Raw genomic sequence first — 112,070 nt, 5'->3', positions numbered from 1 at the left:
TCGCGGGCTCCGTACGCCTTCGACGCAGATTGCCGCGAACATCCAGAAGACGGCGCTCGCCAACGGCGTCGTCATAGAAGTCTGTGGTCCTGATGACGAAGTCCTCAAGCTTATGCCGCCCCTCACGATCGAAGACGATATCCTCGAAGACGGACTGCGCCGCTTCACCGCTGCCGTTCTAATCACTGAAAACTTCAGAGCTGTTGCTTGAATCCGCGAGAGTAAGAGTTCGGCTTGATCTCGTGTAACCGAAAGGATGGCGCCAAAATGACTCAGGTCTACGATCTGCTCGGTGTGGGGTTCGGTCCAGCCAATATTTCTCTCGCGATTGCGTGCGAGGAAAAGGGTTTCATCGACCGTTGTCTGTTTCTCGATCAATCGCCCAATCCGGTATGGCAGGAACAGATGTTGTTCGAGGAAAGTCTCGATATTCATTCCAACATCCAGAACATCCCGTATCGCGATCTGGTGACACCGCGAAATCCCCGAAGCAAATATACGTTTCTGAATTACCTTCATGAAAGCGGACGCTTCTTTGAGCATCTCAACATGGATCTGCTGCTGCCGATGCGGCCCGATTATGCCACCTACATCAATTGGATCGCATCGCACTTTACGCCGTATCTGAAAACAAATGTCGACGTTTGCCATGTAGGAACCGCTCGCGGGCGCGCCGAAGAGCTTCTGTTCCGCATCGTCGACAAAGCGGGCGCCGAATATCTTTCGCACAACGTCGTCATTGCGACAGGACGCCCGCCTTATATTCCGGAATCCTTCAAGGATCTGCTTTCCGCCAGGGTCGCCCACCTCAGCCGATACAAGTCGATGTTGCCGGTTGTCGACGATCCACGAACCAAACGCGTTGCCGTTGTTGGAAGCAGTCAGAGCGCCGTCGAGATACTCCTGCATATCAATGATCGGCGGCCCGACATCGAGCTTTGCTCGATCTTCCGGCGCTTTGGTTATCCGCTGAAAGACACGAATCCTTTCATGAGCGAGATATATTTTCCACAGTTTACCGATTTCTATTTCAACGCCGATCGCGGTCTAAGACGCCGGATCGATCGGGACATCTACCGGACGAATTACGGCGCCTGCGACATGGACGTGCTCGAGGAGCTTTATCGCCGCGTCTATTACGAAAAGCTGCACGGCAGGGAAAATATCCGGATCCAGCGACTGATGGACGTCCTCTCAGCGGAGAAGCAGGGCGACAACGCCATCGCCCTGCAATTGAAGAACGCCGCGGACGGAAGCTGCAGCTCTGAAACGTTTGACCTCGTCATCCTGGCAACCGGGTTCAGGAATATCGGTACCGGCGAACGGGACATGCCGACGCTGCCGATATTGTCGGGCCTGGCACACATCATCGATCTGGACGATGCCGGATGTCTGCAGGTAACCCGGGATTATGAGGTGAAGCTGGCGCCGGATAGTCCCCAGGGTGGCGGGTTGTTTTTGAGCGGTCTGTGCGAGGCGACCCACGGGATGGGCGATGCCGGTTCGCTCAGCCTCGTCTCATTGCGTGCCGAACGGATCACCAATCTTATCCTCGAAAAAAGCCGGCTTACGCCGAAGCTGCCGCACGCAATCCCCTACGCCCCGGCTCTCGCCTTGTCGCCTACCGGTTGAAGATATCAAGAAGGAGGACGCATGATGAACCCAACTCAACTAGTCCAACGCGCCCCTGTTGAAGCTAAATTGGCAACAATAGGAACGAAGACGCCGGAAAACGAAACCACCGCCCAGACGGCGCGGCGGCGCATTCGACAGGGACAAGAGAGTGGCCAGACCTCCGGGATGGCGCCGGGATTTGTCCAGGGTAATGTGGTGATCCTTCCTGCCGACTGGGCAGGAGATTTCCTGCGTTTCTGCCAGGCCAATCCAAAGCCCTGCCCACTTCTCGCCGTTTCCGATCCCGGCAACCCCAGGCTGCCCACACTGGGTGCCGACATCGACATCCGCACGGACCTGCCGCGGTATGTGCTGTTCCGGGATGGCGAACCGGACGGCGATCCCGCATTCGGCGAAGTCGTCGACATCCGCGAGCACTGGCGCGATGACTTCGTGACGTTTGTCCTCGGCTGCTCATTCTCGTTCGAAGAAGATCTGATCGCCGATGGCGTGCCGGTTCGCCACATCGGACTGGGGCGGAACGTACCGATGTACCGGACGTCGATCCCATGTACCGGCGCCGGCCGGTTCCAGAGCGACATGGTCGTCAGCATGCGGCCGCTGACGCCCAAGGACGCAATTCGCGCCATTCAGCTTACGTCCCGTTTCCCCTCCGTGCATGGCGCCCCGGTGCATTTCGGCGATCCGCGTGCGATCGGCATCGGCGATCTGCAGCAACCCGATTTCGGGGATCCGGTGCCTGTCGATGCGGCAGAGGTACCGGTGTTCTGGGCCTGTGGCTGCACGCCGCAACTCGCCATCCGTGCCGCCCGCCCGCCGATCGCCATCATGCACAGCCCAGGGTGCATGCTCATTACCGACCTGCGGAATACTCACCTATCGGTAATTTGAGCATAGAATGTCTCCCTGTCCCGCGCGCGGGACAGGGAGACGGTCACGGGGCGCGGGTGCGGCCGGGTGTCATGAGGACCGCGGCAACCCCCAGGACCGAAACAGCGAGACCACCCGCAGACAGCGCAGACGGTATTTCGTCGAGCAGAAATACGGCTTCGATGGTCGAGATCACCGGAGCGAGCGCGGCAAAAGACGCGCCGATCGCTGCCCCCAACAGCGATATCGCCCTGCTATAGAAATATAAGGCGACCACGGACATCAGAATGCCCTGGTAGATCACTTGCCCGACGATCGCTTGCCAGGGATGGGAAACCAGCTCGAATCCCCTGAAGTAAAGGTACAATGGGCAGTAGATCAAAAACGATGCGGCGGAAACAAAGCCTGTCGCGGTGAAAGCGCTGATATTCGACTGCTTTACCGCCACGGTGTAGATCGCCCAAAGAAATCCGCCCGTGATGAACCATCCGACTGCGCTGGCGATACCGTCCCCCTGGGCCATGAATTCGGTGGCGGCAACTCCGCTGCCGACGACTAAATACGATAACAAATCGCTTTTCCAAAAAACAATAAAAACTTTCAAGAGCATGGTGCCAAGGAAGGCAGAAAACATGACCATGGTGGTGGGAGTGAGCACCGCGAATAGCGCGGCCGGTGCACGCGTCAACCCGTAGCCGACGACGAGGAGGTAGGGCGCCCCAAGGCCGACAGTTAGCAGCGCCGTAAGCTTTAAGCTTGGGCGATCGGACCTGAAGAGAGCGGGCAAGGTGACGAGTGTGGCGATCGTGAAGCGAATGAACGTGATGTCGTACATATCGAGGCTGGTCCGCACCACACCAAACCGCGTGATCACCGGGAAGCCGCCCCAAACAACCGCGGCGACCAATCCACAAAGCAAACCCCGTATTCGATCCGATTTCACAGAGCTGTCCCCCTTGTCGGTTCACTCGACCGGCTCTAAGCAGCTTTAGGTTGAAGCGGAAGGTATCGGAGTGAAACCAATTTGGGAATTCCGCGCCCTCAGAAATCTGCAACGCGTGCTAGGCTGCCGTACTGGAATCTTTCTGGCGCATCGGAGCGACCGCCGAGGGAAGCTGCGTCAAGCGGTACTGGCCAGGACGCTGTCCGAATTCGGAACTGAACGCCCGGGACAAGTGCGAGGCATCGCTGAACCCCGTCAATTCGGCGATGTGCCCCAACTTGAAGGCCGATTCCTTGAGCAGGTGACGAGCGACGTGGACTCGAATTTTAGTCAAGTACTCCCTGCTGGAAAGTCCAAGCTCGCCGCGAAACAGATGGGCAAGATGACTGAACGAGATGCCGGCTTCCCGAACGAGTTCGCGGCTTCGGAACGATCGGGCATATTCGGAACGAATGAAATCGACGGCGGCGAGGACCGATGGGGTAAGCGCAAGCGAAGTCAGAACACCTGTGGCGCCGATGGCTTTGAGCAGATCCTCGAGCTTCAGCGGCAGGCTCAATACGACTCTCAGGCCGTGGTAACCGCTTGTCGCAAAGCCACTGAGCCAAAGCTCCTCCGGCGCGATGACGATGGTTGGAGATCGCGCGTGCCGAGCCGAGACGATTTGAAGAACGGAGAGACCTGCCAAGGCGCCATTGGCGAGATCGATAATCGTGAGCGCGGGTGCTATGGCCGCAAGCAGCGAAATCGCAGTGACCTGGCTGGACGCGGGGTGCACCGCCGCTCTTTCGCCGAACAGCACGCCGAGCGTGGCAAGGGTTCCGAGATCTGAACTGAAGACAAGGAAGTCGGGCTTGTTGCCTGTCGAGGCAGACTCACCAGTTGCGACCGGCCTATCTTTTCGATTGTCCAACCGCTTCGCGTTGGCAGTCAGGGCTTCTCTCATGATGTCCTCACGGCTGTACCCGATCGTCAAAACGTTCGATATCAAGGAAAAGAAATCCCGCGCTCGGAATCCCTGCAGGAGCTTTGATCGAAAGCTCCGAGCGGACCAGCGAAGCGCGCCGCGGTGAAGCTGCCATTCCGACGGCGGCCCGCTTCAGCCTGCGATCGTTGTGGTCATGATCCAGGAGACCAGCGGCTGTGAGGAAGCCGATGTAAGTGCGGTCATTGTCATTTGTGTGCAGATGTCCTGACGCCCGGCTGAATAGGCCCGGCCTGTCACGACAGAAAGATCGAACGCCTGACTCGTATTGTCGTCCAAACATCGCCGCAGAGGCCATTGCGCCAGTCCTTCAGTGAGAGTCGGCGGTTCTACCTAGAATAGAGTCAGCCCCGCAATCCTAACCTCCAATTGTGTCAATCCAATGGTTAAGTGGTGAAACTACTTGATTAACCTGCTGGAATAGGTTCATGCCGAAGAATGCTCCTTATACCTAAGGTTGATAAATGCTTCCTGATTTAGGACTGTGGAAGAATTGCACTGCATGATCCAGACTCGAGGGTTTTTTTGGCGCGCAGACGAATAATGACGTCGATGCGGGCGATCTCGTAGCCCCCCGGCGGGATCGGCATCTCCGAGACAACCACATCGGCATCGGAAATGTCACAGAGCAAATTTCCGCCTTCCGCCACGAAATGATGATGATGCGAGGTGTTGGTGTCGAAGTATTTTGTCGCCCTGTCGACCGCAATTCGCCGCAGCAGCCCGGCCTCCGCGAACTGAGTTAGGGTGGTGTAGACTGTGGCGAGGGATACGAATGCTTTAGCGTCGGTCGCTTCGCGGTGGAGCATCTCCGCTGTGAGATGGCGGTTGCCCCGGGCAAACAGGATAGATCCCAGCGAAATACGCTGAGGCGTCGGGCGAAGCCCGGCTTCCCGCAACAACGTCTCGATCTCGCGGCGGGTGCCGCTCATCGACTGCCTTGAACGCGAAGGGAATGATGCCCGCATCCCAACCAACACTTACGGCCGACGTACCGTCCGTTTGGTTAACGCGGCAGGTACGCGCCGGCTTGAGGACTGAGTAGTCGATGAAGAAACGATCCGCCAACCGCCGCAGCGGCAGTCGCCGTTCATCTCATCTGTCAACGTTTTCGGTGCTGATTCTGATCGCTTATCGGCGTTTTACTCAATGGACGAGCGTCTCGTCCGCATGGATGGCGCCCTGATATAAATGCAGAATCCGATGCATCGTGGACCATCGCTCCGGCGCATTGCGGGCCACTCATGCGGGGGGAAAGAACGAAAGCGCGGGGCTTGGCGAATGTGCGGCTTAATACCCGAACTGCTCGCTCAGAATTCGCTCTTCCAGGCTGTGGCCGGGGTCGAACAGCATCCGCATTGATATGGTCTTGTCCGAGATGACTTCGACCCGGCGCACGTCGCGTGCCTCGTCATGGTCGGCTACCGCGGCGACGGGACGCTTTTCACCTTCGAGCACTTCGATCACGACAAAGGCGGTGTTGGGAAGCAGGGCGCCGCGCCAGCGCCGTGGCCGGAATGCGCTGATCGGCGTCAGTGCCAGCAGCGCGGCGTTGATGGGCAGGATCGGTCCCTGGGCCGAAAGATTGTATGCCGTCGATCCGGCGGGGGTCGCCACCATGATGCCGTCCGCGACCAACTCCTTCATGCGCTCGCGCTCGTCGATCAGGATGCGCAAACGAGCGGCCTGATGGGTCTGACGAAACAGCGAAACTTCATTGATGGCGTGATGCAGGTGGATCTCGCCGTGCACGTCGGTGGCGCGCATCAGCAAGGGATTGATCTCGGTGTCGCGTGCAGCCGCAAGGCGGGCATGCAAATCATGGGTGCTGAATTCGTTCATCAGGAAGCCGACGGTGCCGCGGTGCATGCCGTAGATCGGCTTTCCCGAGCGCATGTGCCGGTGCAGCGTCTGCAGCATCAAGCCGTCGCCGCCGAGCGCCACCACGATGTCGGCATCGCCGGGTTCGTGATTGCCATAGGCCCGGATAAGCTGGGCCAGCGCCTGCTGGGCTTCCGCGCCGGGGCTCGCGACGAAGGCGATCCGGTCATATCGATTTGGCGTGGTCATTGGGCTGAAATCATTCGGGATCGCGGGCTCTTGTCGGCGCGAAGGGAAGGGCGGTGCAGTGGTCGTCTAACCGATCTTTGCCGCGCTTGTCGAGATAAGTCGAGACAGGCACGCAGCGAGTTGACCATGCGCCCGCGTCGGTCAGCCGCTTGCCGTATCTGCGGACAAAACAAAGCCGGCGCAGCTTACGGCCGCGCCGGCTTCAACGGGCGTCGCAAGGATCAGTAAACGAGGCCGGTGCCCGGCGGCTTTTCAAGTGCCGACGCCAGCGACCTGTATTCCTCCGACGCCGTACCGCTGATCGCCGCGATCCGGCTCAAGTGATATTGCGCCTGCTCGCGGTTGCCTTGCTCGACCTGCCACAGCCCGTAATACTGCCAGGTTTTGACGTGGTCCGGATCGGCTTTTAGCGCGCGCTCATACCAGATCTGCGACACTTTGTAGTCGCCTAGCTTGCGGTAGGAGTATCCGATCAGGTTGGCGACCGCGGCGCTGTCGTCATGACCGAGCGCCTTCAACTGCTCGATGGCGGCAGCATAGTCGTGGCGGTCGTAGATCGTGGCATAGGCCGCACGGTATCCTTGCGTAAATGCCGCGCCGCTGATGCCGAAACCATTCTCGCTGGTTTTCTTTTTCTTCTTGGAGTCCGACGGCGGCGGATCGGCGTCGGGCGCGGCATAGGCGAGCACGGGTGCTGCGGCCACCGCCATTGAAAGCATTGCCAGCGTCAAAAGCCTGATCGCAAATCTGCTCATGCGTCTCTCCTGTTTCCGGTGGGGCAATCCTATACCCGAGCCTGCCGATTTGAACACCCGGTCGGCCCCAACATTCCCTGAATCGGTGAAAATCGGAACGGGGATTTCGTCTCATCCGTCGTTGCGAGGCGCGTAGCAACATCGCAACTTAGCGTCATTCCTGACGCTTTGGATTGTTTCGCTGAACATGACGAACATGTCATCCAGATGAACGAAGTCCACCGCCCGGCTTCAGGGCGGGTTCAGCGCACGGCCGTTAGCGTGGCCCGACGATCGACCAGCCCGGCCATTCGGCCGTCAGCTTTGCGATCGCCCGAAGGAGACACCCATGATCAAGACCATTTCCGCGGCACTGCTCGCGGTTTCCGTTCTGGCCGCCCCCGCAATGGCCGGCACCGCCAAAACCCACGCCGCCCCGGCGATCAAATCCGTGCAGGCCAAGCCAAGCGTGCTCAACGCCAACGCTAAAATGGGCCATCATCATCGGCACGGCCATCATCGCCGTCATTATCGTCATCACCGCTGACCGATTCCGTGGCCGCGGCCTGATCCGCATTGCCCCGCCGCGGCGATGGATACGGCCCGGCCTGCACCATTGCTTCGCCGATGGTGCAGCCGGTGCTATGCTGTACGCCCCAAGTCGTGGCCTCGCGCCGAGAAGTCGATTCCAATTTGCGCGCGAACCCTTTAAGGGTTCTGGAGTTTGGCTTCGAAAGACGGTCGTACGTGAAGAATTCGGCAAAGCACGCCGTTATATTGCTGCTGCCCTTGGCGCTGGCGGCCTGTGCCGGCGATGGCCAGAACGGCATCACCTATACCGACGATCGCGGCGTCGCCAACCAGCCCTATCCCGCCAACTATCGCCCCGAATTGCTCGCCTTCATGAAAACCTACCTTAACAACCCGGTGGGCGTGAAGGATGCTGCCATGGCAGAGCCGGTGCAGCGTACCGCCGGCGGGCGGCTGCGCTACGTGGTTTGCCTGCGCTACGACGCAAAGGACAGGGACGGCCGCTATCTGGGCTTGCGCGAGCGCGCCGTGCTGTTTGTCGATGCGCGGCTCGACCGTATTGTCGAAGACCCCGGCGAGTTTTGTGCCGGCGCCGCCTACGCGCCGTTCCCCGACCTTGAGAAGATGACGCGATAGTTTCGTCCGCCTTCGCCGGACGACAAGGTTTCCGACGCCGAGCGTTGTCAGAATCATTTTTCAGTTCGACGTGAACCTGAACGCAAGCATCGGCGACTTATCTTGGCGGCAATGGGCCAGGTGTCCGATTGGATGGAACCCCACTGTGGCGACTTTGTCACAATGCGGACATCTCTTGCTCCGGCGCTGCCGCGAAGCAACCAAACTGAGACCACGTTGTTTGTCGAGGGTCAAACAACGTAAGATGGGGAACGGACATGAAAAAATTCTTGCTTGGCGCAGCAGTCTTGGTTGCATTCGCGGCTCCGGCGTGGTCGGCCGATCTCGGCGCGCGGCCCTATGCCAAGGCCCCCGCCTATACAGCACCGCAGGTGGTCTACAATTGGACCGGCTTCTACGTCGGCGGCCATGTCGGCGGGGCTTTTGCCGGCGACAACAGTCTTGCCGGTAATGAGGGCCGCTTCTTTGGCGGCGTGCAGGGCGGCTTCGATTACCAATTCGCAGGCAACTGGGTGGTCGGCGCCGAGGCGCAGTACTCCTGGCTTGCCAACCACACCAACAATGGCTTGCTGTTCCCGGGCGGCACCCTGGTAACCGCCAATAGCGATCAGCTGGGTTCGGTCACCGGCCGGCTCGGCTACGCCGTGGGGCCTGCGCTGCTGTACGGCAAGGGCGGTTACGCTTGGCGCGACAATAACAACCTCGCCGCAACCGTTGCCGGTGTGCCGGCGGCCTTTACGACCGACGGCAATCGCCGCGACGGCTATACGGTGGGTGCGGGGCTGGAATACATGTTTGCGCCGAACTGGTCGGCCAAGCTGGAGTACCAGTACTACAACTTCGGCAAAACCACCTTCACCACCGGGCCGGCCGATATTGTTGGCGCTCGTTTCCGCGACGACGAGCACACCGTCAAGGCCGGTCTGAACTATCGCTTCGGCTGGGGCGGCCCGGTGGTTGCGAAGTATTAAGTTACGGCGCACGCCCCCACTTTTGGCATGCCATTCGAAAGGCCGGCTCCCAAGCCGGCCTTTTTGCATGTTCGCGGGGGTTGAACCGGAAGAGCGCAGCAAAATATTTACGGGCAGGTGGAACGAACGCGTGACCTCGGTATTGTGGCGGTGCGGCTGATGGACACCGAACATGCGTGCAACTGTGTTGGGGCTTATGATATCGACGGCCGCCCTGCCGTGCCTAGCCCAGACGATCCTCAAATCCGAACCGCTGATGTTGGCCCCTTACGAATTTGTGTTCGTGCAGGACGCGACCTGTCCCGCAGGTAAGGTGCTCAAGGTCACCGGGGCCATCCGTGGTCTGCACCGCAAGAAGGTGTGCGTGACGCTCGGGCTGGAGCAGGCGACGCTATCCGCGGCGACGCCCTAGGATAGTCGCCGTGCCGTCTGAAGGTTGGCTGCGACGCCGGCTTTCACCGGGCAAAGATCGGTGATGGCCCTCCGCCTTCAGGGCGACAAGCTCTCACGTATCCAGCTGAAATTCCAGCTGATGGTCGCGCTCGGCGTCGGCCCGATTCCGTTCCGGATTTTCCTGTGAATCGGCCGGGCAGGACTTGATCTCGTAATTATTGTCCAGAATCGGCCGCGGATGCGGCTTTTCTTCCTCGGACACCACGTCGACCACAAGCCCGCTGTGGTTGGCGAGTTTCCAGACATCCGCCTCGGTCGGATAGGCCTTGCTCAACTGGGCCTCGTTGCAGAACAGCGCGTAGGGCATCGGATTCCCTCCGGTAAAAAGTCTTAACGCGCAACGCCGGTTTGGGTTTCAGGGCGGGGCAAGAGGCAAGGGGACCGGAGGGCGTTCGGGCAGGATCGCCGAGTCGTAAACGAGTCCTGAATCAGCAAAAAAATATTGCGCGGGACTCCGCAGCTAGAATCGCCGGATGTTTTGCAGGCCATGAAAACGATCCTTGCAACCAGCCGCGACCGGGTGCATCTCGCACTCATATTGGCGCTGCTTGCGGCCTGCTCGGTCAACCTGATGCTGGTGTGCGCATAGCTGTAGCGGCCGAAGCGTTCGGAACGCCATCATGCCCTCCAAATATCGCCGCAATACTGTTCGATCCTGACGCCGTCGATATTCGCTGAGTGGGGACTGATGCATGCGAATACTCGTCGTGGGGCGTTCCGCGTAAAAATCGACGCTCGTCTTAGCCCTTGCGGGTGACGATGACGCCTGTCCACAATCTGGAAACCCTGTTCAGGGAGACCGATCATGAAGGATGCCACCAGAAAGGCAGCCTTGGGAGCGTTTGCGCAAATTCTGGCGGTGACGGCCATGCTGGTCATCGCCAGCTTTATCTTTTATGTGCGATGAGTGATGATCGTCATTGCCGGGCACGTTGCCATGCCGGCGGGATGATGAACGATCGGTGTGCATAGCGAAATGCGAATCTTTGCGCTGTCCGACATCCACGTCGACTACGAGGTCAATACCCAATGGGTAGCGTCGCTTTCGCACGATGATTATGTGGATGACGTGCTGATCCTGGCTGGTGACGTTTCCGATTCAATGGCGCGGCTGGAGTGGTGCCTGGGCCAGTTTGCAATGCGTTTCAAGAAAGTGCTTTTCATTCCGGGAAATCACGACGTCTGGGTTATCCGGGGCGGCCCTTACGTCGATTCGCTGGATAAATTCCACCGCGTGTGCGAGGTTGCCGGGCAGAGCGGGGTGTCGATGGCGCCCTACCATCATCGCGACGTCAGCATCGTTCCGTTGCTCGGGTGGTATGATTTTTCGTTCGGGCTGCCGGACGCCGACCTGCAGCGCTCGTGGATGGATTTTCGCGCGTGTCGATGGCCGGGCTCCTGGACTGTAGGAGATGTGACGTCGCATTTTCTGCAGATGAACGGCTACAGACGGCGCGACGATACCGAAACGATCATTTCATTTTCGCATTTCATGCCGCGCATCGATTTGATGCCGCAGTCCGTTTCCGAACAGACCCGCCGGCTTTTCCCGGTTCTGGGAAGCGAGCGGCTGCAACTGCAGGTGCAGCAGCTGCGATCGGTCATTCATGTTTACGGGCATAGCCATCTCAATCGTCGCGAGCAGCGCGGCGGGACCTTGTATGTCAACAATGCCTATGGATATCCGTCGGAAACAAGGATTGCGGCGAAGACGCTTTACTGCGTCCATGAAATTTCCTGAGCGGTTCGGCGCATGCAGCCCTGGCCGTCAGCGAACTCCCCGCCGGATCTGGTTTTATCGCCCGATCGGGTCGATCTGTGGTTTGTCTTCACCGACCAGGAGGCGGCCCCCGAACTTGCGGCGCGCTATCGCGCGCTCCTCACCGAGCAGGAACGCGGGCAGCAGCAGCGGTTTTATTTCGCCAGAGATCGTCACCGCTATTTGCTGACACGGGCGCTGGTGAGGACTGTGCTGTCTCGCTATGCCCCCATTGCTGCGGCGGACTGGCGTTTCGAACCGAGCGCGTATGGAAAGCCGATGATCGTCAACGATCATGACGCGGTGCGGCGTCTGTCGTTCAATATATCGCATACCGAGGGTTTGATCGTGCTGGCGGTGACCGCCGACCGGGCGGTGGGGGTGGACACCGAGCGGACGCAGCGCGACATCGCACTTGAAATCGCCGACCGCTACTTTTCGCCAAGCGAGGTGGCGGCCTTGTATGCGCTGCCGGCGGAGCTGCAGCGCGGACGTTTCCTCGAGCTATGGACGCTAAAGGAGAGCTACATCAAGGCCCGGGGAATAGGGCTGTCGATTCCACTGGGCAAATTCTCGTTCAATCTCGACGGCGAGGGCGAAGCGATCCGGTTCGATGCCGAACTCGGCGATTCTCCGGCGCACTGGCGATTTTACCAGATGCGCCCGTCGGACACCCACACGGCGGCGCTCTGCCTCCAGCGTCACCCGGCGCAGATGCCAAATCTAACGAGCCGGCAACTTGTTCCGCTGGTGGCGGAGCAGTTGATCGACTTTCCAGTGTCGATATTGGGCGCAGCGTGAGCGAAGCCGTTTCGCGCTGATCTAACGTGCGCCATAATAATTGCCACGCTGATAGGGTTGCGCGCCGCCGAGCCGTTACCGATGCGCAGCGTCAGGAATTGTCCGGAGCGCCCGGAGCTTGCGCCGGCCACCGGGTCGCGATGCCGACAAAGCCGACGAATGCGGAGACGTTGATAAGGGCTTCAATCCATTGCATGGCGGACAAACCGGAAGTCGTCCTTTTCGTTCCTGAATAGCAGGGCTGCGTGAATTGCAGCGGTCCCTCGTACTCGCCTCGGTTGAAATCCAAGCGACAGCGGCGCAGCTTGGGGGCGTCATGCGCGCTACCCCTATTCGTAGTATCTTGCAATATGTTCGCTTTATGTTCTATGCTGCGCGCTCCACGGAGGAGGCCATGGACGAACGAAAACAACAGAAAATCATCAGGTTATGGCATCGGCTGCGTCTGCTCGAACGCGAGGGGCAGCCAACCGCCGCCGTCCGCCGGCAGATTGAAAGGGCCTTGGAGGAACGTCATGCAGCTTGAGTATATTCGCGGGGAAATCGAGCGGATGCGCTTTCAGGTCGGCCGCCAGCGCAAGGAAATCAGCCAGCTGCAACAGGCAAAGATCGCGACCGCTCCAGCCGAAGCCCTGCTCGGACGAATGTTGAACAGAATCGACGAATTGTGCGTCGAGCGCGACCGGCTCAGGAAAGAGCAGCCGCGGACGAGAAGCAAGGCTCGCGGCGGGCGGAAGTGATAGGGAGCCCCGCATCATGCTGCCGCTCGGATCGCTGCTCCTGATCGGTTTCGGGCTGCTGGTTGCGGTGACGGTAAGGCGTTGGGCATCCGACGTTAGGACCGCCACCCTGGCGGTCGCCGGCATCGCCAGCGTCCCGGCCGCATTGCTGGGCATCGTCATCATGGGTTTTTCAACGTCGGCAGAAGCTACCCGCAACGGCGCCGTCTTTCTGGCGCTCGGCGTAATCGCCGGCTGCAGCATCACGGCGGCGTTTGTCGTGAGGTTGACGAGGTCCTAATGGTCGCGAGCGCGGCCACCTTGCGCAACGATGCAGCGCTGAATGGTTGCGGCGGCAACGGTCGGCGGGAAACATGGTGCCGGCAGAGAGGATTGAACTCCCGACCTTCGGTTTACAAAACCGCTGCTCTACCGCTGAGCTATGCCGGCTGACGCGTGGCGATCGCGTTCTGTGTATGGCGGCCGGCTGGGCGTCGTCAACACCGGGCCACGCGATTGCTCCCGCAGCTCGTTCGCCGTCATCCTATCGTCCCCTATCAGTGCGTCGGCTCGGCTCTGCAATCATCCCTCGGATTTGGCGCCGCCGCGCTTGCGCAGGGGCTGCAAGCGGAAGTGCGTCCGTCCATGCAAAAAGGGCCGGCACAGGTGCCGGCCCCAGTTTAGGGAGAGAAGTCAGCTTAGATCAGTACTTTGCAACAACGGGTCCACCCCAGTTGAACTTGTAATTCACGCCAACCAGCGCCTGCTGGATGGTCAGACGGGTCGAGATGACTTCCGACGGTGCTCCGGGCGTGAAGGGAGCACCGGTGCCGGCAGCTGCGATGAAGCCTATATCCCGGCGGCCGAAGTCAATGTAATTGTATTCGCCGAATACCGACCAACCCGGCGCGAACATCCATTCGAGGCCGCCGCCGACGGTCCAGCCTTGCCGGTCAACGCCCGTCGCGCTTTCGGACAGCGCGCCGCCCGGTTGGAAGATGTTATGATCGATACGCGCCCAGGCACCGCCGCCCTTGACGTAACCCAAAACCTGCGGAGCAAACAGATAGCCGATGCGGCCGGTTGCGGTGAAGACGTCCCTGGTGCGGTTAACGGAAGTGAATGTAGGGAAGGCAGAGATAGCGTGCGAGCTATCGATATTGCCGAAATCGAACATACCCTGTACGCCGACCACCCAATTTCCGGCAAACTGATAATCGCAGCCGATCTGGGCGCCGCCGATCACATCGGTACCTTCGCTTCTGCCAAAATCCGCAAGCGCAGCTACACCGACCCGGGTACTGCGGGTCTGATTGGTGCGGGCCCAGCCGCCGCCGACGTTGCCGCCGATGTAGCAGCCGGTCCAGTTGTAGACCATGACGGGCGCGGGAGCCGGCGCTTTGGTGTAGCGGGCGGCCATGTCGGCTGCAAAAGCCGGGGCCGAGGCCGCGATGGCGATTGCCGCGATCGAACCTGTCAGGAATTTGTTCATGTGAAGTCCCCAGTAAAGTAAATTCAGCGCATCGGTGCGATGACCGAACCATACAGCAAATGCCGCAAAACGCTGTCACCGGGATGCCACAGTCGCCAGCATTCGAACTGCATGCGGTAAGTATTGAAAAATATAAGCATATGATTTTACATAGGATTTCAGTCGAGCCGTTTCGGCAAAACAGGATTTGTGGCTGACGGACCACAAGCGGGCATTCCCCGATTGGACGTTGATATCAAGGTGGCTTTCATCCCGACCACGCCGGCCACTCCGATCGGGCGTGAGTCGCACTTCCGGCGCAGCGCAGTCCGCAAATTACGCTCCGCGTCCGCGCGGTGAACCGCCGCTCCACGTTAACATTTCCATAGTGCGGTCGGAGCAATTGAGCGCCGGCAAATCCTTACGCGTTAGGCTTACCCGCAGTTCGGGCAGCGGCTTTAACCCCTGACGTGATGTGTTCGATTAGAGTGCGGGCGTGAATGTGGGATCCTGAAACGATGCGTGCGATACCAGCCCTGTTGCTTCTGATCGGGACGATGTCGCCGGCTTCCGCCAATGACGGATTTTCCATCGTCGTTCCCGGCCGCGCCGATGTGCCCATCATCATCAATGGCGTCGATGCCTCGTGGGCAGTGGTGGAAAGCGACTGGGGCCTTGCCAAAAACATGCATATGCAGCCGACCGTCTATGGCGGACGCGCCGTGGATCCGACGCCTCGGGCCGGTCACTATTACCCAAGCGCCGGTCACATGCCGGGATACGGGCGTATCGAAATCCAGCCGCCCGCCAACCGCCGGCTGCCGCGCCCGGCGGAAGGGTTCCACCAATCCTGGTCCGCACATTCCACGCCGCAGCCGGCGCAGAGCGACATCCCGGCCGATCCGCCGGCGGTCATCGTCGCGCCCGAAACCGGCGCCGGGACGCGCCAGGAATTTCGGCATCGACCTCCCAGGAAGTTTCGACACTAAACCCCGTAAAGAAAAAACAGCGACAGGAGAGAGTAATGCGTCAGATGATTTCAGGATTGATCGCGGCAGCCGCCGTCATGACCGTCAGTGCCGCGCCGGCATCGGCATGCGGCGGCGGGCTGTTCAGTTCGTGCTCGCCGTGCGGCCAGGCTTATGTCAGCCCGTGCGCGCAGAGTTATGCCCCGGCACTCAATTTCGCCAACGGATGCGGCGGTTGCGGCGGCAGTTATGGTTATGCCGGCTATGAGCGGCTGCCCGAGCTTTCGCCGCAATACTACCACGTCAATCAGGGTCCGACCTATACCGGTCCCGGCAGCTTCGCGCCTTATCCGACCTATCGGGAAAACGCCCCATACGGGTGGGGTTACGGCGGTACCGGTTATGGCGGCAGTTACGGTTACGGGGGCGGCGTTACCTATGGCGGCGCCGCCGTCAGCTATGCACCGCGTCCCTACTATCGACCCTGGCGTGCGCGCGTCGGTTATGGCTACGGCGTGCGATCCGGCTACCGTTACGGCGGCTATGGCATCGGCCGCGGTTATGGCGTTCGCCCCGGTATGGGTTACGGCGGCCACCGTTATGGCGTGGCGCGGAGCTTCGGCATCGGCCGCGGCTATGGCCACGGAATGCGACGCTTCTGATCCGGAATTCGTTTGAAAAAACCAGCGTCCGTTCGCCTCGATGCGAACGGGCGTTGTCGTTTGTGCAAATGCCGATATGCATCGGGCGATCGTCCCGCCTTGCAGGGGAGATGGTTTATCCCATCAGGCCGACCCGGCTGGCGCCGATATAAAGCGCCAGCACTGCGGCGTTCGAGACATTGAGGCTTTTGATTTCGCCGGGCATGTCGAGCCGCGCCACCACGCTGCAGGTTTCCCGCGTAAGCTGCCGCAAGCCCTTGCCTTCGGCGCCGAGCACCAGCGCCAGCGGCTGTCGTAATTCCACAGCGCCGAGATTTTCGCTGCCTTCGCTGTCGAGGCCGACGGTCATGAAGCCGACGTCGTTCAGTTCGGTCAGCGCTCGCGCCAGATTCTGCACCGTGACCATCGGCACCAGTTCCAGCGCCCCGGATGCGGACTTTGCCAATACGCCGGTGGCCTCGGGGCTGTGACGCGCGGTGGTGACGATCGCCTGGACCGCGAACGCCGCCGCCGAGCGCAGGATGGCGCCGACATTGTGCGGATCGGTGATCTGGTCGAGCACCAGCACGATGCCCTGTTGCGCCAGCATGTCGAGTTCGGGCTGCTCCAGCGGATCGGCCTCGGCCAGCAGGCCCTGGTGCACGGCGTCGGGTCCGAGGCGCTGATCGATCAGGCCGGGGCGGACGATCTCCGGCGCGACGCGGGTGGCGATGTTTTCGTCCGCAAGCCGCCGTGCGGCGTTTTCGGTCAGCAGCAGCTTCCGAATATTGCGCTGCGGGTTGGCCAGTGCCGCCGCCACCGTATGCCAGCCATACAGGATAGCGGGACCATCGGCACGCGGCTCGCGGTCGCGCCAGGCCGGCCGCCGCCCGTTGTCGCGCCCTTTGCCCCGCGCACGCTGAAAGCGCGGCTTTTTATCGCGATCGCTCATGCGTGGTTGTCTCACGGGTTCCGGATAATGGCAATTTTCGGGCCCGGCCCTGTATCGGCACCAAGGCGCGGTTTTGCGGCCCGCCTTGGTTGACTTTGCCCGGCCGATCCCCCCATAAACGCGCCGACCGGGAGCCCGCCATCGGCAACCGGTTTTAACGCCATCGAAAGCCGTGTCGCCGTTTTCTGCGGATCAGGCCGCGATGAAGTTGAGCGGGGGAGTGTCCCGAGTGGCAAAGGGAGCTGACTGTAAATCAGCCGTCTTATGACTTCGAAGGTTCGAGTCCTTCTTCCCCCACCAAATTTCTGATCATGAAATAGTTTTCGGTTAGCCCGCATCCGGCACAGCGCATCCCGAACGTTTCCAAAGCAGCGCCGACAAAGCCGCCGAAACGGGTCCTGCGATCGAACCAGACTGCGGGCTCGCCAAAAGACACACTGGCCTATCCAGCCATATGAAGAACCCGTTCCGGATTCGCTTTTTACGTCGATCGAACAGCTATTGCGCCCGCAAACAGTAGCGATAAATCGGCTGGTGCCAACTTCCAACCCTATTCCCGCGACGCAGAACGTTTGTCCGAAAATTTGGTGGCGAATGTTGATAGCAAAGCCGCCAAGGCGCAGCCTGCGATAATTCCAACTGACAGGTCATAAGCCAAAGTCAGCAGAAAGGTGGCGAGCAAGACGGAAGCGGACTGCCACTGCCGGAGAAGCCGGCTGAACTCACGTGCTTCGGCCATATTCCAGGAAACAACCACAAGAACACCGGCGAGCGCAGCCAGTGGAATATAGCCCGCCAGTGGAGCTGCCAATAGAATGAAAACGAGCAGGAATGCCGCGTGCATGATTCCCGCCAGCGGGCTGCAAGCACCTGCGCGGATGTTCGTCGCCGTTCTGGCGATCGTGCCGGTAACGCTGATGCCGCCAAAGCAGGCCGAGACAATGTTTGCGATGCCTTGCGCGACAAGCTCCATGTTGTAGCGGTGCTTTCGCCCGGTCATTCCATCGGCGACCTTGGCGGAAAGCAGGCTTTCGATTCCTCCGAGCAAAGTGAAGGAAAATACAACTGGGGCAAGCTGGATTAGCGATCCCGGCGTAAGGACCGGTACGGCAAAAGCGGGTAGTCCCCTGGCAATATCCCCGAAATGGCTGTTAATCGTCTCCACCGACAAATGAAACGATGCGGCGAGCACCGACGCCAGCACCACGGCGATGAGCATGCCCGGCCAGGACGGACGATATCGTCGTAGAAAAAAGATCAGGAGAACCGATCCCACCCCAAGTGATACGGCTTGGGGATCGAGGGTGGCGACTTCAGAGGTCAGCATTGCAAGTTTTGGTAAGAGCGGACCGGGTTCAGGCCCGGACAGGTGAAAACCGCCCAAATCCTTCAACTGGCTCGCAAGGATCGTGACGGCGATCCCGCATGTGAAACCTACCGTCGCCGCATGCGGAATGAACCGGATTAAAGACCCCAGCCGCGACAGTCCGACCAATGTCAGTGTGATGCCGGACAGGAGAACCGTGGCCAGCAGCCCTTCCACGCCGAACCTGGCCACCGTCGACGCCACAAGCACGATGAAGGCGCCTGCCGGCCCTCCGATCTGAAAGCGGCTTCCGCCCAGCGCAGAAACCAGAAACCCGCCGATGATTGCCGTATACACGCCTCGGTCTGGAGAAACACCTGACGCAACAGCGATCGCCATCGAAAGCGGCAGGGCGACGACTGCCACCGTCAGCCCCGCCATTGCATCTTTTTTCAGAAAGGCCGCGTTGTAGCCTTCGCCGAGAACTGTCAGCAGTTTTGGCTTGTAAAGGTGTGAGGTAGCAGAGCCGTCGGGCATAGGGAGCGGACCGGTGCGGGCGAGGTCATTGCAGTTCGGCGCCAGGAATACGCCGAAATTGAGTAGGCTAAGACGCCAGGTTGAAACGTGCGTAGGCTTACGCATCCATGGTGCGCAGTCGCTGCCGGTTGCGAAGCACGATCTGGCGGGCGCCGGAAAATCCCAGGACGCCCTCACTGTGCAGTTGAGAAAGGGTCCGTGACACCGTTTCGAGGGTGAGTCCCAGATAGTCGCCGATGTCCCTGCGGCACATCGGAAGCGCCATCATGCCGGTCTTGGCCAGACGGCGATCCATCTCCAGCAGAAAGCTTGCGACGCGTTCCATCGCATTCTTGCAACCGAGAAGCAGCATGTGATCTTCGGCATGCCGTAGCTCGCCGGCGGTCATGGCCCAGAGACTCCGCGCAACCTGAACCGTGACACCGGCTGCCTGCTCAAGGCTCCGGCGCTTCACCAGCCGAACGGTGGTATCGGAGACCGCTTCGGCGGTCAGCCGATGGGCCGGCCCGGACTCCAGCCCGAAGATATCGCCAGGAAGGTAGAATGCGCCGATTTGGCGCCGACCGTCCGAGAGCAGCTTGTAACTTCGGACCGATCCGCGAATGACCTGATAGACATAGTCCGACGGCTCGCTCTCTCCGTAAATTTCTTCATCCTTTTTGTACGAAAATTCTGTGGCGATCACTCCTGAACAGGTGGCGATGATGCTGAACTGGTCGCTCGATGCGGCCATCGGTTCGCGGGGAGCGTCGAGAATCTGAGTTGCCGGGGGAGTGATCGTCTGGGGGTGCATTGCCATCTCCTCAATGCGGGATGGCCTGGGTGTACAGAGGATGTTTGTTCCTGAATATCTCGGTCGATATCCTAAGGGGCCCTACCTAAGGGGTTTTACGGAGACGATCTGCGATTGTTTCACCGCTGAGTTTGTTGCTGCAAGGTCCGGATTGATGGCCGATCGAACGCACTCCACCAGGCTGTCTTGAAGATTGGGCTTCAAAAGTACCTGCCGCACCCCGGCCGAGCCGGCTTTCGCCTCGATATTATCATCCGGATAACCCGTAATCAGGACGATCGGCGTGGCGACGCCCCTGCCGCGTAGCCCGCTGGCCAGCTCCAATCCGTCGATTCCAGCCATCTTGTAGTCCACAACAAGGCAATCTGCGCCGTCCCGGGCAGAAGACCAGAGCAACGCCGACCCGTTGCGGAATGTGCGGACGTCGAAACCTTCGGCTTCCAACAGGAATCGCAACGACGAAAGCACGTCGTGGTCGTCGTCGACGACGTAAATCAGCGGTTTCTTGGCTGGAGGATCGATCTCGGCGTGGCCGGATCCGGTCTGACAAGTATCCATCATCTTGGCAGGATAGCCGGTTGTCCTCGCACCGAATTGACCTGGCTCAATCCTTGAGGACGCCGGCCTTGATCGCAAATCTGACAAGTTCGGAAAGATTACCCGCCTGCATCTTGGTCATAACGTTAGCGCGATACACCTCAACCGTGCGCGGGCTTATATCGTATTCCCTGGCGATCACCTTGTTCGACTGACCCGCCACCAAGCCCTGCATCACCTGGCGTTCCCGCCCGGTGAGGGAGGCCACTCGAGTTGCCATCTCGGCTGCAACAGCGTCGCCTTTCTCGCCGCTCTCGTTTTGCGAGAGAGCGGTTTCGATCATGCCGATCAGCCGCTGATCTTCGAAAGGCTTTTCAAGAAAATCGAGTGCGCCGAGCTTCATGGCTTCCACGGCGAGGGGAACGTCGCCATGGCCGGTCATCACGATGACCGGCAGCTTTCGGGCGTCGGGGCCGGCGTTCACCTGGCGAAGGAGCTCAATGCCGTCGATGCCAGGCATGCGAACGTCCGTGACCACGCAGCCGAATGCCAAGCCCGGAAGTTCGTTCAGGAAAAGCTGCGCGGAATCGAAAAGGCGCACGCTGAAGCCGGCGGAACCCAGCAGGAAATCCAGCGAGTCGCGCATCGCCGCATCGTCGTCGACGACATACACTCTACCGTTCGACGACATCGGTCACTTCCTTGGCGGACGCCGCGGGCAAGGTGAAGCGAAACGTCGCGCCGCCGGCTCCGTTGGTTTCGGCCCACATCCGCCCGCCGTGGGTGTCGATGATCGTCCGGCTTATCGAAAGCCCGACGCCCATTCCTGTCTCCTTGGTCGTAAAGAAGGGCTGAAACAGATTTGCCTGGCCGGTTTCACCAAATCCGTGCCCGGTGTCGGATACCGCGATTTCAATCATGTCATCCGCTGCCCTGGCGTTCGTAGCGATCAGCTCACGGTGGGTCGAGCCAGCCATCGCTTCCAGCGCATTGCGGAAAAGATTGACCAGGACCTGCTGGATCTGAACCCTGTCGGCAAGCACCAGATCGCATGTCGGATCCAGATTGAACCGCAGCAGTACGCCTTGTTCGCGAGCACCGGTGAGTCCGAGCGCGCCGGCCTCTTCCAGCAACTTCGACAGACTTTCCACTCGCTTTTCGGATGCTTCCCGCGCGACGAAATTACGCAACCGCCTGATGATATCGCCGGCGCGGATGGCCTGCTCGGCGGCCCGATCGAGGGCGGCCCCGATCTTGGGAGCGTTGAGGTCGGTGCTCGCCGCCAGCAGGCGGCGCGATCCCTTCATGTAGTTGCTGATGGCCGAAAGCGGCTGATTGAGTTCGTGGGCGAGGGCAGATGCCATCTCTCCCATCGCGCTGAGACGGGACACGTGAACCAGTTCGGACTGCAGCTCCTGCAATCTTGCCTGGGTCTGTTGCTGCTCCGTGAGGTCGCGCACGAAGCCCGTGAAGTACGGCTGCCCGCCGGATTGCATTTCGCCGATCGTGAGGTGCATCGGAAACGTGGTGCCGTCCTTGCGCATGCCGGTGACGATGCGGCCGATGCCGATGATGCGCCGCTCGCCGGTGTTCAGATAGCGCGCGAGATAGCCGTCATGCCGGCTGCGGTCCGGCTCCGGCATCAGGCCGCTGATGTTCTTCCCGATCGCCTCCTGCGCGGCATAGCCGAATTGCCGCTCGGCGGCGCTGCTGAAAAACTGCATGATGCCATGTTCGTCGATGACGATCATCGCATCGGGCACCGTGTCCAGAATCGAACGAAAGTGTCCCTCGCGCGTCCTAAGGGCGTCCTCCAGGCGTTTTTCATTGTCGATGTCGAGCACGATGCCGCTAAGCCGGGCGGGCTCGCCGTCCGGACCATTGACGATGGCGCCGAGCGCACGCACCCAGTGGCCCGCATTCGAATGGCGGTGCAGCCGGTACTGAACGTCGAAATTGCATCCGGTATCGATCGACTTCTGCACAGCCTTCGCAGTCCGATCGCGATCCTGCGAATCGAGCAGCGAAATGAAGAGGTCGTAGTCGACAGACTGTTCGGGCGATACGCCGAACAGTTTTCGCGTGGTATTCGACCAGGTCAGTCCCTGAGTCGCAAATTCGAGATCCCAGGTGCCGACGCCGGATCCTTCGATGCCGCTGCGCACATTCTGGTCCAGCGGATCCTGATTAAGGAACGGTCGGTCGACGTCGATCATAACCTGCCTTCGGCTCTGCGTGCCCGCCGGATACCACGCCATATGACGCGGTGGTGGAGTCCGGCCAGGCCCGGACCATGGATAGCGCGTATCCCATTTAAACAAAAGCAATTGCCCGCCTGTTGCCGCCTCGGCAACCTCTCGAATCCGCGGTCGACGAAAACGCATCTACTTGATCTAGGTCAGATTCGATTCGGCGCCGTCGCGTAAAACCTGCGACAGGCAGGGCTGGTCCCGTTCAGGGATGGAGCAGGATATGGGCTACAAAACCGTAATGGTCAGTCTGGCGCTGGACCGGTCGAATGAAGCCTGCCTCGCGGTGGCCGGCGACTTGGCTGAGCGTTTTGATGCGCGCGTCGTCGGCATTGCCGCCTCGGATATCAGGCCGACCTTATATTTTGGCGAAGGCGACTACGCGCAAAAAGTCCTTGAAGAAGAGGGGACGGCAGTCCGGAAGCGGTTATCGGAACTCGAGGCGGAGTTTCGAACCTCGGTCTCAAGGCGCGTGAAATCCGTGGAGTGGCGTTCCGCACAGACATTGACGACGATACCTTATGTCATGCAGCACGCACGAACAGCGGACATCCTCGTGGTCGGCGCGCGTGCCGAGGCCGTTGTCGATCCCTGCGTCGCAGTAGACCCGAGCGATCTGGTGATGCAGGCCGGCCGTCCGCTCGTCGTCGTACCGCCGGCGGTCCAGTGGCTCGATTTGAGAAGCGTGCTGGTGGCCTGGAAGGACGCCAGAGAAGCCCGCAGAGCGGTGTTCGATGCACTGCCCATCCTCGCTGCGGCAAAAAGAGGTCACGATCGCCGAAATTCCCGAGCAGCACATCAAAAGTTCCGATGCGTTGTCGCATGTCGAGGATGTGGCGGGATGGCTGCGCGGCCACGGCATCGTCGCGAACACTGTTGTTACGGAAGCGGAAACCGGAGCAGCCGTTGCCGAACAGCTCGACAGGATCGCTGCCAATGTCGGCGCCGGAACGGTGATCGCGGGCGCCTATGGCCATTCGCGCTTCCGCGAATGGATACTCGGCGGTGTCACGCGTCATCTTGCCGAAGAATCGAGCCGATGTGCGTTTCTGTCCCGCTGAGGAAGCCGCAATGACAAGGAACTGCCGTGCACAGGTTCCTTGAGGCGAGCGCCGGCGACTACATGACGCGAACGGTGAAGACCGTGGGGCGCGATACCACCATGCGCGAACTGCAGCGAATGTTCGAGGAGGTCGGTTTCAACGCCTTTCCGGTTCGCGAAAATGACGACATCGTCGGCCTGGTGACCAAGTTCGACTTTTTGAAATGCTTTGCCTTTACCACGGGCCGGATGGTTCCAGGCTACGATGACCTGCTGTCACGGCGCGTTGCGGAAGTCATGACGCCTGAATTCATCTATGTCGATGCGGGGACCAAACTGTCACGAGTGTTGCAGCTTATGGTCGATCATCGGATGAAAAGCATTCCCGTGCTGGATGCCGGGCAGCAGCTGGCAGGAATCATTGCACGCGAAGACGTCATGCGAGCGTTGGGAAGCGTGGCGCGCGGGTAGGAGCTTACTGTCCAATCTACGCGACCGTTGACGGCTTTTCAGTGCGCTTTCGAAACGCGTCGGCATCGCCGAATTCCGCGAAGCGGTCGTAACCTTCATGGGCTGCGATGACGCGTCGGGCGTGCTTGATCGGACACCAATACTGCTCGGTACGGCCTGCGATCTCGCAGGCATAAGCCCGCAAAGCGTCGGACGCGACGCGGGACGTTGCGCTGAAACAGGAGACGATCGCGATCGACGCCATGGACTGGCACGTGATCGATGCTTCGGGATCTCCGAACGATACGCTGCAGCGGAGCATTGCCCGAATTTCCGACCATGATCCCTTATCGGGCGATGGCAGATGATGCAGACCAGTCAAATATCGGGTCCAGTCCGCACATGGCCGGATGTGTGAATCTGGCAGGGGCTGACCCGGCCGTATGCACACATCTGCATGTACATATCTCCGTGTACACACATCTCCGCCGTCATTGCCGGGCTCGACCCTACTGGATGCACACATCTCGCCGTCATGCCCGGCCTTGTGCCGAGCATCCACGTCTTCTTTCCGATGTGGAGCACAGACGTGGATGGCCGGGACAAGCCCGGCCATGACGTTGAACGCGCAGGGTGCGACGAAGAGCGGCTATCTCTCCGAAGAAATGACGCGGACCGAGGCGAGCCCTCTTGTGCAACAGCCGGCGAGCACGCGGCGTTCAGTGTAGAGCGCCTTCAGAAGCGATCGCATTCCGGGCGAATAGCGTTGAGGACCGGACAGGTCGAAAAGCCCAAGGCGACATAAAGCGGGCAGCTTCTGAAGAACGCCGTCGCCAGCAGCACCAGACCGATCAATCCGACCCAATGCCAGCCCTGAATCGACAGACCATCCTGGAACGCAAATGCGACCAGAGCCAGCCCAACAACTATCCGTATGTACTGATCGATCGTTCCGACATTTACCGGCATGGCAGTTCTCCTTCTGGGGTAACTTGGGGAAATAAACACGCAAAGGATCGCACGCGATGACGGACTCGACTTTGATCTGTCTCAATGGCGCACTTGCTGCCGCATATACGAAGATAATGACAAGATCAGCGCTGCGGCCGGACGCGCGAATATCCGGCGTGATGGTGCTGCGGCCGAAGGCGCGCGAGCTTATTCTTGGCCTCGCCGACGATCCGACATTCGGCACCGTTGTCCTGTTCGGCCATGGCGGCACGGCGGTCGAGATCATCAACGACAAGGCGGCCTTTGTCGCGTTGGACGAAGCCGCCGGCGAGATTGTGGGCGTGGTTAGGATTCATTCGGACTCGATCTACGAGACCGGCGAATACGCGATCCTGCTGCGATCGAGCCTCAAGGGCAGAGGCCTCGGCTGGGCATTGATGCAGCTCATCATCGAATATGCCAAGTCCGAGGGACTTAAAACAATCTGGGGCGATGTGCTGGCTGAAAATGCGGTGATGCTGGAGATGTGCCGCAGCCTCGGCTTCGAGGTACGGCCGGATCCTGTCGAGCACGATATTTACAGCGTCAGGCTGACGCTTTAGCCCAGGGGACAGTCTCGGCGATCTGTCGTGTAAAGTCTACTGGATGCGTCTGGCCCGGGCTAAGGTTAATGACGGCAATTCACCAAAGCTGTCTCGATAGTCGTTGGCAAAATGTCCGAGATTCGAAAATCCGCAATTCAACGCGACGCTTGTGACCGTCGTGGTTTCAGTCGGAGATTGAAGCAACTCATTCGCATTTCTCAGCCGGACCATTTTCAGGTAGGCGAACGGCGTGTAGCCGCGATTGCGTTTGAACGTCGCGAAGATTGTTCGCACCCCGATGCCGGTAACATCGGCGAGATGCTCGACGGAGATCGGGCGCTGCCAGTGAGCATCGAGATACTCCTCTACCCGGCGGACATGGGCGCTCGCGCCCTCGCTCGGCCGTCGCTGCAGATTTTCGCTGTATGAATTCGGAACCGCCTTCAGAAATGCGGCGATCAGGGTCTCTTCAAATTCCTGCAGCAAGAAATGCGGGAGTTGGGACGGCGACGCGGCGAGTTCTCCGGCCACGAAACGTATCAAGCTCTTCAAGCCGTCAAGGTGCGGTTGATGTGTGCCAAGAGCTGACGCAAATTCCAGGCGACCTCGCTGTTTGGCGCCCAGCAGGGCAGCGAGCTCCGCTCCATGGCGTCCTGCTCGATGCGAATGAGAATCTGCTGATAACCAGCACCGAATTCGATTCTGCAGGGGCGGCCCGCCGGCGTGACGCAGGATTGATCGGCACTCACCTCAACAGGCTCGCCCGCTATGGTGGTACGGGCCGTGCCCGAAAAAGCGAATTGAAGTCGGACAAAGTCGGCTTCAGGAAAAGCGGCCAGCGCCGGAGCGCCGTAGCTGCACATTACCAATGATGCCGATCCGAGATGGGCCGTGGCCGACCGAGCGAGAAACGGCGAGCTTTCTGATGCCTCGAATCTTGTAGCTCCGTATCGGGACAACATGATGTCGCGCATGACCTCGGCATCATGCGTGTCGACCACCGGAAACTGGCTCAGCGCTATGGCTGTGGTTTGCATTCGATCGCCCCGTGCTTTCGCGTGATCAACAGCACGGGCTCTCTGTCGGCTATCTGACATACACCATTGTATGACATGGAACATTGTATCAGAACTGCGCTCCTTGAGTAGCTGATTCAGTCCTCTTCCTGAACAATCGCTTTCCGGCCATGTATACTGTAACCGCCGGCTTGGTCCCTCGACGGGAGAAGATGACTCACATTCAACATGACGGCGTTTCTCTAACGACCTGCGATCGTGAGCAGATCCATCTGCTTGGGGCTATTCAACCGATCGGTTTCCTGCTCTCCGTGAGCACGGATTGGCGCGTGCTCCGCGCCTCGGCCAATATCGAACCATTTTTGGGCCTTTCTCCAGCCGAAGTGATCGGGCTCCCCGTCCACCAGGTGGTTGCCGCCGATCTCCTGCATGAAATTCGCGGTCGCCTGCAAACCGTCGCCGGTACCGGAATTGTGGAACGTCTGTTCGGACAGCGACTGAAACCGGACGGACGGCTGTTCGACGTCGCGGTTCATATTTCCGGCAGGGAAACCGTGCTTGAATTCGAATCGGCGGTCGGACAACGGCATGCGCCCTTGAGTGTGCTGCGGTCCATGCTGGCCCGGGTCGAGCATCAAACGTCTCCTCGCTTGATCTACCGTGAAACGGCGCGGCAGGTCCGGGCGTTGACCGGTTTTGATCGGGTCATGGTCTACCGTTTCGCCGACGACGGCACCGGCGAGGTTGTGGCGGAATCCGCTGTCAGCGACTTGCCGCCATTTCTCGGCTTGCGGTATCCGGCATCCGACATCCCGGTCCAGGCGCGCGCGCTCTATCGCCGGAATTATCTGCGTATCATTGCCGATGTGTACGCCGAGCCCGTGCAAATCCTTCCCCCGACGTTGCCGGAAGGAGATGCACTCGACCTCTCGATGAGTGGATTGCGGAGCGTCTCTCCCATTCATCTGGAATATCTCCGCAACATGGGCGTGCGCGCCTCGATGTCCATTTCGATCCTGCAGCGCGGAGAACTCTGGGGCCTCATCGCCTGTCATCACCGTGAGCCGATCCGTCTCGACCTTGAAATCCGCTCCACCGCCGAGTTGTTCGGACAGATGTTTTCCTACCTGCTGGAATCGCGAGAGCGCGAGGACGATACGGCGTACGAGCTGCGAGCGCGGGAAATCCATGATCGGATCGCGACGGCGTTCGCGGCGCCCGAGCAGTCGTTGGAAAACGTTCCCGAATTTTTGACAGGCGTTGCGGACTACCTGCCGTCGGACGGTGTTGGAATCTATTATGGCGGACACATCAGCTTGAGCGGTACCACGCCGACGCGCGACGAATTCGCGCAGTTGGTCCGCTTTCTCAACAAGACCGCTTCCGGAAGGGTATTCGCGACCCATCATCTCAGCGAACTGTTCCCGCCTGCAGCCGATTATCCAATGCGGGCGGCTGGAATCCTTTCGATTCCAATATCACGTACGCCACGCGACTATGTGGTGTTTTTCCGCCGGGAAGTCGAAAAAACCGTCAACTGGGCAGGTGAACCGGTCAAGCCCGCACTGGTAGGACCTCACGGTGTCCGCCTGACACCCCGCAAGAGTTTCGAGGCCTGGCGGGAATCGGTGCTCGATCAATCCGAGAGGTGGAGCGGCAGGGAGTTGCGAGCGGCGGAATCGCTGCGCGCGACCTTGATCGAACTGGTATTGCGTATCACAGACTCCGAGCAGGCGCGCCGGGTGGCGGCCGAGCAGAGCCAGGAAATCCTGATCGCCGAACTCAACCACCGTGTGCGCAATATCCTGGGCCTGGTGCGCGGCCTTGTTTCACAAAGCGCAGTGGCGGCAACCGACGTTCGGTACTTTGTTGAAAGCCTGGACCAGCGCATCCGTTCGCTGGCGCGCGCTCACGATATCCTGACGTCGAGCGACTGGAAGTCGAACTCTCTGCATGCGCTGCTCAAAGCCGAAATCGAAACCTATGGACAATTTGAAGGTCGCGTCGTTCTGAACGGTCCCGACGTATTGCTGCAGCCGCGCGCTTTTACGCCGATGACGCTCGTCGTCCATGAACTCGTCACCAATGCCAGGAAATACGGCGCGCTTTCGGCTCTCGGAGGCAAGATTACTGTGACGACGTCCAGCGATGATCTAAGTAACGTGACGGTAGCCTGGTGCGAGACCGGCGGTCCGGCAGTGTCGTCGCCGCTCCGGAGAGGATTTGGCTCGACCATTCTCGAACAAATCATTCCTTTTGAGCTGAACGGTTCAAGCACCCCTCGTTTCCTGCCGGAGGGATATTGCATCGATCTGGTCCTGCCTGCTGCCATCGCCCATTGCGTCCTCGTTGCAAGCGAAAAGACCAAAATCAGCACCACCCATCAAACTGAAACGCCGGACCATGCGGTTTTAGCGCCGCTTCTGCACACCTGCCTGCTGGTCGAGGACAACCTTTTCATCGCCATCGATACCGAAGACATGTTGCATGCGCTCGGCGCTGAAATTGTCGTGCTCGCGAAATCCGTCCCCGAGGCGCTGATTGCAATGGAAAAGCTTAAATTCACCTTCGCCTTGCTGGACATCAATCTGGGCGCTGAAAACAGTTTGCCCATCGCCAGGCAGCTTCAGGCCGGCGGCGTGCCCTTCGCGTTTGGCTCAGGTTACAGCAAAGGCATGGTCTTGGGCGATTTGTTTGCCCAGATTCCCATTGTTCCGAAGCCATATCATCGATCGAAAATGATCGCGGCCTTGATGCCGCTGGCGGCCTCGAATCAAGCGTCGCAGTCCGCGGCCGATGACGTCCGGTAGGACACCCTTTCCTGGAACAGAAGTTGCGGTCGTCGGCAGCCATGAAAGCATCGGCGCGTTCACCCGCGCACGATCGGCTCCGGGCGAGCACCCACCATCTGCACGAGATCCTCGACAGCCGGTTCGACCTTGATGCAATTCAGACGCGGCGGCTTATTCGGCCTTCCTTCAGGCGAATTGGCGCTTCGCCTCGATCGAAGCCGCGCTTGAAAGCGCGGGAATTCGTCGCGTATTGCCGGATTGGGACAAACGCCGGCGCGGCGAAGCGCTTGCTGACGACCTCAGGCAATTCGGCATTTCGCCGGCAACAATCTGCCCGCTGGCAATCGAACCCGATCGTGGCACCCTCCTTGGCTGGAGTTACGTGATGGAGGGAAGCCGTCCTGGTGCAGGCATGATCCTGCGGGCAATCAACCGACGCGGCGGGCAGGGCGCGCGAGGAACGCAATTTCTGCGCCATGGCGACGGCGAACATCTTTGGCAGAGTTTCAAACGAGCGTTGTCGCAAATTGACGGAGACTCGCCCGCGATTTCGAAAGCGTGCGCAGGCGCCAAGCTCGCTTTTCATTGCTTTTTGGCGACGACCGCCTGATCGGTTCATAGTCTTGACGAAGTGGCCATCCGTCCCACCGATGCGGGACGGCGGCATCAGTGTCGATCTGGATCAATAGCACCATGGCGCGTTTCGGGCCTTGAGACAGGTCAACTCGGCTCCCTGCGGGCGTCCTAAAGAAGGGCGTTACCCGCAAGGAATTCATCGTGACGACCGAACCTCTGCTGGCGGCCACGCCATCCGGCAATCTGCTTGAACTGCGTCCCAGCGGGTCGTGGGTCGCTGCCAATGTAGCCATGCTCGAGCGGCTTACCGATGCCGCCACGCCGCAACTGGACACGTCCGATGTCGTCAAGCTCGATATGGCCGAGGTTCGCGAACTCGACACGCTCGGTGCCTGGATGCTCGAAAAAATGTCGCGGCGTGCGGTATCCGCCGGTCATCGCATGGAGATAGTCGGCGTCGCCGACCATTATGCCGGCCTGATTGAGGAAGTCCGGCAGGTCAATCGGCATAATCCGGCGCCGGCTCCGGCTCGGAATCCTTTCGTGGTCAAGGTGGACCAGGTCGGCCGCTCCGCGGTCGGGGCGACGGAAGATCTGACCGTGTTTCTGCAGATGCTGGGTTCGCTTTTTCTGGCTATTTTCGGTGTGCTGCGCAGGCCGAACTCGCTGCGGCTGACGTCGCTGGTCTATCAGCTATACAAGGTCGGCTGGCAGGCCATTCCGATCGTCGTGCTGATCACTTTCCTGATCGGCGCCATCATCGCGCAGCAGGGCATCTTTCATTTCCGCAAATTCGGCGCCGATTCCTACGTCGTGGACATGGTCGGCATCCTGGTGCTGCGCGAACTTGGCGTACTGATCGTCGCGATCATGGTCGCCGGCCGCTCCGGCAGCGCCTACACCGCCGAGCTTGGCTCGATGAAGATGCGCGAAGAAATCGACGCGCTCTCCACCATGGGGCTCGACCCGGTCGAAGTCCTGATCCTGCCGCGTATCATCGCACTGATCTGCGCGTTGCCGATCCTGGCCTTCATAGGGTCGCTGGCTGCGCTTTACGGCGGCGGTCTGGTTGCATGGTTCTACGGGGGCATGGGGCCCGCGATCTTCATCGCGCGGCTTCATGAGGCCGTATCCGTCACGCATTTTGAGGTCGGCATCATCAAGGCGCCTTTCATGGCGCTGGTGATCGGCATTGTCGCCTGCAGCGAGGGTTTGCGGGTGAAGGGAAGCGCCGAGTCGCTCGGCAGGCAGACGACGACCTCGGTGGTGAAGTCGATCTTCCTGGTGATCGTCCTCGACGGGTTGTTTGCCGTGTTTTTCGCATCGATCGGAATGTAGCGATGCACCAAGCCGCCATGCCGTTTGCAATTCGCGTCCATGACCTTGTAGTCGGCTTCGGCCGCCGTGTCGTGATCGATCACCTTTCGCTCGACGTCCGCAAGGGCGAGATCCTCGGCCTGGTCGGCGCTTCCGGCGGCGGCAAGTCGGTGTTGATGCGAACCATCATCGGACTCATCCCCCGGCAAAGCGGCGAGATCGAGGTCATGGGCGCCGCGATCGGCGGCCAGCATGGCCGGGTGACTCAGGGCGTCGCGGGGCAGTGGGGCATCCTGTTCCAGCAGGGCGCGCTATTCTCGTCGTTGACCGTGCGTCAGAACATCCAGTTTCCATTGCGCGAGAATCTTGTGCTGTCGGCCGCATTGATGGACGAGATCGCCACCGCCAAGCTCGAAATGGTCGGGCTTGGGCCCGAGGATGGCGACAAGTTTCCGTCCGAACTGTCGGGCGGCATGACCAAGCGCGTGGCGCTGGCCCGTGCGCTCGCGCTCGATCCGGCGATCGTATTTCTCGATGAGCCCACTTCCGGTTTGGACCCGATCGCGGCGGGCGATTTCGACGCCCTGATCAAGACATTGCAGCAAACGCTGGGACTGACGGTGTTCATGGTCACCCATGACCTCGCCAGCCTGAATACGGTCTGCGACCGCGTCGCGGTGCTGGCGGACGGCAAGATCGTCGCCATCGGGCCGATGCGCGACCTGCTTCAAGCCGAGCATCCATGGGTGCGGGCCTATTTTCACGGCAAGCGGTCCCAGATGCTGCAACCAAAGGCGAGTTGAAAGATGGAAACCCGCGCTCCTTTCGTCGTCGTCGGCGCCTTCGTGCTGGCGGCCATCGCCGCCGCGTTCGGCTTCGTGTACTGGCTTCACAACACCGGGGGCCTCGGTCCGCGCGCGACCTATCACGTCCAGTTCGACGGTCCGGTGCCGGGGCTGCTGGTGGGCGCCGCAGTACTGTTCAATGGAATCCGCGTCGGCGAGGTGACGGACCTCGGCCTTGCACCGGACAGCCCGCGCCGCGTCAATGCACGATCTCCGTGTCTTTGACGACGCCAGTGCGATCCGACACCAAGGCCGGTCTGGAATTCCAAGGTCTGACCGGCGTTCCCGTGATCGCGCTGGAAGGCGGCGTGATGCTGGGGAATTCCGGCGAGCTGCCGACGCTCGTCGCCGAACCGGGCGCGGGCCAAGGCATGACGCAGGCCGCGCGCGACGCATTGCGCAGAGTGGATTCGGTGCTGGCGGAGAATTCCGGACCCCTGAAGGACACCATCGCCAATTTCAAGATTTTCTCGGAGGGATTGGCGCGCAACACCGGAAAGCTCGACGGCATCGTGTCCGGTCTGGAGCGCATGACCGGCGTGACGGCCGCGCCGCCGAAAATCACCTACGATTTGCGGGCCCTTCCAGCTCAAGCACCGGCGGACAAGACCGTCAGCGTGCAATTTGCCATCCCGGAACCTACCGCAGTGGCGATGCTGGAGACGCAACGCTTCCTGTTCTCGCCGGTGCAGGAGTATCCGGGGTTCGCCGAAGCCCTGTGGGCCGATGCCATTCCGAAGCTGGTGCAGGCGAGGTTGATCGAGAGCTTCGAGAACTTCGATATCGCGCATGCGCCGCTGCGCGTCGCCGATCTCGGCCAGGCTGATTTCCAGCTTCTGATCGATGTCAGGCGCTTCCGAATTGCGGTGGATTCGACGACGACGGCCGAAATAGGGCTGTCGGCGAGGATCGTCGACAAGAACGGCAAGATCGTTGCAGCGCGGCTGTTCGAGCACGACCAAGCGTTCGACAAGGTCGAGCCGCCGGCCGCTGTTGCCGCGTTCGACGAAGCATTCGGTCGAATTGCGAAGGAGATGATCGCCTGGACGGTGCAGTCCCTAGAATCTCACTGAATTTTCAACCTTGCGAATATCATATAGCTTGTCGGGTCGCCGTAATCCGGTTTCAAGGCGTCAGGGATCCCGTAGCGGCTGGCGAGCGCCCCAACCCCAAACTTCATATTCTGGGTGCGTATGAAATCATAGATGCCGCCTGCAGACACCTTGCTCACGCCGTACACCGGATGCCGATCGAAGCCGGTTACCACTTCGCCGCGCTCAAGCAGTTCATCGTTTTCCACGCGCTCGGCGCGGCCGAAAAGCGTGATGCCGTTCTTGAAGATCAACTCGCTTTCGGCAAGAAAGCCGTTCAACGTGTTACCCGGAGAGTTGTACTTGCGGCCCCATGCCAGAGTTGTAGCCCATAGGTTCTCGTCGCCGAATTGTTTCGTATAAGCCAGCGATGCCGTAATCCGGTTTTCACTCACCGTTGGCACAAGTTGCTCGGGGGATTCGATGTGCCCCCAAGAGACCTGCATCGATAGTTCCTTTGTTGGATTCCAGCTTGCCCTTGCAGAATAGCTGTCGAACTTCGGGGCTTCGATATCGAAGCGATACTGGTCCGGCTCGCGTCCGCGGAATGTCGAAGCTTCCAGCTTGACGGTATCGAGCACGACACCGGCGGTGAGAACTCCGAAAACGATATGCGTTGAATCCAGCCAATGATGCGTAATCGGCGCTTCCGGATTATCAAGGCCGCTGGTCCGGTGCATGAACGCTGAGGGGCCGAGCGCAGGCTCGCCGGGCAGTCCCGCGTACAGGTATACGCTCGACGTTTTCGCGAATTGATAGGAATAGGTGGCGGCCAGTTCCATGAACAGGTCGTGCGGGTGCTGCCGGTCGACAAGATGCATCCGCCCGTCGGCGGTTTCACCTGTTGCCAGCAAGTTCGGATACCCGCTTGCACCCATAAACGGTTCGGGCGACATCATAACGCGGAATCCGAACGTGCTTGCCTCTATCTGGCGCTGAGCCATTGCCATCACCATGCCGCTGACAAACGTCTTGGTGTCGCCACGCGGCCCACCTTGGTTGTCATAGATACCGTTGAACATCGCATGCCACATCGTCATCCACTCGCCGTACTGTGCGTGGATGCCATAATGCGGTGAATTGTCCGGTTGCCAGCTCGTCCCCGATCCCTCCCGGCCCATGCCGTAAGGCCCAAGAAAGCCTTTCATCTCGTGACCGCCATGATCCGCGCCGGCCATCTTTCCGTGGATCATCGCCGGTACCTCCGGCGCGGCGTCGATATTGCGGGCCGACATCCTCTTCTTGGCCTTCGATTTTTTGGTAGGTGTTGTCACCTGCTCGTGATGCATCTGCGCGTGGTCCTGCGCCAACAAGGGTCGCAGACCGAAGGGAGACATCAGCAGTGCAATGCCCACAACGGGCGCCGCAACGCACGGAATGATCTTGATCATCGTCGTTCTCTGGATTTGAATGATAGTCGCTGCGTCGGCGCGAGGATGCGCCAACCGCGCGGATATTCAGATCACGGGATGTGCTTCGGAATGTCGGGATCGACGACGACAAGCCGATCCCGCAATTGCTCAATCAATGGCAAAGGTTACGCGAGTGACTGTCTGTCCCCGTGTCGAAGCGGGGCATACGGGAATGACGCTTATCAGCATGCAAACGCCGCAACATTTTATACAGGCGTGCTCGCTCTCCGGTTGACCTTTAACCGGATCAGTTAAAGCGTGATTGTCGAGCGCGTCATTACCCGCCATCGCAGGTCGGTGATGCTCATGACCCCGATGCAAATCCGTGGGGTTTGCCACAGCGGCGCTTTGGGACACGGAGTTTTGCGGGACCGACGCACATGATTGCCATCCCGTCCCGACTGAGAGGGCGAGAGCCAGCAGGCCGATAATCATGTGCCGCATGACAAACATCCTCAAAGCATATCTCGATCTGGCCGGTCGCGCCATCCCTTGCGCACGTTGTCCCCGCCGGATGCCGACTATTCCAGGCTTCTCATGTATGACAGCAAATCGTGAATCTGGTCGGGGTCGAGCTGGAACTCTGGCATCGTGGGGTGGCCGGTCGTAATGCCTTCCGCCAACGCTTCTGCGAGGGTTTCAATCGGGTAGCGCAGGTGCAGCGTACGGAAGGGCGGCGCGATTTTCAGCGGGCTTTGCGTCACTTTGTCAATGGAATGGCATCGCGCGCAGTTTGTGAGGGCGAAGGTCTTGCCGCGCTGCTCGGCCGGCGAATCCGCCAACGCTTGAGTCAGCATGATCAGGCTAAACGCCAGGGAGCCGAATATTCGTCCTATCATTGCAGCTTCAGCTCCGGGAGAAAGCGGATCGGCGGTTCGCCTCCATCATGAAGCTTTGAGTCGCGGACTGATTTGATCTGGATCAATCGGTCAACCGTCAAACGGTTAAGATAGTCGCGCTTCGATAGGACCTCGCGCAGGCGCCATGACGGGAACGCAACGGCCGTCAACCATTCGAAACCGGCAGAGCCATGATACGAACCACAGCGCCTAATTTGACCCGCCTCGGCCGCTGCTCGGCCTGCGCGGTCCGATCGCTCAGCATATGCGGCGCGCTGGACCAGGCCGACCTGGCGGGGTTCGAGCGGATCGCCCGTCATGTTCATTTGGCGCCCAATGAGGCCCTGTTCTCGGCGGGCCAGACCGCCAGCTCGGTCCACACCCTGACCGCCGGCGTTGCGCGTCTGTACAAGCTGTTGCCGGATGGGCGGCGGCAAGTGATCGGCTTTGCGCTGCCGGGAGATTTTCTCGGTACAGCACCGTCCGATCGCTACAGCTATTCGGCGGATGCGGTCGATTCAGTGTCGGTATGCCGCCTGTCCGTGGAAGCATTCTCGCAGTTCATCGAGCAGCGGCCGCACTTCCTGCTTCGAATCAATGAATTTGCGTGCCGAGAACTGACGATCGCGCAGGAGCAAATGCTGTTGCTCGGGCGCCGCAATGCTGAAGAAAAAGTCGCGGCCTTTCTGGTCAACTGGCGAGACCGCCAGGCGCAGGCCGGCGACGAACGGCAAACGATAACATTGCCCATGAGCCGGCAGGACATCGCCGACTACCTGGGGCTGACGATCGAGACCGTCAGCCGGACGTTGACCCGATTCGAGCGCGAAAAGTTGTTGATCATCATCCCGGGCGGCGTCCGCCTGCTGGACTCGACCCGGGCCGGAGCCATCGCCGCGGCATGAAGGTTTGTGCCGCGGTAGGATCGGCCGGTTGATTCAGGTCAAAGACGATCGCCGCATCGCCAGGCATCATGCTCCTCGAACAGGGAGACCAGCCATGCCAGTCGATTCGATATTCGCCGCCGCCGCCGTAATTTCGATGTTCGTCGTCTTTGCCGCGGCCCTGGTCTGGGCCGACTTCCAGACCCGGCCAAAACAACTGACTCGACTGTCCGCAGCCAAGCGCCGAGCCTTCTGATCCCACCGGGGACACGCCATGACAATACCTCCTAACGATTTGCCGAAATCATCATGGCGTGGCGCGTTGGCCGGTTGGGTAAAGGACGCGGCTTCGCGATTCGTGAACGATGGCGAGCTGGAAGGGCTCGATCGCACTGAGTTCGCGCAGATCGCGAGTGATTTGAACCTTTCGCCTGCCGAACTTCATGCGATCTCGATTGGAAGCAACCGATCGGCTGGGCTGCTGAACAAGCGGATGGCGGAATTCGGGCTGTCGCCGAAGGCTCTGCACGAACGGCACCCGGAAGTGTTGCGCGACCTGCAACGGGTTTGCGGAATGTGTTCTTCCAAGAAGCGATGTACGAGGGAGACCGCGCAGCGAGGGCCGGACCCGCGCAAATCGAACGATTGTCCGAATAGTCAGACTCTGCAGGCCCTGGCCGCCAAACGTATTATCGACGACCGAGCCCTGCCTATCGGGCCTGCGTGTTGCTGAGAATGGCTCAGAGCTGACATTGCGTACAAAAGCCGCCCGGATTTGACCTCGATCAAACCTCCCAAACCGAAAGCGTGGTCATTCGGAACGGCATTTTCGAGAAGAGGCGCCGGGCATGAACCGATTTGATACCACGAAGTCGATGACTTATGGCGAAGCTGGCCTATCCGTTTTGTTCGCGGGGTCGGCATTTCTTTGCATGATTGCCGCAGCCATGGCTCTGGACGCGCCGTTTGCCTTCCATGCGTCGCTTGCCGCCGGGGCCAGTCTGTGGGCGGTTTTCACTATCATCAACCGCTATTTCGATCGCCCGGTGTCGCTGCCTCCGCAGGAAATCAACGGCCGGCCCAACTATAATCTCGGCCCGATCAAGTTCGCGGCGTCGATATCGGTATTCTGGGGCATCGCCGGCTTTGCCGTCGGGTTGTTGATCGCCTCGCAACTCGCGTGGCCGGCGCTCAATTTTGATCTGCCATGGACCAGTTTCGGCCGGCTCCGGCCGCTGCACACCTCCGCGGTGATCTTCGCATTCGGCGGCAATGTCCTGATCGCAACGTCGTTCTACGTGGTCCAGAAGACCTGCCGGGTGCGTCTCGCCGGCGATCTCGCGCCATGGTTTGTCGTGCTCGGCTACAATTTCTTCATTGTGATTGCGGGCACCGGCTACCTGCTCGGGGTGACCCAGTCAAAGGAATACGCCGAACCCGAATGGTACGCCGACTTCTGGCTGACCATTGTCTGGGTAACTTATCTGCTCGTATTCCTGATGACGCTGGTGAAGCGCAAGGAGCCGCACATCTTCGTCGCCAACTGGTTCTATCTGGCCTTCATCGTCACTATCGCGGTGCTGCATCTCGGTAACAATCCCGCATTGCCGGTGTCGGTATTCGGCTCGAAATCCTACGTCGCCTGGGGCGGCGTCCAGGATGCGATGTTCCAATGGTGGTACGGGCACAACGCGGTAGGCTTCTTCCTTACCGCCGGCTTTCTCGCCATCATGTATTACTTCATTCCCAAGCGCGCCGAGCGGCCGGTCTATTCGTATCGGCTGTCGATCATCCATTTCTGGGCCATCATCTTTCTCTATATCTGGGCCGGCCCGCACCATCTGCACTACACCGCGCTGCCGGACTGGGCGCAAACGCTGGGCATGACATTCTCGATCATGCTGTGGATGCCGTCCTGGGGCGGCATGATCAACGGCCTGATGACGTTGTCCGGCGCCTGGGACAAGCTGCGCACGGATCCGGTGCTTCGGATGCTGGTCGTCTCCGTCGCCTTCTACGGCATGGCGACCTTCGAAGGGCCGCTGATGTCGATCAAGGTGGTGAATTCGCTTAGCCACTACACCGACTGGACCATCGGTCACGTTCACTCCGGCGCGCTGGGCTGGGTCGGATTCGTCTCTTTCGGTGCGCTGTATTGCCTGATTCCCTGGCTCTGGGACCGGAAGGCTCTCTACAGCCTCAAGCTGGTCAATTGGCATTTCTGGATCGCGACCATCGGCATCGTCCTCTACATCTCGGCAATGTGGGTGTCCGGCATCCTGCAGGGACTGATGTGGCGCGCTTACACATCGCTGGGCTTCCTCGAATATTCCTTCATTGAAACCGTGGAGGCAATGCATCCCTTCTACATCATCCGCGCCGCAGGCGGGGCGCTGTTTCTGATCGGCGCGCTGATCATGGCTTATAATCTCTGGATGACGGTGCGGGTCGGTGAAGTGGAAGCGACGACCATGCCGTTGCCGGCCGCTCTTCAGCCGGCGGAATGAGGAGCCGAGAAAATGTCATTCTGGATCCGGCATCAAATCTTCGAAAAGAACTCAATCGTCCTCGTCGTCGGAATTCTGGCGGTGATCGCGGTCGGCGGCCTGGTCGAGATCACGCCGCTGTTTTATCTGAAGAGCACGATCGAAGTGGTCGACGGCATCCGGCCCTACACGCCCCTCGAACTGACCGGGCGCAACATTTATGTCCGCGAAGGCTGCTATCTCTGCCACTCGCAGATGGTCCGGCCGCTGCGCGATGAAGTCGAACGCTACGGGCACTACTCGCTCGCGGCCGAAAGCATGTACGACCACCCGTTCCAGTGGGGGTCGAAGCGCACCGGCCCCGATCTTGCGCGGGTCGGCGCCAAATATTCCGACGAGTGGCATGTCACGCATCTGGCCAATCCGCGCGCGATCGTTCCGCAGTCGGTGATGCCCGGATATCCGTTCCTGGCGGAAACCGCGGTCGATACCGCGACGATAGCCGACCATCTGCGGACCAGCCGAACCGTCGGCGTGCCCTATTCGGAAGACCAGATTGCCAATGCCGTGGCCGACCTCAAGGCGCAGGCCGATCCGGACAATGCCGGAGTGGATGCGTTCGCAAAGCGCTATCCGAAAGCCGTCGCGCGCAACTTCGACAGCAAGGATGGCCTTCCCACCGAGATGGACGCGCTGATCGCCTATCTGCAGATGCTGGGCACGCTGGTCGATTTCAAACTTTACAACGAAAAAGCAAATCTTCGCTGAGAAGGCAGGACGATGAAAGCCATTCTAACGGTCCAGAATTTTGCGTCGGATTTCGTGGTGACGGTCTGGACGCCGATCTTCGTCGGAATATTCCTGGCCATCGTGGCCTATGCGCTCTGGCCTCGCAACAAGGCGGTTTTCGACGAAGCGTCGCGAATGCCGTTGCGGGAGGAATGACACCATCATGACCGAGCACGGCGACGTCGATAAGGTTTCGGGTACGGCAACAACAGGCCACGAGTGGGACGGCATCAAGGAACTGAACACGCCGCTGCCGCGCTGGTGGGTGACTACGTTCTATGCCACCATTTTATGGGCCATCGGGTACTGGATCGTTTATCCCGCATGGCCGATGCTGTGGAGCTACAGCAGCGGCCTGCTTCATTATTCGTCGCGCGCGGACGTTGCCGTCGAACTGGCCAGTCTCGAAAAGATACGCGGCGACAAGATGGCTGCGCTTGGCGCGGCTCCATTGGCGAATATCGAAAAGGATCCGGCCCTGCTGGCGCTGGCGCGGGCCCGCGGCAAGGCCGTGTTCGGCGACAATTGCGCGCCGTGCCACGGCAGTGGCGGCGCCGGCGCCAAGGGTTATCCCAATCTCAACGATGACGATTGGCTGTGGGGAGGCTCACTCGACCAGATCATGCAGACCATCGAGTTCGGAGCGCGCTCGGGACACGCCAAGGCGCATGAAAACGCCATGCTCGCCTTTGGCAGGACGGGCATCCTGAAAACCCCGGAGATTGTCACGGTCGCCAATTATGTCAGGTCCCTGTCAGGACTGCCGACCAGCCCCGGCTATGATGCCGCGGCAGGGAGGAAGATTTTCGCGGACAATTGCGTGTCCTGTCACGGCGAAGCCGGCAACGGCAACCTGGAATTAGGCGCCCCCGATCTGACCGATAGGATTTGGCTCTACGGTTCTGATGAAGCGACGGTCGTCGAGACGATCACCAACGGACGCGCCGGCGTGATGCCCGCATGGGTCGGCCGTCTGGACCCGTCCACGATCAAGGCATTGGCGGTCTACGTCCATTCGCTGGGCGGCGGAAAGTAGTTCCAGCCACAATCGCTGGCAATCCTGCCCGAGAGCGGCTTGAGGTGAATCAATTGCGCGTCCTGGATCGAGCGTACGCTCGACCGGAGATGCGAGATGAATCCCGGCCATGAACCAGACTGTACGACTGAGCGACCTGGAATCGGACGATGGGCCGCTTTATGTCGCCCAGAAGAAAGTCTATCCGCAAAGCGTCTCCGGAACATTCCGCCGCATCAAATGGGGCCTGATGGCGTTCTGCCTCGGCGTCTATTACCTGTTGCCGTTCGCGCGCTGGAACCGCGGTCTGGGCGCGCCCGACCAGGCCGTGCTGGTCGATCTTCCCAACAGCCGCTTCTATTTCTTCTTCATCGAGCTGTGGCCGCAGGAGGTCTATTACTTTACCGGGCTGCTGATCGTCGCCGCCATCACGCTGTTTCTGATGAATTCGATCGGCGGGCGCATCTGGTGCGGCTATCTCTGCCCGCAAACCGTGTGGACCGACATGTTCTACGCGGTCGAGCGCCTGATAGAGGGCGATCGCCGCGAGCGCATGAAGAAGGATGCCGCAAAGGGCACGATGAAGCTGCAGCGGTTCGCGGAAATCACACTGAAACATTCGATCTGGTTGCTGATCGCGTGGTGGACTGGCGGCGCGTGGGTTCTTTATTTCAATGACGCACCGACGCTGGTGAAGCAGCTCGTCACCTTCCAGGCGCCGATGCTGGCCTATATCTGGATCGCGATCCTGACGGCAACCACTTACGTGCTTGCCGGTTTCATGCGCGAGCAGGTCTGCGTCTACATGTGCCCATGGCCGCGCATCCAGGCGGCGTTGACCGACGAGTGGGCGCTCAACGTCACTTACAAATACGACCGCGGCGAAAAACGCACATCCCTGAAAAAGGCGAACGAACGGCGTGCGCTCGGAGAAGTCGCCGGCGACTGCATCGATTGCCATCAATGCGTCGCCGTTTGTCCGACTGGGATCGACATCCGCGATGGCGCGCAGCTCGACTGCATTCAGTGCGGTCTGTGCATCGACGCGTGCGATACGGTGATGAAGAAGATCGGCAGAAAGACCCGTCTGATCGGGTATGACAACGACATCAATATTCACCGGCGGATGGCCGGAAAACCGGAAATCTACCGTCTGATCAGGCCGCGTACCATCGTCTACGCGGCGATGATCGCCGCGGTTGGCGCGATCATGCTGTATGCACTGCTGACCCGGTCGCTGCTCGACGTCAATGTGCTGCACGACCGCAATCCGGTCGCGGTGCGGCTGAGCGACGGGTCAATCCGCAATGCCTATACGGTTCGCCTTCTCAACAAGCGGGGCTTCGATCGCGTGGTGGCAATCGATGTCGATGGCCCGGCCAACGCGACGATCCACGTCGTCGGCGTCGATTCCGTTACGCCGGACCGGCCCATGATCGTCCTGGGACGGGACCGGACAACCGAGCTGCGGGTTCTGGTGACCGCATCCGGCAATCCGGAAAAGTCGATCCCGGTGAAACTCCGGATAACCGATATCGGCCTCGGCGAGGTGGCATCGGCCACCGACAACTTCGTCACGCCCTAGGACATGGTGGAACATCGCATGAGCAAGCCCCCGGTTTCGCCGAGGCCGCTGACCGGACGCAAGGTCCTCATCATGCTGATCGCGTTTTTCGGCGTGGTGATCGGGGTCAACATGATCATGATGAAATTCGCCATTCAGACATTGCCGGGCACCGAGGTCGATAGCGCCTACAGCGCCAGCCTTGCTTACGAGGGCGAGATCGCAGCGGCACACGATCAGAACGCGCGAAGCTGGGCGGTCGACGCCCATATATCTCGCGATTCTCGAGGTGGTGCGACCGTGCAGGTGGAGGCCCGCGACAGGAACGGTACGCCGATGCCGGGCTTGAAATTTCAAGGCCGTTTCGAACGTCCCACCGACCGGCGAGCCGACCAGCCCGTTGCGCTGGCCGAAGTGGGTATCGGAATCTATCGCGGTAAAGCGGCCGCGGTCGCGCCCGGACAATGGGATCTGGTGCTCGAAGGTGAGGCTGCGGGACAGCGGATGTTCCTGTCCAGGAATCGGGTTTTGCTGAACTAGGGAATGGATCGATGCAGGCGACACGAGACTTTTCGCATTATGTGAAAGACCTGGGTTCGGGCCTTTCGCACATGGATCTCGCCGTTGACGGCGTCAGTTGCGCCGGATGCATGTCAAAGATCGAACGAGGACTGTCGGCGATACCCGACGTGACGTTGGCGCGGGTCAACCTGACCGACCGCCGCGTGGCGCTGGAATGGAAGGAGGGGACGCTCGACCCTGCGCGGTTCATCGATCGGCTCGCCGAACTGGGCTACAAAGCCTATCCGTTCGAAACGGTTCGCGCCGAGGCCGTGGAAGCCGAAAACGCGCGGTTCCTGCTCCGCTGCCTCGGCGTTGCGGCCTTCGCCACCATGAACGTCATGATGCTGTCGATCCCGGTGTGGTCGGGCGGCGACATAATTTCGGCGCAGCGCGACTTTTTTCACTGGCTGTCGGCGCTGATTGCGCTGCCGGCTGCCGCCTATGCCGGCCAGCCGTTCTTCCGCTCGGCTTTCCGGGCGCTAAGCACGCGCAACGTCAACATGGATGTTCCGATCAGCATCGGCGTCGCGCTTGCGATGGGGATGTCGGTGATCGAGACCCTGAATCACGCCGAGCATGCCTATTTCGACGCCGCGATCATGCTCCTTACCTTTTTGCTGGTAGGCCGGTATCTCGATCAGAGGATGCGTCTGAAAACTCGCGCGGTTGCGGGAAACCTGGCCGCGCTCAAGGCCGAGACCGCCGCCAAATTTATCGGACCTGACGAAATCTCCGAGGTGCCGGTCGCCGCGATTCATCCGGGCGATATCGTCCTGTTGCGGCCGGGCGAACGATGTGCGGTCGATGGCATCGTGGTCGAGGGACGGTCCGAGATCGACCAGAGCCTGATTACCGGGGAGACCCTGTATGTCAGCGCCGGTCACGGCACGGCGGTTTATGCCGGCTCGCTCAATATCTCCGGTATGCTGCGGGTGCGGGTTTCGGCGGCATCGGAAGACACGCTGCTGGCGGAAATAACCCGGCTGCTCGATAACGCGGTGCAGGCGCGCTCCCGTTATGTGCAATTGGCGGATCGAGCGTCCCGGCTTTATGCGCCGATAGTCCATGCCACCGCGCTGTTGACGATGCTTGGCTGGGTTCTTGCCGGCGCAAGCTGGCATGATGCCGTCATCACGGCGATCGCGGTTCTCATCATCACTTGTCCCTGCGCATTGGGCCTCGCAATTCCGACCGTGCAGACGGTTGCGTCGGGAGCGATGTTCAGGGCGGGCGTATTGCTCAATTCAGGCGATTCCATCGAGCGGCTTGCCGAAGTCGATCGCATTATCTTCGACAAAACGGGGACGCTGACGCTGCCCGACCTTGATGTCGTGAATTCAGCCGGCGTTCCAAGGGATGTGCTCGACCTTGCTGGCCGGCTGGCGCTGGCCAGTCGTCATCCGATCGCCGCGGCGGTGGCCCGTGCCTCGAACGCCAGATCACCGCTTGCAGGAATTGTGGAGGAGCCGGGGCAGGGTGTTCGCGGCTTCTTTGACGGGGAGGAAGTCAGGCTTGGCCGACCGTCGTTCTGCGACGCCGACGAACTGGCCGACCAGGTTCTCTGGCTTGATCCGGAAGTGTCGGTCGTTGCCTTCAGCAGGGGCGAGGCGCGGTATGTATTCGCGATCCGGCAACTGCTGCGCCCCGATGCGCCTGCGGTAGTTTCGGCGCTGCAGGCGCGCGGCATCGCGGTCGAGATCCTTTCAGGCGATCGGGAACCGGCTGTTCGATCCGCCGCGCAGACGCTGGGGATTGTCGAGTGGCGCGCTGGCGTCACTCCGGCCGACAAGATCGCGCGCATCGAAGGTCTCAAACGACAAGGCTTCAAGGTGATGATGGTCGGCGACGGGCTGAACGACGCGCCATCGCTCGCCGCGTCGCACGTCTCCATGTCGCCCATCAGCGCCGCACATTTGAGCCAGGCCACCGCCGATCTGGTGTTCCTCGGCGAGCCGCTCGGCCCGGTCATCGCGGCGATCGACCTGTCCCGGAACGCGTTGCATCTGATGCGGCAAAATCTATGGCTGGCGGTCGGCTACAATCTTCTGGCGGTTCCGATTGCCATCACCGGATTTGTGACGCCTCTGATCGCGGCGGCCGCCATGTCCGGTTCATCTTTGCTCGTCATGTTGAACGCGCTTCGAGCGCGTCGTGTCGCACGCGGGAGAACGTGATGGAAGTGCTGGTAATTCTCGTTCCTTTGGCTCTGGGGCTCGGTCTCGTCGGACTGCTCGGCTTTCTCTGGTCGCTCAAAAATGGCCAGTATGACGATCTCGAGGGCGCGGCGTGGCGTGCCATTGCGGACGACGAACCGGCCCAAGCGCCGCCGCCTGGTGCTCTTGATCTGCGTCAAGAGCCGACGGCCCGCCTGACGGCATCATGAAGAAGCAAAAACGGGGTTATGCTGATGCCGTCCGCCAGTCCTGCGCTTTCTGAAGATCGTCACGCACGGTCGCCGATAAAGTTCTGCGATACCGTCAAGCAGCGGACTGTCGCTCCTGACTATCAGCGGATCTTCGAGAGTTCGTTGCGGCGGCTCCGCGACGAACGGCGCTATAGGGTATTTGCCGACATCGAGCGAGTCGCTGGAAAGTATCCCGAGGCAATCTGGCATTCCCCGGGCGGGCCACGGGAGATCGTCCTGTGGTGCTCGAACGACTATCTCGGCATGAGCCAGCACCCTGCGGTGGTGCGGGCCATGGTGGACACCGCCTCGCGCATGGGAACCGGCGCAGGCGGTACGCGCAATATTGCCGGCACCAACCATCCGCTTGTCGGGTTGGAGGACGAACTCGCCGATCTGCACGGCAAGGACGCGGCGCTGGTTTTTACGTCTGGCTATGTCTCCAACCAGGCCGGCATTTCGACCATTGCAAAGCTGATCCCGAACTGTCTCATTCTGTCCGACGCATCCAACCATAACTCGATGATCGAGGGCATTCATCAATCGAACTGCGAGAAACGGATATTCCGGCACAACGATGTTGCGCATCTCGAATGCCTGTTGATGCAGGCGGGACTGCATCGCCCGAAGCTGATCGTGTTTGAAAGCCTGTACTCGATGGATGGGGATATCGCCCCGATCGAGGCGATCTGCGCTCTCGCCGAACGCTACAACGCGATGACGTATTGCGACGAGGTTCACGCGGTCGGCATGTACGGGCCTCGCGGCGGCGGAATCAGCGAGCAGCTCGGCGTGGCCGGACGGATTGACGTGATTGAAGGAACGCTGGCGAAGGCGTTCGGTTGTCTCGGCGGCTATCTGGCCGGCTCCAGCGCAGTCATCGACGCCGTGCGATCCTATGCGCCCGGCTTCATATTCACGACCGCATTGCCGCCGGCGGTCTGCGCCGCCGCCACGGCGGCGATCCGGCATCTGAAGGTTTCAACCCGCGAACGGACGCTCCATCAAGATCGGGCCGCGCGCCTGAAATCGATGCTCGACGCGCACGGCCTTCCACGGATACACAACGGCTCGCATATTGTGCCGGTGCCGGTCGGCGATCCGGAAAAGTGCAAGGCAGTCAGCAATTTTCTTCTCTCCGAATCGGGCATTTACATTCAGCCGATCAATTATCCGACCGTGCCCAAGGGTACCGAGAGGCTGAGGATCACGCCGACGCCCTTTCATACCGACGAGCAGTGTGATCGGCTCGTCGAGAGCCTGTGCGCCGCCTGGGATGAATTTCAGGTATAGATCGGTCCGGCAGGGTCAATAAAATAGCCGAACATCGCAAGCATCCTGGCAGGAACTGCCCGCTCGATGCCGGCACCGTCCGTTAGTATGAATGTTTCAAATGCCGGCCGTGATGACGGCGCGGCGCACGCGGAGAATTGCCTCCGGTAGGGCAGCAGTCTCGCAGTCGTATTCCGACCGGCCGTGCGGCCTAAAAGATTGCGCTGCCACCCTTTTTTCGTTGTACGGGGAAATACCGGGACGGCCTGCGATGTGTCGCAGGCGGAGGCAGCGACGTGCCGAAGGCATCGAGCACGACGCACTACCGTATTTGTACGGCCCCCACATTTCACGGCTGATTAAACCGTCAGTGAAAATGTGAGCCGCATCTTCATAGCCAAGCTGCCGAAGCATTCCGTAAGGCCTGGCGCGTTTCCTGAAAATTCCACTCAAGGACAAAAGCCAATGTCGTTCTTCAATTTCCGCATCGGTGGCCGGCTCTACAGCGGCTTCGGCGCTCTCGTGTTGATCGGAGCCCTGCTTGCGGGTTTCGCGGTTTGGCAATTGGGAGCAATCCAGGTTCAGATCAAAAACTTGAACGTACAGTCCGAAAACGCCCTTCGCGTGACCTTGCTGCATGCGGACCAGGCGGAAGCTCTTGTTCCGGTTCTATATATTGAGCGTCGTTGCTGAACTACGAGCGACGGCTGCGCGGCCGAGGCCAAGGCTAATCTGCGCAGCGGCGCGAAACCCGCTCTTCCCGGTCGCTAACTGTCGCGTGCGCTGGTCAATGATGAAGTCGGAAAAGAAGACGCGGCAGGGGTGCCGCCAAGCACATTCGCGCGTGCTTGCAGCAGCGCGCGTCTGATCCAGGTCTTGATCGTGTTGACGGGCACGCCGTAACGTTTCGAAAGTTGCTTTCTGCTTTCGCCGCGGATGTAGGCTGCGATGATGAGATGACGCTGCGTCGGATTGAGCGCCCGCAGCGCATACAGAACGTTCAACCGCTGATTAAAGGTTTCGGTTTGGCCTTCCAGTACGTCGAGGGCGGTAGGATCGCTTGCCGGAAAACTGAAAAATATCGAATCGTCCGAATGAATTTCCCGAGCCGGCTTTCGCGCCATGTCGATTGCAAGGTTTCGCGCGATGGCGATCATCCAGTTCATCGGTGAACCCAGCGGCGCCCTGTACTGCGCTGCATTGAGCCAAATGCGAACGTAAGCTTCCTGGAGCACTTCTTCCGCCAAATGCTGGCGCCTGACGATCGGCAGGACGATGGAAAAAAGCTTTCGCTTGGTCGAGGAATACAGGTGTTCGAATGCCGCTGCATCCTTTCGCGACATCCGCAGCAGCAGGTTTGCGAGCCGCTGCGAACCGGTTTCTGCTGTGAGGACGGCCATCATAGCTTCCATGTGGTCCATCGCAATTCTCGACGCTCTGACAGTCAGCTATGTCAAGGTTACATGACATTATTGGAAAAACGCAAATCTTAATTGCGCGGCCACGGTGCTGCCGGGAGCAGCTTTTGCGCCTTCGAGCGACCGGAACAATCCTATGCCGGCAGCATTGTCATGCATATTTGACATATGGAGGCTGACATGCAAGGCGACAATCCAATTAGCTGGCTGATGTTTTTTACGCTGGCGGCGACAGTTTTCATCATTGCCGGCGCGTTTATTTACTTTCTGCGCTCGCGGACCAATCGGGAAATTGCCGCCGAAGCTCTGGAAGGCAATAACTCGAAAATGGGAGCCACCCCAAACGGCGCGGGCCCTGAATTGATCGGGTTCGCCGTTCTCGCCATCGCCGTGATGGGTTTACTGGTGACCGGTTATAACGGCAAATCGCGAACCGAAACGGCGCAGGCAACGACCCGGGTCGGCGGCGCAACGACCGGCATGGCGCAACCGGTGGGAAGTGCGGATCAGCCGAAGCTTTATCAGCCTGCGAATCCGGCGCCCGATACGCGTTCGGCGCCGACCTCGTCGGACACCGGCGTCGGTCCTGAAAACGGCTCGACCGGACAGCCTAAATAACAACCAGCGTCTGACATCCAGCACGAGCTTGGTCGGGAGTTTCAAGCTCCCGACCCGCCTGTTTTATGACGATAAATTTCTGGCTTGCATTTCGACAATCTTACTTTCGATTTTGCCGCGTTGGCTTCTCAGCAGGAAAGAGATGTCGGCAGGCATCTTTCCATCCTTGAGCGCATCATCGTATTTCGAAAGATTGCGTTTTTCACCGTCGATCAATCCCGGCAATATGCTCGCGTCCAGGCCGTTGAAAAGCGACCGGACGTCCATGATCGTCTTATGAACGATGGTCATGAAGGATCCTTTGTCATCGGGGATTTCGTTGGCTTTGGTCAATTCACGCGCGAGTTCTGCGGCGTTGCCTTCGTGCAATGAGATCATGTCGCGAAATAACGGCGTCATTCCCTTGCCGTCGGCGTCCTCGAGCGCTTCTTGGTATCCGTTGCGCGCGTCGATGGCGCTCACGTGAAGCGATTTCAGATGGTCCAGAGTATTGCTGTCCAAAATGTCCTCCTGTGATGAGCATTAAACGCCGCGACCGGACATGAAGCCATCGATCGGCGTAGCTTCGATCAACCGAAACCGACTATTCTTGTTCCCCGGTTCGCGCTCATCGCACGATCATCGGAAACGTCACCGCAATGGCCCATGCGAATACAGCCGCGTTGGCCAGTGCCCCCGGCAGCGGATGATGCGTCGCGCGATAGCTCCAGCGGCTGATCAGCCCGAAGGCGAGAAACAGCAACAGGATCGCGGGCACGATGATGGCCAGGAAAAACAGTTTCATGGGGTTCAGCGCGACGGCGATGGCAAGCGACAGCAGGAAGCAGAATTTTGTCAGAGCGTAGGCGCCCCGCCTCGCATGCGCGCCGCGTGTCAGCCACTCGTCGGCGATAAAGTAAGGCACGGTTCCACAGGCGATCGCCGCCATCAACGGAATGCGCGCCGGAATTGGCACAAAGGAGAAGACATAAGCATCGATCGGCAAGCCGAAGACGACGATATTGTACAGCCCGACCGCGGTCGCCGCGATGGCGATCTTCGGCCATGAGATCCGGGCGGCAGGAGATCCGCCCGTTCTCCGGCGCAGGTAAATCGACACTGCCGCGGTCAATGCGCCATACAGCAGAAAATGCACGGCCAAGTAATCGCCGAGAAGGATGGACAGGAATTCGGTCGGAATTTTCCAAAGCAGCAGCGGTGTCAGCATCGCCGGCACAAACGCTGCAATGAGCAGTGGTTTCCAGGTAAGATCCGTTGCAACCGGCGTCTGGCCCGCGGCGGGCAGCAGGGCGGACAACGGCCATGCCAATGCAACGATGCCGAGCAACAGCAATGCGAGCCAACGTCCTCGAGCGTCGATGAAATCGGCTTTCTGGCGGCCGAAGGCGTTGTTCACCCACCGCAATGATTGCTCCATGCTGTCGTGGCTGTAGAGCACGCCGATATGCTCGACGCCGCGCGCCAGCACCAGCCGTCGCGCGGTGCCGTCGGCAAAGTCACCATAGGTCCGGCCGGCGACAGCGTTGCCGCCGGCGGCCAGGTTGACAATGCGCAGGCCTTCGTCCTTCAGCATCGCGGGCTCCAGCGCGCCGACGATCACCAGCAGATTGCGTGGACTTGTTGCGGTTGCCGCCGGCGAAAACACCGAGACCGCGACGGTAGCCTGAACATCGGGATTAGCCAGCGCAAACCGCACGACAATGTCGGACGCCATCGAATGGCCGAGCACCGCGAGCCGCCGGTCGCTGTCAGGCAGCCTGGCTGCGGCAGAGGCGACTTGGCCCAATTCCCGCATCAGCTCGGATGTGATGGTTTCACCCTCGGTGATATCGCCGCGCATCGGCACCGGATTGCGGCCGTGCCCCAGGAAATCGAAGGTGACGGCGATATAGCCGTTGCGCGCCATCGTCTCGGCGAATGGCTGCATCAATTGCTGGGAACCTGCAAAACCATGCGCGATGACGACGACGGGCGCCGTCGCCTTTGCTTCCGGTTGAAAAATCGTAACCGGCGTTTCACCCACGGTCGTGCGGGTGATGCGCAACCCGTCCGCCGCGCCGCGCAGTTCATGAAGGCCGATGGCGATTGCAATGAGCGAGATTGCGGCGACGATGAATCTTGCAAGCATCAATCCTCGCCCGCGATATGTCGCTTGCGGATGCTGCGGACGGTCCACCAGATCGCAAATGCCGCAATGGGCACGAATGCTGCGGTGACGATGCTCGGCTCGATTTCCATTCGCCCGCTGTCATGGGCGGCTTTCACCAGATATCCGAACAGTCCGACGACGTAATAGGTGATTGCCGCGACGGAAAGCCCTTCCACCGTGGCCTGCAGGCGCAGTTGCAGCCGCGTCCGTGCGTTCATGGATTTCAGCAATTCCTGATTTTGCTGCTCGAGTTCGACATCGACGCGCGTGCGCAACAGATCGGCAGCGCGGGCCAGCTTGAGCGAAAGGATGGATTGCCGCGCTTCGATTGTGACGCAGGTGCGCAATGCCGGCTTCATGCGGCGTGCGAGGAAGGACGACCAGGTCGGAAGGCCGCCCACCTTCCGCTCGCCGATGGTCTGCAGCCGCTGCTCGACGATTTCCTCGTAGGCGCGGCTCGCGCCGAAGCGAAATACGCTGGCGGCGGCGCCGGCTTCCACCTCGGCGGCCAAGGCCGTCAGTTCATCCAGAAGCCTGTGGTTGCTCTCGAGATCGCCGGCCCGGCGCATCTGCTCCGTCACCTCGACAAGACGTCGCTCGGAGGCCGCGATCGAAGGGGCGAGGCGCTGCGCCTCCGGCAGGCCGAGCAAAGCCAGCGTGCGATAGGTTTCCAGCTCGATCACGCGCTGTACCAGGGCGCCGGCCCGCTCCGCCGACATAGTGCGGTCGGAGACAAGGATGCGCACAAACCCCGTTGGTCCGGGTTGAAAGTCGGTGGCGTAGACCGCGGCGCCATCGGAATTCTCCGCGATGGCCAGGCTTGCATTGTCGAACAGACGTTCCGGCGACGTTCGTGGCGCGTCATCGCCGAGGAGATGCAGGTCGATTGCCACCAGCAGCGGCCCGGGTTGCGGCACGAGGCGCATCGGCGACGCCAGCGATGCGGCATCCGGATAAAACGGGACGGCAGCCGGCTCCGACGGCATCTCCCAGGTGTAGGTGGTGAATTCCGAATGCTGTTCCCAGCGCAGAGCCGTGGTGCCGAAGGGGGCGCGATGGTGCTTTTCGGTGGAGGGTGGCCGTGGCAGGCCGCGTGATTCGCAGAAGGCTACGAGGTTGGCGCGGTCGGCTTGCGCGCGAGTCCCTGAGGTGTCGAACGCGAAATGCAGGATCCGCGACGGCACCGCCAGCGGGGTAAATGGCCGCGCGTGGACTTCGCCGAGGATCGCGGCGCGCAGCGGATGCGGCACAAGCCGCGCGGCGTCACCACCGCCAATCAGCACGTCGGCGCTCATCGTGTCTGCTCTATCCCGAATATGCGTGTTCTGCCACGACTAGCACTCGGTTGCGTCGGACAGAAGCTGAAACGTCGTTTGCTGCGTAAGTTCCACATGCTGGATGGAGAGCAAAAATTTTGCGCGCATATATAGAGAGTGGCGATGTGCCCGGATGCGTAAGGTGCGCCGCAATCCAAGACCATGTTTGCATTCCCGGGGCGGGTGGTCTTAATTTGGCGAAGGAAAGCCCCGCAATCTGTCGCGCGGTTATCGGGATGGAGCGCCGGTGGTGGGAGTTTCGATGCGGATCGGAACGCGTAAGAGTACGATGGCGCTTGCCCAGACCGAGGATATCGCACGGCGTCTGAAGGCGGCAGCACCCGATCTCGATGTCGAGATCGTCAAGTTCGAGACCGTCGGCGATACCGATCAGACCAGCAAGTTGTTGATGCATGGCGGCAAGGGCGGCGCTTTCGTCGCCGAGATTCGCGCGGCCGTCAGAGCAGGCAGGCTGCATGCCGCGATGCATTCGCTCAAGGACATGCCCGGCAACGAGGATACGCCGGGGCTGGTGATCGGCGCGACGCTCGCCCGCGATCCGCCGACCGACGCGCTGGTGCTTCGCGCCGGAGTTTCCATGGAAGATATCAGGCGTTCGCGCGGCAAAGGCTTCAGGCTCGGCACAAATGCGGTGCGCCGAGCCGCCTATGCGCGGCGGTTGTTTCCCGATATCGAGGTAATTCATTATCGCGGCGCGGCCGATACCAGGGTGCGCAAGCTCGATCAGAGCGAGATGCAGCGGTTACCCGGCGGCGGGGAGGTCGGTCCCGCCGACGCATTGATCATGGCGCGATCGGGGCTGGAACGTGTCGGGCTGGCGAACCGCATTGCCTATGAGTTCTCGCCGCTGGAAATGCTGCCGGCGGTAGGCCAGGGCATCGTCGCGGTGGAGTGCGCCGCCGCCGATTGGCAAACCCGGCGCTATCTATCCTTGATCGACGATCCCGCGGCGCATCTGAGCTGCGATGCCGAGCGCGAGGTATTGTGGGTGCTCAACGGTCACTGCAATTCGCCGATTGCGGGCTATTCCACGATCGATGCGGCCCGGATGTCGCTGACCGCATCGGTTCTGGACGAAGTCGGCAGGCAGTTCATCGAAGTCTCGCGCAGCGGTCCGGCCGAGCGGCCACGCGAGCTCGGCCGGGCGGTCGGACTCGCATTACTGGACAAGGGCGCGGCCGCGGTCATCGAACGCACCCGGCCCGAGCCCATCAAGGGTTAGCATGGCAACAGCATTTCCATTTTCAGCCATCGTCGGTCAGGATGAGATGAAGCTTGCGCTGCTGATAGCAGCGGTCGATTCCAGGGTCGGCGGAGTGCTGGCGTTCGGCGATCGCGGCTCCGGAAAATCCACCGCGGTGCGCGCGCTTGCGGGTCTGCTGCCGAAAATGAAGGTCGTGGCAGGGTGTCGCTATAATTGCGATCCGGACAACAAGGCCGAATTCTGCGACGATTGCCGTGTCCGCGCCGCCAAGAGCGCGCTGAAATCAACGCAGGTGCCGGTGCCCGTGGTCGATCTGCCGCTCGGCGCCACCGAAGATCGCGTCGTCGGCGCGCTCGACCTGGAGCGCGCGCTTGCCGGCGGCGAAAAATCATTCGAGCCCGGGCTGCTGGCGCGGGCGCATCGCGGGTTTCTCTACATCGATGAAGCCAACCTGCTGGAAGATCATCTGGTGGATCTGTTGCTGGATGTCGCCGCGTCCGGCCAGAACGTCGTCGAGCGCGACGGATTGAGCATCCGCCATCCGGCAAGGTTCGTGCTGGTCGGTACGGGCAATCCGGAAGAAGGCGAATTGCGGCCTCAACTGCTGGATCGGTTCGGAATGTCGGTCGAAGTCAAAACGCCGGACGACCTGCCGAGCCGTGTCGAAGTGGTTCGCCGCCGCGATGCCTTTGAACGCGACAGCGCTGCTTTCATCGAGGCTTGGGCCAAGGAGGAGGCAAAACTGCGCAGGAAGATTATCGCGGCGCGCGAGCAGTTGTCGTCAGTCACCGTCTCGGACGCGGCGCTGGAACGTGCAGCCAAGCTTTGCATGACCCTCGGCACCGACGGTCTGCGTGGAGAATTGACGCTGATGCGTGCGGCGCGCGCGTTGGCGGCACTCGAACGCGCGAAGGCGGTCACGGACGACCATCTTCGCCGGGTCGCGCCGCCGGCGCTGCGCCATCGCCTGCGCCGCAATCCGCTCGACGATGCCGGATCGACAGTGCGCGTCGACCGCGCCATTGCTGAAATATTCGGATGAACGCGGCGCTGGCCTGGTCCGATGCGGCGACCGCGGCGCAACTGTTCGCGGTCGATCCGGCCGGCATCGGCGGCGTGTGGTTGCGATCGCGCGCCGGGGCGGTGCGGGATCGCTGGCTCGCGGCGATGCGTGCCGCTTTGCCGCCGTCGCACCCGTTGAAGCATTTGCCGCTGCATATCGCCGATGGCCGGCTGCTCGGCGGCCTTGATCTCGACGCGACCCTGCTCGCGGGGAGGCCGGTTGCCGAGCGCGGGTTGCTGGGGGAAGCTGATGGCGGCGTGCTGATGGTGGCCATGGCCGAACGGCTGTCCTGCGCGACCGCGGTGCACATTACGTCGGCGATGGACGCCCGGGAGACCATGGTCGAGCGCGATGGAGTTTCGCTGCGGATGCCAGCCCGGTTCGGCGTCGTCGCGCTGGACGAAGGCCTCGATGACGAATTTGGGCCGGCCGGGCTGCGCGATCGCCTGGCGTTTCATATCGGCCTGAACGAGATTGGCATTCGCGAGGCCGATGAATTTGCCATTCACGCCGAGGAAATTATGGCTGCGCGCGAGCGGCTACTCTTCGTCAGGGCGGACAAGAAGCTTATCGAAGCGATTTGCGCGGCGGCTGCCGCGCTGGGCATCGATTCATTGCGCGCGCCGCTTCAAACGATCCGTGCGGCCTGCGCCAGCGCCGCGCTTGCGGACCATCCAAAGGTTGATCGGGACGACGTCGCTTTGGCCGCCCGTCTGGTGCTGGCGCCGCGGGCGCTGGTATTGCCGCAGACGGAGGAAACGAAACAGTCGTCCGAGCCGCCGCCGGACGACAATTCGGGCGATTCCGATCATGGCGATGACAGCGAGAGGCCGGACATCGACCGAGCCCTCGATGAGGTTATTCTGGCGGCGGTCCAAGCCGCGCTTCCGCCCGATGTGCTGGCGGCGTTGCGTGCATCAGCCGGCGGCTCGCGAGCGCGTTCGCAAGGCAAAGCCGGCTCATTCCGGAAGTCCAATACGCGTGGCCGCCCGACCGGCGTGCTGCGCGGCGATTTGCGCGCTGGCGCCAAACTCAACGTCATCGAGACGCTGCGCGCGGCCGCGCCGTGGCAGGCGCTGCGGCGACGTGAAGCAATAACCGCCGGCGATAGCGACGGAGGTCCGCGCATCCTGGTGCGCAAGGACGATTTCCGCATCACGCGATTCAAGCAGCGTAGCGAAACCGCCACGATCTTCGTTGTCGATGCGTCCGGCTCCGCGGCGCTGCATCGGCTCGCCGAGGCCAAGGGCGCGGTAGAACTGCTGCTTGCGGACTGTTACGTGCGGCGCGATCAGGTGGCGCTGATTGCATTTCGTGGCAACGTCGCGGAACTGTTGTTGCCGCCGACGCGCTCGCTGGCGCGCGCCAAGCGCAGCCTTGCGGGCTTGCCGGGGGGCGGCGGTACGCCGCTCGCAGCCGGTCTCGATGCAGCGTTCGCGCTTTCGGACCTGATTCGCCGTAAAGGACAGACGCCGACGGTCGTTCTGCTCACCGATGGGCGTGCCAATATTGCGCGCGACGGCGGACAGGGACGTCCGCGCGCGGAGGAAGACGCGATCGGCGCCGCACGTCAATTGCGTGCCGCCGGAATAACCGCCGTACTGGTGGATACCTCGCCGCGTCCTGGCCCGGCGGCGGAAACATTCGCAAGGGAAATGGGGGCGCGATATCTGCCATTGCCGCAGGCCGACGCCGCGACGCTGTCGAAAGCGGTGCTGGCGGGCAGGCGTTAGCCTAGCCGCTATAGGCTCGCACCCGTTTCACCATCTGCTCGACATGGGCAATCGGCGTTTCCGGCTGAATGCCGTGGCCGAGGTTGAAGATCAACCTGCCTTTCGCGTAATTCGCCAGTACGTCATCGATCGAGCGATCCAGCGCATCGCCGCCCGCGATCAGCACCAGCGGATCGAGATTGCCCTGCACGGCGACCTTGGTTTGCACCCGCTCGCGGATCAATGACGGCTCGGTGGCCCAATCGATGCTGACGGCATCGACGCCGGTCGCTTCCACATAGGCCGGCAGCAGCGCCCCGGCGCCGCGCGGAAATCCTATGATTTTCGCGTCCGGCGCTTTGGCGCGGACGCCCTCGACGATGCGCCTGGTCGGCTCGACCGACCAGCGCTGAAATTCGCGCGGCGGCAATACGCCGGCCCAGGTATCGAAAATCTGCAGCGCGTCGGCGCCGGCTCCAAGCTGGCCCAGCAGATAGGTGATGGAATTCTCGACGACGGCATCGATGATTTTCGCGAATGCTTCCGGATGTCGATAAGCCATCATCCGCGCCGGCGCCTGATCCGGCGTGCCCTGGCCCGCCACCATGTAGGTCGCCACCGTCCACGGCGCTCCGCAGAAGCCGATCAGCGCAATCGCCGGGTCGAGTTCGCGCCGGACGCGGCGCAAGGCTTCGAATACCGGTTCGAGTTTTGTAAAATCGGCTTTCGCGGCCAGCGTCCCGATCTTGTCAGGCGTATCCAACGGATCGAGCCGCGGTCCTTCGCCGACTTCGAACCGCACCGAGCGGCCGAGTGCATAGGGGATGACGAGAATATCCGAGAAGATGATGGCGGCGTCGAAATTGAAGCGCCGGATCGGCTGCAACGTCACCTCGGCCGCGAATTCCGGGTTGAAGCAGAGATCGAGAAAACCGCCGGCCTTGGCGCGAACCTCCCGGTATTCGGGCAGATAGCGGCCGGCCTGACGCATCATCCAGAGCGGCGGCACGCTCTGCCGGCGCCCTGAAAGGACTTCAATAAAAGGTTTGATTGCCGGGTTTTGTGTCAAGCAGTATTTCCGCCGTTTCTCGACAAGCTTCTTTGTCGTTTCTGATACACTGCCGAAACGGTCTTGGCCACGGCGGGATGCGTATGGATTTGAAAAAGGAGTTCGCCATGAGCCTGGCCGCACCGACATTCAGCCCGGCTGCGCTTAGCGGCTCCATCGAATTGCCTGCGCCGGTATCCGGCCAGCGCCACGAGGTCGGCAGTCCGGTCGGCAGGCTGACCTGGTATTCGGCCGGTCCTGAAACCGATGCCGTGTTTCCGCCGCTATTGCTCGTCCACAGCATCAACGCCGCCGGTTCGGCTTACGAGGTCAAGCCGCTCTACGAGCATTACCGCCAAAGCCGAACCGTGTATGCGCTCGAATTGCCCGGCTTCGGCCACTCCGAACGTCGCAAGCGCGAATACACCGTACGCATGATGACCGACGCCATCCTGATCGCCGTCAACGAGATCCAGAATGTGCACGGCCGCGGTCCGATCGACGCACTGGCGGTGTCGCTGTCGTCGGAATTTCTTGCACGCGCCGTGACCGAGATGCCGCTGGCGTTTCGCAGCGCCGCTCTGGTCAGTCCGACCGGTTTCAGCAGCAAGGACGCCAGCGCGAAATGGCAGGACGGCACCAGGGGCATGCCGTGGCTGCACGGATTCTTTGAGTTTCCGCTGTGGAGCGCCGCGTTCTTTCGGCTCCTGACCAGTCCGGTGAGCATCCGCTATTTCCTGCGAAAGACCTGGGGCTCGGACGATTTCGACCGAGGTCTGGCGCAGTACGATTACCTCACCACCCATCAGCCCGGCGCGCAGCATGCGCCGTATTATTTCGTCTCCGGCTATCTGTTCAGCGAAGACATTATTCGGATCTATCACTCGCTGACATTGCCGGTGTGGATGTCGCATGGCGTGCGCGGAAATTTTGTCGATTACAGCAAGAAGACGCTGGTGCAAGGCCGCGCCAATTGGACCATCCAGGTATTTCCGACCGGAGCGATGCCGCATTTTGAAGCAAGAGACGCGTTCGTCCGGGCGTTCGACGCGTTTCTCGCTGGCGTATCGCCGGCTTCACCCGAATAACAACGATGTCCGACCTCGTCTGGAGCAGGGATGGCCGGGACTGGCCCAATCGGGACGCCAGCACGTTCGTCGAAGCGGCCGGATTGAGATGGCATGTGCAGCGGATGGGCAAGGGACCTTCGCTGCTGCTGATTCACGGCACCGGTGCCGCGACCCATTCGTGGCGGGGACTGATGCCGATCCTGGCAGGGCATTTCGCCGTCCTCGCGCTCGATCTGCCAGGTCATGGCTTTACCCAATCGCCTTCGTCGCAGCGGCTGTCGCTGCCGGGCATGGCTTCCGACATTAGCCGGCTTCTTCACACGCTCGCCGCGAAGCCCGAAATCGCGGTCGGCCACTCGGCCGGCGCTGCGATACTCGCGCGAATGTGCCTCGACGGCAAAATTGCTCCGCGGCTGCTGGTAAGCCTCAATGGCGCATTCATGCCGTTCGGCGGCGTGGCCAACCACCTGCTTTCGCCGCTGGCGAAACTGCTGGTGCTCAATCCTTTGGTGCCGCGTCTGTTTGCAAGGCAGGCGGCAGCCGCCGGCGCGGTTGAACGGCTGATTCAAAACACCGGTTCGACCATCGACGCTCCGGGCATCGCGCTCTATCGCAAGCTCGTGCGCAGCCCTGCGCATGTGGCGGCGGCGTTGCGAATGATGGCGAACTGGCGGCTCGAGCCATTGCTGCATGATTTGCCGCGGCTGACGACAAGCTTGTTACTGATCGCCGCGGCAAACGATCGATCGATTTCACCCGACGTCACCCGGCAGGTCCGTGAAATCGCCCCGCAGGCGGAAATCGAGCTTGTGCCCGGCTTGGGGCACCTTGCTCATGAAGAGCGGCCGCAACTGATCGCGAACCTCATCATGAGATACCCGGCGCAGACGAGCAGGGCGAGCGAAAGCGCGCCTGCACTGTAAACCAGATTTTACAGATATGGACTATGCATCTGTCAATAAATAGTTACAGTGCTGTCCATGCTGGATTCTGCTTCTGCCCGATCGACATTACAAATCTCGCCCGACGGCCAGCCGCATGCGGTGGTGATCGGCAGCGGTTTTGGGGGGTTGGCGGCGGCAGTTAGGCTTGGCGCCAAGGGCTACCGCGTCACCGTGCTGGAACAGCTCGATGCCCCCGGTGGCCGCGCCTACGTTTACAGGCAGGACGGTTTTACATTCGATGCAGGCCCGACCATCGTCACGGCCCCATTCCTGTTCGAGGAATTGTGGAAGCTGTGCGGACGAAAACTGTCGGACGCCGTGACGCTGGTGCCGGTATCGCCGTTCTATCGCATCCGTTTTCAGGACGGCTCGCACTTCGACTATTCCGGGGATGCGGTTGCGATGCGCGCCGAAATCGCGCGGTTTTCGCCCGGCGATGCGGACGGCTACGACGCGTACATGAAAGCCAGCGAGGAAATCTTCAAGGTCGGCTTCGAACAGCTCGGCGACGTTCCTTTCAGCAAGTGGACCGACATGGCGAAGATCGCGCCGCAGATGGTCAAGCTGTCCAGCTATCGCAGCGTCTACAGCCTGGTTTCAAAGTTCTTCCGCGATTCCCGGCTCCGTGTCGTGTTCAGCTTCCATCCGCTGCTGATCGGCGGCAATCCGTTCACCGCAAGTTCGATCTACTGCCTGATCGCGTTCCTGGAACGCCGATGGGGCGTGCACTTTGCCATGGGCGGCACCGGCCGGCTGGTCGACGGCCTGGTCGGACTGATCGAAGGCCAGGGGGGCTCGGTTCGCTGCGGGCAGCAAGTTCGCGAGATCATCGTCAAGGATGGCGCGGCGTGTGGCGTGCGCCTCGGCTCCGGCGAAACCATATCGGCTGATGTCGTGGTTTCCAACGCCGATTCGGCCTGGACCTATCGCCATCTGCTGCCGGCCTCCGCGCGGCCGCGCTGGACCGACGAGCGCATCGAACGCGCGCGCTATTCCATGAGCCTGTTCGTCTGGTATTTCGGCACGCGCCGCAAATATTCCAGCGTGCCGCACCACACCATCCTGCTCGGACCGCGCTACAAGGAATTGCTCGCCGATATTTTCGAACGCAAGGTCCTTGCTGATGATTTCAGCCTGTACCTGCATCGCCCCACCGCGACCGATCCGTCGCTGGCGCCGGAGGGCTGCGACGCGTTCTACGTGCTGTCGCCGGTGCCGCATCTGCAGAGCGGCACCGACTGGAGCGTCGCCGCGGAAAAATACCGCCGCGCGATATCGCAGGAACTTGGCAACACCGTATTGCCCGATCTGGAAAACCAGATCGTCAGTTCGCGGATGCTGACGCCGCAGGACTTTCAGGACCGGCTGTCGTCGTTCCGCGGTGCCGCGTTCGGATTGGAGCCGATACTGACGCAGAGCGCCTGGTTCCGGCCGCACAATCGTAGTGAGGATGTCGACCGGCTGTATCTGGTCGGCGCCGGCACCCATCCCGGCGCGGGCTTGCCCGGCGTGCTGTCCTCCGCCCGTGTTCTCGATTCCCTCGTCCCGGATGCCGAAAGTCTGGGCCGCTCAAGCCTGGTGAATGCATGACGATTCATTCGACGATGACGGACGTCTACGCCTGCCGCGCGTTGCTGAGAGGCGGCTCGCGCACGTTCCACGCGGCTTCAAAATTGCTGCCGCGGAAGGTCGCCGATCCGGCCATCGCACTCTATGCGTTTTGCCGGCTCGCTGACGACGCGGTCGATTTCGGCAGCAATCGCGCCGCCGCCGTGCAACGACTGAGGAAAAGGCTGGAGCGCGCCTATCGCGGCCAGCCGATGAATCTCGCCGCCGACCGCGCTTTCGCCGACGTGATCGCGCGTTTCGCCATTCCGCGCGAGTTGCCCGAGGCGTTGCTCGAGGGGCTGGCGTGGGACGCCGAGGGCCACCGTTACGAGACACTGTCGGAGCTCTACGCTTATGCGGCGCGCGTCGCCGGCGCGGTGGGAGCGATGATGACGCTGGTGATGGGGCAGCGCGCCCCGGAAATCGTGGCGCGCGCCTGCGATCTCGGCATCGCCATGCAGCTTACCAACATCGCCCGTGACGTCGGTGAGGACGCCCGTGCCGGAAGGCTGTATCTGCCGCTGGCCTGGCTGCGCGAGAGCGGAATTGATCCGGACAGGTGGATGGCCGATCCGTTGTTCACGCCTGAGATCGCCATGATCGTGCAGCGCCTCCTGGACGCAGCCGACGTGATGTACGACCGTGCAACGCTCGGCATCGCCAATCTGCCCTTGTCCTGCCGTCCCGGCATCTATGCAGCGCGGGCGCTCTATGCGGAAATCGGCCGCGAGGTGGAACGAGGCGGACTGGATTCGGTTTCGCGGCGCGCAGTGGTTTCGACCAACCGCAAGCTGACGGTGTTGGCGCGCACGCTGGCCCTGCTGGAAACCGGATGGACGCCGGCGAAGAATTCCGACGCAGGCGCGCAGCTTGACGAAGCCCGCTTCCTGATCGAGGCGGTCGCGGCAACGCCGGTGCGCCAGCCCGAACATAAAGGCAGGGCAAAACCGATCGAGGATCGCGTGGTGTGGGTGATCGACCTGTTTGCGCGGCTGGAGCGGCGCGATCAGTTGCAGCGTACCGGGTCGTTCCGATAACACCATCGAAAATGCCCGGCATCGCCGCGATCAACGACGAGAAGATCAGCACGCCCGGCCACTGCTCGATGCCGCCGCTGCCAAGCTGACCTGGGCGGTCTTGAAACCGAGGCTGATTTGAATCGCTAACTGTCGTTACCGGAACAAGGACCGCCCATGGACGGCTATCTCGGATTTATCGAGTTCTTCGTGGTCGCCCTGTTCGCCATGTCGTGGGGCGTGCTTGAGCTGGTCGGCAGGCGGCTCGACAGGAAGAAGGAAGCCGAGCGGGCAAAGCAGCAGAATTCTGCGCCGCCGCGGTGAGACACTCGCTCATGTCCATGCCCTTGGCATCCGGAACGGCAGCATCGCCTGCACCACCGGCATCGCGAACCGGTCAAGCGACAGGCTTTCGTGCATCAGCGCCACCGGCTCGCCAAGCAGTTTCGCCGAGATCACCGAACGCGCGTAAAAAGGCGCGTCTTCCAGGGTTTTGACGACAGTCGCGCCGTCTTCGCTGCGAACGCTACGATCGACGCGCCATCCCGTGCGTCTCAACCCGACCATGCGCGGCGGTACGAACGTCTGCATCCTGCCTTGCGGATCGAACGTCATCGCCAGATCGATGCGGCTGCCATCGCGGCGCTGCGCTTCATAAAGAATTACCGCTCCGTCTTGCATCGCGCCGCGCGCCCATTGCCAATCGCTGAAATCCTGTTCGAGCGGCGCGTCGCCACGGTTCATGTCGAAGTAACCGTCCCCTTGCCAGCGCAGGTGCGGATGATCGAGGGCGACCTGAACGCGCGCGCAGGGTGCAATCGGCCACCACATGTGACGGCCTTTTTCGCCGAGCGTGAAGGCCTGCCGCGTGATTGCGGTTGGAACGACGCGCACCGTACCGCGGACGCGCCGGGGAATCGGCACCGCGATCTCATCGATGCGGATCGTCAGTGACGTGCCATCCCATGAAAGACTGCTCGGCCCGACGCTGAAAGAATTCGTCGTACGGCTGACAGCGCCGCGCGGCCGTTCCGTCATCGCCCACCGGTTGCGGCCCCTGCGGTAGACCGCGACATTGATGGCGCAGTGATTGAGCGGATCGACTGCGCCCTTGCGGCGCGCGAACGCATAATAGGGCGAGAAAACGCTGCCGATGAAGGCGATGATGGCGATGCCGCTCTCGCCGTCGTCGCTCAGCGCATCGACATACCACCAGGCATAGCCGTTTTTGGCGACCGGCCGATCGAACCCAAATCCGCCATCAGGCTGGCCGCCGCCGAACGGCCCGACAGCGCCGCCATCGGCACGCCCGGCCCCGGATGGGTGCTGCCACCCGCCAGATACAGGCCCGGAATTCTGGTGCGGGCTCCCGGCCGCTGGAACGAAGCCGTCCATCCGTGCGAGCTGCGGCCATATAGCGCGCCTCCCGTCGCCGGAAACAGGTTGTTGAAATCCGCCGGAGTAGTCGCCTTCATGGCCTCGGGCCGCCGATGGATATGCAGGCCGCAGCGCTCCAGGGCGCCGAATGTCCGCTGCGCGCATTGCTCCACCTCCGCTGCATCGTAGGAATGCCGGTCGCCGTTCGCGGGCGCATTGATGAGAACCAGCAGCTTTTCCTCGCTGCCTCCGACGCCGTTATCGTCGTCGCGATCCTGCGCGCAGACATACACCGTAGGGTCGCGCGGCGTCGTAGCGCGGGAAAAAATACTGTCGAACTCGGCCTCGTAGTTGCGCGAGAAGAAAACGTTGTGCCTGCTGAGCCTGAAGCCGTCCGTAGCTGCAACCAGGCTCCAGGTCATAGCCGACAGTGATCGCGCACGCGGCGGTATCGCCGCGGCGGCGCGGCGAGAGGCGATGCCGAACAGTCCGTTCGCCACCGCGGCAATATCGGCATTCACGATCACCGCGTCCGCCGCAACGCGTTCGCCGCTCGCAAGCCGGACGCCGCTGGCACGCCCGCAATTAGTGAGGACTTCGCGCACTTCCTGACCATAGCGGATCGTCGCGCCAGAATACCTCGCGCAATCCGCCAGCGCCTGGGCGAGCCCGTGCATGCCGCCGTCGATGCTCCAGACCCCTTCGCGCTCGACATGCGCCACCAGCATCAGCGTTGCCGGGGCCTGGAACGGCGACGAACCGCAATAGGTGGCATAACGTCCGAACAGTTGCCGCAGTCTCGGGTCGTGGAAATATTGCGAGAGCGCCGACCACATCGACGAGAACGGTTTGATCTGCGGAAGCTGCATCAATCCGCGAAAGCCGTTAGCCCCGATCAGTCCGCCCATGCTCGGCTGCGGGGCGCGCAGGAACGGCTTTTCGAGGATGTCGTAGATTCGCCGGGTGTCGCGGCAGAACATGCGATAGCGCCTTGCCTCGGCGGAGCCCGCGAAATCCCCGATCGCCTCGACCGAGCGTTCTTCGTCCGCGAACAGATCCAGCCGCGCAGGCTCATCCCAGGCGTGGCGGGCCAGCACCTCAAGCGGACGCAGCCGCACATGGTCTGCAAAGTTCTTTCCCGCGGCGGCGAACAGTTCGTCGAACACCCAGCGCATGGTGAAAACCGTTGGCCCGCTGTCGATCTGCGAAGAACCTATTTTGATCTGTCGCATCTTGCCGCCAGGCGCGGAGCCGCGCTCGACCACGGTGACATCGAGGCCGCGTGCTGCAAGTGCGAAGGCGGCAACGAGCCCCGCGACACCAGCTCCGACGACGACAACACGATCTTTGGGCATGGCCGACGCCGCCTCCGCGTTGTCGATTGACAGCTGTCCATAATTATTTACAGTTATATAGACAAGTCAAATTGACACATTTTCTGCCAACACGGAAGGTCTGCCATGGATGTCAGCAGCCGGATCGAGCGAGCTCTCAACGACGCCGTGGCTCGGGCGGAGGTTCCAGGATGCCCGCCGCGGCTGGCGGCAGCGATGCGGTACGCAGTCTTCCCCCGCGGTGCCCGCGTTCGGCCACGGCTTTGTCACAGCGTTGCCGCAGCATGTGGAGAGGACCATCCGGCCGCGACCGAGGCCGCCGGGGCGGCCCTCGAGCTGCTGCATTGCGCCTCATTGGTGCATGACGACTTGCCCTGCTTCGACGCCGCGGAAACCCGACGGGGACGACCTTCGGTGCATAAGGCGTTCGGCGAACCGCTCGCGGTTTTGACCGGCGATGCGCTGATCGTGCTGGCGTTCCAGACGCTTGCACGTATCCAATGCGTACCGGAACGGCTCGCCACGTTGACGCTCGCGGTGGCACAGGCGGTCGGCGTGCCCTCGGGCATCGTCGCGGGCCAGGCGTGGGAATGCGAATCGCAGATTGATCTCGCGCACTATCATCGTTCCAAGACGGGGGCGCTGTTTGCCGCGGCGACGGTGGCGGGCGCGGCCTCGGCCGGCGCCGACGCCGAGCCATGGCGGATGGTCGGCGAGAAGCTCGGCGAGGCCTATCAGGTCGCCGATGACATTCGTGATGCCGCGTCTGATGAACATGAGATCGGCAAGCCGGTCGGGCGCGATCTCGCGCTGGGACGTCCGAGTGCGGTGATCGAGCTCGGCCTCGATGGTGCGCTGTACCGGCTGCACGAACTGGTGCGGGGTGCAATCGAGGCGATGCCGCCGTGTCCCAATGGCGCCGAACTGCGCTCGCTCATGCTCTCGGAGGCCAAGCGCCTGGTGCCCGCCAAGCTCGCGCAATTCGCGGCGTAGCGGCCATGGCGACGATCGCGCATCATGGGGTCGGGGACGACAAGTCCGACCCGAAGCGCGCCGTCGAGCCTGCGCCGGCGGTGCATATGTCGTCGCGGCTGTCGTTGCATGACCGCATGCTCGGCTTACGGGATGCGATTCTCGCCAATCCGGGTTTTCAGCGATTTGCAGGCGCTTTTGCCCTGACCCGGCCAATCGCGCGGCAGCGCGCGAACGCGCTGTTCGATCTCTGCGCCGGCTTCGTCTATTCGCAGATATTACTGGCCTGTGTGCGGCTGCGGCTGTTCGATGAGCTGGCCGGCGGGCCGGTGGCTGTGAGCGAATTATCGTCGCGGCTGTCGCTGCCGCTGGAGGCAGCCGTGCTGCTGCTGGATGCGGCGGTCTCCCTGAAACTGGTCCAGCGCCGCAGCGGCGGCCGCTACGGCCTTGGCCCGCTCGGTGCAGCGTTGATCAGCAATCCCGGGGTGCTCGTGATGATCGAGCATCACGCGATGCTCTACAGCGACCTTCAGGATCCCGTCGCGCTGTTGCGGGGTGAAGCCGGGGCAGGGCAGCTCGCGGGTTACTGGCCTTATGCCAGGGGCGGCAAGCCGGCCGATCTTTCCGGTGACGCGGTCGCTCCCTATACCGCGCTGATGGCGGCGTCGCAGCCGATGATCGCGCAGCAGGTGCTGTCCGCCTACTCGTTCCATGGACATCGATGCCTGCTCGACGTCGGCGGCGGCGACGGTTCCTTCATCGCTGCGGTGGCCGCGCTGACGCCGAAGCTACGCTGCGTGTTGTTCGATCTTCCCGCCGTGGCCGACAAGGCCAGCGAGCGGTTCAGCACCACGGGGATATCGTCGCGCGCGGTCGCGATGGGCGGAAGCTTTCTGACCGATCGGCTGCCCGATGGCGCCGATATCGTCTCACTGGTGCGGGTCATCCATGATCATGATGATGCCGCCGTGATGATCCTGCTGCGTGCGGTCCACCGCGTACTGCCGGGCAACGGGACGCTTTTGATCGCCGAACCCCTCTCCGGCGTCCGCGGCGCCGAGCCGATCGGCGACGCCTATTTCGCATTTTACCTGCTGGCGATGGGCAGCGGGCGGCCGCGGACCTTCGAACGTTTGCGGCAAATGCTTATCGAAGCCCGGTTCGTCGATATCGCGTTGCGGCCGGCGCCGATGCCGATGCTTACCAGCATCATTACAGCCCGGGCCGCGTAAGAATTCTGTTAGTCTAACTTGACACTCCAGAACGTCAGGTTAGCATGACATCTGCGGATCAGGATTCCGCCGTCCAGATTGGGGAGAGCGATGGACACCATCGCGGTGGTGCTACAGCAGCCGGAGCAAGTGGAGCTCAATCGGCTTGCTTTGACTGCGCCGACCCCGGACGATGTCATCGTCGACGTCGAGTGGAGCGGGGTCAGCACCGGCACCGAGCGGCTGCTGTGGTCGGGACGGATGCCCTCGTTCCCCGGAATGGGATATCCGCTGGTCCCCGGCTATGAGTCGGTAGGGCGCGTGGTTGAGGCCGGATCGGCAACCGACCTCCATCCCGGTCAGCGCGTCTTCGCCCCCGGGGCGAAATGTTTTGGCGAGGTGCGCGGCCTGTTCGGCGCCACGGCATCGCGGCTGGTGGTGCCGGGGAAGCGCGTGGTGCCGCTCGACCAGAACCTTGGCGACCGGGGAATCCTGCTTGCGCTGGCCGCGACAGCCTATCATGCCATCGCCGCACGAGGTGCTGCAGCTCCCGACTGTATTGTCGGTCACGGCGTGTTGGGGCGGCTGCTGGCACGCATCTCGATCGCGGTCCGAAATGATCCGCCGGTGGTGTGGGAGAAAAACCCGGCGCGCGTCGGCGGCGGGGCCGGATATGGCGTGCTCGATCCGGAGCACGACACGCGCCGCGATTACAAGAGCATCTACGACGCCAGCGGCGACGCCGGCCTGCTGAATTCATTGATCGGCCGTCTCGCGCCCGGCGGCGAAATCGTTCTCGCCGGATTCTACAGCGAGCCGCTGTCTTTCGCGTTTCCCCCCGCGTTCATGCGCGAAGCGCGGATTCGCGTTGCCGCGGAATGGCAGCCGCCCGATCTGGTCGCGACCAAGGCGTTGATCGAGTCCGGCCGGCTTTCGCTGGATGGTCTGATCACCCATCGCCACGACGCACGGGCCGCACCGGACGCCTACCGCGTGGCCTTCGAAGATCCCGCGTGCCTCAAAATGGTTTTGAACTGGAGTTCGCTCTCATGAATGCCGTGCCTCAAATCAGCATGAAGGACGCCCTGCGCGCGGAAGCCGCGATCGAACCGAACGCGCCGGCGACGACGCCGGTCACCAAAGAAACCCAGATTATCGCAATCTACGGGAAGGGCGGCATCGGCAAGAGTTTCACGTTGGCAAATCTTTCCTACATGATGGCGCAGCAGGGCAAAAAGGTGCTGCTGATCGGCTGCGATCCTAAGAGCGACACCACCTCGCTGCTGTTCGGCGGCCGCGCTTGTCCAACCATCATCGAAACATCATCCAAGAAGAAGCTCGCCGGCGAGGAAGTGAAGATCGGCGACGTCTGTTTCAAGCGCGACGGCGTGTTTGCCATGGAGCTTGGCGGCCCGGAAGTAGGGCGCGGCTGCGGCGGCCGCGGCATCATTCACGGCTTCGAACTGCTGGAAAAGCTTGGCTTCCACGAGTGGGGTTTCGACTACGTGTTGCTCGACTTTCTTGGCGACGTCGTCTGTGGCGGGTTCGGCTTGCCGATCGCGCGCGACATGTGCCAGAAAGTCATCGTGGTCGGGTCGAACGACCTTCAGTCGCTCTATGTCGCCAACAACGTCTGCTCGGCGGTGGAATATTTCCGCAAGCTCGGCGGCAATGTCGGCGTCGCCGGCATGGTCATCAATAAGGACGATGGCACCGGCGAGGCTGCGGCATTCGCGCAGACGGTCGGCATCCCGGTGCTCGCGGCGATCCCGGCCGACGACGACATCCGCAAGAAGAGCGCGAACTACGAGATCATCGGCCTGCCCGACGGGCAGTGGAGTTCGCTGTTCGAGGAACTTGCAAAGAATGTCGGCCTCGCACCGCCGGTACGCCCGGCGCCGCTGACGCAGGACGGTCTGCTGGGATTGTTCAAGGGGGAGGTGGTCGGACGTGGCGTGGTGCTGGAGCCCGCGACCATGGAAGACATGTGCGGCAAGTCCGTCGTGAGCAAGCCATCCCTCGAAGTCGTCTATGACGCAGCGTGAGAGCGGCATGATGCGGAGCGCGACATGAACGTCATCCTGCCTCGATACAGCGGTGCGATAGCTCAGTCTGTCGTGAGCGAGCCTGTCGAGGTCGTGGTTGACGACGCGCCACAGGGCGCTGCTGCGATTCCGCCGGCGATCAATGCTGCGGCAACAAAGAGCGACGGCCTTGGTTGCCACGCCGGCGCCGCGGAGCTGGCGGCCGCGGCGGGAGCCGCGGGCAAGAGCGACATCCTCGAACGCTACGCCGCCGACTATCCCAAAGGGCCGCACGATCAGCCGCAAAGCATGTGTCCTGCGTTCGGTTCCTTGCGCGTGGGCTTGCGCATGCGCCGTACCGCGACGATTCTCTCGGGCTCCGCCTGCTGCGTCTACGGCCTGACGTTTACGTCGCACTTTTACGGCGCGCGGCGGACGGTAGGCTACGTTCCCTTCAATTCGGAGACGCTGGTCACCGGTAAACTGTTCGAGGACATTCGCGAAGCGGTGTTCAAGCTCGCCGATCCCGCGCTTTACGACACCATCATCATCACCAATCTTTGCGTGCCGACGGCGTCGGGCGTCCCGCTCGATCTGCTGCCGGACGAAATCAACGGCGTGCGCATCATCGGCATCGATGTGCCCGGTTTCGGCGTGCCCACCCACGCCGAAGCCAAGGACGTGCTTGCGGCGGCGATGCTCGAATACGCCCGCAAGGAAGTCGAGCAGGGACCGGTACAGGCACCGCGCGGCGGCAAGAGCGAGCGCCCGACCGTCACATTGATCGGTGAGATGTTCCCGGCCGATCCCGTAGGTATCGGCATGATGCTGGAACCGCTCGGGCTCGCGGCGGGGCCGGTGGTGCCGACGCGCGAGTGGCGCGAACTTTACGCTGCGCTCGACTGCTCGGTGGTCGCCGCGATCCATCCCTTCTACACCGCAAGTTTCCGTCAATTCGATCTGGCCGGGCGGAAAATCATTGGTTCGGCTCCGGTCGGTCACGACGGGACCGAAGCTTGGCTCGAATCGATCGGGGTCGCCTGCAACGTAGCGCGCGACAAGATCGATGCCGCCAAGAACCGCTTCCTGCCCATGATCAAGGGAGCGCTGGCGGCCAAGCCGGTCGATGCGCGTATCACCGTGTCCGGGTATGAAGGCTCGGAACTGCTGGTCGCGAGGCTGCTGATCGAAAGCGGCGCCGATGTGCCGTATGTCGGCACCGCCTGCCCGCGGACGCAATGGTCCGATTGCGACCGTGAATGGCTGGAAGCCAGGGGCACGCGCGTTCAATACCGCGCGTCGCTGGAAATGGACCTCGCCGCCGTCGGCGAATTCAAGCCGAACCTCGCCATCGGCACGACGCCGGTCGTGCAAAAGGCCAAGCAGCTCGCAATCCCGGCGCTGTATTTCACCAATCTGATTTCGGCAAGGCCGTTGTTCGGCGTCGCCGGCGCGGGCTCGCTGGCGCAGGTGGTCAACGCCGCGCTGGCCAATCAAAGCCGCTTCGAGCAGATGAAGGGGTTCTTCGGCGATGTCGGCGAAGGCCACGCCGCCGGCATCTGGGAAGACACGCCGAAAGACAATGTCGCATTCCGGGAGAAATACAAAAAGCAGATCGAGGCCCAGGTCAAAAAGCGCAAAGCCGAGGAGATGATCTGATGCTTGTCCTCGACCATGACCGCGCGGGCGGCTACTGGGGCGCCGTTTATGCCTTCACCGCGGTGAAGGGCATGCAGGTGATCATTGACGGGCCGGTGGGCTGCGAGAACCTGCCGGTCACTTCGGTGCTGCATTACACCGACGCGCTGCCGCCGCACGAGTTGCCGATCGTGGTGACGGGGCTGGGTGAAGAAGAACTCGGCCAAACCGGCACCGAAGGCGCGATGAAGCGCGCGCACCGCGTACTCGATCCGTATCTGCCCGCGGTCGTCGTCACCGGCTCGATCGCCGAGATGATCGGCGGTGGGGTCACGCCGGAGGGGACCAATATCAAGCGCTTCCTGCCGCGCACGATCGACGAGGACCAATGGCAGAGCGCCGACCGCGCTATCGTCTGGCTCTGGAAGGAATACGGCGTCAAGAAAATCCCCGAGCGCAAGCCGCCTGCAGACGGCGTCAAACCGCGGGTCAATATCATCGGTCCGATCTACGGCACCTTCAACATGCCAAGCGATGTTGCGGAAATCCGCCGGCTGGTCGAGGGCATCGGCGCCGACGTCAACATGGTTTTCCCGCTCGGCAGCCATCTGGCCGATATCCCAAAGCTCGTGAATGCCGACGTCAACGTCTGCATGTACCGTGAATACGGCCGCATGCTGTGCGAGACGTTGGAACGTCCCTATCTGCAGGCGCCGATCGGCCTGCACAGCACGACAAAATTTCTGCGCAAACTCGGAGAGCTGCTGGGCATCGACCCGGAGCCGTTCATCGAACGCGAAAAGCACACCACCATCAAGCCGCTGTGGGATCTCTGGCGCTCGGTGACGCAGGATTTCTTCGGCACCGCGAGCTTTGCGATCGTAGCCAACGAGACATATGCGCGCGGTGTCAGGAATTTCCTCGAAACGGAAATGGGATTGCCGTGCACCTTCTGGTTTGCCCGCAAGGCGGGCGTGAAGCCGGACAACGACGCGGTCCGCAACGCCGTGCGCGAGAAGCCGCCGCTGATCATGTTCGGCAGTTACAACGAGCGCATGTATCTCGCGGAGGTGGGCGGCCGCGCGATCTACATACCGGCATCCTTCCCGGGCGCGGTGATCCGGCGGCATATCGGCACGCCGTTCATGGGCTATTCGGGCGCGACCTATCTGGTTCAGGAGGTCTGTAACGCGCTGTTCGACGCGCTTTTCAACATCCTTCCGCTGGCCGCCGACCTCGATCGGGTCGACCCGACGCCGGCGCGGCTGCACCAGGAAATTCTCTGGAGCGACGAGGCGAAGGCGCTGCTCGACGAAGTGCTCGAAGCGCACCCGGTGTTGGTGCGTATCTCCGCCGCCAAGCGTCTGCGCGATGCGGCCGAGAGCGGCGCGCGGCGCGCTGGAGCAGAGCGGGTCACGACGGAGTTGGTCACGAAGGCGCGGGCTGCGCTGATGGATGGGCAGCCCGCATGAGGACGACAGAAGCAGGTTTGTTTCCGGTAATTCCCTATCCGTGTGCGCGAGAGACAGCAATCAAGAGGTGATGCCGATGTCCGACTATGTTCACGCAAGCTCTCGCTCAAAGCCATTGGTGGAGAGCAGGACGATCGAGTCGCGGTTGATGTTCGGCGTGTTCTACATGCTGTTTCTGCTCAGGGCGGCAGCGACGCGGCTAGTGCCCTGGCGCAAACGGAATTCGTTCGGACCATCCAACAATCGCGAGTCGATCTTTATCGAAGCGCGCAGCGCGGCGGGCACCATCGTGACGTCGTCGTTCATGGGTCTGTAGTCGAGGATTTCGCCTGGCGGTGCCGGGCGGATAACCGCCGTTTCTAAGGAGATCCGGCATTCGCTGTCGTCCACGCTCGGGCGGCGAACGGCCGCAAGGCCATTACTAGGAGGAATACCACATGAAGGACGGTTCCATCTCGGGGCTATCCGAAGCTGAAGCCAAGGAATTCCACACGATATTCATGACGAGTTTCTTTCTCTTCACGGCTGTCGCGGTGGTCGCCCATATCCTCGCCTGGATGTGGCGTCCCTGGTTGCCGGGCCCCGGCGGCTACAAGACTACGGCGTTGGACAGCATCCAGCACTTCGCCAGTGTTTCTCTTTCGTATCTCACATAGCGGGAGGCAAACATGTGGCGTATCTGGCTGCTCTTCGATCCGCGGCGTGCGTTGGTCATGCTCTTCACGTTCCTGTTCGGACTGGCGATCGTGATCCACTTCATTCTGCTCTCCACCGACCGGTTCAACTGGTTGGACGGTCCCCGCAGGGGCCCGGCGAAGACGGGAGAGATTTCTCTGCCGTACACACCACCAAGCATGCCGTCCTGATGGCATGACGTACTGCGTACCGGAACGGACGGGGCCGGATGGAGCGGCCGGGCTCGTCCGCTTCCGGTAGCTAACGAACAAGTAGACGCAATAACGATTTGCAGGATTCGCAGGCGGAGGATCGATCGATGGCAATGCTCAGCTTTGAAAGAAAATATCGCGTTCGCGGCGGAACGCTGATCGGCGGCGACCTGTTCGATTTCTGGGCTGGTCCGTTTTACGTCGGGTTCTTCGGTGTCACCACGGCGTTCTTTTCCCTTGTCGGGATCGCGATGATCCTCTGGAGCACCGCGCTTGGCCCGACCTGGAATCTCTGGCAAATCAGCGTCAATCCTCCGGACGTCAAATACGGGCTGTCGTTTGCGCCGCTGCAAGAAGGCGGCATTTGGCAGATTGTCACCGTTTGCGCGCTCGGCGCTTTCGTCTCATGGGCGCTGCGCGAGGTGGAAATCTGCCGAAAGCTCGGGATCGGCTATCACGTGCCGTTTGCGTTCGGCTTTGCCATTTTGGCTTACTTCACCCTGGTCGTGATCCGTCCGGTGCTGATGGGATCGTGGAGCTACGGCTTTCCCTACGGCATCATCACCCACCTCGATTGGGTGTCGAACACCGGCTATCAGTACGGCAATTTTCACTATAATCCCGCGCATATGATCGCCATCACGTTTTTCTTTACGACGTGCCTGGCGTTGGCGCTGCATGGCGGGCTGATCCTGTCCTCGACCAATCCCGACCGCGGCGAGCCGGTGAAGTCACCCGAGCACGAGAACACGATCTTCCGCGACCTGATCGGCTATTCGGTCGGCACCATCGGCATCCATCGGCTCGGACTGTTCGTGGCGCTGTCGGCCGTGTTCTTCAGCGCCGTTTGCATCGTCATCAGCGGCCCGTTGTGGTCGGAAGGAGACGCCTGGTCCGAATGGTGGAACTGGTGGCGCAATCTTCCGATCTGGTCTTCCAACTAAAAAATCCGGTCATCAGAAAGAGTCTCGCCATGGCCAATTACCAGAATTTTTTCACCCAGGTGCAGGTTCGCAGCACCGTTTACCCGGGCATTCCGTTGCAGCCTGGAACGTGGGTTCGTACCGGGGAGGGCCGGTTCAACTACTGGCTCGGAAAGCTCGGCGACGCCCAGGTCGGCCCGATCTATCTCGGCTTCACCGGCCTCGCATCGATCATCTGCGGCATTGTTGCGATCGAAATCATCGGCCTCAACATGCTGGCGTCGGTGAACTGGAGCCCGATCGAGTTTGTCAGGCAGTTGCCCTGGCTCTCGCTCGATCCGCCGAAACCCGAATACGGCATCAGTATCCCGCCGCTGCAGGAGGGCGGCTGGTGGCTGATGGCCGGTTTCTTCCTGACCACGTCGATTCTCTTGTGGTGGACGCGGACCTACCGGCGCGCGCGGGCGCTCGGCATGGGCACGCACGTCTCATGGGCATTCGCCTCGGCGATCTGGCTCTATCTGGTGCTGGGCTTTATCCGTCCGCTGCTGATGGGGCACTTCAGCGAAGCGGTCCCGTTCGGAATCTTCCCGCATCTCGACTGGACCAACAATTTCTCCATCACGCACGGTAACCTGTTCTACAACCCGTTCCACATGCTCTCCATCGCCTTCCTGTATGGCTCGGCGCTGCTGTTCGCCATGCACGGCGCGACCATCCTCGCCGTCAGCCGTTACGGCGGCGAGCGCGAGATCGAGCAAATCGTCGACCGCGGGACCGCGCTTGAGCGGGCGGCATTGTTCTGGCGCTGGACCATGGGCTTCAATGCCACCGCGGAATCGATTCACCGCTGGGCCTGGTGGTTTGCCGTGCTCTGTCCGCTGACCGGAGGCATCGGGATCCTGCTTTCCGGCACGGTGGTCGATAACTGGTTTGACTGGGGCGTAAAGCACGGGCTGGCAATGCCGCGATAGAAGCCCGCGCGATTATTAGCGAACTCCAAACGCGCGCCGGCAGTAGCGAAAATGCCATTCCGGCGCGCGCAAGCTTCCCTCGCCTTGCCGGCTCAGCAAGCTTGGTTTGCCCGGGGGCGGTGCGGCGGCAAGCGGACAAGGCCGAATTCCGCGCGACACGCATCCGCTGAAAAATAAAAGCCGGGTTGGAAGGCGCAGGAGTGGAGGATCACTGTTTGCTGGAGGATATTTGCCCTGGTGCAAGTGTTCAAATCTCCGAAGGAGTCGCTGGGCGATCTCGGTGCACAGTCGGCCGCGAAATTGATTGCCGCTGCAACCGACGTCGCGGTGGTGGTCGATGGGCAGGGCGTCATCCGGGACGTCGCGTTCAACAAGGAGGAGCTGTCGCTCGAGCTGGACGCCCAGGGCCGGTGGCTCGGGTCAAAGATGCTGGAGATCGTGACCTCCGAAACCCAGGCGAAAGTCCGCGAATTGCTGCTGGACGCGGCGGCGCTGAAGTCTTCGAGTTGGCGTCAGGTCAACCATCCGTCGCCTCGCGGCGAGGACATTCCAGTTCTCTATTCGGCGATCAATATCGGCCGCAAGGACCGTTTCGTGCTGGTCGGTCGCGACCTGCGGCCGCTTGCGGCCATGCAGCAGCGGCTGATCAATGCCCAGCAATCGATGGAGCGGGATTACGTTCGGTTGCGGCATGCCGAAACCCGGTACCGGCTGCTGTTCCAGGTGTCATCGGAAGCGGTCATGATCGTTGACTCCAGCAATTACGCGATACTTGACGCCAATCCGGCGGCGCTGGCATTGCTCGATGAAAGCGCGCCGCAACTTCTCAGATCCGGATTTCTGAGCCGTTTCGATTCCGCCGGATCGCAGGCGGTCGAGACGCTGCTTTCCGATGTCCGCGCCACCGGCCGCGACAACAGCACGCGTGTACATCTGGCGAACGGGCAGCGCGAATGCGGTGTGACCGCATCCTTGTTTCGTCAGGAGAACGCATCGCTGTTTCTGGTCAGGCTTTCCTCGCACGCATCGACACCGGCAAGCAGCGCCTTGAAGGCGACCTCGATCTTGCTGAATTATTTCGAGGCGGCGCCTGACGGACTGGTCATCACGCAATCCGATGGCCGCGTGGTCAGGGCAAACTCGGTGTTCCTGGAGATGGCGCAGCTCGGCAGCGCCGAGCAGGCGCGGGGAGAACAGCTTGATCGATGGCTCGGCCGCGCAGGGGTGGATTTCAACGTGGCATTCGCCAATCTTCGGCAGAATGGTTCGATCAAGCTGTTTGCCACGGCGATGCGCGGCGAGTACGGCGCCACGGCCGATGTCGAAGTTTCAGCCGTATCCCTCACCGATAGCGACGACAAGCCAAGTTTCGGTTTTGCGATCCGAAACGTTGAAAGGCGGCTTTCGGCATCGACGCCGTCATCACGCGAGCTTCCGCGCTCGGTAGCGCAACTGATCGAGCTGATCGGCCGGGTTCCGCTACGCGATCTGGTGCGCGAGACCACCGACGTCATCGAAAAGCTGTCCATTGAGGCCGCGCTGGAACTGACCGGCGACAATCGTGCCTCGGCTGCCGAAATGCTCGGCCTCAGCCGGCAGAGCCTTTACGTCAAGCTGCGGCGGTTTGGTCTTGCCGAACACGCCGCAGATGAGGGGCCCGAAAATGAATAGCGCCGTCGCTCATCGCCCATCGCCGCAGGTCGTGGTTGAATTATTGAAGCCCATCACCTGGTTTCCGCCGATGTGGGCATTGGGCTGCGGCGTCGTTTCATCCGGCGTTTCGCCGGGCCAACGCTGGCCGCTGATCTTCGTCGGCGTATTGCTCGCAGGACCGATGGTGTGCGGCACCAGTCAAGCCGTGAACGACTGGTACGACCGGCACGTCGATGCCATCAACGAACCCGATCGGCCGATTCCCTCGGGACGCATTCCCGGCCGCTGGGGTCTGTATATCGCAGTTCTCTGGACCGCGCTGTCACTGCTGCTTGCGGCGTCGCTCGGCATCTGGGGCTTTATCGCGGCCATCGTCGGTCTCGTGCTGGCGTGGGCCTACAGCGCCCCGCCGATCCGGCTCAAGCAGAACGGCTGGTGGGGCAATGCCGCATGCGGGCTGTGTTATGAGGGCCTACCCTGGTTCACCGGCGCCGCGGTCATGAGCGCGTCGAGCCCGGACTGGCGCATTGTGGTGATTGCGCTGCTCTACAGCATCGGCGCCCACGGCATCATGACCCTCAATGACTTCAAGTCCGTTGAAGGCGACAGGCGGATGGGCATCGACTCGCTGCCGGTGCTGCTCGGCGTCGGCAATGCCGCGCGGTTTGCCTGTCTGGTGATGGCGGTGCCGCAGGCGGTCGTGGTGGCTTTGTTGCTGACCTGGCAACGGCCGATCTATGCAGCGACCGTCGGCGCATTGCTGATCGCGCAGTTCTTCCTGATGGCGCATTTCCTTAAGAACCCGCGCGCGCGCGCGCCTTGGTATAATGGAACCGGGATCAGTTGTTACGTGATCGGGATGCTGATCACCGCGTTCGCGCTGGCGTCGATCGGAACGGGGTGACCATGAGCGATCCCGTTCTGTCGTGGTTGGGCATTTTCCGGCTCGGTCTGGTGCAGACCGGCCTCGGTGCGATCGTGGTCCTCACCACCTCGACGCTGAACCGGGTGATGGTGGTCGAGCTTGCAATGCCTGCAATGCTTCCGGGCGCGCTGGTGGCGGTTCATTATGCGCTGCAGGTATTTCGGCCGGCGTGGGGACACGGCTCCGACCTCGGTGCCCGGCGAACCCCGTGGATCGTTGGCGGCATGGCGGTTCTGGCGGCCGGCGGCCTGTTGGCCTCCGTGGCAACGGCGTGGATGACGACGCATCCGTCGTCAGGCATCGCGCTCGCCGTTGTCGCGTTCTGCCTGATTGGAGCGGGAGTCGGCGCCGCCGGCACGTCGCTCCTGGTGCTGCTCGCCAAGCGCACCGACGACCGCCGTCGCGCGGCGGCGGCCACCATTGTCTGGGTGATGATGATCGCCGGATTCATCGTGACGACCGGCATGGCCGGCCACATGCTCGATCCGTTCTCACCGCTGAGGCTGATCGTCGTTTCCGGAACCGTATCCGTGGCGGCGATGGTCCTCACCGTCGTGGGCGTGTACGGCATCGAAGGGCGGGTGGCCGCGCCGCCGGAATCGCCGCAGGCAGTGCCGTTGCCCAAATCCTCGTTCCGCGCCGCGCTCGCGGAGATCTGGGCCGAACCCACGGCGCGGCGCTTCGCGATCTTCGTGTTCGTGTCGATGCTGGCGTATAGCGCGCAGGATCTGATCCTCGAACCGTTCGCCGGCGTGGTATTCGGATTTACTCCGGGCGAGACGACAAAGCTGTCGGGTATTCAGCACACCGGCACGCTGATCGGAATGGCGCTGGTGCCTCTGGCCGGAGCCGTCTATCCGCGTTGCCATGGAAATCTGCAGGTCTGGACCATCGGCGGGTGCCTTGCTTGGGCGGCCGCCCTGTCGGGTCTGGCCGCGGCGGCCATTGCCGGCCCCTCATGGCCGCTACGCGAAACCGTTTTCATGCTGGGCGTGACCAATGGCGCCTACGCAGTCGCGGCTATCGGGTCGATGATGGCGCTTGTCGGCGCGGGCGGCGATAAACGCGAAGGCGTGCGGATGGGCCTGTGGGGCGCGGCGCAGGCATTCGCCTTCGGTATCGGCGGCTTTCTTGGCACGCTGGCCAGCGACATCGCCCGGATTTTGCTGCCGTCGCCGGCGCTGTCCTATTCGGCCGTCTTTGCATCGGAAGCCGGACTCTTTGTCGTGGCGGCGTTAATGGCGGTCTGGGTTCATCGCGCGCCGACGCGAAACGGGATGCAGCAGCGTGAACTGCGGGTTATCGCAGTCGCAGGAGGGTGAAATGCCAGCGATCTCCGAGGTGTTCGATGTCGTGGTTGTCGGCGGCGGGCCGTCCGGCGCTACCGCGGCGCATGATCTTGCCGGCCTTGGCCGGAATGTGCTGCTGCTCGACCGGGCCGGACGCATTAAACCATGCGGCGGTGCCATCCCGCCACGGCTGATCCGCGATTTCGAAATTCCCGACCATTTGCTGGTAGCTCGCGTCAATTCCGCGCGCATGGTTTCGCCGGCGGACAAGCAGGTCGACATGCCGATCGACGGGGGCTTTGTCGGCATGGTCGACCGCGATGTTTTCGATGAGTGGTTAAGGGAGCGCGCGGCCCACGCTGGGGCGCAGCGGCGAACCGGACTGTTCAAGCGCTTCGAGCGTGACAATTCCGGAACGACCATTATCTATTATGAGGAACGCGGCGCAGATGGGAGGACGACGGAAAAGGCCGTTCGGGCCCGCGCCTTGATCGGCGCCGACGGGGCGCTCTCTGCAGTGGCGCGCCAATGCCTGCCCGGCGCCGACCGGCTGCCTTACGTGTTCGCCTATCATGAAATCGTTCGTTCGCCGCAGGCCGGATCCAGTTTCGATGGCGCCCGATGCGACGTCTACTACCGCGGCACGGTGTCGCCGGATTTTTACGGCTGGGTATTTCCCCATGGTGATACCGTTAGCGTCGGCACCGGCTCAGCCCGCAAGGGCTTTTCGTTGCGCGACTCCGTTGGCGGTTTGCGCGACGCGGCCGGACTGGGCTCGGCGGAAACCATCCGCCGCGAAGGCGCGCCGATTCCGCTGCATCCATTGCCGCGATGGGACGATGGCCATAGCGTGTTGCTCGCGGGCGACGCCGCCGGCGTCGTCGCGCCGGCGTCCGGCGAGGGCATCTACTACGCGATGATCGGCGGGCGGCTGTCGGCGGAAGCCGTCGACCTGTTTCTCGAAACCGGCGATGCGAAAGCGCTGCGCACCGCGCGTAAGCGTTTCATGAAAATGCACGGCCTGGTGTTCTGGATCCTCGGCGTGATGCAGTGGTACTGGTACTCAAATGACCGGCGCCGCGAGCGCTTTGTCAGCATCTGCCGCGACCGCGACGTCCAGAAGCTGACCTGGGATGCCTACATGAACAAGGAACTGGTTCGCGCCAAGCCCATGGCCCATGTGCGTATCTTCTTCAAGAACCTTGCCCACATGGCAGGGCTGGCCTCTGCGTAATGGCGGCCCGCCGCGGCGTCTGGAAACCGGTCGCGATCGCGGCGGCGGTTGCCATCTTGATTGGCGTGCTCGGCGGAACGCTGACGGATACCGGACCTTGGTATCAAAGCCTGCTAAAGCCGTCATGGCAGCCGCCGGACTGGCTGTTCGGGCCGGCGTGGACGTTGATCTTCGCTTTGGCGACGGTGTCGGCGGTCCATGCCTGGCGCAACGCGCAAGACCGGACGCAGCGAGAGTGGGTGATCGGACTGTTCGCCCTTAACGGGTTTCTCAACGTGCTCTGGAGCACGTTGTTCTTCGCCCTGAAGCGGCCCGACTGGGCCCTGATCGAAGTCGGATTTCTCTGGCTGTCGATTCTGCTGCCGATGATCGTCTTCTGGCATTTCGCCAGGCCGGCCAGCCTTTATCTGCTGCCTTATTTGCTGTGGGTTTCATTTGCGGCGTTGCTCAACCTGACCGTCGTTCGCTTGAATGCGCCGTTCGCGTAGCGGCCAGGCATGATGTTGCCTGCAATGGATCGGCATGCGATCGTCAGAACATGGCCGAGCTGTTTGCAAGCGGACGTCTCATCGATCTCATTCTGATTGTGGTCGTCCTTGAGACCGCGCTTTTGATTTTTTACCGGCGCTACACCGGCCGAGGCATCCCGCCGGCGGACCTGCTGCCAAATCTGTGCGCAGGAGGCTTTCTGCTGCTGGCGCTGCGCGTGACGCTCGCAGGAAGCGGCTGGATGGCAGCCGGCGGCTGCCTTACGGCAGCCGGGCTGGCGCACCTCATTGACGTCCACCGGCGGTGGCGCGGGTAACGTCGGACACCGGCTGGTCATTTCTTGTCGGAAAACTTGTTGATGTAGGCAATCACGTCCTTACGCTGCTGTTCATCTGCAAGCTTGAAGGTCATCTTGGTGGAGCCCGTCGCAAGATCAGCCTTGCCCTTGTCGGTCAGAAATTTTTTCAGGAACGCGTTCGGATCGGGCAAATATTGCATGATCAGATCGTCGGACCACACCAGTCCGTTCTCGCCGGCGGCCTTGTTGAGTGTCGAATAGGAAAAGCCCGGAGCGGTCCCGGATTGCCGGCCGATCACCCCGGTCAGCACCGGCCCGACCAGATTCTTGGCGTCGGGCCCGATGCGATGACAGGTCATGCATTGCTTGAAAACCTGCTCGCCTTTGGCCGCGTCCTGAGCGGATGCCACGCTCGGAAAAGCCGCCGCCACTGCCAAGACACAAGCCGATACTGTACGTTTGATTGCCACGTTGCTCTCCTGGTCGTTTTTTGCCTGAACGGTCTGTTGGTAAGATAAGTTGACAGTTATGGATATCAAATCCAGTTGTCGATTATTGGCGTAATTCTGAGCAGAAATCGATCCCTGGCCCGGAGAGGAGGGCGATTCAGGTGTTATTAACCCGTCGATCGGTACCCGGTTCCGCAGCAGTGTAACGTATGTAGGACAACTAAACGCTCTAAACCAAGGTTTTATTGACTTGCCTGGTAGATTCTGTGCATTGCTAGGGAGCCATTTGCCGATACCGAGCGTTAAGTGTCAGGCGGCGTTGGCACATTCCGTGCATTGTGTTGACTGTCGCCGGTTCGGCAGTCGCCTGGAATAATTCCTGCCGCGGAAATGATCGATAGATAAATAAAATGGCCGCCTTACCTACCGTACAGCCCGACATCACGCTGCTTCTGGATATGGAAGGTGTGATCCGCGAAGCGACATTGTCGCCGGCCATGAGTGGCGAAAGCGTCGACGGCTGGCTCGGTCGCCCGTGGGTGGAAATCGCCGGCGAACTGGGCGGCGACAAGATCAAGCGCATGGTGGACGATGCGCGCGTCAGCGGCATTTCGGCCTTCAGGCAGATCAACCAGCGTTTTCCGAGCGGCCTGGAAATTCCGATGGAATTCACCACCGTGTTGCTCGGCGGCCGCGCCGGAATGCTCGCGATCGGCAAGAACCTGCAGGCGGTCGCCGAGTTGCAGTCACGCCTGATCGCCGCGCAGCAGACCATGGAGCGCGATTACTGGAAGCTCCGCGAAATCGAGACGCGCTACCGTCTCGTCTTCGACGCGTCGAACGAAGCCGTCGTGATCGTGTCCACGGCCAATCTGCGGATCATAGAGGCGAATCGAACCGCGATTGAGGCGTTGAATTCGTCGCGCCGCCGCAACGAGGATCTTGCCGGCCGCGATCTGCTGCAGGACGTCGCCGCGCAAGACCGCGAGGCCGTTCGTGACATGCTGGCGCGCGTCCGCGAGCGCGGCAAGGCGTTGAGCATTCTGGTGCATCTCGGCGCGGACGCAAAACCGTGGATGCTGCGTGGATCGCTGATAACGGCGGAGCCCGGCCACATATTCCTGTTGCAGTTTACCGCAGCCAATTCGCCGGTCACCATGGAGCGTAGCCAGCGCTCGACCGTGGAAGATCTGGTCGACCATTTGCCGGATGGATTCGTGGCGCTGGACGAAGCCGGCATCATCCGCCATGCCAACCAGGCGTTCCTCGATCTGGTGCAGATCGGCTCCAAAGCTTCCGCAATCGGCGAATCTCTCGGGCGGTGGCTTTGGCAGCCCGGCGCGGATTTGAACGCGCTGCTCGCCAACATCCAGCGGCACAAGACGGTTCGGCTGTTCACAACGACCATCCGCGGCGAGCTGGGTACGGATACGGAAATCGAGATTTCAGCCGGCCATGGCGAAGGCAGCGAGCACAACCATATCGGCGTACTGCTGCGTAATGTTGCTCGCCGCCTTGCATCAAGCGGGGAGGGCGGTCCGCTTCGAACGGCGCTGGGATCGATCAGCGAGCAGATCGGAAAATCGTCGCTCCGCAAACTCGTCAAGAACACCGTGAGTATCGTCGAACAGCACTACGTGAAGGAAGCGCTCGAACTTGCCGGCGGCAATCGAACCGCGACCGCCGAGCTTCTTGGATTGAGCCGGCAGAGCCTTTATGCAAAGCTCAACCGTTACGGCCTCGACGACAAGGGTTCGGACGCCGAGGAAACCTCAGAGGATTGAGTTGGCGTTGCATTCCCACGCTACCCCAGCGTTCGGAAAAGCCGATCTTTCGAACTGCGAACGGGAAGAGATTCATCTGGCGGGCTCGATTCAACCGCATGGCGCCCTGTTGGTCGTCAGCGAGCCGGATCACCGTGTCGTTCAAGCCAGCGCCAACGCGGCTGAATTTCTGAATCTTGCACAGATCATCGGAATGTCGCTTGCCGATCTCGACGGTGACCTTCTGTTCCGGATCCTGCCCCATCTTGATCCGACCTCGCAGGGCATGCCGATCGCGGTGCGCTGCCGCATCGGCAATCCAAGCACGGAATTCGACGGCCTGTTGCATCGCCCGCCGGCCGGCGGACTGATCATCGAGCTCGAGCGCGCCGGGCCGTCCGTCGATCTGTCAAAGCAGATCGCGAGCGCGCTTGAGAAAATTCGCACCGCCGCCTCGCTTCGCGCGTTGTGCGACGAGGCCGCGACGTTGTTTCAGGACCGCACCGGCTATGACCGTGTGATGGTGTATCGCTTTGACGACGAAGGGCACGGCGAGGTGTTTTCCGAGCGCCGCAAGCCGGATCTCGAAGCCTATCTCGGCAACCGCTACCCCGCCTCGGACATTCCGCAGATGGCGCGGCGCCTCTACGAACGTACGCGCGTGCGCGTATTGGTGGATGTCGGATATCAGCCCGTGCCGCTGCGGCCGCGTCTTTCGCCGTTGACCGGGCGCGATCTCGACATGTCGCTCTGCTTTCTGCGCAGCATGTCGCCGATCCACCTGCAATACCTTAAGAACATGGGCGTGGGCGCCACGCTGGTCGTCTCGCTGGTTGTCGGCGGCAAGTTGTGGGGACTGGTCGCCTGTCATCACTACGAGCCGCGCTTCATTCACTTCGAACTCAGGGCGGTGTGCGAGCTTCTCGCCGAGGCGATCGCGACCCGCATCGCGGCGCTAGAAAGTTTTTTCCAGAGCCAGTCCGAAATCTTCGTGCAACGGCTCGAGCAGCGCATGATCGAATCGCTGTCACGCGATGGCGATTGGCGTTCGGCGATTTTTGACAGTTCGCAATCCATCCTCCAGCCGCTCGGCGCCAGTGGAAGCGCGCTCATTTACGAAGGCCAGGTCGTTACCGCCGGCGAGGTCCCCGGCACCACGGAGATCCGCGAGATATGCGCCGGGCTGGATCGCCGGCGCGGACCTTCCGTGATGTCGACCGCCTCCCTTGGAATCGACTTCCCCGAATTTGCCGGTCTGACGAAGGTCGCGAGCGGCGTCGTTGTCACGCCGATTTCCGACAATCCCGGCGAATATCTGATCTGGTTTCGCCCCGAGCGTATTCGCACCGTGACCTGGGGCGGCGATCCGCTGTCGCCCTTTGTGATCGGCGACAATCCGCTTGATTTGTCGCCGCGCCGGTCCTTTGCGCAATGGCATCAACTCGTGGAAGGCACGTCCGAGCCGTGGACCCCGGCCGATCTGGCCGCCGCGCGCCTGATCGGCCAGGCGGTCGCCGATATCGTGCTGCAATTCCGCGCTGTGCGCACCCTGATCGCGCAGGACCAGCTGGAACAGTTCAGCCGCCATGTCCGCGTTTCCGAACAGCCGGTGATCATCGCGGACATCGACGGCGGAATACTGTTGATGAACCAGGCTTTCAAAGCCCTGCTGCCGAAGGACAGCGCGGCATTGACGCACCTCGACGATCTGGCCGGCGCGTTTCAACAGCCGGACTGGTTTCTCCATAACGTCGGCGAACTGCTTCGTCATCATCGCGCCTGGCGCGGCGAACTGAAGTTATGCAGCGAGGGCAACAGGGAAAAGCCGCTGATGGTCCGCGCCGATCCGGTGCAGCCTTCGCGGGACCGGGTGTTGGGATTTGTGTTGATTTTCTCGGATATCACCGATCGCAAGGCCGCGGAGGCGGCGCGGAGCCGGTTTCAGGAAGGAATCATCCAGAGTCACCGCATCAACAGCGTGCGGCTGGATTCGGAGGCGGACCTGGTCTATCAGAACCTGCTTTCGTCGGTCGTCGAGAACGCCCAGCTTGCGGCACTTGAAATCACCTACGGGGTCGAGACCGGCCGCATCGCAGAAATGCTCGAGAGCGTGCGCAATTCGACGCTGCGCACCGCCGAGGTGCTGGAACATCTGATCTGGCATTCGTCCCGCACCTCGGGCGGCGACAAGCCGGAACGATAGTCGCGGCCGCCGGTCCGGACGGACTATTCCGCTGCCGCCGCTGCAACCGGCAGCATGCAGGTCTGCACGGCGCAGGAAAGATCGATGTTGAGGGAAAAGGCAATGGCGCCTTCTTCGACCACGATCTGCGGATCCGTCAGCAGCGCCCCGGCCTGATCGAGCGCATTGCGATAATCGGCCTTCAGCGCGGCTACATCGGAAAAACCCGGGAAATCGTAAAACGACAGCTCGGACGGTTGAAGTTGCAGCGATCTCAACAAAAGCCGCTGCAATATCTGACCGCCGCTGAGGTCGCCGAGATAGCGCGTATAGGCATGCGCGATCAGCCGCGCGCCATCACCTTCGGCCGCCTTTGCGATTCGGCGCGCGTAAACCTCGCCGGCGGGAAGCAGTGGAACGTCGCGTTCCCAAGCCTTGCCGCAGATCGCAACAAGATCGGATTCGATCGCGGGTGCGCGATCAAGCCGGTACCTTGCGACCTCGCCGAGGCCCGGCGAGCCGCGGTGGCGTTCAAGGCCGTGCTCCATCGCCCGATAGGCGGGCAACAGGTTGCGCAGCAGAAGAACATAGCCTTCGCGGCTGGCTTTCCCACGCAGCAGATCGCGGATGATGCCGGTGCGTTCGGCCTCGAGATGCAGAGCCTTGGTGCGGAAATAAAGCGCGGTGACCACGCTGACCGGCAAGCTGTCCGCCGTTGCAGCCGTCATTGCAGGGCTCAATTCTGGCTCTTCATCTGTTCGATCAGTCCGCGTGCCTGGTGCGGCGCGGCGGCCGCATCGGCCGACATCATATCGGCTCCCATGGCCGCCACAAGGTCGGGATGCGCGGTTACCATCGGCCCGCCGAGCATGATCCCGACGTTTCGATTGCGCGAGGCGCGTCTGATGTCCTGGATATCTTTTCTAAGCTCGTCGAGCCTGCGGTCGCTGCTGACGGAAAAGCCGATGACGTCGAACCAGTGGTTATGCACAACAGACGTCAGTTCCTGATGCGACGAAAACGGGCCGGTACATAAATTCCATCCGGCCCGCCTGAAGAATTCAGCCACCATGGACAGCCCGAAACTGTGCTGCTCGCCTGGAATGATGGTCAGCAGAATGGATTCGCCGCCACCCTGGCTTCCCTGATCGAAAAAGCTTTCGCCGTAGCGTCGCATGATTCGCTGCAGGCGGCTGACGGCCAGCGTCACATTCGCAAAATCGGTCGCGTCCGATTCCCATAGCGTGCCGAGATGCCGCGCGGCGGGCGCGAGCAGATCCAGAAAGATCGATTCCACGGTTACGCCGTGCGCCATCAGGTCCTCGACGTAGGCAAACGGCGCGCTGTCGTCGTTTCCGAGCGCGAGCGCCGCGAATTGCTCGACGCCGCTCAAATCGTTGTGCTCGGCTTCCCCAGCCGTCGGCGCCGGCACCTTGAGAAGCGCCAGCACGATCTTGGGAATGATTCGGGTCTTGATGGTTTTGACGACGCTGACAGGGGGCAGCGTTGGGCGAAATTGCCAGATCGGCGCGGGAATCCGCTGCCGAAGCGATTTGGGACGACGTGCCGCAATCGTGTCTGCGGCTGCATCGGCTGAGACTGACTGCTGACTTGCGTCGGTCATTTTTTACTCCCCGCACATTAAGTCCCCGACTTCTTTAACCGTCAAGTTTAATTTACGTATGGTTTAGTTGACAGTCATTCGAACGGAGTTTAGCCTTCTGTTCATCAAGCCGCACATAGGGAGTGGCGCGGTGCATCTTCGGGCAGCTTCACATCGAGATTTGAACCCAAGCGGCGAGCAAACGCCGGTCATACCCCGCTATCCCCAAGCGATATCGCACCATCGCGACACCGAACTGTCAAATATTCTTTACAGCACGCGCGCAGAATCCGTCGCTGCGACTGCGAACACGATCTCGGTCGCCAGTGAACCGGAATTCCAAGTCTCTTCGACGCCGCAAGGACTTAAGACGCTCTACACCCCGGAAGAGCGTCTTCGCCGCGATGCAACCAAGTGGACGCTTGTCCAAGGCATTCTGGCGCCGGTTCAGTTCGCAGTTTTCCTGATCAGCCTCGCCCTCGTCGTCCGGTACCTGACATCAGGCGACGGATTTCCGATTGCCACGGCGTCGATCGTCATCAAGACGCTGCTGCTCTACGCGATCATGATTACCGGCTCGATCTGGGAGCGGGAAGTTTTCGGCTGCTACCTGTTTGCCCCGGCGTTCTTCTGGGAAGACGTGTTCAGCTTCCTGGTGCTGGCTCTCCACACGGCCTACCTGGTCGCGCTGCTTGCAGGGATCGGCGATCCCCGTCAGCAGATGCTGCTCGCGCTGGCGGCTTACGCTTCCTACGTTGTCAACGCCACGCAGTTTGTCTTGAAGCTGCGCGCTGCACGGCGTGACGAGCGCATGGCGCCGTCAGCGGCTTCCACTGCCGCCGGGAGCCGCGCATGAACGTACATATCCAGAGTTGCGTTGCGGGCGCGGCGCGGGAAGCCGCCGCAAAGCCGGTTCGGCGCGAGAGCGGCCAGCGCGAAGTATTCTGCGGTCTCACCGGCATCGTCTGGCTACATCGGAAAATCCAGGATGCGTTCTTTCTCGTGGTGGGCTCGCGAACCTGTGCGCACCTGATTCAGTCCGCGGCTGGCGTGATGATCTTCGCCGAGCCGCGTTTCGCTACGGCGATCATGGAAGAAAAGGATCTCGCCGGGCTCACCGACGCGAACGATGAACTCGATCGAATCGTGACGCAATTGATCGCGCGGCGTCCCGATATTCGGCTGCTGTTCCTCGTCGGCTCGTGTCCTTCCGAGGTGATCAAGCTCGATCTGTCGCGCGCCGCACTGCGGCTGTCGCAACGGTTTTCCCCGGCAGTACGCATTCTCAATTATTCCGGCAGCGGAATCGAGACGACGTTCACGCAAGGCGAGGATGCCTGTCTCGCCTCGCTCGTTCCCGCACTCCCCCCGCTGGGAACGGGCGAGGACCAGCTTCTGGTTGTTGGTTCGCTGGCCGACGTGGTCGAAGACCAGTTCGTCCGCATGTTCGAGGCGCTCAGTATCGGCCCGGTACAATTCCTGCCGCCGCGCAATTCCACCGCGCTCCCGGGTGTCGGGCCGAATACCAAATTCCTGCTGGCGCAGCCGTTCCTCGCCGAAACGGCGCGCGCGCTTGAGGACCGCGGCGCGATACGACTGGCGGCGCCGTTCCCATTGGGCGTCGAAGGAACGAGCGCATGGCTGCGGGCCGCGGCCGACGCCTTCGGCGTCGATCCTTCGCTGTTCGCACAGGTGACGCAGCCCTATCGCATCCGGGCGGAGCGGGCGCTGGTTCGCTATCGCGACCAGCTCGGCGGCCGCAGCATTTTCCTGTTCCCGGATTCGCAGCTCGAAATTCCGCTGGCAAGGTTCTTGTCGCGCGAACTGTCGATGCAGCTGATCGAGGTCGGCACGCCCTATCTGCACCGCGAACATTTTGCGGAAGAACTCAAGCTGCTGCCATCGGATGTCGCCCTGACCGAGGGGCAGGACGTCGATCTGCAGCTCGATCGCTGCCGCGCGGCGCGGCCCGATCTCGTGGTGTGCGGCCTTGGCCTCGCCAATCCGCTGGAGGCCGAGGGCATGACCACCAAGTGGTCGATCGAACTCGTATTCACGCCGATCCAGGGCTACGAGCAGGCTGCCGACCTCGCCGAACTGTTTGCACGGCCGCTCGTGCGCCGCGCCAGACTGGTGGCATAGCGATGCAGCTCACGGTGTGGACATATGAAGGACCTCCCCATGTCGGCGCGATGCGCGTCGCGACCGGGATGGACGGCCTGCATTACGTCCTGCATGCGCCGCAGGGCGATACCTATGCCGACCTGCTGTTCACGATGATTGAGCGCCGTAACCGGCGGCCGCCGGTGACCTACACGACGTTCGCCGCGCGCGATCTGGGGGGCGATACCGCCGGCCTTTTCAAGACCGCGGCGCAAAACGCTTATGACCGCTTTCGGCCGCAGGCGATGATCGTCGGCGCCTCCTGCACGGGATCGCTGATCCAGGATGATCCGGGGGGCCTCGCGCGCGCGCTGAACCTGCCGATCCCGGTCGTGACCGTCGATCTGCCCGCCTATCAGCGCAAGGAAAACTGGGGCGCATCCGAGACGTTCTATCAACTGGTGCGCGCGCTGGCCGGACCCCTGGCGCCGGCACCTGGCGTCAAGCGTCCGGAGCGCGCGGCCGGCGTTCGTCCGCGCTGCAATCTGCTCGGCCCGACTGCGCTCGGTTTTCGCCATCGCGATGACGTGACGGAAATCACAGGCTTGCTCGCCAAGCTCGGCATCGACGTCAATGTCACCGCGCCGATGGGCGCGACGCCGGCCGATCTGGCCCGACTCGGCGACGCCGACTTCAATGTCGTGCTGTATCCCGAGATCGCGGGGCAGGCTGCGTCCTGGCTGCAGCGGACGTTCGGCCAGCCATCGACCAGGACCATCCCCATCGGCGTCTCCGCTACGCGCGAATTCGTCGAAGAGGTGGCGAAGCTCGCCGCGGTCGATGCGACGGCGGTATCGGCTTCATGCACGACGCGCTTGCCGTGGTATTCACGTTCGGTCGATTCGACGTATCTGACCGGCAAGCGAATCTTCATCTTCGGCGATGCGACCCATGCCGTCGCGGCCGCTCGCATCGCCTCCGATGAACTCGGCTTCAAAGTCGTCGGACTCGGCACGTACAGCCGCGAATTCGGCCGCGAAATCCGCGAAGCTGCAAAGCTCCATGGCGTCGAGCCGCTGATCACCGACGATTACCTCGAGGTCGAGGCCAGGGTGGCGGAACTGCAGCCGGAACTGGTGCTGGGCACCCAGATGGAGCGTCATATCGCCAAGCGCCTCGGCATTCCCTGCGCCGTGATCTCGGCGCCGGTCCATGTCCAGGACTTTCCGGCGCGATACGCGCCGCAGATGGGTTTCGAAGGCGCCAACGTGATCTTCGACACCTGGGTGCATCCGCTGATGATGGGTCTCGAAGAACATCTGCTGACGATGTTCAAGGACGACTTTGAATTCAAGGACGGCGCGGTGCCGTCGCATCTCGGCGCGGGTCACGCCGCGCCCGCGACGGACGCGCCGGCGGCCCCGTCGGCTCAGCCGGAGATCGCGGCGCCGGAAATCGCCGTCATCTGGGCGGCGGACGCCGAGAAAGAACTGCGCAAGATTCCCTTTTTCGTTCGCGGCAAGGCCCGCCGTAACACCGAACGCTTCGCCAATGAAAGCGGCGTGGCTACCATAACCGTCGAGACGCTTTACGATGCCAAAGCGCACTACGCCCGCTGACCTGGTGCCATCCCGCGCGCCGGCGCCGATGCGCGTCGTTATCGTGACCATGGACAGCCATCTGTCCGGCGCGGCTGCGCGCGCGCGCAACCTGTTGAAGCGCGATTTTCCGGGACTTGAGCTGACGGTGCACGCCGCCGACGAATGGGGCACCGATGACGCGGCGCTTGCCCGCTGCAACGCCGATATCGCCCGCGGCGATATCGTCATTGCCACCATGCTGTTTCTCGACGATCACGTCCGCGCCGTCATGCCCGCGCTTGCCGCCCGCCGCAACGATTGCGACGCAATGATCTGCTGCATGTCGGCAGCCGAAGTCGTCAAGCTGACGCGGATCGGCAAATTCGACATGAGCGGCGAGGCGCTGGGCGCAATCGCCTGGCTGAAGCGGCTGCGCGGCAACCGCAAGGGAGGCAGCCCCGGCAAGGGCGAGATGAAGATGCTGCGGCGGTTACCGAAGCTGCTGCGCTTCATTCCCGGCACCGCGCAGGACATGCGCGCTTATTTCCTGACGCTGCAATACTGGCTCGCGGGCTCGGCGCAGAATATCGCCAATATGGTCCGCCTGCTGGTGGACCGCTATGCCGACGGACCGCGGCGGGCCCTGCGCGGTATCGCCAAGGCCGCTCCTCCGGTCGACTACGCCGATATCGGCGTCTACCACCCGCGCATGAAGGACCGCATCGCCGACACGGTCGACAAGCTGCCGGCGATCGCTGACGAGAACGGCGTGGTCGGTGTCCTGTTGCTGCGCTCGTATCTGCTGGCTGGAAATTCCGGCCACTATGACGGCGTGATCGCGGCGTTCGAGGCCAAGGGCCTGCGCGTGATCCCGGCCTTCGCCAGCGGCCTCGACCAGCGCCCGGCGATCGAGCGCTTCTTTATGAAGGACGGCCGAAGTGCCGTCGATGCGGTGGTATCGTTGACCGGCTTCTCGCTGGTCGGTGGTCCTGCCTACAACGACTCCCAGGCCGCCGAGGATATCCTCGCAAAACTCGACGTTCCCTATCTCTCCGCGCACCCCGTTGAGTTCCAGACGCTCGAACAATGGGGCGCGTCGGATCGCGGGCTGATGCCGGTGGAGAGCACCATCATGGTCGCGATCCCCGAACTGGACGGCGCCGCCGGACCAATGGTCTATGGTGGCCGTTCCGACGGAGCAGGCGTCCCCTGCACCGGTTGCGAGCGGGCGTGCACCTTCGCGCGGTCGGAGATCGGCGGCGAGATGCATGCGTGCGGCGAACGCGCCGACATGCTGGCGTCCCGTACCGCGAAGCTGATCGCGATGCGCCGCTCCGAGCGCCGGGACCGCAAGGTCGCGATCGTGCTGTTCAATTTTCCGCCCAATGCGGGCAATACCGGCACCGCCGCGTTTCTTTCGGTGTTCGAATCCCTGCATCGCACCCTCAGCGCAATGAAGCGCGAGGGTTATCAGGTCGATGTTCCCGCCGGTGTCGATGCGTTGCGCGAGCGCATCGTCGTCGGCAACGCCGCGCGTTTCGGCGCCGATGCCAATGTCCATGCGCGCATTCCGGCCGGCGATCACGTCCGGCGTGAAACCTGGCTGCGGCAGATCGAAGCGCAGTGGGGGCCGGCGCCGGGCAGGCAGCAAAGCGACGGCAGTTCGATTTTCGTGCTCGGCGAACGTTTCGGAAATGTGTTTGTCGGGATCCAGCCCGCCTTCGGTTACGAGGGCGATCCGATGCGGCTGTTGTTTGAGAAAGGCTTTGCCCCGACCCATGCATTCTCGGCATTCTACCGTTGGCTGCGCGAGGATTTCGGCGCCGGCGCCGTGCTGCACTTCGGTACACATGGCGCGCTGGAGTTCATGCCGGGCAAGCAGGCCGGTCTTTCCGGCGCGTGCTGGCCGGATCGCATGATCGGCGACCTGCCGAACCTTTACCTCTACGCGTCGAACAATCCCTCCGAAGGCGCTATCGCCAAGCGCCGTTCCGCAGCCACGCTGGTAAGTTATCTCACCCCGCCGGTGGCGCATGCCGGACTTTACAAAGGCCTTGTCGAACTGAAAGCGTCGATCGAACGCTGGCGCGGCTTGCCGCCGGGCGAAGATGCCGAGCGCGCCGGTCTTGCGACATTGATCCAGGCCCAGGCCGGCACCCTGGAGCTTGCGGAGCCTGAGCCGGCATGGACGGACCCGGTGAAGGCGATCGGCAAGCTCTCTGAAGCCGTTCTCGAACTCGAATACACGTTAATTCCGCATGGCCTTCATGTGGTGGGCGAGACGCCTTCGCCCGAGCAACGCGTGGAAATGCTACAGGCCGTCGCCGATGCCTCGTATGGCGCGCGTCTCGACAAGACCGTGTTGGAGGCGATCGCGAGCGGCAGCGCGCGGGAGCGTCTGGCGACGTCCGACGCCGCGACCCGGAAGCTTTGCGAGGAACTCGCCGCGATCGACGTCCTGCTCGCACGGGATCACGAAATACCCGGCATCCTGAATGCGCTCGATGGCAAGTTCGTGCGGCCGGCACCGGGCGGCGACCTGCTGCGCACGCCCGCCATCCTGCCGACCGGGCGCAATCTCCACGGCTTCGATCCGTTCCGCATTCCCAGCGCCTATGCGGTGCAGGACGGCGCGGTCCAGGCCCAGCGGCTGATCGCCAAACACCTCGCGGAAGGCAATGAATTCCCCGAATCGGTCGCGATTGTGCTTTGGGGCACCGACAATCTGAAGAACGAGGGGGCGCCTATCGCGCAGGCCCTCGCGTTGCTCGGAGCCAGGCCGCGCTTTGACGGCTATGGCCGCCTGACCGGCGCCGAACTCATTCCGCTGCAGCAACTCGACCGTCCTCGCATCGACGTCATTATTACGATGTCGGGTATTTTCCGCGATCTGCTGCCGTTGCAGATCAAGCTGCTGGCCGAAGCCTGCCTGCTTGCGGCATCCGCAGATGAGCCGGTCGAGAAGAATTTCGTTCGCAAGCATGCGGTGGCGTACCAGACGGCCCATAACTGCGATCTGGAAACCGCATCGCTGCGGGTGTTCGGCAATGCAGACGGCGCCTATGGCTCCAACGTCAACCACCTGGTCGAGAACGGCCGCTGGGATGACGAGGACGAACTCGCCGAGACTTATACCCGCCGCAAGAGCTTCGCCTATGGCCTCAAGGGCCAGCCGGTGCAGCAGACGACGTTGCTCAAGAGCACGCTCGCCACCGTCGATCTCGCCTACCAGAACCTGGACTCGGTCGAACTCGGCGTCACCACCGTCGACCACTACTTCGATACGCTCGGCGGCGTCAGCCGCGCCGTGAAGCGCGCCAGGGGCGGCGAATCGGCGCCGGTTTATATCGGCGATCAGACCCGCAGCGCGGGCACGGTTCGCACGCTGTCGGAGCAGGTCGCGCTGGAGACCCGCACCCGGATGCTCAATCCGAAATGGTACGAGGGCATGCTCAAGCACGGCTATGAGGGCGTGCGGCAGATCGAAGAGCACGTCACTAACACCATGGGCTGGTCGGCGACCACGGGGGAAGTGGCGCCCTGGGTGTACCGGCAGCTCACCGAAACCTTCGTGCTCGATCCGCAGATGCGCGAGCGCCTCGCCAAGCTCAATCCCGTCGCTTCGGCAAAGGTCGCCAATCGGCTGATCGAGGCCCATGAACGCAAATACTGGTCGCCCGATCCCGAGATGCTCGATGTCCTGCGCAGGGCAGGCGAAGAGCTCGAAGACCGCCTTGAAGGCGTAGGAGTTGCCGCATGAACGTCCAAACCCCTCCATCCGCGCTGGAAGGCCACTTGAAGCTGAAAAGCCTCTCGCGTTGCGGCGACGGTGAGGGCAGCGTTCAGGTTCAGCTCGATCCCAAGCTCAAGATCGGCACGGCCAAAGTGTTCTCCGTCTATGGCAAAGGCGGCATCGGCAAGAGCACGACCTCGTCGAATCTGTCGGTGGCCTTTTCGAAGCTTGGCAAGCGCGTGCTGCAGATCGGCTGTGATCCGAAGCACGACTCCACCTTCACGCTGACCAAGCGGCTGGTGCCGACGGTGATCGACGTGCTGGAGTCGGTGAATTTCCACGCCGAGGAACTACGGCCGGAGGACTTCGTGTTCGAAGGCTATAACGGCGTGATGTGCCTGGAGGCGGGCGGCCCGCCTGCCGGCACCGGTTGCGGCGGCTATGTCGTGGGCCAGACCGTTAAGCTCCTGAAAGAGCATCACTTGCTCGAAGACACCGACGTCGTGATCTTCGACGTGCTCGGAGATGTCGTCTGCGGCGGCTTTGCCGCCCCCTTGCAGCATTCCGACCGCGCGCTGATCGTCGCGGCCAACGATTTCGACTCGATCTTTGCGATGAACCGCATCGTCGCCGCCATCGAAGCGAAATCGAAGAATTACGGCGTGCGGCTCGGCGGGGTGATCGCCAACCGGAGCGTCGCGACCGATCAGATCGACCGCTACAACGAAAAAGCCGGCTTGAAGCGCGTCGCGCATTTCCCGGATCTCGACGTCATCCGCAAGAGCCGGCTGAAAAAATCGACGCTGTTCGAGATGGACCAGACGCCGGAATTGAAGGCGGTCACCGACGAATACATGCGGCTCGCGACCGAGCTCTGGGAGGGCAAAACCGCGGCTCTGCCCGGCAAATCGCTGAAGGATCGTGAAATCTTCGATCTGTTGGGGTTCGATTGATGTCTATTGCCAGCTATCTGGAACGACGGGGCGAACTGCAGACTTACTTCGACCGTACCGCGGTCGACGCCTGGGCCAGGCTGACGTCGGACGCGCCGGTGGGACGAATCCGCGCCACGGTCCGCGCCGGCCGCGATGAGATGCGCAGCACCTTGCTGTCGTGGCTGCCAGCAAACATGAATGGCGCCCGATTGCTGGATGCTGGCTGCGGCACCGGCGCGCTATCGATCGAGACGGCACGGCGCGGCGCGCGCGTGGTCGCGATCGACCTGTCGCCGACGCTGGTGTCGGTGGCCCGCGACCGCATCCCTTCCGACCTTGATTCATCCGCGATCGAATTCAGGTCTGGCGACATGCTCGATCCGAAACTCGGGCGGTTCGATTTCGTCGTCGCGATGGATTCGCTGATTCACTACCGCCCCGCCGATACCTGCCGGATCATGGCGGGATTGGCCGCCCGGACCGGCGAAGCGCTGCTGGTGACGTTTGCACCGAAGACGCCGGCATTGGCGGTGATGCACGCGGTGGGCCGGCTGTTTCCGCGCCGCGACCGCGCGCCGGCGATCGAGCCGGTCGGCGAGCGGAAACTGAGGCGGCTTCTGACATCGGATGAAGGCCTGGAGCGCTGGCAGATCGGCCGCAGCCGCCGCATCGCGAGCGGATTCTACAAGTCGCAAGCTCTGGAGATTATCCCGCAATGAGCCAAATCTCCGCGACAATGGCAAAAGGCTGGATGCGTCTGGGGACGCGTTTCCTCCCGTTTGCCGATGCAGCGACCAACGAGCTGCCGCTCGGACGTCTGCTGCGGCTGTCGCTGTTCCAGGTTTCGACCGGCATTTCCATCGTGCTGCTGAACGGCACGCTGAACCGCGTGATGATCGTCGAGCTCGGCGTCTCGACGCTGCTGGTTTCCCTGATGGTCTCGATTCCCCTGGTGTTCGCGCCGTTCCGGGTCTTGATCGGCTTCAGATCGGACAATCACCGGTCGGTGCTGGGTTGGCGGCGCGTGCCCTATATCTGGATGGGCACGCTGCTGCAGTTCGGCGGCTTTGCTATTCTCCCCTTCGCGCTGCTGGTGCTGTCGGGTACCGGCGAATATCCGGCGGTGTACGGACAGTTCGGCGCGGCGCTCGCGTTTCTGATGGTCGGCGCGGGCATGCATACGACCCAGACCGGCGGCCTCGCGCTGGCGACCGACCTGGCGCCGCCCGAGGCGCGTCCGCGCGTTGTGGCGTTTCTGTATGTGATGCTGCTGGTCGGCATGGCCGGCAGCGCGCTGATTTTCAGCGAGCTGCTGCGTAACTTCAACGAAATTCGCCTGATCCAGGTGATCCAGGGCGTTGCCGTCACGCAGATGCTGCTCAACATTGCGGCGCTCTGGAAGCAGGAAGCGCGCAATCCGGCGCTTACCTCGGCGGCGCGCGAGCGGCCGGAATTCCACCAGTCCTGGGCCAAGTTCCGTCAATCCGGCGGCTCCGTCCGGGTCCTTGTGGCGCTGGCGCTGGGCACGTCGGCGTTCTCGATGCAGGATATCCTGCTGGAGCCCTATGGCGCCGAAATCCTGAAATTGACGGTCGGTCAAACAACGGCACTGACGGCGTTCTTCGCGCTCGGCACGCTGGCGGGCTTCGGTCTTGCCGCGCGCACCCTTGGACGCCATGCCGATCCGTATCGCATCGCCGGCTTCGGCGCGGTGGCCGGGGTGTTCGCATTTTCGGCGGTCATCTTTGCGGCGCCCTTGCATTCGGTGTTGCTGTTCCGAATCGGCACCGCGTTGATCGGTTTCGGCGGCGGATTGTTCGCCGCCGGCACGCTGACCGCGGCGATGGCCATTGCCAGGGATGGCGAGAGCGGGCTCGCGCTCGGCACATGGGGGGCCGTGCAGGCGACCGCGGCCGGCGGCGGCATCGCGCTCGGCGGCGGCATTCGCGACGCGGTGTCCTCGCTCGCTTCAACCGGCGCGCTCGGCCGCGCGCTGACCGATCCATCGACGGGATACAGCGTCGTCTATCACATCGAAATTGCTCTGCTGTTCGCCACTCTGGTTGCGATCGGCCCGCTCGTGCGCGCGGTACGGACGGACTTTTCGCAACCTTCATCCAAATTCGGTTTGGCCGAATTTCCAGGTTAGTCAACGAGAGGGAGGTCGTCCCATGCAATCCGGCGCTTATTTGGACGTAGCACAGGTCACACTTTACGTTTTCTGGATATTCTTCGCGTGCCTGATTTTTTATCTGCGCCGCGAAGACAAGCGTGAGGGTTATCCGCTGGATTCGACCAGCCGCGGAGGGGGCGTCGTTCACGGCTTCCCGCGAATGCCGGACCCCAAGAGCTATCTGCTGAGCAGCGGGCACATCGCGACGCTTCCGAACCACAAGAACGATCGCCGCGATGTCGCGGTGGCGTCGATCGCGCGATGGCCGGGTGCTCCGGGCGAGCCGACCGGCAATCCGATGCTCGACGGCGTCGGGCCGGGATCGTGGGCAGACCGCGAGGACGCTCCCGAACTCAACATCGATAAGATCCCCTGCATCGTTCCACTGCGGGTGGCGGAGGGCACCTTCCTCGAATCCCGCGATCCCGATCCGCGCGGCATGCTGGTGGTCGGCGCCGACCGCGAGATCGCCGGCGTCGTGACCGACGTATGGGTCGATCGCGCCGAGGCATTGATCCGCTATCTCGAAGTCGAAGTCGGCGGGACCGCGAACGTCGAGACCGCGACCGTCGTTGCGGTCACGCCGGTGACGGTGATGCCGCCGTCCGGCGTACCGGTGCCCGCCGCCGTGGTCGAGGTGGCCAGCGTTTCCAGCACCCCGCAAGTTCCAAGCCGGAAGCGCGTGCTGTTGCCGATGACGTTCGCAAAGATTGACGGCCGGCGCGGCAGGGTCAGGGTCAGCGCGATCCTGGGCGGTCAGTTTGCCGACGTCCCGGTCACCGCTAGTCCGAACCAGATTACCAAGCTCGAGGAAGACCGGATCGTCGGCTACTACGGCGGCGGCATGCTCTATGCCACGCCCGCGCGACAGGAGCCTCTGCTGTGAAACAGGATTTTAGCCAGTTCAAGGAGCTGCCAGCACCGCTGCCGGTGGGCGAACGTGTGATCTGGCAGGGCAAGCCGTCATTCAAGGGATTGGCGCTGCGGTCGTTCCATATCAGGGAAGTCGCGATTTATTTCGGCCTTCTGTTGACATGGCGGCTGTGGTCGAACTGGTCCCATGGCCTGCCGGCAGGCGAGGCGATCACATCCGCGCTGTGGCTGATCGTCCCGGCCATCAGCGGCATCGCGGTGCTGGCCGGCCTCGCCTGGCTGTTCCAGCGCGCGGCCTGCTACACCATCACCAGCAAGCGCATCTTGTTTCAGTTCGGCGTGGCGCTGCCGATGACCATGAACATTCCGCTGAGCAAGATCGCCAACGCGGCTTTGAAGACTTATCGCGACGGCAGCGGCGATATCCCGCTGCGGCTCAACGACGGCAAGCGTGTGTCGTATCTGCTGCTTTGGCCGCATATCCGGCCATGGCGGCTTTCCGTTTCGGAGCCGATGCTGAACTCGATTCCGGATGCCGCCCGTATCGCCGCCAAATTGGCAGAAGCGCTCGCTGGCCAGCCAGGTCCGTCTGCAATCTCGCTGCTGCAGTTCGACGGCGCACCGAACGCTGCCGCGAACCCGCCCGCGACCGTCGCAGCCTGAAACGGAGAACCGCCATGCGCGCAGCACTTCATGAGCCCGTCGTTTCCAAAGGCGGAATTCTGGCCGCGGCGGCGCTTATCCTGTTCGCACTGGCCGCTGTCACTGCCGTGCGCGTGACCGGCCTCGGCGAAGTCCGCATGGCGCTGCCGGCGGTGGCCGAAAGCCGCGACCTCCGGTTCGAGGATGGCAGGAACGGGGCGGTGCTGGTGTTCGACGCCCGGGATCATCAACTCGTCGACACGCTGGCGCCGGGCAGCAACGGCTTCATCCGGGTCGTGCTGCGCGGTTTGGCACGCGAGCGCAGGCTCGGCGACATCGGCGCGCAACCGCCGTTCCGGCTTACGCGCTTTGTCAACGGCCAGATCACGCTCACCGATACATCGACCGGCAAGCAGATCGATCTCGACGCATTCGGATCGAGCAATACCGAGGCGTTTGCGAGGCTGATGAACCTGCGGGGCAGCGCAAAATGAGGATGGCCCGGATCAGCATGCGCAGAACCTTCGACGTCCCGTGCACGGTGGAAATCGAGCAAACGTCGGAGACCTTGCATGCGCATGTGGTACTCGACGGCGATATCGAGATCAGGGCCGGTGACGAAGTCCTGGTCCACGACGCCCCGACCCAGGTCGAATTTGGCGAGCGCCTCGTGGTGCGCAGGACCGCGACGGTGACGCGCGGGAGCCTGCTGGACCGGCTGCGCGCATGGGCCGGAGGATATCTCGAATTGACCGAACTTTACGAAGTCAGTTTCTCGGATGGGAGGGCGACATGATCCCCATGGAGGGCGGCACCCAGGGCAGCATTCGCCCCGGTTTCAAGGGCAACGCCGAAAGCACCGAGCTGGCGAGCGAGGATACGATCCTCAGCCCGCGGTTCTACACCACCGATTTCGAGGCGATGGATCGGCTCGATGTCGGCCTGGTGCGTTCCGAATGGAATGCGGTCATCAAGGAACTGCGCGCCGATCACAACAAGTCGCATTTCGTCAAGACCGACGAATTCAAGAACGACCTCGAAAGCCTGCCGCCCGAGCTGCGCAAGGAGTTCAAGGATTTTCTGGTCAGTTCGCTCACCGCCGAGTTTTCCGGCTGCGTGCTCTACGCCGAAATCAAGAAGCGCATCAAGAACAAGGATATCCAGGAACTGTTCAGCTACATGAGCCGCGACGAGGCCCGCCACGCCGGCTTCATCAATGAGATCCTGAAGGATCACGGCATCGGCGTCGATCTCAGTTTTCTCACCAAGGTGAAGAAATACACCTACTTCCGGCCGAAATTCATCTTCTACGCGACCTATCTGTCGGAGAAGATCGGCTACGCACGCTACATCACGATCTTCCGGCAGATGGAGCGGCATCCGGAGCGCCAGTTCCACCCGATTTTCCGCTGGTTCGAATTGTGGTGCAACGACGAGTTCCGCCACGGCGAGGCTTTCGCGCTGCTGATGCGCGCCGATCCCTCGCTGCTGCGCGGCCACAACAAGCTGTGGATCAGGTTCTTCCTGCTCGCGGTGTTTGCGACGATGTATGTGCGCGATCACATGCGGCCTGCATTTCATGAGGCACTCGGAATGCACCCGACGGATTACGACATGCAGGTGTTCCGCATCACCTCGGAAATCTCCAGGCAGGTTTTTCCCGTGGTGCTGGACATCGACGATCCGCGTTTCCTGGCGGGGCTCGAACGGCTCCGGACGATTTCGGAGGCGATTGCCGATGCCCGCACGCAAGGCGGTCCGCTTTCGAAGGTGAAGCGGGCGGGGCTCGCGGCCGCGGCGGCGCTGGCATTTGCGCGGCTGTTCCTGCTGGCGCCGAAGCCGAACGTACTGCCCCGCGACGTCTGCCTGCAGCCGGCCTGGTGAGAGAACGGGTTCATGACCTCCTGGATCGTCCCTCCGATCTACGCAGCATTCATCTGGTGGTTCAGCACCGGGGCGGTGCTGCTGCTGGTGGGACGCCGGGGACGGTCCGATGGCTTGCGGGCGGTCAGCGCTGCAGGCCTGCTGGCGGGGTCGCTGGCCGGTCTTGCGCTTTCCTCCAACGACCCAAGCCCCGGCGGCGCCTATGCGGCGTTCACCTGCACCATCCTGTTATGGGGCGCGCAGGAGATTGCGTTCCTGGCGGGATGGGTCACGGGACCGCGTCCGCGATTCTGCCCCGCGGGCGTCCGAGGCTGGACGCGCCTCAGCCTCGCGCTGCAGGCGATCCTCTACCACGAACTGACGCTGCTGGCCTGCGGCGGGGCCGTCGTGGCGCTGACCTGGAATGGATCAAACCAGATCGGGCTCTGGACCTTCGCCGCGCTGTGGGTGCTCAGGCAAAGCGCCAAGATCAACCTGTTCCTCGGCGTCCCCGTCACCAACGACGAACTGATGCCGGAGGCCGTGCAGTTTCTCAAGACGTTCTTTGCCCGGAAGCCGGTCGGCGCCTTTTTCCCGATCTCGGTCACGCTTGCGACCGCCGTTCTGGTCATCATGATCCAGCGCATCGTCGAAGTCGCGGCGACGCCGTTCGACGTCGTCGGCCTGACGCTGGTCTCGACCCTGTTCGCGCTCGGAGTGGTCGAACACTGGTTCATGCTGCTGCCGCTGCCTGCGATCACGCTGTGGGGCTGGGGCATGCGTTCGCCTTTTCCGCCGGAGGACAACATCATGGAAAACGGTCCAGACGCCAAGCCTGCAAGCGTTCCGCCAAATCTCGTCGTGCTGTCGAGCGTCCGGCCGGAGGCCGCGCCGGCGAAGACGCAGTCGCATTGCGCCCGGCAGCGGCTCGAAGATCAATTTCGGCAGCGATTTCTTGAGCAGAATGCAAGGAGCGATCTGCCGGCGGCTCTCGGTATCGGTGCTGAGCCGGCGGCAACGGTTAACGGGAGGACGTCATGAACTACGAAGCCTATTTCCGCCGGCAACTCGAAGGCCTTCATCGCGAAGGACGGTATCGCATATTTGCCGATCTCGAGCGCAGGGCTGGCGCTTTCCCGCGCGCCAAGCATCATCATCCCGGCGGTTCCGGCGAGGTCACCGTGTGGTGCTCCAACGACTATCTCGGCATGGGTCAGCATCCCGCGGTGCTCGAGGCCATGCATGAGGCGCTCGACAGTTGCGGCGCCGGCGCCGGCGGCACGCGCAATATCGCAGGCACCAACCATTTTCACGTGCTGCTGGAGCGCGAACTGGCCGACCTGCACGGCAAGGAAGCGGCATTGCTGTTTACCTCGGGCTATGTGTCGAACATGACCTCCCTCAGCACCTTGGCGTCACGGATGCCGGGCTGCACGATCTTGTCGGATCAACTCAATCATGCCTCGATGATCGAGGGCATCCGGCATAGCCGCAGCGAAACCCGCATCTTTGCCCACAACGATCCGCGCGATCTCGAGCGCAAGCTGTCCGATCTCGATCCACATGCGCCGAAGCTGGTGGCGTTCGAGTCGGTCTATTCGATGGATGGCGACATCGCGCCGATCGCCGAGATCTGCGATGTCGCGGACGCGCACAACGCCATGACCTATCTCGACGAAGTCCACGCCGTCGGCCTGTACGGCCGGAGGGGCGGCGGCATCGCCGAGCGCGAAGGACTGAGCCATCGCCTCACCGTGATCGAGGGCACGCTGGCGAAGGCGTTCGGCGTCATCGGCGGTTATGTGGCGGCATCGGCCACGATCTGCGATTTCATCCGCAGCTTCGCCTCGGGCTTCATCTTCACGACGTCGCTGCCGCCGGCGGTCGCCGCGGGCGCGCTGACCAGCGTTCGCCATCTTAAATCCAGCGCCGGGGAGCGCGAGCGGCACCAGGACCGCGTGGCGCGACTGCGCTCCCGGCTCGATGAAGCCGGCGTGGCGCATCTCGACAACCCCAGCCACATCGTGCCGGTGATGGTGTGCGACCCGGTGCTCTGCAAGCAGATCAGCGACGTGCTGATCGACCGCTACGGCATTTACGTCCAGCCGATCAACTATCCGACCGTGCCGCGCGGCACGGAGCGGCTGCGCATCACCCCGTCTCCCCATCATACCGATGCGGACATCGAGCATCTGGTTCAGGCATTGGCCGAAATCTGGGCCGAGGTCGGCCTCGCCAAGGCGGCCTGAGCGGCGTCACCGGCGCCTGCCGCGGGCCGACGAACGCGTGAGGCGCAGCCTGCCGTGCATGCGCGGCAGAAACTGCGCCCCGTTGGCGCTGAGAAAGTCGAGCATCGCCTGCGCGGGCGGCAACAGAACCTTGTCCTTGCGGGAAAGCACGAACCATTGCCGGATCACGGGAAGGCCTTCGACATCCAGCGTCACCAATCTCCGCTCATCGAGTTCGGTCGCCACCGTATGCGCGGAAAGGAACGCAATTCCCAAACCGGCGATCACCGCCTGCTTGATGGTCTCGTTGCTGCTCATCGCCATGCCGATTTTCGGACGAACCGCGGCGGTTTCGAACAACTGCTCCATAAGGCCGCGCGTTCCGGAGCCGGGTTCGCGCGTCAAAAACGTTTCGCCGGCAAGGGCGCTCAACGGCAGACGCGCTTTTCGCGCCAGCCGATGGCCGGTCGGCGCGATGATGACGTGAGGATGATCGCCGATCAGGTGCACGTTCATGTCGACATCGACCGGCGGACGGCCCATGATGGCGATATCGAGATCGTAGCCGCGCAGCGCCGCGCCGATTTCCTGCCGGTTGCCGATCGAGAGCAGCACCTCGACGTTCGGGTGAAGCCTCGAAAATCCGGAGATCGCAAACGGCACGAAATATTTCGCGGTGCTGACCGCACCGATCGAGATGCGTCCTGCGGTTTTTCCCGAAATCATCTCGAGCGATGTCGCGCAATCGGCAATCGCGGCATCGATACGCTCGGCGAGGGCAAGAACTTCCCGGCCGGCGTCGGTCAGCAGCATGCCGTCGCCGCTGCGCTGGATCAGCGGCAATCCCGCGAGCGCCTGCAGATTACGAAGTTGAAGCGTGACCGCCGGCTGGGTGAGATGCAGTTGCCTGGCGGCTGCGGTGACCGATCTGTCCTTGTGAACCGCGGCCAGGGCGCGCAATTGACGGATGGTCAATTCGCGCAGAAACCGGCTCGCCATCGCTCCGACCTTTATAAGAAAAACTTTGCTTCGCCCAAAGATAACAAAATTTCACTAATCGGGCAAACTGAGCTTCTGTGGGAGGCGGTTTGCCGTCCGGCGAAACGCGGCGGGAATGGCCCCGTAGAGGGCGCAGGGAGACGGCCATGGACGAACGCGTGACGCTGCGTTCGCATCTCGATCGATCGGCATCACGGACGCCGCGCGGCGATGCGGTGGCCGCGGTGATCGAAGCCATCGCCGCCGCGACGGTCGATCTGGCCGCGCTCATCGCCGACGGGCCGCTGGCCGGCATCACCGGGCAGGACGGCGGCATCAACGCCGACGGCGACCGGCAAAAGGACATCGATGTCGCCGCCGACGAGATGATGCGGCTGGCGCTGGCGGATGCCCCGGTTGCGGCTGTTCTTTCGGAGGAAGCGGCGCTCCCGGAAACCCTCAATCCGCAAGCGCCGCTCTGCGTCGCGATCGATCCGCTCGACGGGTCCGCCAACCTGGAAAACAACATCTCGGTCGGCACCATCTTTTCGATTCGCCCCCGCGGCAACGACATCCTGTCGACTTTCTTCGAACCGGGCACGGCCCAGTGCGCCGCCGGCTTCGTCGTCTACGGTCCGCAGACCACGTTGGTGCTCGCGCATGACGAAAGCGTCGATATCTTCATTCTCAACCGGCATACCGAGCAGTTCCTGCTGATCAAACAGGGCGTGAAGATTGCGCCCGATACACCTGAATTCGCCATCAACGCCTCCAACCGCCGGCACTGGTATGGGCCGGTTCGCGCCTATATCGACGAATGCCTCGCCGGCACCAACGGTGACCGCGGCGCGGATTTCAATATGCGCTGGATCGGCTCGCTGGTCGCCGAATCGCTGCGCATCCTCGTGCGTGGCGGGGTGTTTCTATATCCGGCCGATGCGCGCCCCGGTTATCGGGAGGGAAGGCTTCGCCTCCTGTACGAAGCCCATCCCATGGCGCTGGTGATGGAGTGGGCCGGTGGCGCGGCGACCACAGGGCGCCGGCGAATCCTGGAACTGGGAGCAAAAACGCCGCACCAGCGGGTGCCGCTGATCATGGGCTCGGTGCGCGGGGTGCGCGACGTCTCCGCCATTCACGAAGGCATCGAACCGATGTTCGACAATAGCGACGCGCCGCTGTTTGCGCGGCGCGGCCTGTTCCGCTGAGCGGGAACGATATGTCGCGCAGCCATCCCATCATATCGATCACGGGCTCGTCGGGGGCCGGCACGACCTCGGTGAAGAAGACCTTCGAGAACATTTTCCGCCGCGAGAAAGTCGCCGCCGCCTATATCGAAGGCGACGCCTTCCATCGCTACAACCGCGTCGACATGCGCACGAAAATGTCCGAGGAGGGTGAGCGCGGCAACAAGCACTTCAGCCATTTCAGTCCCGAGACCAACCTGTTCGAGGAACTGGAGCGCGTGTTCCGCGACTACGGCGAATCCGGTACCGGCACCACGCGCCATTACGTGCACGACGCCGAAGAGGCCAAGCTGTACGGCGCCGCGCCGGGCACGTTTACCGAATGGGGACCGTTGCCGGAAAAATCCGACTTGCTGTTCTACGAGGGTCTGCACGGCGCCGTGGTGACCGACAAGGTCAATATCGCGCAGCATGCCGACCTCAAGATCGGCGTCGTGCCGGTCATCAACCTGGAATGGATCCAGAAGCTGCATCGCGACCGCAGCGACCGCGGCTATACCCAGGAAGCGGTTACCGACACCATCCTGCGGCGGATGCCGGACTACGTGAACTACATCTGCCCGCAATTCGCCGAGACCGACATCAATTTTCAGCGCGTGCCGACCGTCGATACGTCGAATCCGTTCATCGCACGCTGGATCCCGACGCCGGATGAATCGATGGTGGTGATCCGGCTCAAGAATCCCCGCGGCATCGATTTTCCCTATCTGCTGTCGATGATCCCGAACAGCTTCATGTCGCGCGCCAATTCGATCGTGATCCATGGATCGAAACTCGACCTTGCAATGCAGCTCATCCTCACTCCGCTGATCCTGCAATTGATGGAACGCAAGAGGCGCACGGTATGACCGTTCATGCTCTATCCTCTGTCGCCAGCCGCTCCGACGTCTCGCACGCGGAGATGGCGAACGCGATCCGCTTTCTGGTGGTCGACGCGGTCGAGAAGGCGAAGTCGGGCCATCCGGGCATGCCCATGGGCATGGCCGACGTCGCCACGGTGCTGTTTTCGCGTTTCCTGAAATTCGATGCCGCCGATCCGGCATGGCCGGATCGCGACCGCTTCGTACTGTCCGCCGGCCACGGCTCGATGCTGCTCTATGCGTTGCTGTACCTGACGGGCTACGAGGGCGTCACATCGGATCAGCTCAAGGCCTTCAGGCAGTGGGGTTCGAAGACGCCGGGTCATCCCGAGTACGGCCACACGCCCGGCGTCGAGACCACCACCGGCCCGTTGGGCCAGGGCATCGCGACCGCCGTCGGTATGGCGCTGGCGGAACGGCTGATGAATGCACGCTTCGGCGATGATTTCGTCGATCACTATACCTATGCGATCGCCGGCGACGGCTGCCTGATGGAAGGCCTGAGCCATGAAGCGATATCGCTGGCCGGACATCTCCAGCTCAGCCGGCTGATCGTACTGTTCGACGACAATGAAATCTCGATCGACGGATCGACCGCGCTGTCATGTTCGGATGATCAGCTTGAACGGTTCAAGGCGTCCGGATGGTCGGCATGCCGCATCGACGGCCATGATCCGGATGCGATCGCCGCGGCGATCCAGCAGGCGCGGCATAGCGATCGGCCGTCACTGATCGCATGCCGCACCGTCATCGGATTCGGGGCGCCGAACCGGCAGGGCAGCGAAAAAGCCCACGGCGCGCCGCTTGGCGCCGACGAGGTCGCAAAGACACGCGCGGCGCTGGACTGGCCGCACCAGCCGTTCCGGATTCCGGAACCCGTCATCGGGCAGTGGCGCAGGATCGGCGCGCAGGGGCAGGGAGCCCGCCGGGCATGGATCGAGCGGACAAAGCGCATCACGTCGACCCCGCGCTCGGCCTTCCACGATGCGCTGAACCGAAAGCTGCCTTGCGGATATGCCGAGGCGATGGCGCGGATACGAGGTCATTTCGGGGCCGAACAGTTAACCATCGCCGCCCGGCAGGCATCGCAGCTCGTAATCGACGTCATTGCGGAAGCCTTGCCGAATTTGCTCGGCGGCTCGGCCGATCTTACGCATTCCAATCTTACGCGCGCCAAGACGCATCAGCCGGTTCGGCCGGGCGCCTTCAGCGGCAGCTATATTCATTATGGCGTCCGTGAGCATGCCATGGCCGCCGCGATGAACGGCATCGCGCTGCACGGCGGGTTCATCCCCTACGGCGGCACGTTCCTCACCTTCGCCGACTACAGCCGCCCTGCGATCAGGCTGGCGGCGCTGATGGGGATCAGGGTCATTCATGTAATGACGCATGATTCCATTGGACTGGGCGAGGACGGTCCCACGCATCAGCCGGTCGAGCATCTGGCTTCGCTGCGGGCGATTCCGAATCTGCTGGTGTTCCGCCCGGGCGACGCCGTCGAGACCGCCGAGGCCTGGGATTGCGCGTTGCGGACCGACGCCGGCCCTTCCGTGCTGTGCCTGTCACGGCAGGCGCTGCCGGCGTTCCGCGCCGCCGGCGATGCCAATCTGGTGGCGCTCGGCGCCTATGTGGTGGTCGAACCGGAGGACGGGCGTGATGTCACGCTGATCGCGACGGGATCCGAAATGTCGATTGCCTTGAAGGCCGCAAAGCTGCTCGCCGGCGACGGCGTCCGCGCCGCAGTGGTCTCGGCTCCGTGCTTCGATCTGTTTCGCCGGCAATCGCGGCAATACCGCGCGGACGTGCTGGGAAGTGTTCCCCGGATCGGTATCGAGGCCGCGGTGGAGGGCGACTGGGCGCGCTGGCTCGGCGACGGCGGCGAATTCGTCGGGATGACCGGCTTCGGCGCTTCGGCGCCGGCGGAGGTGCTGTATCACGAATTCGGCATTACCCCGGAAGCCGTCGCCACGGCGACACTGCATTGCCTGGCGCGTTTGAGGCTGGGGAAGCAGGCATGAACTTTCAGGCAAAAAAGACAATCACACGGAGGCTGCGATGGCGCGGATCACGCTGAGGCAATTGCTCGATCATGCCGCCGAGCACGGCTATGGCGTGCCGGCGTTCAACATCAACAACATGGAGCAGGGTCTTGCGATCATGGAAGCGGCCGCAGCCGTCGATGCCCCGGTCATCATCCAGGCTTCGCGCGGAGCGCGTTCTTACGCCAACGATATCATGCTGTCGAAGATGATTGACGCGCTGGAGGAGATGTATCCGCAGATTCCGCTCTGCATGCATCAGGACCACGGCAACGAGGAAGCGACCTGCGCCACGGCGATCAAATACGGTTTTACGTCGGTGATGATGGACGGCTCGCTCAAGGCGGATGCCAAGACCGCCGCAGATTATGATTACAACGTCGATATCACCCGTCGCGTGGTCGAGATGGCGCACTGGATCGGCGCGTCGGTCGAAGGCGAGTTGGGCGTGCTCGGGTCGCTGGAGCATGGCGGCGGCGAACAGGAAGATGGCCATGGCGTCGAAGGCGAGGTCAGCCATGATCAGCTTCTGACCGATCCGGACCAGGCGGTCGACTTTGTTCGCGCCACCAAGGTCGACGCGCTGGCGATCGCGATGGGCACCTCGCACGGCGCCTACAAGTTCTCGCGCAAGCCGGACGGCGACATTCTCGCCATGAAGGTGGTCGAGGAAATCCACCGCCGGCTGCCGAACACCCATCTGGTGATGCACGGTTCGTCCTCGGTGCCGCAGCCGCTGCAGGATGCGTTCAATCAATTCGGCGGCGAGATGCCGCAGACCTGGGGCGTCCCGGTCGAGGAGATCGTTCGCGGAATCCGGCACGGCGTGCGCAAGGTCAATATCGACACCGACTGCCGGCTGGCGATGGCCGCGGCGTTCCGTAAGGTCGCGAGCCAGACCAGAAGCGAATTCGACCCCCGCAAGTTCCTCAAACCGGCGATGGACGCGATGCACGATCTCTGCCGCGAGCGTTTCGAGCAGTTCGGCACTGCGGGAAACGCCGCGAAGATCAAGGTCGTTCCGCTGTCGGAAATGGCCAGGCGCTATCGCGCTGGGAAACTCGATCCACGCATCGGCGACATGGCAGCGGCCGCCGAGTAATCCGACGAATCCGATCTCTTCGCCGCATATCAAGGAGAATACCATGAACGAACAGTCGATGACCATCCGCGGCAAGGATCGCTACAAATCCGGGGTCATGGAATACAAGAAGATGGGCTACTGGGAGCCCGACTACGAGCCGAAGGACACCGATATCATTGCGCTGTTCCGGGTGACGCCGCAGGATGGCGTCGATCCGATCGAGGCCTGCGCGGCGGTGGCGGGCGAGTCTTCCACCGCGACGTGGACGGTGGTGTGGACCGACCGGCTGACCGCGGCGGAAAAATACCGCGCCAAATGCTATCGCGTCGATCCGGTGCCGAATGCGCCCGGCAGTGTTTTCGCCTATATCGCCTATGACCTCGACCTGTTCGAGCCCGGCTCGATCGCCAACCTGACGGCTTCGATCATCGGCAACGTATTCGGGTTCAAGCCGCTCAAGGCGCTTCGCCTCGAGGACATGCGGCTGCCGATCGCCTATGTGAAGACGTTCCAGGGGCCGGCGACAGGCATCGTGGTCGAACGCGAGCGTCTCGACAAGTTCGGACGGCCGCTGCTGGGCGCAACGGTGAAACCGAAGCTCGGCCTCTCGGGCCGCAATTACGGACGCGTGGTCTATGAAGCGCTCACAGGCGGCCTCGACTTCTGCAAGGATGACGAGAACATCAACTCGCAGCCCTTCATGCATTGGCGCGATCGCTTTCTGTACTGCATGGAAGGCGTCAACCGCGCGCAAGCGGCGACCGGCGAGGTCAAAGGCACCTATCTCAACGTGACTGCGGCGACCATGGAAGACATGTACGAGCGCGCCGATTTCGCCAAGCAGCTCGGGTCGGTCATCGTCATGATCGACCTCGTCATTGGCTACACCGCGATCCAGTCGATGGCGAAGTGGGCGCGCCGCAACGACATGATCCTGCATCTGCATCGCGCCGGCCATTCGACCTACACCCGGCAGCGCCTGCACGGCGTTTCGTTCCGGGTCATCGCCAAATGGATGCGGCTCGCCGGCGTCGATCACATCCATGCCGGCACCGTGGTCGGCAAGCTCGAGGGTGATCCGGCGACGACCCGCGGCTATTACGACATCTGCCGCGAGGACTTCAATCCGACGACGCTGGAACACGGCGTGTTCTTCGATCAGAACTGGGCGAGCCTCAACAAGATGATGCCGGTGGCGTCGGGCGGCATCCACGCCGGTCAGATGCACCAACTGCTCGATCATCTCGGCGAGGATGTCGTGCTGCAGTTCGGCGGCGGAACGATCGGACATCCGAAGGGAATCCAGGCCGGCGCCACGGCCAACCGCGTCGCGCTGGAGGCGATGATCCTCGCACGCAACGAAGGGCGCGACTATCTCCGCGAAGGTCCGGAAATCCTTGCCAAAGCCGCCCAGACCTGCACCCCGCTGCGGGACGCGCTGGAGGTCTGGAAGGACATCACCTTCAATTACGAATCGACCGATTCGCCTGATTTCGTGCCGACCGCAACGCCCGCAATATAGGGAAAGAGGATAACTGCGATGAGAGTGACCCAAGGCTGCTTTTCCTTTCTCCCCGATCTGACCGACGAACAGATCACCGCCCAGATCCAGTACTGCCTCGAAAAAGGCTGGGCGGTGAACATCGAGTTCACCGACGATCCCCACCCGCGCAATACCTACTGGGATATGTGGGGTCTGCCGATGTTCGACCTGCGCGACGCCGCCGGCATCCTGATGGAACTGACCGAGTGCCGGAAGGTCTATGGCGACCGCTATATCCGGATGTCGGCGTTCGACTCCAGCCACGGCTGGGAATCCGTCAGGCTGTCGTTCATCGTCAATCGCCCCAAGGAGGAGCCGGGCTTCCATCTGGAGCGGCAGGAAGTCGGCGGACGCAGCATTCGCTACACCACGCGATCCTATGCCGTCGATCGTCCCGAGGGCCAGCGTTACGGTGACAAGTGAGTACGCAGACCGTTTCATCGGCCGTTGCGGCGGACGCGGGCGAGGCGCCGGCGGCCGACCGCGTCGACCTGCGCCGCGAATTCAACGAGGTCGGCATCGGCGACGTGCTCGACCAGCTCGACCGCGAATTGATCGGCTTAAAACCGGTCAAAACGCGGATTCGCGAGATCGCCTCGCTGCTGCTGATTGAACGCATCCGCAAGCGCATGAACCTCACGTCCGAGGTGCCGACCTTGCACATGTCGTTCACCGGCAATCCCGGTACCGGCAAGACCACGGTGGCGCTGCGGATCGCCAGCATCCTGCACAAGCTCGGCTTTGTGCGCCGCGGGCAGGTGGTTTCGGTCACCCGTGATGAACTGGTGGGACAATATATCGGCCACACCGCGCCAAAAACCAAGGAGATCCTCAAAAAGGCGATGGGCGGCGTGCTGTTTATCGACGAGGCCTATTACCTGCACCGGCCGGACAATGAGCGCGACTACGGTCAGGAAGCGATCGAGATCCTGCTGCAGGTGATGGAATCGCAGCGCGAGGATCTCGTCGTGATCCTGGCGGGCTATGGCGACCGCATGGACAAATTCTTCGCGAGCAATCCAGGCTTCCGCTCGCGCATCGCGCACCATATCGATTTTCCGGATTATTCCGACGGCGAATTGCTGGCGATCGCCGAATTGATGCTGCACGACATGAACTACAAGTTCAGCCCTGAAGCCCGGGAAGCGTTCGAGCGTTACATCACGCTGCGGAAGACCCAGCCGCTGTTTTCCAACGCTCGTTCGATCCGCAACGCGCTCGACCGCATGCGGCTGCGCCAGGCCAACCGCCTGGTCGCCGACCTCGACCGGGTGCTGAGCGCCGACGATATCATGTCGCTGGAGGCGTCGGACGTATTGGCGAGCAGGGTATTTTTATCGCACGCGATGCCTGACGCCGGTCGAGGGACAGGTCTTGACTGACAAGAATGAGGGCGCGGGTACGGCATCCGTGTGTGAGTGGCCTGGACGATGGAAAGAAAGAGCATGGCGCGCAACATTCTGATCCTTGGAGCCTCGTATGGCTCGTTGCTGGCGACAAAGCTGCTGCTGGCGGGCCACGATGTGACCCTGGTCTGCCGCAGGAACACCGCGGAGCTCATCAACCGTGACGGTACCGAGGTTCGCATCAAGCTGCGTGACGAGCCGGCGCACCGCGCGATCTTGTCGCGCGACCTGCCCGGGAAGCTGGACGCGACCATGCCCCAGGACGTCGACCTTTCGCGTTACGACCTGGTCGCGCTCGCCATGCAGGAGCCGCAATACACCAACCACACGATCCGGGTCCTGATGATCAGGATCGCCGCGGCGAAGCTGCCGTGCCTGTCGATCATGAACATGCCCGGCGCTGGCGGGCATGGAGCTCGAAGAGTCCTACACCAATGCGCTGGTGTGG

Annotated in this window: 112 protein-coding genes, 2 tRNA genes and 3 pseudogenes (1 of these 117 running past the window's edge); 86 read left to right on the top strand and 31 right to left on the bottom strand. The window is 62.0% G+C overall.

The features are described 5' to 3' along the window. The 3 genes in view from ectB to ACFE72_RS07505 are tightly spaced (at most 56 nt apart) and all read left to right on the top strand, a layout consistent with a single transcriptional unit that may run on beyond the window. Positions 1-211, top strand: the 3' end of a protein-coding gene (gene ectB, locus ACFE72_RS07515; protein WP_375412444.1) for a diaminobutyrate--2-oxoglutarate transaminase. The gene continues 1,064 nt to the left of window position 1, outside the view; 211 of the gene's 1,275 nt are visible here — the last part of the coding sequence; the start codon falls outside the window, past its left edge; its stop codon occupies positions 209-211. Between the two features lie 56 nt (positions 212-267). Continuing rightward, on the top strand, positions 268-1,632 hold the full coding sequence (locus ACFE72_RS07510) for a SidA/IucD/PvdA family monooxygenase (RefSeq protein ID WP_375412443.1): 1,365 nt from the start codon (positions 268-270) through the stop codon (positions 1,630-1,632). Positions 1,633-1,656: 24 nt separating this feature from the next. After that, a complete protein-coding gene (locus ACFE72_RS07505; RefSeq protein WP_375412465.1) occupies positions 1,657-2,526 on the top strand; it encodes a putative hydro-lyase in 870 nt (289 codons plus the stop codon). A gap of 43 nt (positions 2,527-2,569) precedes the next feature. Here the strand turns inward: ACFE72_RS07505 and ACFE72_RS07500 are convergent, their stop codons facing one another. The 5 genes from ACFE72_RS07500 to ACFE72_RS07480 all read right to left on the bottom strand — a co-directional run bounded on the left by ACFE72_RS07500 (position 2,570) and on the right by ACFE72_RS07480 (position 7,258). Continuing rightward, positions 2,570-3,448, bottom strand: a complete 879-nt coding sequence (locus ACFE72_RS07500; protein WP_375412442.1) for a DMT family transporter — start codon at positions 3,446-3,448, stop codon at positions 2,570-2,572. Positions 3,449-3,566: 118 nt separating this feature from the next. Continuing rightward, the gene (locus ACFE72_RS07495; protein ID WP_375412441.1) at positions 3,567-4,394 is read right to left on the bottom strand and encodes a helix-turn-helix transcriptional regulator; all 828 of its coding nucleotides are present in this window, start codon (positions 4,392-4,394) and stop codon (positions 3,567-3,569) included. 515 nt (positions 4,395-4,909) lie between these two features. After that, entirely contained in the window at positions 4,910-5,365 is a 456-nt protein-coding gene (irrA, locus tag ACFE72_RS07490; protein ID WP_375412440.1) for an iron response transcriptional regulator IrrA, read from the bottom strand. A 358-nt stretch (positions 5,366-5,723) separates the two neighbouring features. Continuing rightward, positions 5,724-6,503, bottom strand: a complete 780-nt coding sequence (locus tag ACFE72_RS07485; protein WP_375412439.1) for an NAD kinase — start codon at positions 6,501-6,503, stop codon at positions 5,724-5,726. Between the two features lie 221 nt (positions 6,504-6,724). Then, the gene (locus ACFE72_RS07480) at positions 6,725-7,258 is read right to left on the bottom strand and encodes a tetratricopeptide repeat protein (RefSeq protein WP_375412438.1); all 534 of its coding nucleotides are present in this window, start codon (positions 7,256-7,258) and stop codon (positions 6,725-6,727) included. A gap of 328 nt (positions 7,259-7,586) precedes the next feature. Here ACFE72_RS07480 and ACFE72_RS07475 point away from each other — a divergent pair, with 328 nt between their 5' ends. The 4 genes from ACFE72_RS07475 (at position 7,587) to ACFE72_RS07460 (ending at position 9,787) form a co-directional block, all read left to right on the top strand. After that, the gene (locus ACFE72_RS07475; RefSeq protein WP_375412437.1) at positions 7,587-7,784 is read left to right on the top strand and encodes a His-rich protein BRANT; all 198 of its coding nucleotides are present in this window, start codon (positions 7,587-7,589) and stop codon (positions 7,782-7,784) included. Positions 7,785-7,984: 200 nt separating this feature from the next. Then, complete coding sequence (locus tag ACFE72_RS07470; RefSeq protein WP_375412436.1) at positions 7,985-8,404, top strand: hypothetical protein; 420 nt, start codon at positions 7,985-7,987, stop codon at positions 8,402-8,404. 257 nt (positions 8,405-8,661) lie between these two features. Further along, positions 8,662-9,375: an outer membrane protein gene (locus tag ACFE72_RS07465; RefSeq protein WP_375412435.1), complete on the top strand. Its 714-nt coding sequence runs from the start codon at positions 8,662-8,664 to the stop codon at positions 9,373-9,375. A 172-nt stretch (positions 9,376-9,547) separates the two neighbouring features. Further along, positions 9,548-9,787, top strand: coding sequence for a hypothetical protein (locus tag ACFE72_RS07460; protein ID WP_375412434.1), 240 nt, complete (start codon positions 9,548-9,550; stop codon positions 9,785-9,787). Between the two features lie 93 nt (positions 9,788-9,880). On the opposite strand, the gene ACFE72_RS07455 is transcribed toward ACFE72_RS07460, so the two are convergent. Further along, a complete protein-coding gene (locus ACFE72_RS07455; protein WP_375412433.1) occupies positions 9,881-10,135 on the bottom strand; it encodes a hypothetical protein in 255 nt (84 codons plus the stop codon). Positions 10,136-10,804: 669 nt separating this feature from the next. On the opposite strand from ACFE72_RS07455, the gene ACFE72_RS07450 reads away from it, so the two are divergent. From ACFE72_RS07450 to ACFE72_RS07430, 5 genes are all read left to right on the top strand, one after another. After that, positions 10,805-11,569, top strand: a complete 765-nt coding sequence (locus tag ACFE72_RS07450) for a metallophosphoesterase (protein ID WP_375412432.1) — start codon at positions 10,805-10,807, stop codon at positions 11,567-11,569. Positions 11,570-11,581: 12 nt separating this feature from the next. Beyond that, positions 11,582-12,388, top strand: coding sequence for a 4'-phosphopantetheinyl transferase family protein (locus ACFE72_RS07445; protein ID WP_375412431.1), 807 nt, complete (start codon positions 11,582-11,584; stop codon positions 12,386-12,388). A 394-nt stretch (positions 12,389-12,782) separates the two neighbouring features. Further along, complete coding sequence (locus ACFE72_RS07440; protein ID WP_375412430.1) at positions 12,783-12,914, top strand: hypothetical protein; 132 nt, start codon at positions 12,783-12,785, stop codon at positions 12,912-12,914. Positions 12,915-12,939: 25 nt separating this feature from the next. Then, positions 12,940-13,128: a hypothetical protein gene (locus ACFE72_RS07435; RefSeq protein ID WP_375412429.1), complete on the top strand. Its 189-nt coding sequence runs from the start codon at positions 12,940-12,942 to the stop codon at positions 13,126-13,128. A gap of 16 nt (positions 13,129-13,144) precedes the next feature. Then, the gene (locus ACFE72_RS07430; RefSeq protein WP_375412428.1) at positions 13,145-13,408 is read left to right on the top strand and encodes a hypothetical protein; all 264 of its coding nucleotides are present in this window, start codon (positions 13,145-13,147) and stop codon (positions 13,406-13,408) included. 74 nt (positions 13,409-13,482) lie between these two features. Here ACFE72_RS07430 and ACFE72_RS07425 read toward each other — a convergent pair. Next, a tRNA-Thr gene (locus ACFE72_RS07425) sits at positions 13,483-13,557 on the bottom strand. Positions 13,558-13,810: 253 nt separating this feature from the next. Continuing rightward, the gene (locus tag ACFE72_RS07420) at positions 13,811-14,527 is read right to left on the bottom strand and encodes an outer membrane protein (RefSeq protein ID WP_375412427.1); all 717 of its coding nucleotides are present in this window, start codon (positions 14,525-14,527) and stop codon (positions 13,811-13,813) included. 569 nt (positions 14,528-15,096) lie between these two features. Between ACFE72_RS07420 and ACFE72_RS07415 the strand changes: the two genes are divergently transcribed. Continuing rightward, complete coding sequence (locus tag ACFE72_RS07415; protein WP_375412426.1) at positions 15,097-15,567, top strand: hypothetical protein; 471 nt, start codon at positions 15,097-15,099, stop codon at positions 15,565-15,567. 35 nt (positions 15,568-15,602) lie between these two features. Beyond that, entirely contained in the window at positions 15,603-16,208 is a 606-nt protein-coding gene (locus ACFE72_RS07410) for a hypothetical protein (RefSeq protein ID WP_375412425.1), read from the top strand. Between the two features lie 115 nt (positions 16,209-16,323). Here the strand turns inward: ACFE72_RS07410 and rlmB are convergent, their stop codons facing one another. Next, positions 16,324-17,139: a 23S rRNA (guanosine(2251)-2'-O)-methyltransferase RlmB gene (gene rlmB, locus ACFE72_RS07405; protein ID WP_375412424.1), complete on the bottom strand. Its 816-nt coding sequence runs from the start codon at positions 17,137-17,139 to the stop codon at positions 16,324-16,326. Between the two features lie 214 nt (positions 17,140-17,353). Between rlmB and ACFE72_RS07400 the strand changes: the two genes are divergently transcribed. Beyond that, positions 17,354-17,439 (top strand) — tRNA-Tyr (locus tag ACFE72_RS07400). A 250-nt stretch (positions 17,440-17,689) separates the two neighbouring features. Here ACFE72_RS07400 and ACFE72_RS07395 read toward each other — a convergent pair. The 5 genes from ACFE72_RS07395 to fixL all read right to left on the bottom strand — a co-directional run bounded on the left by ACFE72_RS07395 (position 17,690) and on the right by fixL (position 22,528). Further along, positions 17,690-19,087: a SulP family inorganic anion transporter gene (locus ACFE72_RS07395; RefSeq protein WP_375412423.1), complete on the bottom strand. Its 1,398-nt coding sequence runs from the start codon at positions 19,085-19,087 to the stop codon at positions 17,690-17,692. Then, positions 19,080-19,715 carry a helix-turn-helix domain-containing protein gene (locus tag ACFE72_RS07390; protein ID WP_375412464.1) on the bottom strand — a complete coding sequence of 212 codons (636 nt, stop codon included), beginning with the start codon at positions 19,713-19,715 and terminating at the stop codon, positions 19,080-19,082. The genes ACFE72_RS07395 and ACFE72_RS07390 overlap by 8 nt, the downstream gene beginning before the upstream one ends. A 141-nt stretch (positions 19,716-19,856) precedes the next feature. Continuing rightward, positions 19,857-20,420 (bottom strand): response regulator, encoded by a 564-nt coding sequence (locus ACFE72_RS07385; protein ID WP_375412422.1) that lies wholly within the window; start codon positions 20,418-20,420, stop codon positions 19,857-19,859. Further along, positions 20,380-21,003 (bottom strand): response regulator FixJ, encoded by a 624-nt coding sequence (gene fixJ / locus ACFE72_RS07380; protein ID WP_375412421.1) that lies wholly within the window; start codon positions 21,001-21,003, stop codon positions 20,380-20,382. The genes ACFE72_RS07385 and fixJ overlap by 41 nt, the downstream gene beginning before the upstream one ends. After that, the gene (gene fixL / locus ACFE72_RS07375; protein ID WP_375412420.1) at positions 20,987-22,528 is read right to left on the bottom strand and encodes a sensor protein FixL; all 1,542 of its coding nucleotides are present in this window, start codon (positions 22,526-22,528) and stop codon (positions 20,987-20,989) included. The genes fixJ and fixL overlap by 17 nt, the downstream gene beginning before the upstream one ends. Positions 22,529-23,295: 767 nt before the next feature. Between fixL and ACFE72_RS07370 the strand changes: the two genes are divergently transcribed. Both ACFE72_RS07370 and ACFE72_RS07365 read left to right on the top strand, forming a co-directional pair. Next, positions 23,296-23,622, top strand: coding sequence for a universal stress protein (locus ACFE72_RS07370; protein ID WP_375412419.1), 327 nt, complete (start codon positions 23,296-23,298; stop codon positions 23,620-23,622). A 26-nt stretch (positions 23,623-23,648) separates the two neighbouring features. Further along, on the top strand, positions 23,649-24,074 hold the full coding sequence (locus tag ACFE72_RS07365; protein WP_375412418.1) for an HPP family protein: 426 nt from the start codon (positions 23,649-23,651) through the stop codon (positions 24,072-24,074). A gap of 16 nt (positions 24,075-24,090) precedes the next feature. On the opposite strand, the gene ACFE72_RS07360 is transcribed toward ACFE72_RS07365, so the two are convergent. Next, positions 24,091-24,375: a hypothetical protein gene (locus ACFE72_RS07360; protein ID WP_375412417.1), complete on the bottom strand. Its 285-nt coding sequence runs from the start codon at positions 24,373-24,375 to the stop codon at positions 24,091-24,093. A gap of 413 nt (positions 24,376-24,788) precedes the next feature. Continuing rightward, entirely contained in the window at positions 24,789-25,022 is a 234-nt protein-coding gene (locus ACFE72_RS07355; RefSeq protein ID WP_375412416.1) for a DUF2892 domain-containing protein, read from the bottom strand. 89 nt (positions 25,023-25,111) lie between these two features. On the opposite strand from ACFE72_RS07355, the pseudogene ACFE72_RS07350 reads away from it, so the two are divergent. Beyond that, positions 25,112-25,606: pseudogene (locus ACFE72_RS07350) on the top strand (GNAT family N-acetyltransferase); the annotation flags it as partial. Between the two features lie 36 nt (positions 25,607-25,642). Here ACFE72_RS07350 and ACFE72_RS07345 read toward each other — a convergent pair. Further along, the gene (locus ACFE72_RS07345; RefSeq protein WP_375412415.1) at positions 25,643-26,119 is read right to left on the bottom strand and encodes a helix-turn-helix transcriptional regulator; all 477 of its coding nucleotides are present in this window, start codon (positions 26,117-26,119) and stop codon (positions 25,643-25,645) included. 17 nt (positions 26,120-26,136) lie between these two features. Beyond that, positions 26,137-26,625, bottom strand: coding sequence for a hypothetical protein (locus ACFE72_RS07340; RefSeq protein WP_375412414.1), 489 nt, complete (start codon positions 26,623-26,625; stop codon positions 26,137-26,139). A 149-nt stretch (positions 26,626-26,774) separates the two neighbouring features. Between ACFE72_RS07340 and ACFE72_RS07335 the strand changes: the two genes are divergently transcribed. The 5 genes and pseudogenes from ACFE72_RS07335 to ACFE72_RS07315 all read left to right on the top strand — a co-directional run bounded on the left by ACFE72_RS07335 (position 26,775) and on the right by ACFE72_RS07315 (position 33,207). Then, positions 26,775-29,414, top strand: coding sequence for an HWE histidine kinase domain-containing protein (locus ACFE72_RS07335; RefSeq protein WP_375412413.1), 2,640 nt, complete (start codon positions 26,775-26,777; stop codon positions 29,412-29,414). Between the two features lie 232 nt (positions 29,415-29,646). Further along, positions 29,647-30,006: a biliverdin-producing heme oxygenase gene (locus ACFE72_RS07330; RefSeq protein WP_375412412.1), complete on the top strand. Its 360-nt coding sequence runs from the start codon at positions 29,647-29,649 to the stop codon at positions 30,004-30,006. A gap of 167 nt (positions 30,007-30,173) precedes the next feature. Then, entirely contained in the window at positions 30,174-31,310 is a 1,137-nt protein-coding gene (locus tag ACFE72_RS07325; RefSeq protein ID WP_375412411.1) for an ABC transporter permease, read from the top strand. A 2-nt stretch (positions 31,311-31,312) separates the two neighbouring features. After that, positions 31,313-32,092, top strand: a complete 780-nt coding sequence (locus tag ACFE72_RS07320) for an ABC transporter ATP-binding protein (protein ID WP_375412410.1) — start codon at positions 31,313-31,315, stop codon at positions 32,090-32,092. Positions 32,093-32,095: 3 nt separating this feature from the next. Beyond that, positions 32,096-33,207: pseudogene (locus ACFE72_RS07315) on the top strand (MlaD family protein). On the opposite strand, the gene ACFE72_RS07310 reads toward ACFE72_RS07315, so the two are convergent. After that, positions 33,201-34,616, bottom strand: a complete 1,416-nt coding sequence (locus ACFE72_RS07310) for a hypothetical protein (protein WP_375412409.1) — start codon at positions 34,614-34,616, stop codon at positions 33,201-33,203. The pseudogene ACFE72_RS07315 and the gene ACFE72_RS07310 overlap by 7 nt on opposite strands. 542 nt (positions 34,617-35,158) lie before the next feature. Continuing rightward, entirely contained in the window at positions 35,159-35,476 is a 318-nt protein-coding gene (locus tag ACFE72_RS07305) for a c-type cytochrome (RefSeq protein ID WP_375412408.1), read from the bottom strand. Between the two features lie 191 nt (positions 35,477-35,667). Between ACFE72_RS07305 and ACFE72_RS07300 the strand changes: the two genes are divergently transcribed. The 13 genes from ACFE72_RS07300 (at position 35,668) to ACFE72_RS07240 (ending at position 47,147) form a co-directional block, all read left to right on the top strand. Beyond that, a complete protein-coding gene (locus ACFE72_RS07300; RefSeq protein ID WP_375412407.1) occupies positions 35,668-36,381 on the top strand; it encodes a Crp/Fnr family transcriptional regulator in 714 nt (237 codons plus the stop codon). A gap of 94 nt (positions 36,382-36,475) precedes the next feature. Then, the gene (locus ACFE72_RS07295) at positions 36,476-36,616 is read left to right on the top strand and encodes a hypothetical protein (RefSeq protein ID WP_375412406.1); all 141 of its coding nucleotides are present in this window, start codon (positions 36,476-36,478) and stop codon (positions 36,614-36,616) included. Between the two features lie 18 nt (positions 36,617-36,634). Beyond that, the gene (locus ACFE72_RS07290) at positions 36,635-37,093 is read left to right on the top strand and encodes a hypothetical protein (RefSeq protein WP_375412405.1); all 459 of its coding nucleotides are present in this window, start codon (positions 36,635-36,637) and stop codon (positions 37,091-37,093) included. Positions 37,094-37,235: 142 nt separating this feature from the next. After that, positions 37,236-38,867 (top strand): cytochrome-c oxidase, cbb3-type subunit I, encoded by a 1,632-nt coding sequence (gene ccoN / locus ACFE72_RS07285; RefSeq protein WP_375412463.1) that lies wholly within the window; start codon positions 37,236-37,238, stop codon positions 38,865-38,867. Between the two features lie 12 nt (positions 38,868-38,879). After that, positions 38,880-39,614: a cytochrome-c oxidase, cbb3-type subunit II gene (gene ccoO, locus ACFE72_RS07280; RefSeq protein ID WP_375412404.1), complete on the top strand. Its 735-nt coding sequence runs from the start codon at positions 38,880-38,882 to the stop codon at positions 39,612-39,614. Positions 39,615-39,626: 12 nt separating this feature from the next. After that, positions 39,627-39,791 carry a cbb3-type cytochrome c oxidase subunit 3 gene (locus ACFE72_RS07275; RefSeq protein ID WP_375412403.1) on the top strand — a complete coding sequence of 55 codons (165 nt, stop codon included), beginning with the start codon at positions 39,627-39,629 and terminating at the stop codon, positions 39,789-39,791. A gap of 7 nt (positions 39,792-39,798) precedes the next feature. Then, positions 39,799-40,671 carry a cytochrome-c oxidase, cbb3-type subunit III gene (gene ccoP, locus ACFE72_RS07270; RefSeq protein ID WP_375412402.1) on the top strand — a complete coding sequence of 291 codons (873 nt, stop codon included), beginning with the start codon at positions 39,799-39,801 and terminating at the stop codon, positions 40,669-40,671. Positions 40,672-40,780: 109 nt separating this feature from the next. Next, positions 40,781-42,235, top strand: coding sequence for a cytochrome c oxidase accessory protein CcoG (gene ccoG, locus ACFE72_RS07265; RefSeq protein ID WP_375412401.1), 1,455 nt, complete (start codon positions 40,781-40,783; stop codon positions 42,233-42,235). Between the two features lie 18 nt (positions 42,236-42,253). Continuing rightward, positions 42,254-42,754 carry a FixH family protein gene (locus ACFE72_RS07260; RefSeq protein WP_375412400.1) on the top strand — a complete coding sequence of 167 codons (501 nt, stop codon included), beginning with the start codon at positions 42,254-42,256 and terminating at the stop codon, positions 42,752-42,754. A gap of 11 nt (positions 42,755-42,765) precedes the next feature. Next, positions 42,766-44,952 carry a copper-translocating P-type ATPase gene (locus tag ACFE72_RS07255; RefSeq protein WP_375412399.1) on the top strand — a complete coding sequence of 729 codons (2,187 nt, stop codon included), beginning with the start codon at positions 42,766-42,768 and terminating at the stop codon, positions 44,950-44,952. Continuing rightward, the gene (ccoS, locus tag ACFE72_RS07250) at positions 44,952-45,161 is read left to right on the top strand and encodes a cbb3-type cytochrome oxidase assembly protein CcoS (RefSeq protein WP_375412398.1); all 210 of its coding nucleotides are present in this window, start codon (positions 44,952-44,954) and stop codon (positions 45,159-45,161) included. Before ACFE72_RS07255 ends, ccoS begins: the two co-directional genes overlap by 1 nt. Before the next feature lie 24 nt (positions 45,162-45,185). Further along, on the top strand, positions 45,186-46,475 hold the full coding sequence (gene hemA / locus ACFE72_RS07245) for a 5-aminolevulinate synthase (RefSeq protein ID WP_375412397.1): 1,290 nt from the start codon (positions 45,186-45,188) through the stop codon (positions 46,473-46,475). Positions 46,476-46,919: 444 nt separating this feature from the next. Beyond that, positions 46,920-47,147, top strand: coding sequence for a hypothetical protein (locus ACFE72_RS07240; protein WP_375412396.1), 228 nt, complete (start codon positions 46,920-46,922; stop codon positions 47,145-47,147). A gap of 74 nt (positions 47,148-47,221) precedes the next feature. Here the strand turns inward: ACFE72_RS07240 and ACFE72_RS07235 are convergent, their stop codons facing one another. Continuing rightward, entirely contained in the window at positions 47,222-47,854 is a 633-nt protein-coding gene (locus tag ACFE72_RS07235) for a sigma-70 family RNA polymerase sigma factor (RefSeq protein ID WP_375412395.1), read from the bottom strand. 198 nt (positions 47,855-48,052) lie between these two features. Between ACFE72_RS07235 and ACFE72_RS07230 the strand changes: the two genes are divergently transcribed. Continuing rightward, a complete protein-coding gene (locus ACFE72_RS07230) occupies positions 48,053-48,490 on the top strand; it encodes a hypothetical protein (RefSeq protein ID WP_375412394.1) in 438 nt (145 codons plus the stop codon). A gap of 63 nt (positions 48,491-48,553) precedes the next feature. Here the strand turns inward: ACFE72_RS07230 and ACFE72_RS07225 are convergent, their stop codons facing one another. The 3 genes from ACFE72_RS07225 to ACFE72_RS07215 form a co-directional block, all read right to left on the bottom strand. Then, positions 48,554-48,991, bottom strand: coding sequence for a DUF2383 domain-containing protein (locus tag ACFE72_RS07225; RefSeq protein ID WP_375412393.1), 438 nt, complete (start codon positions 48,989-48,991; stop codon positions 48,554-48,556). A gap of 106 nt (positions 48,992-49,097) precedes the next feature. Beyond that, on the bottom strand, positions 49,098-50,618 hold the full coding sequence (locus ACFE72_RS07220; protein ID WP_375412392.1) for a dienelactone hydrolase family protein: 1,521 nt from the start codon (positions 50,616-50,618) through the stop codon (positions 49,098-49,100). Next, the gene (locus ACFE72_RS07215; protein WP_375412391.1) at positions 50,618-51,934 is read right to left on the bottom strand and encodes a DUF3422 family protein; all 1,317 of its coding nucleotides are present in this window, start codon (positions 51,932-51,934) and stop codon (positions 50,618-50,620) included. Before ACFE72_RS07215 ends, ACFE72_RS07220 begins: the two co-directional genes overlap by 1 nt. A gap of 283 nt (positions 51,935-52,217) precedes the next feature. On the opposite strand from ACFE72_RS07215, the gene hemC reads away from it, so the two are divergent. The 3 genes from hemC to ACFE72_RS07200 are packed head-to-tail and all read left to right on the top strand — an operon-like array spanning position 52,218 to position 55,976. Beyond that, positions 52,218-53,198: a hydroxymethylbilane synthase gene (gene hemC, locus ACFE72_RS07210; RefSeq protein WP_375412390.1), complete on the top strand. Its 981-nt coding sequence runs from the start codon at positions 52,218-52,220 to the stop codon at positions 53,196-53,198. A gap of 1 nt (position 53,199) precedes the next feature. Continuing rightward, positions 53,200-54,222, top strand: coding sequence for a magnesium chelatase ATPase subunit I (bchI, locus tag ACFE72_RS07205; RefSeq protein WP_375412389.1), 1,023 nt, complete (start codon positions 53,200-53,202; stop codon positions 54,220-54,222). Next, positions 54,219-55,976: a magnesium chelatase subunit D gene (locus ACFE72_RS07200; RefSeq protein ID WP_375412388.1), complete on the top strand. Its 1,758-nt coding sequence runs from the start codon at positions 54,219-54,221 to the stop codon at positions 55,974-55,976. The genes bchI and ACFE72_RS07200 overlap by 4 nt, the downstream gene beginning before the upstream one ends. A gap of 1 nt (position 55,977) precedes the next feature. Here the strand turns inward: ACFE72_RS07200 and hemE are convergent, their stop codons facing one another. Beyond that, positions 55,978-57,024, bottom strand: a complete 1,047-nt coding sequence (gene hemE, locus ACFE72_RS07195) for a uroporphyrinogen decarboxylase (protein WP_375412387.1) — start codon at positions 57,022-57,024, stop codon at positions 55,978-55,980. Positions 57,025-57,131: 107 nt separating this feature from the next. Between hemE and ACFE72_RS07190 the strand changes: the two genes are divergently transcribed. The 5 genes from ACFE72_RS07190 to ACFE72_RS07170 all read left to right on the top strand — a co-directional run bounded on the left by ACFE72_RS07190 (position 57,132) and on the right by ACFE72_RS07170 (position 61,965). Continuing rightward, positions 57,132-58,091 carry an alpha/beta fold hydrolase gene (locus ACFE72_RS07190; RefSeq protein ID WP_375412386.1) on the top strand — a complete coding sequence of 320 codons (960 nt, stop codon included), beginning with the start codon at positions 57,132-57,134 and terminating at the stop codon, positions 58,089-58,091. 5 nt (positions 58,092-58,096) lie between these two features. Continuing rightward, complete coding sequence (gene bchO, locus ACFE72_RS07185; RefSeq protein WP_375412385.1) at positions 58,097-58,996, top strand: alpha/beta fold hydrolase BchO; 900 nt, start codon at positions 58,097-58,099, stop codon at positions 58,994-58,996. A gap of 57 nt (positions 58,997-59,053) precedes the next feature. Next, positions 59,054-60,607 (top strand): phytoene desaturase, encoded by a 1,554-nt coding sequence (locus tag ACFE72_RS07180; RefSeq protein ID WP_375412384.1) that lies wholly within the window; start codon positions 59,054-59,056, stop codon positions 60,605-60,607. Continuing rightward, entirely contained in the window at positions 60,604-61,662 is a 1,059-nt protein-coding gene (locus ACFE72_RS07175) for a phytoene/squalene synthase family protein (RefSeq protein WP_375412383.1), read from the top strand. The genes ACFE72_RS07180 and ACFE72_RS07175 overlap by 4 nt, the downstream gene beginning before the upstream one ends. 156 nt (positions 61,663-61,818) lie before the next feature. Then, positions 61,819-61,965 (top strand): hypothetical protein, encoded by a 147-nt coding sequence (locus ACFE72_RS07170; RefSeq protein ID WP_375412382.1) that lies wholly within the window; start codon positions 61,819-61,821, stop codon positions 61,963-61,965. 9 nt (positions 61,966-61,974) lie between these two features. Here the strand turns inward: ACFE72_RS07170 and ACFE72_RS07165 are convergent, their stop codons facing one another. Next, positions 61,975-62,838 (bottom strand): hydratase, encoded by an 864-nt coding sequence (locus tag ACFE72_RS07165; protein WP_375412462.1) that lies wholly within the window; start codon positions 62,836-62,838, stop codon positions 61,975-61,977. After that, complete coding sequence (gene crtD / locus ACFE72_RS07160; protein WP_375412381.1) at positions 62,835-64,373, bottom strand: 1-hydroxycarotenoid 3,4-desaturase CrtD; 1,539 nt, start codon at positions 64,371-64,373, stop codon at positions 62,835-62,837. Before crtD ends, ACFE72_RS07165 begins: the two co-directional genes overlap by 4 nt. A gap of 105 nt (positions 64,374-64,478) precedes the next feature. Between crtD and ACFE72_RS07155 the strand changes: the two genes are divergently transcribed. The 17 genes from ACFE72_RS07155 to ACFE72_RS07075 all read left to right on the top strand — a co-directional run bounded on the left by ACFE72_RS07155 (position 64,479) and on the right by ACFE72_RS07075 (position 80,359). Beyond that, entirely contained in the window at positions 64,479-65,345 is an 867-nt protein-coding gene (locus tag ACFE72_RS07155) for a polyprenyl synthetase family protein (protein WP_375412380.1), read from the top strand. An 86-nt stretch (positions 65,346-65,431) separates the two neighbouring features. Beyond that, complete coding sequence (locus tag ACFE72_RS07150) at positions 65,432-66,556, top strand: methyltransferase (RefSeq protein WP_375412461.1); 1,125 nt, start codon at positions 65,432-65,434, stop codon at positions 66,554-66,556. Positions 66,557-66,646: 90 nt separating this feature from the next. Then, complete coding sequence (gene bchC / locus ACFE72_RS07145; RefSeq protein WP_375412379.1) at positions 66,647-67,588, top strand: chlorophyll synthesis pathway protein BchC; 942 nt, start codon at positions 66,647-66,649, stop codon at positions 67,586-67,588. Continuing rightward, positions 67,585-68,580 carry a chlorophyllide a reductase iron protein subunit X gene (locus ACFE72_RS07140; RefSeq protein ID WP_375412378.1) on the top strand — a complete coding sequence of 332 codons (996 nt, stop codon included), beginning with the start codon at positions 67,585-67,587 and terminating at the stop codon, positions 68,578-68,580. Before bchC ends, ACFE72_RS07140 begins: the two co-directional genes overlap by 4 nt. 24 nt (positions 68,581-68,604) lie before the next feature. Then, positions 68,605-70,218, top strand: a complete 1,614-nt coding sequence (gene bchY, locus ACFE72_RS07135; RefSeq protein WP_375412377.1) for a chlorophyllide a reductase subunit Y — start codon at positions 68,605-68,607, stop codon at positions 70,216-70,218. Further along, entirely contained in the window at positions 70,218-71,669 is a 1,452-nt protein-coding gene (gene bchZ, locus ACFE72_RS07130) for a chlorophyllide a reductase subunit Z (protein ID WP_375412376.1), read from the top strand. Before bchY ends, bchZ begins: the two co-directional genes overlap by 1 nt. 76 nt (positions 71,670-71,745) lie before the next feature. Then, entirely contained in the window at positions 71,746-71,985 is a 240-nt protein-coding gene (locus ACFE72_RS07125) for a hypothetical protein (protein WP_375412375.1), read from the top strand. A gap of 121 nt (positions 71,986-72,106) precedes the next feature. After that, the gene (pufB, locus tag ACFE72_RS07120; RefSeq protein ID WP_375412374.1) at positions 72,107-72,325 is read left to right on the top strand and encodes a light-harvesting antenna LH1, beta subunit; all 219 of its coding nucleotides are present in this window, start codon (positions 72,107-72,109) and stop codon (positions 72,323-72,325) included. Positions 72,326-72,337: 12 nt separating this feature from the next. After that, the gene (pufA, locus tag ACFE72_RS07115; RefSeq protein ID WP_375412373.1) at positions 72,338-72,535 is read left to right on the top strand and encodes a light-harvesting antenna LH1, alpha subunit; all 198 of its coding nucleotides are present in this window, start codon (positions 72,338-72,340) and stop codon (positions 72,533-72,535) included. Positions 72,536-72,663: 128 nt separating this feature from the next. Then, positions 72,664-73,500 carry a photosynthetic reaction center subunit L gene (gene pufL / locus ACFE72_RS07110; RefSeq protein ID WP_375412372.1) on the top strand — a complete coding sequence of 279 codons (837 nt, stop codon included), beginning with the start codon at positions 72,664-72,666 and terminating at the stop codon, positions 73,498-73,500. A gap of 29 nt (positions 73,501-73,529) precedes the next feature. Beyond that, positions 73,530-74,453: a photosynthetic reaction center subunit M gene (pufM, locus tag ACFE72_RS07105; protein WP_375412371.1), complete on the top strand. Its 924-nt coding sequence runs from the start codon at positions 73,530-73,532 to the stop codon at positions 74,451-74,453. A gap of 237 nt (positions 74,454-74,690) precedes the next feature. Beyond that, a complete protein-coding gene (gene ppsR, locus ACFE72_RS07100; RefSeq protein WP_375412370.1) occupies positions 74,691-76,124 on the top strand; it encodes a transcriptional regulator PpsR in 1,434 nt (477 codons plus the stop codon). Further along, positions 76,117-77,010 (top strand): chlorophyll synthase ChlG, encoded by an 894-nt coding sequence (chlG, locus tag ACFE72_RS07095; RefSeq protein ID WP_375412369.1) that lies wholly within the window; start codon positions 76,117-76,119, stop codon positions 77,008-77,010. Before ppsR (ACFE72_RS07100) ends, chlG begins: the two co-directional genes overlap by 8 nt. A gap of 2 nt (positions 77,011-77,012) precedes the next feature. Beyond that, on the top strand, positions 77,013-78,353 hold the full coding sequence (locus ACFE72_RS07090) for a BCD family MFS transporter (RefSeq protein ID WP_375412368.1): 1,341 nt from the start codon (positions 77,013-77,015) through the stop codon (positions 78,351-78,353). Between the two features lies 1 nt (position 78,354). After that, positions 78,355-79,554: a geranylgeranyl diphosphate reductase gene (locus ACFE72_RS07085; protein ID WP_375412367.1), complete on the top strand. Its 1,200-nt coding sequence runs from the start codon at positions 78,355-78,357 to the stop codon at positions 79,552-79,554. Then, positions 79,554-80,042 (top strand): TspO/MBR family protein, encoded by a 489-nt coding sequence (locus ACFE72_RS07080; protein ID WP_375412366.1) that lies wholly within the window; start codon positions 79,554-79,556, stop codon positions 80,040-80,042. The genes ACFE72_RS07085 and ACFE72_RS07080 overlap by 1 nt, the downstream gene beginning before the upstream one ends. A gap of 50 nt (positions 80,043-80,092) precedes the next feature. Beyond that, positions 80,093-80,359, top strand: coding sequence for a hypothetical protein (locus tag ACFE72_RS07075; protein ID WP_375412365.1), 267 nt, complete (start codon positions 80,093-80,095; stop codon positions 80,357-80,359). Positions 80,360-80,376: 17 nt separating this feature from the next. On the opposite strand, the gene ACFE72_RS07070 is transcribed toward ACFE72_RS07075, so the two are convergent. Beyond that, complete coding sequence (locus ACFE72_RS07070; RefSeq protein WP_375412460.1) at positions 80,377-80,805, bottom strand: c-type cytochrome; 429 nt, start codon at positions 80,803-80,805, stop codon at positions 80,377-80,379. Between the two features lie 395 nt (positions 80,806-81,200). On the opposite strand from ACFE72_RS07070, the gene ppsR (ACFE72_RS07065) reads away from it, so the two are divergent. After that, complete coding sequence (gene ppsR / locus ACFE72_RS07065; protein WP_375412364.1) at positions 81,201-82,574, top strand: transcriptional regulator PpsR; 1,374 nt, start codon at positions 81,201-81,203, stop codon at positions 82,572-82,574. Between the two features lies 1 nt (position 82,575). Beyond that, positions 82,576-84,756: a GAF domain-containing protein gene (locus ACFE72_RS07060; RefSeq protein ID WP_375412363.1), complete on the top strand. Its 2,181-nt coding sequence runs from the start codon at positions 82,576-82,578 to the stop codon at positions 84,754-84,756. Positions 84,757-84,779: 23 nt separating this feature from the next. Here ACFE72_RS07060 and ACFE72_RS07055 read toward each other — a convergent pair whose 3' ends face one another. Continuing rightward, a complete protein-coding gene (locus ACFE72_RS07055) occupies positions 84,780-85,463 on the bottom strand; it encodes a heme oxygenase (biliverdin-producing) (protein WP_375412362.1) in 684 nt (227 codons plus the stop codon). Between the two features lie 8 nt (positions 85,464-85,471). Next, positions 85,472-86,359, bottom strand: a complete 888-nt coding sequence (locus tag ACFE72_RS07050; RefSeq protein ID WP_375412361.1) for a B12-binding domain-containing protein — start codon at positions 86,357-86,359, stop codon at positions 85,472-85,474. A gap of 292 nt (positions 86,360-86,651) precedes the next feature. Between ACFE72_RS07050 and bchF the strand changes: the two genes are divergently transcribed. Genes bchF through hemA (ACFE72_RS06980) form a run of 14 tightly spaced genes read left to right on the top strand, consistent with a single transcriptional unit; the run spans position 86,652 to position 102,489 of the window. Continuing rightward, positions 86,652-87,194 carry a 2-vinyl bacteriochlorophyllide hydratase gene (gene bchF, locus ACFE72_RS07045; protein ID WP_375412459.1) on the top strand — a complete coding sequence of 181 codons (543 nt, stop codon included), beginning with the start codon at positions 86,652-86,654 and terminating at the stop codon, positions 87,192-87,194. Further along, a complete protein-coding gene (locus tag ACFE72_RS07040) occupies positions 87,191-88,480 on the top strand; it encodes a ferredoxin:protochlorophyllide reductase (ATP-dependent) subunit N (protein ID WP_375412360.1) in 1,290 nt (429 codons plus the stop codon). Before bchF ends, ACFE72_RS07040 begins: the two co-directional genes overlap by 4 nt. A gap of 2 nt (positions 88,481-88,482) precedes the next feature. Continuing rightward, the gene (gene bchB, locus ACFE72_RS07035; protein ID WP_375412359.1) at positions 88,483-90,060 is read left to right on the top strand and encodes a ferredoxin:protochlorophyllide reductase (ATP-dependent) subunit B; all 1,578 of its coding nucleotides are present in this window, start codon (positions 88,483-88,485) and stop codon (positions 90,058-90,060) included. Next, the gene (locus ACFE72_RS07030; RefSeq protein WP_375412358.1) at positions 90,035-93,781 is read left to right on the top strand and encodes a magnesium chelatase subunit H; all 3,747 of its coding nucleotides are present in this window, start codon (positions 90,035-90,037) and stop codon (positions 93,779-93,781) included. The genes bchB and ACFE72_RS07030 overlap by 26 nt, the downstream gene beginning before the upstream one ends. After that, the gene (gene bchL, locus ACFE72_RS07025) at positions 93,778-94,707 is read left to right on the top strand and encodes a ferredoxin:protochlorophyllide reductase (ATP-dependent) iron-sulfur ATP-binding protein (protein ID WP_375412357.1); all 930 of its coding nucleotides are present in this window, start codon (positions 93,778-93,780) and stop codon (positions 94,705-94,707) included. Before ACFE72_RS07030 ends, bchL begins: the two co-directional genes overlap by 4 nt. Then, a complete protein-coding gene (gene bchM / locus ACFE72_RS07020) occupies positions 94,707-95,408 on the top strand; it encodes a magnesium protoporphyrin IX methyltransferase (RefSeq protein WP_375412356.1) in 702 nt (233 codons plus the stop codon). Before bchL ends, bchM begins: the two co-directional genes overlap by 1 nt. Then, a complete protein-coding gene (locus tag ACFE72_RS07015) occupies positions 95,405-96,838 on the top strand; it encodes a BCD family MFS transporter (RefSeq protein WP_375412355.1) in 1,434 nt (477 codons plus the stop codon). The genes bchM and ACFE72_RS07015 overlap by 4 nt, the downstream gene beginning before the upstream one ends. A gap of 22 nt (positions 96,839-96,860) precedes the next feature. After that, complete coding sequence (gene puhA / locus ACFE72_RS07010) at positions 96,861-97,748, top strand: photosynthetic reaction center subunit H (RefSeq protein WP_375412354.1); 888 nt, start codon at positions 96,861-96,863, stop codon at positions 97,746-97,748. After that, positions 97,745-98,398, top strand: a complete 654-nt coding sequence (gene puhB, locus ACFE72_RS07005; RefSeq protein ID WP_375412353.1) for a photosynthetic complex putative assembly protein PuhB — start codon at positions 97,745-97,747, stop codon at positions 98,396-98,398. The genes puhA and puhB overlap by 4 nt, the downstream gene beginning before the upstream one ends. A 14-nt stretch (positions 98,399-98,412) precedes the next feature. Next, positions 98,413-98,871 (top strand): photosynthetic complex assembly protein PuhC, encoded by a 459-nt coding sequence (puhC, locus tag ACFE72_RS07000; protein WP_375412352.1) that lies wholly within the window; start codon positions 98,413-98,415, stop codon positions 98,869-98,871. A 17-nt stretch (positions 98,872-98,888) separates the two neighbouring features. Continuing rightward, a complete protein-coding gene (locus ACFE72_RS06995; RefSeq protein WP_375412351.1) occupies positions 98,889-99,173 on the top strand; it encodes a hypothetical protein in 285 nt (94 codons plus the stop codon). Beyond that, the gene (gene acsF, locus ACFE72_RS06990) at positions 99,170-100,261 is read left to right on the top strand and encodes a magnesium-protoporphyrin IX monomethyl ester (oxidative) cyclase (protein ID WP_375412350.1); all 1,092 of its coding nucleotides are present in this window, start codon (positions 99,170-99,172) and stop codon (positions 100,259-100,261) included. Before ACFE72_RS06995 ends, acsF begins: the two co-directional genes overlap by 4 nt. Positions 100,262-100,273: 12 nt before the next feature. After that, positions 100,274-101,281, top strand: coding sequence for a putative photosynthetic complex assembly protein PuhE (puhE, locus tag ACFE72_RS06985; protein ID WP_375412349.1), 1,008 nt, complete (start codon positions 100,274-100,276; stop codon positions 101,279-101,281). Next, entirely contained in the window at positions 101,278-102,489 is a 1,212-nt protein-coding gene (hemA, locus tag ACFE72_RS06980) for a 5-aminolevulinate synthase (RefSeq protein ID WP_375412348.1), read from the top strand. Before puhE ends, hemA (ACFE72_RS06980) begins: the two co-directional genes overlap by 4 nt. Positions 102,490-102,495: 6 nt before the next feature. Here the strand turns inward: hemA (ACFE72_RS06980) and ACFE72_RS06975 are convergent, their stop codons facing one another. Continuing rightward, complete coding sequence (locus ACFE72_RS06975) at positions 102,496-103,467, bottom strand: LysR family transcriptional regulator (protein WP_375412347.1); 972 nt, start codon at positions 103,465-103,467, stop codon at positions 102,496-102,498. Positions 103,468-103,613: 146 nt separating this feature from the next. Here ACFE72_RS06975 and ACFE72_RS06970 point away from each other — a divergent pair, with 146 nt between their 5' ends. The 8 genes and pseudogenes from ACFE72_RS06970 to ACFE72_RS06935 all read left to right on the top strand — a co-directional run. Next, complete coding sequence (locus tag ACFE72_RS06970; RefSeq protein WP_375412346.1) at positions 103,614-104,651, top strand: class 1 fructose-bisphosphatase; 1,038 nt, start codon at positions 103,614-103,616, stop codon at positions 104,649-104,651. An 11-nt stretch (positions 104,652-104,662) separates the two neighbouring features. Further along, positions 104,663-105,538, top strand: a complete 876-nt coding sequence (locus ACFE72_RS06965; RefSeq protein ID WP_375412345.1) for a phosphoribulokinase — start codon at positions 104,663-104,665, stop codon at positions 105,536-105,538. Further along, a complete protein-coding gene (gene tkt, locus ACFE72_RS06960) occupies positions 105,535-107,568 on the top strand; it encodes a transketolase (protein WP_375412344.1) in 2,034 nt (677 codons plus the stop codon). Before ACFE72_RS06965 ends, tkt begins: the two co-directional genes overlap by 4 nt. Before the next feature lie 37 nt (positions 107,569-107,605). After that, positions 107,606-108,691 (top strand): class II fructose-bisphosphate aldolase, encoded by a 1,086-nt coding sequence (fba, locus tag ACFE72_RS06955; RefSeq protein WP_375412343.1) that lies wholly within the window; start codon positions 107,606-107,608, stop codon positions 108,689-108,691. 43 nt (positions 108,692-108,734) lie between these two features. Beyond that, complete coding sequence (locus ACFE72_RS06950; protein ID WP_375412342.1) at positions 108,735-110,195, top strand: form I ribulose bisphosphate carboxylase large subunit; 1,461 nt, start codon at positions 108,735-108,737, stop codon at positions 110,193-110,195. An 18-nt stretch (positions 110,196-110,213) separates the two neighbouring features. Next, positions 110,214-110,639, top strand: a complete 426-nt coding sequence (locus ACFE72_RS06945) for a ribulose bisphosphate carboxylase small subunit (protein WP_375412341.1) — start codon at positions 110,214-110,216, stop codon at positions 110,637-110,639. Continuing rightward, the gene (gene cbbX / locus ACFE72_RS06940; RefSeq protein ID WP_375412340.1) at positions 110,636-111,598 is read left to right on the top strand and encodes a CbbX protein; all 963 of its coding nucleotides are present in this window, start codon (positions 110,636-110,638) and stop codon (positions 111,596-111,598) included. The genes ACFE72_RS06945 and cbbX overlap by 4 nt, the downstream gene beginning before the upstream one ends. A gap of 63 nt (positions 111,599-111,661) precedes the next feature. Beyond that, positions 111,662-112,070: pseudogene (locus ACFE72_RS06935) on the top strand (ketopantoate reductase family protein); the annotation flags it as partial.

Origin of the sequence: uncultured Bradyrhizobium sp. (genome assembly GCF_964252615.1) — a bacterium.
Classification (GTDB): Bacteria; Pseudomonadota; Alphaproteobacteria; order Rhizobiales; family Xanthobacteraceae; genus Bradyrhizobium.
Note: the sequence above shows the minus strand (reverse complement) of the source record. Positions and strands in the feature narration are given on the sequence as shown.

Excerpts from the sequence above, each read along its gene's own strand:
- ACFE72_RS07320 (WP_375412410.1), top strand. The coding sequence starts at position 31,313 with ATGCACCAAGCCGCCATGCCGTTTGCAATTCGCGTCCATGACCTTGTA.
- ACFE72_RS07455 (WP_375412433.1), bottom strand. The coding sequence starts at position 10,135 with ATGCCCTACGCGCTGTTCTGCAACGAGGCCCAGTTGAGCAAGGCCTAT.
- pufA (WP_375412373.1), top strand. The coding sequence starts at position 72,338 with ATGTGGCGTATCTGGCTGCTCTTCGATCCGCGGCGTGCGTTGGTCATG.
- bchB (WP_375412359.1), top strand. The coding sequence starts at position 88,483 with ATGCAGCTCACGGTGTGGACATATGAAGGACCTCCCCATGTCGGCGCG.
- ACFE72_RS07040 (WP_375412360.1), top strand. The coding sequence starts at position 87,191 with ATGAACGTACATATCCAGAGTTGCGTTGCGGGCGCGGCGCGGGAAGCC.
- ACFE72_RS07390 (WP_375412464.1), bottom strand. The coding sequence starts at position 19,715 with ATGGCCGCATCGAGCGACCAGTTCAGCATCATCGCCACCTGTTCAGGA.
- ACFE72_RS07220 (WP_375412392.1), bottom strand. The coding sequence starts at position 50,618 with ATGCTTGCAAGATTCATCGTCGCCGCAATCTCGCTCATTGCAATCGCC.
- ACFE72_RS07085 (WP_375412367.1), top strand. The coding sequence starts at position 78,355 with ATGCCAGCGATCTCCGAGGTGTTCGATGTCGTGGTTGTCGGCGGCGGG.
- ACFE72_RS07510 (WP_375412443.1), top strand. The coding sequence starts at position 268 with ATGACTCAGGTCTACGATCTGCTCGGTGTGGGGTTCGGTCCAGCCAAT.
- ACFE72_RS07295 (WP_375412406.1), top strand. The coding sequence starts at position 36,476 with ATGCCAGTCGATTCGATATTCGCCGCCGCCGCCGTAATTTCGATGTTC.
- ACFE72_RS07150 (WP_375412461.1), top strand. The coding sequence starts at position 65,432 with ATGTCGTCGCGGCTGTCGTTGCATGACCGCATGCTCGGCTTACGGGAT.
- hemC (WP_375412390.1), top strand. The coding sequence starts at position 52,218 with ATGCGGATCGGAACGCGTAAGAGTACGATGGCGCTTGCCCAGACCGAG.
- ACFE72_RS07080 (WP_375412366.1), top strand. The coding sequence starts at position 79,554 with ATGGCGGCCCGCCGCGGCGTCTGGAAACCGGTCGCGATCGCGGCGGCG.
- bchI (WP_375412389.1), top strand. The coding sequence starts at position 53,200 with ATGGCAACAGCATTTCCATTTTCAGCCATCGTCGGTCAGGATGAGATG.
- ACFE72_RS06975 (WP_375412347.1), bottom strand. The coding sequence starts at position 103,467 with ATGGCGAGCCGGTTTCTGCGCGAATTGACCATCCGTCAATTGCGCGCC.
- ccoG (WP_375412401.1), top strand. The coding sequence starts at position 40,781 with ATGAACCAGACTGTACGACTGAGCGACCTGGAATCGGACGATGGGCCG.
- ACFE72_RS07355 (WP_375412416.1), bottom strand. The coding sequence starts at position 25,022 with ATGCCGGTAAATGTCGGAACGATCGATCAGTACATACGGATAGTTGTT.
- bchC (WP_375412379.1), top strand. The coding sequence starts at position 66,647 with ATGGACACCATCGCGGTGGTGCTACAGCAGCCGGAGCAAGTGGAGCTC.
- ACFE72_RS07485 (WP_375412439.1), bottom strand. The coding sequence starts at position 6,503 with ATGACCACGCCAAATCGATATGACCGGATCGCCTTCGTCGCGAGCCCC.
- hemA (WP_375412397.1), top strand. The coding sequence starts at position 45,186 with ATGCCGTCCGCCAGTCCTGCGCTTTCTGAAGATCGTCACGCACGGTCG.
- ACFE72_RS07360 (WP_375412417.1), bottom strand. The coding sequence starts at position 24,375 with ATGCTCCGCTGCAGCGTATCGTTCGGAGATCCCGAAGCATCGATCACG.
- ACFE72_RS07340 (WP_375412414.1), bottom strand. The coding sequence starts at position 26,625 with ATGCAAACCACAGCCATAGCGCTGAGCCAGTTTCCGGTGGTCGACACG.
- ccoP (WP_375412402.1), top strand. The coding sequence starts at position 39,799 with ATGACCGAGCACGGCGACGTCGATAAGGTTTCGGGTACGGCAACAACA.
- ACFE72_RS07155 (WP_375412380.1), top strand. The coding sequence starts at position 64,479 with ATGGATGTCAGCAGCCGGATCGAGCGAGCTCTCAACGACGCCGTGGCT.
- ACFE72_RS06945 (WP_375412341.1), top strand. The coding sequence starts at position 110,214 with ATGAGAGTGACCCAAGGCTGCTTTTCCTTTCTCCCCGATCTGACCGAC.
- bchZ (WP_375412376.1), top strand. The coding sequence starts at position 70,218 with ATGCTTGTCCTCGACCATGACCGCGCGGGCGGCTACTGGGGCGCCGTT.
- pufL (WP_375412372.1), top strand. The coding sequence starts at position 72,664 with ATGGCAATGCTCAGCTTTGAAAGAAAATATCGCGTTCGCGGCGGAACG.
- pufB (WP_375412374.1), top strand. The coding sequence starts at position 72,107 with ATGAAGGACGGTTCCATCTCGGGGCTATCCGAAGCTGAAGCCAAGGAA.
- ACFE72_RS07235 (WP_375412395.1), bottom strand. The coding sequence starts at position 47,854 with ATGGCCGTCCTCACAGCAGAAACCGGTTCGCAGCGGCTCGCAAACCTG.
- puhE (WP_375412349.1), top strand. The coding sequence starts at position 100,274 with ATGACCTCCTGGATCGTCCCTCCGATCTACGCAGCATTCATCTGGTGG.
- ACFE72_RS07370 (WP_375412419.1), top strand. The coding sequence starts at position 23,296 with ATGCACTGCCCATCCTCGCTGCGGCAAAAAGAGGTCACGATCGCCGAA.
- ACFE72_RS06995 (WP_375412351.1), top strand. The coding sequence starts at position 98,889 with ATGCGCAGAACCTTCGACGTCCCGTGCACGGTGGAAATCGAGCAAACG.
- ACFE72_RS07460 (WP_375412434.1), top strand. The coding sequence starts at position 9,548 with ATGCGTGCAACTGTGTTGGGGCTTATGATATCGACGGCCGCCCTGCCG.
- ACFE72_RS07175 (WP_375412383.1), top strand. The coding sequence starts at position 60,604 with ATGACGATTCATTCGACGATGACGGACGTCTACGCCTGCCGCGCGTTG.
- bchL (WP_375412357.1), top strand. The coding sequence starts at position 93,778 with ATGAACGTCCAAACCCCTCCATCCGCGCTGGAAGGCCACTTGAAGCTG.
- puhC (WP_375412352.1), top strand. The coding sequence starts at position 98,413 with ATGCGCGCAGCACTTCATGAGCCCGTCGTTTCCAAAGGCGGAATTCTG.
- ACFE72_RS07190 (WP_375412386.1), top strand. The coding sequence starts at position 57,132 with ATGAGCCTGGCCGCACCGACATTCAGCCCGGCTGCGCTTAGCGGCTCC.
- ACFE72_RS06950 (WP_375412342.1), top strand. The coding sequence starts at position 108,735 with ATGAACGAACAGTCGATGACCATCCGCGGCAAGGATCGCTACAAATCC.
- tkt (WP_375412344.1), top strand. The coding sequence starts at position 105,535 with ATGACCGTTCATGCTCTATCCTCTGTCGCCAGCCGCTCCGACGTCTCG.
- ACFE72_RS07215 (WP_375412391.1), bottom strand. The coding sequence starts at position 51,934 with ATGAGCGCCGACGTGCTGATTGGCGGTGGTGACGCCGCGCGGCTTGTG.
- ACFE72_RS07310 (WP_375412409.1), bottom strand. The coding sequence starts at position 34,616 with ATGATCAAGATCATTCCGTGCGTTGCGGCGCCCGTTGTGGGCATTGCA.
- ccoN (WP_375412463.1), top strand. The coding sequence starts at position 37,236 with ATGACTTATGGCGAAGCTGGCCTATCCGTTTTGTTCGCGGGGTCGGCA.
- ACFE72_RS07260 (WP_375412400.1), top strand. The coding sequence starts at position 42,254 with ATGAGCAAGCCCCCGGTTTCGCCGAGGCCGCTGACCGGACGCAAGGTC.
- ACFE72_RS07445 (WP_375412431.1), top strand. The coding sequence starts at position 11,582 with ATGCAGCCCTGGCCGTCAGCGAACTCCCCGCCGGATCTGGTTTTATCG.
- bchM (WP_375412356.1), top strand. The coding sequence starts at position 94,707 with ATGTCTATTGCCAGCTATCTGGAACGACGGGGCGAACTGCAGACTTAC.
- ACFE72_RS07140 (WP_375412378.1), top strand. The coding sequence starts at position 67,585 with ATGAATGCCGTGCCTCAAATCAGCATGAAGGACGCCCTGCGCGCGGAA.
- ACFE72_RS06965 (WP_375412345.1), top strand. The coding sequence starts at position 104,663 with ATGTCGCGCAGCCATCCCATCATATCGATCACGGGCTCGTCGGGGGCC.
- ACFE72_RS07200 (WP_375412388.1), top strand. The coding sequence starts at position 54,219 with ATGAACGCGGCGCTGGCCTGGTCCGATGCGGCGACCGCGGCGCAACTG.
- ACFE72_RS07465 (WP_375412435.1), top strand. The coding sequence starts at position 8,662 with ATGAAAAAATTCTTGCTTGGCGCAGCAGTCTTGGTTGCATTCGCGGCT.
- ACFE72_RS07335 (WP_375412413.1), top strand. The coding sequence starts at position 26,775 with ATGTATACTGTAACCGCCGGCTTGGTCCCTCGACGGGAGAAGATGACT.
- hemA (WP_375412348.1), top strand. The coding sequence starts at position 101,278 with ATGAACTACGAAGCCTATTTCCGCCGGCAACTCGAAGGCCTTCATCGC.
- chlG (WP_375412369.1), top strand. The coding sequence starts at position 76,117 with ATGAATAGCGCCGTCGCTCATCGCCCATCGCCGCAGGTCGTGGTTGAA.
- ACFE72_RS06970 (WP_375412346.1), top strand. The coding sequence starts at position 103,614 with ATGGACGAACGCGTGACGCTGCGTTCGCATCTCGATCGATCGGCATCA.
- ACFE72_RS07440 (WP_375412430.1), top strand. The coding sequence starts at position 12,783 with ATGGACGAACGAAAACAACAGAAAATCATCAGGTTATGGCATCGGCTG.
- ACFE72_RS07450 (WP_375412432.1), top strand. The coding sequence starts at position 10,805 with ATGCGAATCTTTGCGCTGTCCGACATCCACGTCGACTACGAGGTCAAT.
- pufM (WP_375412371.1), top strand. The coding sequence starts at position 73,530 with ATGGCCAATTACCAGAATTTTTTCACCCAGGTGCAGGTTCGCAGCACC.
- ACFE72_RS07435 (WP_375412429.1), top strand. The coding sequence starts at position 12,940 with ATGCGCTTTCAGGTCGGCCGCCAGCGCAAGGAAATCAGCCAGCTGCAA.
- ACFE72_RS07505 (WP_375412465.1), top strand. The coding sequence starts at position 1,657 with ATGAACCCAACTCAACTAGTCCAACGCGCCCCTGTTGAAGCTAAATTG.
- ACFE72_RS07495 (WP_375412441.1), bottom strand. The coding sequence starts at position 4,394 with ATGAGAGAAGCCCTGACTGCCAACGCGAAGCGGTTGGACAATCGAAAA.
- rlmB (WP_375412424.1), bottom strand. The coding sequence starts at position 17,139 with ATGAGCGATCGCGATAAAAAGCCGCGCTTTCAGCGTGCGCGGGGCAAA.
- puhA (WP_375412354.1), top strand. The coding sequence starts at position 96,861 with ATGCAATCCGGCGCTTATTTGGACGTAGCACAGGTCACACTTTACGTT.
- ACFE72_RS07475 (WP_375412437.1), top strand. The coding sequence starts at position 7,587 with ATGATCAAGACCATTTCCGCGGCACTGCTCGCGGTTTCCGTTCTGGCC.
- fixJ (WP_375412421.1), bottom strand. The coding sequence starts at position 21,003 with ATGTCGTCGAACGGTAGAGTGTATGTCGTCGACGACGATGCGGCGATG.
- ACFE72_RS07480 (WP_375412438.1), bottom strand. The coding sequence starts at position 7,258 with ATGAGCAGATTTGCGATCAGGCTTTTGACGCTGGCAATGCTTTCAATG.
- ACFE72_RS07030 (WP_375412358.1), top strand. The coding sequence starts at position 90,035 with ATGCCAAAGCGCACTACGCCCGCTGACCTGGTGCCATCCCGCGCGCCG.
- ACFE72_RS07300 (WP_375412407.1), top strand. The coding sequence starts at position 35,668 with ATGATACGAACCACAGCGCCTAATTTGACCCGCCTCGGCCGCTGCTCG.
- ACFE72_RS07430 (WP_375412428.1), top strand. The coding sequence starts at position 13,145 with ATGCTGCCGCTCGGATCGCTGCTCCTGATCGGTTTCGGGCTGCTGGTT.
- ACFE72_RS07015 (WP_375412355.1), top strand. The coding sequence starts at position 95,405 with ATGAGCCAAATCTCCGCGACAATGGCAAAAGGCTGGATGCGTCTGGGG.
- ACFE72_RS07395 (WP_375412423.1), bottom strand. The coding sequence starts at position 19,087 with ATGCGTAAGCCTACGCACGTTTCAACCTGGCGTCTTAGCCTACTCAAT.
- ACFE72_RS07180 (WP_375412384.1), top strand. The coding sequence starts at position 59,054 with ATGCTGGATTCTGCTTCTGCCCGATCGACATTACAAATCTCGCCCGAC.
- bchO (WP_375412385.1), top strand. The coding sequence starts at position 58,097 with ATGTCCGACCTCGTCTGGAGCAGGGATGGCCGGGACTGGCCCAATCGG.
- ACFE72_RS07420 (WP_375412427.1), bottom strand. The coding sequence starts at position 14,527 with ATGGCCGCCCGCTACACCAAAGCGCCGGCTCCCGCGCCCGTCATGGTC.
- crtD (WP_375412381.1), bottom strand. The coding sequence starts at position 64,373 with ATGCCCAAAGATCGTGTTGTCGTCGTCGGAGCTGGTGTCGCGGGGCTC.
- fba (WP_375412343.1), top strand. The coding sequence starts at position 107,606 with ATGGCGCGGATCACGCTGAGGCAATTGCTCGATCATGCCGCCGAGCAC.
- ACFE72_RS07055 (WP_375412362.1), bottom strand. The coding sequence starts at position 85,463 with ATGACGGCTGCAACGGCGGACAGCTTGCCGGTCAGCGTGGTCACCGCG.
- bchY (WP_375412377.1), top strand. The coding sequence starts at position 68,605 with ATGAACGTCATCCTGCCTCGATACAGCGGTGCGATAGCTCAGTCTGTC.
- ACFE72_RS07090 (WP_375412368.1), top strand. The coding sequence starts at position 77,013 with ATGAGCGATCCCGTTCTGTCGTGGTTGGGCATTTTCCGGCTCGGTCTG.
- ACFE72_RS07410 (WP_375412425.1), top strand. The coding sequence starts at position 15,603 with ATGCGTCAGATGATTTCAGGATTGATCGCGGCAGCCGCCGTCATGACC.
- ACFE72_RS07275 (WP_375412403.1), top strand. The coding sequence starts at position 39,627 with ATGAAAGCCATTCTAACGGTCCAGAATTTTGCGTCGGATTTCGTGGTG.
- ACFE72_RS07255 (WP_375412399.1), top strand. The coding sequence starts at position 42,766 with ATGCAGGCGACACGAGACTTTTCGCATTATGTGAAAGACCTGGGTTCG.
- ccoO (WP_375412404.1), top strand. The coding sequence starts at position 38,880 with ATGTCATTCTGGATCCGGCATCAAATCTTCGAAAAGAACTCAATCGTC.
- ACFE72_RS07125 (WP_375412375.1), top strand. The coding sequence starts at position 71,746 with ATGTCCGACTATGTTCACGCAAGCTCTCGCTCAAAGCCATTGGTGGAG.
- ppsR (WP_375412364.1), top strand. The coding sequence starts at position 81,201 with ATGGCCGCCTTACCTACCGTACAGCCCGACATCACGCTGCTTCTGGAT.
- ccoS (WP_375412398.1), top strand. The coding sequence starts at position 44,952 with ATGGAAGTGCTGGTAATTCTCGTTCCTTTGGCTCTGGGGCTCGGTCTC.
- ACFE72_RS07230 (WP_375412394.1), top strand. The coding sequence starts at position 48,053 with ATGCAAGGCGACAATCCAATTAGCTGGCTGATGTTTTTTACGCTGGCG.
- ACFE72_RS07240 (WP_375412396.1), top strand. The coding sequence starts at position 46,920 with ATGTCGTTCTTCAATTTCCGCATCGGTGGCCGGCTCTACAGCGGCTTC.
- ACFE72_RS07170 (WP_375412382.1), top strand. The coding sequence starts at position 61,819 with ATGGACGGCTATCTCGGATTTATCGAGTTCTTCGTGGTCGCCCTGTTC.
- ACFE72_RS07075 (WP_375412365.1), top strand. The coding sequence starts at position 80,093 with ATGGCCGAGCTGTTTGCAAGCGGACGTCTCATCGATCTCATTCTGATT.
- ACFE72_RS07290 (WP_375412405.1), top strand. The coding sequence starts at position 36,635 with ATGACAATACCTCCTAACGATTTGCCGAAATCATCATGGCGTGGCGCG.
- fixL (WP_375412420.1), bottom strand. The coding sequence starts at position 22,528 with ATGATCGACGTCGACCGACCGTTCCTTAATCAGGATCCGCTGGACCAG.
- ACFE72_RS07305 (WP_375412408.1), bottom strand. The coding sequence starts at position 35,476 with ATGATAGGACGAATATTCGGCTCCCTGGCGTTTAGCCTGATCATGCTG.
- ACFE72_RS07050 (WP_375412361.1), bottom strand. The coding sequence starts at position 86,359 with ATGACCGACGCAAGTCAGCAGTCAGTCTCAGCCGATGCAGCCGCAGAC.
- acsF (WP_375412350.1), top strand. The coding sequence starts at position 99,170 with ATGATCCCCATGGAGGGCGGCACCCAGGGCAGCATTCGCCCCGGTTTC.
- ACFE72_RS07415 (WP_375412426.1), top strand. The coding sequence starts at position 15,097 with ATGCGTGCGATACCAGCCCTGTTGCTTCTGATCGGGACGATGTCGCCG.
- irrA (WP_375412440.1), bottom strand. The coding sequence starts at position 5,365 with ATGAGCGGCACCCGCCGCGAGATCGAGACGTTGTTGCGGGAAGCCGGG.